This window comes from Amycolatopsis sp. NPDC004378 (assembly GCF_053602455.1).
In genome coordinates, this window is record NZ_JBSGDR010000005.1 from 1 (window position 1) to 112973 (window position 112973).

Below are 112973 nucleotides of genomic sequence, written 5' to 3' on the forward strand. Positions count from 1 at the left end.
CTCAGGCCGGCTACCCGTCGTCGCCTTGGTAGGCCACTACCCCACCAACAAGCTGATAGGCCGCGGGTTCATCCTGCACCGCCAGAACTTTCAACCAATCTAGATGCCTAGAAAGGTGATATCCGGTATTAGACCCCGTTTCCAAGGCTTATCCCAGAGTGCAGGGCAGATTACCCACGTGTTACTCACCCGTTCGCCACTCATCCACACCCGAAGGTGCTTCAGCGTTCGACTTGCATGTGTTAAGCACGCCGCCAGCGTTCGTCCTGAGCCAGGATCAAACTCTCCAACAATGAACAGTTTAATCGAGGCAATTAAATGCTCTCAAAGGAACCTCATACGAGGTTCAATACATAAGCTCTACTGGCTTAGTTCACTAGCACACTGTTGAGTTCTCAAGCAACACACTTTGAATCCACCCGCTTTATCGGCGGTTGAGACTCTCGGCATTTGTTTCAAGCTATGTCCGAGGCTGGCACCTCGGTTCAGGACCACCCACTCTACCACGTTCGTGGGAGCTTGGTTCGTGGCCCGGCGGCCGCCCGGTTTCCTTGGCGACTTGGAGAACTTTACATGCCCCTGAAACGCCCTTGCACAGGGGGGTCCCTTTTATCGCGCCAGGCCGTTGACCTGCACCGATCCGCGGTCAAGCCGGCTGGGGCTCGCCGTGTGTCGCGATGACCGTCAGCGCGACGAGCGCGGCCGTCAGCACCGCGGCGATGTGGATCGGTGCCGGCGTGAACGACGCCGCCACGACGAGCAGCGCCGTCACCGGGAAGCCGATGGCGATCGGACGGCATTCGTTGGTCGGGCCGATGTGCAGCAGCCACACGCCCAGCAGGAAGATCGCGACCGGCACGGTGGTCGGCAACGCGGCCGCCACGCCGCCGAGCTCGTGCAGCGTCCCGGTGTCGTAGGCGACGGCCACCTCGAGCCCCGCGCCCACGGCCGCGACCGACGCGAAGATGAAGTAGTGCCCGTACCCCCAGCTCATCGACGTGAACATGGTCGGACGGCGGACGAGCCGCGCGTGGCCGGGGCGGTCGAAGTACAGCCACCACATCGAGAACACCAGCACCAGCCCGGCCGCGGCCAGCGAGATCAGCGCGCCGAGGTGCCCGGGTTCGGCGGCGCCCTCCTTGATCGCGTTCGTCGCGCTGAGGATCACCTCGCCGAGCACGATCAGCGTGAACAGGCCGTACCGCTCGGCGATGTGGTGCGGGTGCCACGTCGTGCCGTGCCGGCTTTCCGCCCACACCGGGACGGCCATCTCGAGGATCGCGAGGACGAAGAACGCGTACGGCTGCAGGCCGTGCGGCAGCCACAGGTAGGCGACCCACAGGACCTGGCAGGCGGCGATCCCGGCGGCGTACCGGAGCGCGGCGGGGCGGCAGTCGCGGTCCGACCGCGCCGCGCGCACCCACTGGACGACCATCGCGAGCCGCATCAGCACGTAGCCGGCGACCATCACCCGGAAGTCGCCGTTGAACGCGCGTTCGACCCCCGCCGCCACGGTCAGGCCGCCGGCGATCTGCACCAGCGTCGCCAGCCGGTACGGGACGTCGTCGGTGTCGAACGCCGAGGCGAACCAGCTGAAGTTCAGCCAGCCCCACCAGATGCCGAAGAACACCAGCGCGAACGAGAACACGCCGTGGCCGACGTGGCCTTCGGCGAGCGCGTGGTGCAGCTGCGCGGCGGCCTGGCCGACCGCGACCACGAAACAGAGGTCGAACAGCAGTTCCAGCGGGGTCGCGACGCGGTGGTGCTCGTGGCGGTCACGCGACCGCATCGGCCGGCGCCACACCCGGAGCCGGCTCTCCGGTCGCAACGGCTGCTCGGTCATCGACGCTCCCCGGGCTCGTGCCTGTCGGACGTCGTCATCCCAACATGATCACCGGCCGGGAGGAAAGCACGACACGAAGAACGGGCGGGCCCGGTTCCCCCTCACCCGGGCCCGCCCGCTGCCGTCACGCGCCGGCGGCTGCCGATGGGCATCCCTTCCGCGAGTGCCGGGCGGTCCCCCGCGGACGCCGACAGCTCACTGGACGGAAGGTGACCGAGTGTGTCCATTCCCTCGAACTCCGGACGCCTCGATCGCTCGTGCCGGTCACCCCATCCCCGGGTGGCCGACCGATTGCCACTGTCGGTAGCCGAAGCCGCGCAGTGAAGGCTCCATAAGATCTACCCGGTTGCTCTGCGTAGCACCAGTGTCTTTCCGTGCTCGTCACTCGGATGGAGCATCGCTAATCTGCCGAAAGTAGTGTCTCAGCCCCGTTGCACGTCCGCGGCCGACGTCTGGGTACGCCGCGTTTCCGTTTCTTCCTCGGAAGTCTGCGCACGGTGACGCCGCGCCCGCAGCTCGGCGATCGCGAGGGCCAGCGCGGTGCACGTCAGCGCGGCCGCGCAGCACAAGGCGATCGTCAGGGCGAGCGAGTAGTCCTTCGCGGAGCCGACGACCGTGCCGAACACCGACGCGAGCACCGCCGTGCCGATCGCGGTGCCGATCCGCTGGCCCGTCTGCAGGGCGCCACCCGCGACGCCGGCCATCCGGACGGGCACGCACTCGAGCGTCAACGTCGTGTTCGGTGGGATCACCATCCCGCCGCCGACCCCCGCGAACAGCAGCGGGAGCGCGAACGCCCACCCGGCCGACGACGGCGGGACGAGCTCGGCGAGCAGCGCGACGCCGAGCAGGCCGAGGGCGACCATCGTCAGGCCGGTGACGGTCAGCCGCCGGCCGAGCGTCGGCACGAACCGGCCGGCGACGGCCGCGGACACCGCCGAGCCGAGCGCGAACGGCGTCACCGACAGGCCGGACTGCAGGGGCGAGTAGCCGAGGCCCTGCTGGAAGAACATCGCGAAGACCAGCCAGATCCCGGCGAACCCGCAGAAGTAGAGCGCGCCGACCGACGCGCCGGTGGCGTACCCCGGCGTGCCGGTGAACAGCCGCGTGTCCAGCAGCGGTGACCGGCCGTGCCGCACTACCCGCTGTTCCCAGCGCACGAACGCCGCCCCGAAGACGAGCGCGACGAGGAACAGCCACCACAGCCGCGCGGGGCCGTCGCTGTCGGATTCGATGACCGGGAGCAGCACGCCGAGGACGGCGACCGCGAGCAGCACGATGCCGACGAGGTCGATCTCCGACCGGATCCTGAGCTGCTTCTTCTCGCTGCGCGGCAGCAGCCGCAGGGCCAGCGCGAACGCGACGACGCCGATCGGGACGTTGACGTAGAACACCCACCGCCAGCCGTCGTGGGCACCGAACACCGCGAGGATCACGCCGCCGAGGATCGGGCCGACGGCCGTCGAGATCCCGACGATCGCGCCGAACATCCCGAACGCGCGGGCGCGCTCGGCGCCGCGGAAGAGGTCCTGGATCAGGCCCGTGTTCTGCGGCGTCAGCATGCCCGCGGCGACACCCTGGGCGAGCCGGGCGATGACCAGCGTCGTCTCGTTCGGTGCCGCGCCGGCCAGCGCGCTGGTGACGACGAACGCCGCGAGGGCGCCGAGGAACATGTTCCGGCGGCCGAACGCGTCGCCGAGGCGGCCGCCGGTGACCAGGACCAGGCCGAACGCGAGCGCGTAGCCGGAGACGACCCAGCGGATGCCGCCGCTGCTCGCGTTCAGCCCCGACTGCATCGACGGCAGGGCGACGTTCACGATGGAAACGTCGAGCAGGCCCATGAACCCCGCGGTCAGCGAGACGGCAAGCGCTTTCCAGCGCCGGGGATCGGGTTCGTACGACATCGGCCTGCTGACCTCACGCAAGTTCACGAAGCGGGGTTACCCACCCAGCAAACACGACGAGCGGGATCGGCGCCCGCCGATCCCGCCCAGCGGCTCACGTACTGGCTGTGATCCCGCGGATGCCCTTGAGCTCGCCGATCAGCATGGAGCTGACCTTCACCGGGTAGTCGTAGAGCGCGAAGACCGTCTGGTTCTTGCCCACCAGCTTGAGGTGGACCGGGGTCTCCCCCTTGTGCGCGAGCAGTGTGGACCGCAGCTCGCTGACCACCGACTGGTCGATCTTCTCGGCCGCGGCGAGCAGCACGAGCGGTGGCTCGTCGTCGCCGTTGCCCGTGCCGACCTCGGACAGGTCGAGCGTCGCCAGGCCGCCGCCGAAGACCGACATCTTGTCTTCCCGCCAGTTGACCCGGCCCTTGACCAGCACTGCGTTGTCTTCGATCAGCTCACCGGCGAACAGCGCGTACGCCTTCGGGAAGAACAGCACCTCGAGCGAGGCGTCCATGTCCTCGACCGTGCAGATCGCCCAGGGCTCGCCCTTCTTGTTGACCCGCCGCTCCAGGGACGTGATCAGCCCGGAGATGACGATCTCGCCTTCCTTCGGCGGGTCGGCGAGGATGCCGGCGATCGGCTTCGGGGCGTGCTTGCGCAGGATCCGCTCGGCGCCGTCCAGCGGGTGGGCCGAGACGTACAGGCCGAGCATCTCCCGCTCGTAGGCGAGCAGCTGCTTGCGCGGGTACTCCTCCTCGCCGAACTTCAGGTGCGCGAGCGGCGAGGACGACGGCGCGGCCTCGCCCTCGTCGCCGCCGAAGCCGAACAGGTCGAACTGGCCCATCGCCTCCTGGCGCTTGAGCGGGACGACGGCTTCCACCGCGTCTTCGTGGACCTGGATCATCGACAGCCGCGTGTGGCCGAGCGAGTCGAACCCGCCCGCCTTGATCAGCGACTCGATGACCCGCTTGTTGCAGGCCACGAGCTCGGACTTGTCGAGGAAGTCGGTGAAGGAGGCGTACTTGCCCTTCTCCTCGCGCGTCTTGATGATCGACTCGACGACGTTCGCGCCGACGTTGCGGACGGCACCCAGGCCGAAGCGGATGTCGTCCCCGACGGCCGCGAACCGCAGGGCCGACTCGTTGACGTCCGGCGGGAGCACCTTGATGCCGAGGCGACGGCACTCCGACAGGTAGACCGCCGACTTGTCCTTGTTGTCGCCGACCGACGTCAGCAGGGCGGCCATGTACTCCGCGGTGAAGTTCGCCTTGAGGTACGCGGTCCAGTAGGAGACCAGGCCGTACGCGGCCGCGTGGCTCTTGTTGAACGCGTAGCCGGCGAACGGGAGGATCGTGTCCCACAGCGCCTTGACGGCCTCGGCGGAGAACCCGCCGGGGACCAGGTCGCTGGCCTTCATGCCGGCCTCGAAGCCCTCGTACTCGAGGTCGAGGACTTCCTTCTTCTTCTTGCCCATCGCGCGGCGGAGCACGTCCGCGCGGCCCATCGTGTACCCGGCCACCTTCTGGCCGATGTGCATGATCTGCTCTTGGTACACGATCAGGCCGTAGGTGTCGGCCAGGATCTCCCGCAGCGGCTCGTCGAGCTCCGGGTGGATCGGCTTGACCTTCTGCCGGTTGTTCTTCCGGTCGGCGTAGTCGTTGTGCGCGTTCATGCCCATCGGGCCGGGGCGGTACAGCGCACCGACCGCGACGATGTCGTCGAACACCGTGGGCTCCATGCGGCGCAGCAGGTCGCGCATGGGCCCGCCGTCCAGCTGGAACACGCCGAGCGTGTCGCCGCGGGCGAGCAGCTTGTACGTCTCCGGGTCCTCGACGCCCAGCGTGTCGAGGTCGATGTCGATCCCGCGGTTGGCCTTGATGTTGTCGATCGCGTCCCCGATGACCGTCAGGTTCCGCAGGCCCAGGAAGTCCATCTTCAGCAGGCCGATGGCCTCGCACGACGGGTAGTCCCAGCCCGTGATGATCGAGCCGTCGTCGCGCTGCCAGAGCGGGATGGCGTCGGTCAGCGGGTCGCAGGACATGATGACCGCGCAGGCGTGCACGCCCGCGTTGCGGATCAGGCCCTCGAGACCGCGGGCGGTCTCGAAGATCGTCTTGCACTCTTCGTCGGTCTCGACCAGCGCGCGGACCTCGGCGGCCTCGCCGTAGCGCTCGTGCTTCGAGTCGACGATGCCCGAGAGCGGGATGTCCTTCGCCATGATCGGCGGGGGCAGCGCCTTGGAGATCTTGTCCGCGATGGCGTAACCGGGCTGGCCGAAGTGGACGCGCGCGGAGTCCTTGATCGCGGCCTTCGTCTTGATCGTGCCGAAGGTGATGACCTGGGCGACCTTGTCCGAGCCGTACTTCTCGGTCGCGTACCGGATCATCTCGCCGCGCCGGCGGTCGTCGAAGTCGATGTCGATGTCGGGCATCGAGACGCGCTCGGGGTTCAGGAACCGCTCGAACAGCAGCTTCTGCGGGATCGGGTCCAGGTTCGTGATACCGAGCACGTACGCGACCAGCGAGCCGGCGGCCGAACCACGGCCCGGGCCGACCCGGATGCCGACGCGGCGGGCGTAGGAGATGAGGTCGGCGACGATCAGGAAGTAGGCCGGGAAGCCCTTCCCGATGATGACGTCGAGCTCCTTCTCGATGCGCTCGTCGTAGCCCTCGGGCGGCCCCTCCGGGAAGCGCCACTTCAGGCCCTTCGCGACCTCTTCGCGCAGCCAGCCGCCCTGGTCGTAGCCCTCCGGGACCTCGAAGAACGGCAGCCGGTCCTTGTGCGCGTAGACGTCTTCGTAGGACTCGATGCGCTCGGCGATCATCAGCGTCGTGTCCGCCGCGCCCGGGACCTCCTTGTCCCAGTACTCGCGCATCTCGGCGGCGGACTTGAGGTAGTAGCCGTCGCCGTCGAACTTGAACCGGGTCGGGTCGTTGAGGGTCTTGCCGGCCTGGACGCACAGGAGCGCCGAGTGCGTGTCGGCCTGGTCCTTGGTGACGTAGTGCGAGTCGTTCGTCGCGAGGGGCTTGAGGTCGAGGAGGCGGCCGATCTCGAGGAGGCCTTCGCGGACCGACCGCTCGATCGGCAGGCCGTGGTCCATCAGCTCGAGGAAGAAGTTGTCGGCGCCGAAGATGTCCTTGTAGTCGGACGCGGCCTGGATCGCCGCTTCCTTCTGGCCCAGCCGCAGCCGGGTCTGCACCTCGCCGGACGGGCAGCCGGTGGTGGCGATGATCCCGGAGTGGTTCTCGGCGATCAGCTCGCGGTCCATCCGCGGCTTGCGGTAGTAGCCCTGCATGCTGGCCAGCGAGGACAGCTTGAAGAGGTTCCGCAGGCCGGTCGCGTTCTGCGCGAGCATCGTCATGTGGGTGTACGCGCCGGCGCCCGAGACGTCGCCGCCCTCGCCCAGCTCGTCGGAGCCGCGCTGGTTCGACTGCCCCCAGAAGACCGGCTTCTTGTGGAACCGGCTCTCCGGCGCGATGTAGGCCTCGATGCCGATGATCGGCTTGAGGCCGTGCTTCTTCGACTGCTGGTAGAACTCGTCGCCGCCGTACATGTTGCCGTGGTCGGTCATGCCGACCGCGGGCATGCCGAGGCGGGCGGCCTCCGCGAAGAGGGGAGCGATCTTCGCCGCACCGTCGAGCATGGAGTACTCGGTGTGGACGTGCAGGTGGACGAAAGAATCGTTCGACACCAGCGAAAACCTCCCCTAGGTGAAGCGGACCGGCGCGCCCGGGTCCCCCACCCTAACCCGTGGCGTTCCCGGTGCCGACACGTGCTCGCCGGCTCGATTCTGCTCCTCCCGGGAGCCGTTCCGCCGCTGCGACGCGCCACCGCTTCGGGCGGTGATGATCACTGCGGCGGACCGTGACCGGGTGGTCGCGGGGCGGGGTGGGCGCGCGGCGCGTCAGCCGGCCGGGGTCACCACCGTGCGGGCGGGCGCCGGGGCCGCCGGGGCGGCCACGTTCGGGTGAAATGCCGGGAGCGCCGCCTGCGGTGGGGCGTCGGCCGCCGCCGTACCCCACGACTGGTTCGGCGTCGCAGCCAGGTCGTAGCCGATCGTGCCGCCGTTCGCGGTGAACGACTCCGGGACCCACGGCTTCGACGTCGGCGAGCCGTTCACCCGCACGCCCTGGACGTAGTACGTGTCCGCCGACGCGCGCGGGGCGTCCACCGTGATCGTCGCGCCGTTGCCGCGGTGGACCACCGCGCGCGGGAACAGCGGGGACGCCAGCACCAGGTCCGCGCGGCTCGGGACCTGCGGGAACATCCCCAGCGCCGCGAAGACGTACCACGCCGACATCGTGCCGAGGTCGTCGTTGCCGGGCAGGCCGCCCGTGCCCGGGCCGTAGATCGTGGTCACGATCTGCCGGACCGTCTCCTGCGTCTGCCACGGCCGCTGGAGGTAGTCGTACAGCCAGGGCGCGTTGATGTCCGGCTCGTTCCCCGGGTTGTAGTGGACGTCGTCGGCACCGGAGAGCGCCCAGTTGCCCGCCGCGTCGTGGAAGAAGCCGTCCAGGCGCTTCAAGGCGGCCGGTGCGCCGCCCAGGCCCGCGACCACGCCGGCCACGTCGTGCGACGCCATCCACGTGTACTGCGCGCTGCTGCCCTCGACGAACCCGGTGTCCGTCGCCGGTTCGAACGGCGTCACCCACGTGCCGTCCGACTTCCGCGCCTGGACGTACGGACCGGACGGCGAAGCCTGCGGGTTCACCAGGTTCCGCCAGTAACCCGACCGCGCCAGGAAGGAAGCCGAGCCGGCGCCGAGCCGCGAAGCCCAGTCCGAAAGCGCGAAGTCCGCGACGGAGTCTTCGAGCGTCTCGGCGGCCGAGCCCCAGCAGTGGCACGCGTCGTCCGGCGCGTAGTGCAGCTTCAGGTAGTCCGCCAGGCCGGGACGCTGGCCGATGCACTGGATCGGGCAGCCCGCGTCGCGCGTGTCGTCGGCCGTCGGGACCGTGGCCGCCCGCGACAGCGAAGCGAAGGCGCCGCGGACGTCGAAGTTGCGAGCGCCGAACGCGTACATCCCGGCCAGCGCCGGCGCCGACGGGTCGCCCGACATCACGTGCGTGCCGCCGTTGTTGTGCAGCCAGCGGTCCCACTCGCCGCCGTTCTGGCTGGCGTAGTTGTACAGCGATTGCGCGTAATCGCCCGCCCGCGCCGGGTCGAGGAACGCGAGCAGCTGGACCTGCGCGCGGTAGACGTCCCAGCCGGAGAACGTCCCGTACTGCGCGTGCTGGCCCTTCGCGAGCTTGTGCACCTTCCGGTCGCTGCCGAGGTATTCGCCGGTGACGTCGCTGGCGAGGCTCGGCTCCTGCAGCGCGTGGTACAGCGCGGTGTAGAACGTCGTGAGCTGGGCGTGCGTGCCGCCGCCGATCTCGATCTTCTTCAGCTGGTCCGTCCACGCGCGACGCGCGGAAGCACGCACGTCGCCGAACGTCCGCGAAGCCGGGATCTCGGCGTCGGCGTTGCGCTGGGCGTTCGCCGCACTGACGTACGAGATGCCGATCCGGGCCGTGACCGGGCTGCCCGGCGCGAAGCCGACGTACCCGCCCGAGCCCTTGCCGACGCGCTCGGCGTCGGTGTAGCCCTCGCCGCCGGAGGCGCTGCGGGAACCGGGCCGCAATGTCCCGTCGACCCAGGTGCCCTGCGACGTGATCGGCTGGTCGAACGTGACGCTGAAGTGCAGCGTGTAGTAGGAGCGCTGGTTCTCCTCGCCGCCGGTGGTGCGGCCGCAGAAGCCGCCCGAGTCGACCGAGCCCGTCACGCGCCGGTGCGCCGCGTCGATGCTGATCGACGCGTTCGAGCTGCCCGGCAGCGAGTTCGACGTCCGGAAGAGCAGCGTGGCCGGGGAACCGGCGGGGAAGGCGAACTTGCCGATCCCGGCCCGGTCCGTGGTCGTCAGGTCGACGCCGACGCCGTTGGCCAGGCGAACGCCGTAGTGGCCCGGCTCGGCGGTTTCGTCGGCGTGGGAGAAGTCGCTCGCGAAGACCTGGTCGGTCGCGTCGGCCGACGGCGACGACAGGACCGCGCCCGGGAACGGCATGATCGGGATGTCCCCCGAAGCGCCCGGCGTGCAGCCGGTGCCGTCGAGGTGGGTGAGGCTGAAGCCGCGCAGCCGCGTGACGTCGTACTGGTAGCCGCCGGCCGCGCCCGTTCCGTTCTGCTTGCCGCGGGTCGTCGTCGGGCTCCACGCCAGCATGCCGAACGGCGTCGTCGCGCCCGGGTAGGTGTTGCCCGCGTTGGTGCTGCCGATCAGCGGGTCGACGTAGGACGCCGGGTCGGCGACCAGGGCGACGCCCGCCGCTGCCGGTGGCGCGAACGCCGTCGCGGCCAGGGCCACGGTGCCGAGCACCGTCAGGAACTTCCGCGCGACCATGGCTCGCTCCCGCTGACAACGATGTCGGACTTGACGCTGCGCAACGCTACGGTCACCCGTTTCCGGGCGTCAACGACCCGGTGGACTTCTGTCCGGTTGTCAGCGAACCCGTGAAGTGGCCCACAAGCGTGCGGGCGACCGTTGACAGCGGACCCCGCGGAACCGAGCATTCCCCGCATGAACCTGTCTGACAGCCAGACAGCCGGACAAGGTGGTCCACGCCGGGTGAGCGCCATGGAGGCCGTGCTGGCCCACCTGCGCCGGCTCATCGAAAGCGGTGACTACCCCGTCGGCGCCAAGCTGCCGTCCGAGGCGTCCCTGAGCAGGGAGTTCGAGGTCAGCCGCTCCGTCATCCGCGAGGCGCTGCGCGGCCTGCAGGCGCTCGGCATGACCGAGTCCAAGACCGGCAAGGGCACCTTCGTGACCGCCGCCGGGCCCGCGGAGAACCCGACGTTCGGGCCCTACTCCGCCCGCGACCTCATCGAGGTGCGCCGGCACGTCGAGATCCCCGTCGCCGGCTACGCCGCGCTGAGACGCAGCCAGGACGACCTCGACCTGCTCGCCCACCTCGTCGAGCGGATGGACGCCGAGACCGACAACACGGCGTGGGTCGCGCTCGACTCGCTCTTCCACATCACCATCGCCCAGGCCTCGGGCAACCCCGTGTTCGGGAAGGTGATCGAAGAGATCCGGGACGCGCTCGCGCGGCAGTCCGCCTTCCTGAACCAGCTCGGCGACCGGCGCCGCCGGTCGAACGTCGAGCACCGGGCGATCGTCGCGGCGATCGAGAGCGGCTCCGAAACGGAAGCCGTCGACGCCATGACCGCCCACCTGACGCACGTCGAAGCCACTCTCACCAGCATCGTGAACGGGGACCAGTGACCGAACAGACCCTTACGGCCACGTCCGCGGACGCGGGCGACGCCGGCTACAACAAGGCGCTGAAACCGCGACACGTGAACATGATCGCGATCGGCGGCGCCATCGGCACCGGCCTGTTCCTCGGCGCCGGCGGGCGGCTCGCCCAGGCCGGCCCGGCACTGGCGATCGTCTACGCCGTCTGCGGGCTCTTCGCGTTCTTCGTCGTGCGCGCGCTCGGCGAACTGATTCTCTACAGGCCCTCCAGCGGCGCCTTCGTCTCCTACGCGCGTGAGTTCATGGGCGAGAAGGGCGCGTACGTCGCCGGCTGGATGCACTTCCTCAACTGGTCGACCACCGGCATCGCCGACATCACGGCCATCGCGCTCTACGCGCACTTCTGGTCGTTCTTCTCGCCGGTCCCGCAGTGGGTGCTCGCGCTGATCGCGCTGGCGGTCGTCCTGACGCTCAACCTCGTCTCGGTGAAGCTGTTCGGCGAGATGGAGTTCTGGTTCGCCATCGTCAAGGTCGCCGCGCTCGTGTTGTTCATGGTGATCGGGATCTTCCTGCTGGTGACGCAGACGCCGATCGACGGCGCCGCCGGCGGGCCGCGACTGCTGGCCGACCACGGCGGGTTCTTCCCCGCCGGGCTGCTGCCCATGGTGCTGATCGTGCAGGGCGTCGTGTTCGCCTACGCCTCGGTCGAGCTGGTCGGCGTCGCCGCGGGCGAGACCGAGAACCCGGAGAAGATCATGCCGAAGGCGATCAACTCCATCATGTGGCGCATCCTCGTGTTCTACGTCGGTTCGGTCGTGCTGCTGGCGATGCTGCTGCCGTGGAGCACGTACACGAAGGACCAGAGCCCGTTCGTCACCGTGCTCGCGCACCTCGGCGTGCCCGCGGCGGACAGCGTGATGAACCTGGTCGTGCTCACCGCGGCGCTGTCCAGCCTGAACTCGGGGCTGTACTCGACCGGCCGCATCCTGCGGTCGATGGCGAAGGCGGGTTCGGCGCCGAAGTTCACCGGCGTGATGAACCGCAACCAGGTGCCCTACGGCGGCATCCTGCTGACGGCGTCGGTCTGCGTGGCCGGCGTCGGGCTGAACTACGTCGTGCCGAAGGACGCCTTCGACATCGTGCTCAACTTCGCCGCCATCGGCATCCTCGCGACCTGGGCGATCATCGTGCTCTGCCACCTGCTGTTCGTCCGGAAGGCGAAGCGCGACGGCCTCGAGCGGCCCGCGTTCCGGCTCCCGTTCTCGCCGTACACCGAGATCGCGACGCTCGTGTTCCTCGCCGCGGTCGTCGTGCTGATGGGCTTCGACGAGACCGGCCGGATCACCCTGCTGTGCCTGCCCGCGATCGCCGTCGCGCTGGTCGCCGGCTGGTTCGCCGTGCGCAGGCGGATCGACATGCGCGAGTTCGACAAGGAGGGCCTGTGAGCCACGAACCGCTGGTCGAGCTGATCCGCGACGGCATGGTCGAGGGCGGCCACCACGGCTCCCTGGTCGTGCTCGCCCCGGACGGCTCGACGCTGGCCGCCGCGGGCGACCCCGACGCCCCGATGTACCCGCGTTCGACGGCGAAACCCTTGCAGGCCACGGCGATGGCGCGGCTCGGGCTGCGGCTGTCCCCCGCCGGGTTCGCCATCGCGGCGGCCAGCCACTCCGGCGAGGCCCGGCACCTCGACGCCGCCTCGGCCGTCCTCGACGGCCGCTCCCCCGACGCGCTCGGCAACCCGGCGGACTTCCCGTTCGACCCGATCGAGCGCGACATCTGGGTGGCGTCGGGCCGCGCGCCGAGCCGGCTCGCGCACAACTGCTCCGGCAAGCACGCGGCGATGCTCGCGACGTGCGAGCTGAACGGCTGGAGCACCGACGGCTACCTCGGCCCCGCCCACCCGCTGCAGCGCGCGATCGCCGCCACCGTCGAGGACCTGACCGGCCGCGGCATCGAGCGCGTCGCCGTCGACGGCTGCGGCGCGCCCCTTTTCGCGACGACGTTGCGCGGCCTCGCCACGGCCGTCTCGAAGATCGCCACGGCCGCGCCCGGCACACCGGAATTCCTGGTGGCCGACGGGATCCGCCGGCATCCGGACCTGGTCGGCGGCAGCCGCCGTGACGTCACCGCCGTCATGCGCGCGGTGCCCGGGCTGATCGCGAAGGACGGCTTCGAGGCCGTCCAGATCGCCGCGCTGCCGGACGGCACGGCGATCGCGTTCAAGATCGCCGACGGCGGTGACCGGGCGCGCTACCCGGTGCTGGCCGCGGCGCTGAAGCTGTGCGGCGTCGACGTGCCGCCCGGCCCGGACAACCTGCGTTTCACCGGAAACCTGTCTGTGGGGAGCCTGCGATGACCACCCGCCGCGAACACGACCTGCTCGGCGACAAGGACGTCCCCGCCGAGGCGTACTGGGGCGTGCACACCGCTCGCGCCCGCGAAAACTTCCCCATCACCGGCACGACGATCTCCGCCTACCCGCACCTGATCGAAGCGCTGGCCGCGGTGAAGGAAGCCGCCGCGCGCGCGAACGCCGAGCTGGGGCTGCTCGCTCCCGAGATCGCCGACGCGATCTGCGCCGCTTGCACGGAAATCCGCGAAGGCGGGCTGCACGGCGAGTTCGTCGTCGACGTCATCCAGGGCGGCGCCGGGACGTCGACCAACATGAACGCCAACGAGGTCATCGCGAACCGCGCCCTCGAGCTGCTCGGGCACGCCAAGGGCGACTACCACGTGGTGCACCCCAACGAGCACGTCAACCTCGGGCAGTCGACGAACGACGCGTACCCGACCGCGGTGAACGTCGCGACCATCATCGCCGTGCGCGAGCTGTCCGAAGCGATGATCGTGCTGGAGAAGGCGTTCGCGGCCAAGGCCGTCGAGTTCCACGACGTGCTGAAGATGGGCCGCACGCAGTTGCAGGACGCCGTCCCGATGACGCTCGGGCAGGAGTTCGGCACCTACGCCGTCATGCTCGGCGAAGACCGGCAGCGGCTCAACGAAGCCGTCACGCTGCTGCACGAGATCAACCTCGGCGCGACCGCGATCGGCACCGGCCTCAACGCCGCGCCGGGCTACGCCGAGGCGGCGTGCCGCCACCTGCGCGAGATCACCGGGCTGCCGGTCGTCACCGCCGCGGACCTCGTCGAGGCGACGCAGGACTGCGGCGCGTTCGTGCACCTTTCCGGCGTGCTCAAGCGGATCGCCGTCAAGCTGTCGAAGAGCTGCAACGACCTTCGCCTGCTTTCGTCGGGCCCGCGCGCCGGGCTCAACGAGATCAACCTGCCGCCGGTGCAGGCCGGGTCGTCGATCATGCCCGGCAAGATCAACCCCGTCGTCCCCGAGGTGGTCAACCAGGTCGCGTTCGAGGTGATCGGCAACGACGTCACCGTGACCATGGCCGCCGAAGCCGGGCAGCTGCAGCTCAACGCGTTCGAACCGGTCATCCTGCACGCGCTGTCGGAGAGCATCACGCACCTCGGCGCGGCCTGCCGGACACTGGCCGCGAAGTGCGTCTCGGGCATCACGGCGAACGTCGACGTCATGCGCGCCTACGTCGAGAACTCGATCGGGCTCGTCACGGCGCTCAACCCGAGCATCGGCTACGCGGCCGCGACCGAGATCGCGAAGGAGGCCCTCGCGACCGGGCGGGGCGTCGCCGAGCTCGTCGTCGAGAAGGGCCTGATCCCGGCCGAGGAGCTCGCGAGGCTGCTGCGTCCGGAAACGCTCGCGCGCGCGAACTGAGGTACGGTCGGATCCGGAAGGATCGACTCCACTTCGGAAGGCGGGCGCCCGTGCTGGACCGACTTGTCGACAAGCTGTTCGGACTCCCCCGCGCCGAGGGCCCCAAGCCCGTCGTCACGCGCGATCTCGCCGTGCCGATGCACGACGGCGTGACGCTGCTCGCCGACCGGTGGGCCCCCGCCGGCACGACGTCGGCGCCGGTGGTGCTGATCCGCACGCCGTACGGCCGCTCGGGCCTGCTCGGGAAGCTCTTCGGGGACACGTTCGCCCGGCACGGCCTGCAGACGGTCGTCCAGAGCACCCGCGGCTCGTTCGGCTCCGGCGGCGAGTTCCGGCCCTTCCACCTCGAGCGCGAAGACGGCATCGCGACCGCCGAGTGGCTGCGCGCCCAGCCGTGGTGCGACGGGACCATCGGCACCGCGGGGGCCAGCTACCTCGGGCACACGCAGTGGGCGCTCGGGCCGTACCTCGACCCGCCCTTGGCCGCGATGTGCCTGGGCGTCACGGCGTCGGAGTTCATTTCGACGTTCTACCCGGGTGGCGTGCTCGCCGCGGACAACATGGTCTCGTGGTCGGCGATGATCGGCCGGCAGGAAGAGCGGTTCGCCGCGCTGCCGAACCCGCTGCAGAAGCGCAAGACCCGCAAGGCGATGTCGTTCCTGCCGCTGGGCCGCGCCGACGTCGCCGCGATCGGGAAGCCCGTGCAGTTCCTCCAGGACGTCACCGAGCACTTCGTGCCGGACGACGACTACTGGGCCATGTCCGACCACAGCGCCGAAGTCGCGAAGCTCGACGTCCCGGTGTCGATGGTCACCGGCTGGTACGACCTGTTCATCGGCTCCCAGCTGCAGGACTTCCGGACCCTCGCCGAGGCGGGCAAGGCGCCGCGGATCACGATCGGGCCGTGGGCGCACGGCGAGCCCGGGAGCATGGGCCCGATGATCCGCGACCAGCTCGGGTTCCTGCGCGCGCACCTGCTCGGCGACCGCACCCAGCTGCAGCGCGCCCCGGTCCGGCTCTTCCTGCAGGGCGCGAACTCCTGGCTGGACTTCGAGTCCTGGCCGCCGCCCTCGGCGCCGACCGCGTCGCACCTGCGGCCGATCGGCGGGCTCGGCGAGGCCGTCGCGGCCGAGGCGCGGCCGACGACGTTCACCTACGACCCGGCGGACCCGACGCCCGCGGTCGGCGGCCCGCTGCTGACCGGCGACTGGAAGCAGCGGGACAACCAGGAGGTCGAGGCGCGCCCGGACGTGCTGGTGTTCACCGGCGAGCCGCTGCCGTCGGACCTCGACGTCATCGGCGAGGTGACGGCGACCGTCCACGTGCGCACCGAACTGGGCCACGCCGACGTCTACGTCCGGGTCTGCGACGTCGACGCCGGCGGCGTGTCCCGCAACGTCACCGACGGGATCCTCCGGCTGCGCCCGGGCTTCCCGGCCGCCGACGCCGACGGCGTCGTGGCGGCGGAGGTCACGCTCGACCCGACGGCCTACCGCTTCCGCCGCGGCCACCGACTGCGCGTCCAGGTCGCGGGCGGCGCGTTCCCGCGCTTCGCGCGCAACCACGGCACGGACGAGCCGGTGACGCGGGCGATCGAGGGCAAGGCCAACCGGTTCGAGGTGTTCCACGACGCGGCGAGGCCGTCGAAGGTCACGCTGCCGGTGTTCAACCGCTAGCGACGACGCGGTGGTGGCTGGTCACCCGGCCGTCGTCGTGCAGGACGTGCAGGAGCAGGGACGGCGGCCGCTCGTAGTCCAGCGGGCCGCCCTCCGCCCAGCCGCGCCCGGAGCCGGGCTCGGCCGGGAGCAGCGACTGCGAAACCACGCCCGGCGCGATCCGCAGCGGGACGCCCGCGAACGTCGTCGACGCGCCCGTGTGCACGTGGCCGGCCAGCAGCGCCTTCACGCGCGGGTGGCGGGCCAGCACCGAAGCCAGCCGCTCCTCGCCGGCCTGCCGGATCGCGTCCACCAGCGGGACGCCGACTTCGACCGGCGGGTGGTGGAAGGCGACGAACGCCGGGCCGTCGCCCTCGGAAAGCACGCCGTCGAGCCAGCCGAGGGTCTCGTCGGCGAGGAACCCCGCGCCGCGGCCCGGGATCGTCGAGTCGCACAGCGCGAACAGGACGCCGCCGACCTCGTGGGCGACGTCGATCGGTTCGCCGGAGGCGGGCAGCCCGAGCAGCCCGGCGCGGAACGCGGCGCGGCTGTCGTGGTTGCCCGGGAGGACCAGCACCGGCGCCGGGTGCACGAGCAGTTCGGCGGCGCGCGCGTACTCCGGCGCGGCGCCGTGGTCGGCGATGTCGCCGGTGACGACGACCACGTCGACGGCCAGGTCCCGCAGGTAGCCCATGACGGCGGCGACGCGGTCTTCGGCCCGCTGCCCGCCGTCGAGGTGGAGGTCGCTCAGGTGCGCGATGATCATCGTTCGTCCTTCCCCAGGTAGGTCAGCGCTTTCACCCAGTTGCGGACGAGCACCGCGGACGCGGCGGGCAGATCGCCGTCGCGCAGGACGGCCGCGATCCGGCGGTGCTCGCCGATGCTCTCCGCGGCGCGGCCCGCCCCGCCGAAGTAGCACGATTCGTACCGCTTCAGCAGCGGCTTGGTCTGCTCGATCAGGCGCAGCAGGTGCGGGTTCGGGCAGCGCGACAGCAGCAGCGCGTGCCACCGGTCGTCCACTTCGGACAGATCGCCGCCGGTTTCGAGTGCCGCGGTCATCTCCTCGGCGACGGCGTCGAGCGCGTCCGGCAGCCCGGCCAGCTCGAGCGGCGACGTCCAGCGCAGGGCGAGCGCTTCGAGCTCGGCGACCAGCGGGTAGAGGCGGCGGGCCTCGTCCGGGTCGAACGGCGGCACCAGGAACCCGCGGCCCGGCGCGGAGACGAGCAGCCCGCGGTCGGCGAGCCCGATCAGCGCCTCGCGCAGCGGCGTCCGGCTGACCCCCAGCTCGCGGGCCAGGTGCACCTCGTTGACGCGGGTACCGGCGGCGAGCCGCCCGTCGAGCACGCGGGCCGTGACCTCCTCGGTGAGGTCGCTGCGCATCGGCGTCTTGGCCATGCGGGCAGTATTGCATACAGAACTGACCTACTGTATTCAGTTCACATGACCTTCGACGTCGACCGCGCCCGCCGTGAAACGCCCGGCTGCGCCGAAGTGGTCCACTTCAACAACGCGGGTTCCGCCCTGCCCCCGGCCGTCGTGACCGACACCGTCGTCGACTACCTGCGCCACGAAGCCCTGGTCGGCGGCTACGAAGCGGCCGCCGAAGCGGCGGACCGCCTGGCCGCGGTGTACGCGTCGGCGGCGGCCCTCGTCGTCGGCGAACCCGACGACATCGCGCTGACCGACAACGCGACCCGGTCGTGGCAGGCGGTCTTCTACGCGCTGCCGTTCGGGCCCGGCGACCGGATCCTCACCTCCCGCGCGGAGTACGCCAGCAACGCCATCGCGTTCCTGCAGGTCGCGAAGCGCACCGGCGCGGTCGTCGAGGTGGTCGGCGACGACGAGTCGGGCCAGCTGGACGTCGAGGAGCTGCGGCGGCGCGTCGACGGCGACGTCAAGCTGATCGCCGTCAGCCACGTGCCCACCCAGGGCGGGCTGGTCAACCCGGCCGAGGAGATCGGCGCGGTCGCCGAAGCGGCCGGCATCCCGTTCCTGCTCGACGCGTGCCAGTCGGCCGGCCAGGTCGACCTCGACGTCGCGCGCCTGAAGTGCGACGCGCTGTCGACGACCGGGCGCAAGTACCTGCGCGGCCCGCGCGGCACCGGGTTCCTGTACGTGCACCCGCGGCTGCGGGAGCGGCTCGAGCCCGCGATGCTCGACCTGCATTCGGCGACCTGGGAAGCACCGTCGGAGTACGTCATCGACCCGACCGCGAAGCGCTTCGAGGTGTGGGAGCGCGACTTCGCCGCGGTGGTCGGCCTCGGCGCGGCGATCGACTACGCGCTCGGCTGGGGACTGCCGGCCATCGAAGAGCGCGTCGCGTCTCTGGCCGCGACACTGCGAAGCCGTCTCTCGGACACCGGAGCGCGCGTACACGACGTCGGCGCCCGCAAGTGCGGCATCGTCACCTTCAGCGTCGACGGCACCCCGGCGGCGGAGGTCAAAGCCAAGCTGGCCGAGGCGAACATCAACACGTCACTGTCGACGGCCACCTCGGCCCAGTTCGACTTCACCGCGCGCGCCCTGCCGGACATGGTCCGGGCGTCCGTGCACTACTACAACACCGAGGACGAGATCGACCTCCTGGTGCGGCAGGTCGAAAAGCTCTAGCACGGCGTCAGGCGAAAGCGTCGACACCGGTCAGCTCGGCCGAGACCGTCCACAGGCGCTCGGCGAAGGCCCGGTCGATCGCGTAGTCCTTGACGCCCGTGCGGGTGCCGTCGGCGGGGGCGGGCTCGGCGATGTCGCAGTCTTCGAGGTAGACGCCGCCGAGACCGTCGAGCTGGGCGGACGTCGCCGCCCAAACCTGTGTCGCGGCGCCCTGCTCCGGCGTCTTCACCTCGCCCGTCACCTGGCCGTCCGCGTCCAGCATGCCCGCCGCGACCAGCTCCTCGCGGTCGAGGTAGCGCACCAGGTCCGTCAAGATCCGGCCCGGGTGCAGGGCGAATGCGCGAACGTCGCGCGCCAGCTTGTCCAGCTGCACCGCGAAGAGGACGTTCGCGGTCTTCGCCTGGCCGTAGGCGAGCCACTTGTCGTAGCCCTGGCGGAAGTCGAGGTCGTCGAAGCGGACCGGGCCGAAGTGGTGGCCGCGCGAGGACACCGAAACGACGCGCGCGCCCGGGTTGACCGCGGGCCACAACCGGTTCACCAGGGCGAAGTGCCCGAGGTGGTTGGTCGCGAACTGCGCCTCCCAGCCCGGCCCGACCCGGGTTTCGGGCGACGCCATGATCCCGGCGCTGCCGATGAAGACGTCGATGCCGCGGCCCGAGGCGGCGAACCGCTCGGCGAACGCGCGGACGCTTTCGAGGTCGGCCAGGTCGAGCTCGTCGACCTCGACGTTTTCCCAGCCCCGCAAGGCTTCTTCGGCCGTGGCGCGGCGACGGGCCGGGACGACGACGTGCGCGCCGGCGGCGGTCAGCGCCCGCGTCGTCTCCAGGCCGATGCCGGAGTAGCCGCCGGTGACGATCGCGAGCTTGCCGGTCAGGTCGAGGCCGGCGACGACGTCGGCCGCGGTGCTGGTGGCGCCGAAGCCCGAGCCGAGCTTGTGCTGTGCAGTGGTCATCCCCCGACGTTAAGAGCTGGAGCGAACTCCAGCGCAAGCCCGAATGACCCGCGGAGCACTGCCCGATCGGCGGCCCCCGCGGGCACCCCGGTTCGCGGTAGCTTTCCCCCGTCCCCGAGGGAGGAGTCCCCGATGCGCAAGCCCTTCACCGTTCTCGCCGCGTCCGTGCTCGCCGCGGTCCTGCTGCCCGCGACCGCGTCCGCGACGCCGGGCAGCGGCGTCACGGGCACGATCCTGGCGCAGAAGACCGTCGGCCACACCGACTACACGCTGCGGGAGATCACCATCCAGCCCGGCGGCTACACCGGTTGGCACTTCCACGACGGCACGCTCTACGCGTACGTGAAGTCCGGGACGCTCACGCACAACCTGGCCGACTGCAGCCTCGACGGCGTCTTCCGCGCCGGGCGCGCGTTCACCGAAAAGCCCGACCAGGTGCACATCGGCCGCAACCTCGGGACGACGCCGCTGGTGCTCGAAGTCCTGTACGTGCTCCCGGCGGGCAGCCCGCTGTCGGAGGACGCGCCGGACCCGGGCTGCGGCTACTAGCTCGCGAACCACCCCGCGGCGTCCAGGCGGTACGCCGCGGGGCCGACGACCGCGCGCAGGTCGGTCTCGAGTGCCGTCATCCGTTCGGCACCGACCGTGCGAGCCCAGTCCTTCCGCAGGTCGTCGAAGATTTCCGCGGACTTCGAGAGCGCGTCGACGCCGTGCGCGGTGAGCCGCACGATCTTGCGGCGCGCGTCGTCCGGGTCGTCGGCGCGCTCGGCGTACCCGAGCGCCTCGAGCCGTTCGACCGTCTTGCCCGCCGCCTGCTTGGACACGCCGAGCCGGCGGCCGATCTCCGACGCCGTCGCGCCCCGGACGCCGATGGCCTGCATCGCGAAGCCGTAGGACGGGCGGACGTCCGGGTGCCCGCGGCGCGCGAGCTCGGCGTGGAGGCGGTCGATGAGCGTGCGGAAGCCGCCGAAGAGCAGGAAGGGCAGCTCGTACCCGGGCGTGTCGGTCATGAGTCCTTGCCAAATTCGACAACCAGGTTTACGGTTTCGACAACCACATTGTCGATCCTACGTCTGGAGACGTCTTGTTCCCCGATCACACCCCGGAGTCTGCACCCCCGGCCGCCCGCCCCGCGATGGCGGCCACCGCGAAGAAGTTCGGCCGCGTCCCGGCGGCCGTCGCCCGCCTGGCGACGTCTCCGGAGCTGCTGAACGGCTTCCTGAAGCTGAACGCGATCTTCGAGTCCACGACCCTGCCGGCCCTGGACCGCGAAGTCCTGGTCATGACGGTGGCGGCCCGCAACGGGTGTCACCTGTGCGTGGCAATGCACACGGCTGCCCTGTCCGGCCTGCCGGCGTCACCGGAGCTGATCACGGCGTTGCGGGCGCAGTCGGCCTTGCCCTCGCCGCGACTGGAAGCGTTGCGCCGCTTCGTGCTCGTGGTGCTCGACACGACCGGCGACGTCCCGCCCGCGGAGCTGACGGCGTTCACCGACGCCGGGTACACGGCCCGGAACGCCCTGGAAGTCGTACTGGGTATCGGGACTTACACACTGTCGACGTTCGCGAACCGCCTGACGGACGCCCCGCTGGACGACGCCTTCGCCGACCACGCATGGCACGCTACCGCGGTCTGACGGTGGTCCCGTTCGCGTCGCCTTCGACGAGGGCGCGGTAGGCCTCGGCGACCACGGCCACCGGCGTCCCGCCCGTCTCCCCCATCGCTTCGAGGGTCTCGCGGATCCAGCCCGGGCTGACGACGTTGATGCGCAGGCCGTCCGGCAGTTCGGCGGCGGCCGAGCGGACGAAGCCCTCGAGCCCGGCGTTGACGAGCGCGCCGAGCCCGCTGCCCGGGATCGGCTCGGCGAACGTCCCGCCGGTGAGGGTGATGGAGCCGCCGGTCAGGTACGCCGCCGCGCGCCGGGCGAGGGCCACTTGGCCGAGCAGCTTGCCGCGCAGGTCGTCCAGGACCCGCTCGTCGGTCAGCTCGGCCAGGGGCCGCAAGGGGACGTTGGCCGCGCAGCACACGACAGCGTCCGGCTTGGCCTCGAAGTGCCCGTCGAGCGAATCGGGGTCCCGGAGGTCGGCGCGCACGGAGGAAGCCCGGGAGACCCGGACGACGTCGTGACGCGGTTCGAGAGCGGCTGCAACGGCCCGCCCGACGAGCCCGGTCGCACCCAGCACGATGATCTTCACGCCGTCGACGCTACTCGTTTTCCTTGCGCGGCAACAGGAAGTTCGATTTTGTCGGTCGTGAGGCCGCCGAGAGCGGTGACGTCTTCGGCGTGCTGACGACGCAGTCGCCGAAGTACTGGCACGAGGTCGTGCGCCGTCACCTGATCGAGTCACGCGGCGCGCAGCCGGGCGGCCGCGCTTCGATACTGGGGCCGTGGACGGGGATGCGGAGCTGGCGCGGGTCGCCGCCCTGCGTGCGCTCGAGTTGCTCGACACCCCCAGCGAAGAGCGCTTCGACCGGATCACCCGGCTCGCCCAGCACTCCTTCGGCGTGCCGATCGCGCTCGTCTCGCTCGTCGAGCTCGACCGGCAGTGGTTCAAGTCCTGCGTCGGGCTCGACGAGCGGGAAAGCCCGCGCAGCGCGTCCTTCTGCTCGCGGGCCATCGAACGCGACGACCTGATGGAGATCCCCGACGCACGGCTCGACCCGCGCTTCGCGGACAACCCGATGGTCACCGGGCCGCCGTACATCCGGTTCTACGCCGGGCAGCCGGTGAGCACGCCGTCCGGGCACAAGGTCGGGACGCTGTGCGTGATCGACCGCGAGCCGCGCCGGCTGACGGCGGAGCAGCGGGACCGCCTGCGCGATCTGGCGCACTGGGTCGAACTCGAGGTCGCGGTCGTCCAGGCGCGGCGCGACGCCCACCGCGCCCGCGAGGTGCGCGAGGAGTTCGTTTCGCTGGTGAGCCACGAGCTGCGGACGCCGCTGACGTCGATCCACGGTTCCCTCGAGCTGGTCGGCTCGGGGCGGTTCGGGGAACTGGACGAGCGGGCGGCACGGCTGGTCGCGATCGCGGCCAAGAACACCGACCGGCTCATCCGGCTGTCCAACGACGTGCTCGACCTGACCCGCCTCCAAGGCGGCAGGCTGCGGCTGAAACTGTCCGATGTGGACGTCGCGGGCGTGCTGGAGAGCGCGGTGGACAGCGTCGAAGGCGCGGCCGAGCGGATGGGCGTCCGGATCGAGCGCACCGGCGCGGCAGGCCCGGTCCGCGGCGACGCCGACCGGCTCGTCCAGGTGTTCACCAATCTGCTCGCCAACGCGGCGGCGGTCGCCCCGGAAGGCACGGCGATCACGGTCGGCGCCCGCGACGACCACGCGTGGGCCGAGGTGTCGGTCCGCGACCACGGCCCGGGCGTGCCGCCGGAAGACCTCGACCGGATCTTCGAACCGTTCGTCCAGGCGGGCGCGCCCACCGGCGGCGCGGGCCTGGGCCTGGCGATCACCCGCGGCATCGTGCACGCCCACGGCGGCACGGTCCGCGCCGCCGCGGCGGACGGCGGCGGCAGCACCTTCACCGTCCGGCTCCCGGTCGCCGGACCGGACGTCGAACGCGCCTGGTGGTGACACGCAGACCGGAGAGTCGTCAGTCCCAGTGCAGCAGGCCCGCCAGCCGGGTCCCGATGCCCAGCGGGTCGAACGGCTTGCCCAGCACCGCGAGCGCGCCCAGCTCCAGCAGGCCCGCCGTGTCCGGGGCCGCCGTCAGGAACACCACCGGCAGGGCCGCGTTCGCCGCCCGCAGCTCGCGCAGGGTGCGGCGGCCGTCGTAACCCGGCATCTCCACGTCCAGCACCACCGCGTCCACCCCGCCGTTCCCGCAGCGCCGGACCGCTTCCGCGCCGCCCGCCAGCGTCTCGATCCGCCACGTCGAAAACGCCGAAAGCGCCAGGCTCAGGACCTCCCGCACGTCCGGGTCGTCGTCGACGACCAGGACCGTGCGCGTCACCGGGCACCCCGGTCGATGCGGTAGCCGATGCCGCGGACCGTCGCGATGAACCCCGGCGCGCCCGCCGCGGCCAGCTTGCGGCGCAGGTTCGACAGGTGGACGTCGACGGCGTGGTCGTCGGCCAGCCAGCTCTCGCCCCACGCGCGGCGGCGCAGGGCGTCGCGGCTGCTGACCGCGCGGACGTTCTCGGTGAGCGCGTCCAGCAGGTCGAACTCGATGCGCGTCAGCTCGACGTGCGCACCGTCCACCGTCACGTCCCGGGCCTCGGTGTCGATGCGGACCGGGCCGACCACGCGGCCCGGCGCGGGCGAGGGGTCCCCGAGGGCCCGCGGCCGCCGCAGCATCGCCTGGATCCGCGCCACCAGCTCGCGGGGCGAGAACGGCTTGGTCAGGTAGTCGTCGGCGCCGCTGGCCAGGCCGACCAGCTTGTCGACCTCGTCGGACTTCGCGGTCAGCATCACGACATAGGCCTGCGAGAAGCCACGCAGCCGGCGGCACACCTCGAGACCGTCCGGGCCGGGGATGTTCAGGTCGAGCACGACGACGTCCGGGTCCCACGCCCGCAGCTCGGCCAGCGCGCGGTCGCCGTCCGCGGCGGTCCGCACGTCGAAGCAGGCGTCGTCGAGCGCGAGCTCGACGACCTCGCGGATGCTGTCGGTGTCCTCCACCACCAGAACCTTCGCCATGATCGCGATTGTGACCGGCCTGGCGCGGGTCGGCAGCATCACCACAACGCCCGCTTCGCGGCCACGAGCAGGCACAGCCCCACGAAGACGATCACCGCGACGCGCACCACGCCGTACTGGCCGAGCAGCGCCACCCGCCCGATCCACGGCACGTGCCCGACGGCCACCGGCACCGTCGCAGACGTGATGCGCAGGCGCTGCGGGTCCGCGGCGGCGTTGTTGTCACCCTTCGTCCGCACCAGCGGCTCGGCCCCCGAGCGGTCGACCTCGATGACGCGGTGGGCGTACCGCTCCCCCGGCGCGTCCGGCCGGGGCAGGACGACGACGTCGCCGACGTCCACCGATCGGGCGTCCACCTGACGGGTGACGAGCAGGTCTCCCGGCGCGAAGCCGGGCTCCATGCTCGGCGAGAGCACGGGGGCGAAGCCGATCCGGAGCACGAAGACGGCGACAGCGCCCGCGACGGCGAACACCGCGACCAGGGCGAGCACCACCCCGGGCAGCCGGCGCGGCGGGCGGGTCGCGCGGTGCCGGGCGGGCGCGGTGGCGGTCATGGTGGCTCCTACGAGTTCGAGGTGGTGGCGGCGCGGACCTGCGCGCGGGAGACGGAGACGCTGAGAGAGGCGCTGGCGAGCCCCAGCAGGCCGTTCGGGGTGAGCCGCAGGCCCAGCTGCTCACCGGCGGCGAGCGCGCGGGTGACCGCGGTCGCGCCGGACGTCGAGTCGGTGAGCGTGACGATCGCGCCCGAACACGCGCCGCCGGACCAGGTGCCGCCGACGCAGGCGTCCAAGCGGACCGTCGCCAGGCTCGCGCTCACCTGGTAGGTCTCGCCGGTCAGCGCGACGGTGCCGTTGTTGCGCACCGACGCGTAGCGCGGCGAGGTGTCGAGCAGGCCCCACGAGACCGTGAGCGGCTTGCCGGTCTGGACCGCGCCGGCGCTGTCGGCCAGCACGGCCGACCACGTCACGGTGCTCGCTCGGGCCGTCGCCGACGCGGTGGCCAGGCCGGCCGCGTCCGCCGTGGCGGGCACGGCGGCCAGCGCGGCGGCCGCCGTCAGCCCGGCGGCCCAGAGCCGGCGCCCCACCTCAGGAGTTGGTGGTGACGGCCGAGCGCTGCGTCTCGGCGAAGGTGTAGGTGAGGTTGGCGGTCAGGCCCTGGATCGTCGCCGTGGGCAGGGTGCCGTTGACCGTGGTCTCGGTCTGGTCCGGCAGCTGCACGGAGACCTGCAGGTGCGAGACGGCGCCCGCGGCGACCGCGCCCGCGATCAGCGACTGGGCGCTGCTCAGGCCGCTCAGCGCGGTCGCCGGGAGCAGCGTCGTCGCGGTGCCGGTGCACGCGCCGGTCGAGGTGTTCCAGGTGCCCGGGCACTGCTTGACGGTGACCCGCAGGGCCTTCGTCGTGGTGCCGTCGGTGACGAGCGCGCCCGCGCCTGTGGCGGCGACCTGCATGGTCAGCGCCTGCGCGTCGAGGCTGCCGCCGCTGGTCAGGTCGACGTAGCGGTTGACGACGTCGCCCGGGGCGAGGTTGGAGATCGCCTGGTCGAACCCGGCGCCGTTGCCCGCGAGGGTCAGCTTGAGGGTGCCGCTGCTGATCGTCTCGGGCGTCGCGTTGGAGGCGGTCGCCGAGAGCGTCGCCCAGACACCGGCGCCCATGGCGACGAGCACCGCGCCCCCGATGACGGCGAGGGCGACGGGCCGGCGGGCGGAGCGGCGGCGGGCGGGGAGCGCGTGGTTGGCCATGGGGTTCCTTGTCCGGTGGGCACCACCTGCTGTGGTGCGCTGGAACCAGGTTCGGACGCGGACCTCCGGCCGCCCTCCGCCGTTCCTCAAGATCGCCTCAAGAAAGTTCCCGCGCCCGTGTCCGGCCGGGCCGGGCGGCTCCGACCCCTCGGTGACCGCACCACCGAAAAGGAGTCGAAATGGACAAGCCGGCCGGACGGCGGGAGTGGCTGGGGCTGACGGTGCTCGTGCTGCCCACCCTGCTCGTCGCCATGGACATGACCTCGCTGTTCCTCGCGCTGCCCCAGCTCAGCGCCGACCTCGGGGCGAGCGCCACCGAGCAGCTGTGGATCACCGACAGCTACGGCTTCGTCGTCGCCGGGTTCGTCATCACCATGGGCACCCTCGGCGACCGGATCGGCCGCCGCCGGCTGCTGCTCGTCGGCGGCGGCGCCTTCGCGGCCGTCTCGGTCGTCGCCGCGTTCTCCACCAGCCCGGCGATGCTCATCGTCGCGCGCGGCGCGCTCGGCATCGCCGGGGCGACGCTCATGCCGTCGACGCTCGCGTTGATCACGAACATGTTCCGCGACGGCCGCGAGCGCGGGAAGGCCATCTCGATCTGGGCGACGTGCCAGTTCGCGGGTGGCGCGGCCGGCCCGGTCCTCGCCGGGTTCCTGCTGCAGCACTTCGCGTGGGGCTCGGTCTTCCTGGTCGCGGTCCCGGCCATGGGCCTGCTGCTGGTCGCCGGCCCGGTGCTGCTGCCGGAGTTCCGCGCGCCCGCGTCCGGCCGGCTCGACTTCGCCGGCGTCGGGCTTTCGCTGGCCGCGGTGCTGCTGATCGTGTTCGGCCTCAAGCAGCTGACGACGGGCGAGCTGCTGACGCCGCTCGGCGCGATCGCCGCGGGCGCCGTGCTGGGGGTGGTGTTCGCCCGCCGCCAGCTGACGACGTCGTCGCCGCTGCTGGACCTGCGGCTGTTCCGGAACCGGGCGTTCACGGCGGTGCTGGTGGCGCTGGTCTTCGCCGGGGTCGCGATGGCCGGGGTCGGCCTGCTGGTGACGCAGTACCTGCAGAGCGTCCTGGGCTACTCGCCGCTCGCGTCGGCGGTGCTGTTCGCGCCGATGGGCCTCGGCGTCGCGGCGGGCACGATGACGGCCCCGTCCCTGACCCGCCGGCTGACCCCGTCGACGGCGATCGCGGGCGGCCTGGCGGTGTCGGCCTCCGGCGGCCTCCTGCTGGCCCTCACGGACGGCCTGGCCTGGGTGATGGTGGGCATCACCGTCCTGACGCTGGGCACGGGCCCGCTGTTCGCGCTCGGCATCGGCCTGGTGGTGGGCGCGGTCCCGCCGGAGCGCGCGGGCTCGGCGGCTTCGATGGCCGACACGGGCAACTACCTGGGCGGCTCACTGGGCATGGCCCTGATCGGCCTGACGGCAACCGCGGTCTACCACGCGGCGTTCCCGGCGGGCACGACACTCGCGGCGGACGTGACCCGGCCGGAGGTGGCGGCTCAGGCCCGGGAAGCGTTCACGACGGCGTTGAACGTGACGGGCGTGATCGCGGCAGTGCTCTTCGCGGGGCTGGCGCTGCTGGTGCGCACGATGCGCCCGGCGCCCGTGCCGGCGATGGCGGAGTGAGCCGAAAGCGGCGCCCCGGGCGGTGCGGGGCGCCGCTGTCCGGTGGGCGCAGCAGGGTTCGAACCTGCGACCGCTCGGGTGTAAGCCGAGTGCTCTTCCGCTGAGCTATGCGCCCGCGGACGGCGGCCCCGAGCGGGACCGCCGTCCGAAGGGGATCAAGCCAGTTCGGCCACGGCCTTCTTCCACGCCTGCTGGTCGCGGGCCTCGCCCGGCGCGTTGACCTCGGCGAAGCGGACCACGCCGGACGTGTCGATCAGGAACGTGCCGCGCACCGCCAAGCCCGCGTCGGCGTTGAAGACGCCGTACGCCTGGGCCACCTCGCCGTGCGGCCAGAAGTCGGACAGCAGCGGGAACTGGTAGCCCTCCTTGTCGGCCCACGCCTTCAGCGAGAACGGTGTGTCGACCGAGACGCCCAGGACCTGGACGCCCTTGTTGTCGTAGTCGGCGAACTCGTCGCGGAGCTGGCACAGCTCGCCCGTGCAGATGCCGCTGAACGCGAACGGGTAGAAGACCAGCAGGACCGGCTTGTCACCCCGGAAGGAGGACAGCTGCACCGGCTGCTTGTTGTAGTCGTTGAGCGTGAAGTCAGGGGCCTCAGAGCCGACCTCGACGGCCATACCGCGTTTCCTCTCCCGAACGGACACGTGCCTGCGACGACAACCCTATCGTGTCGGCCCGGCGAGACCTGTTCAGCGCTGCTTGGACTTCGACTTGGGGGAGACCAGCCGGGTGCCGATCCAGTTCGCGCCGACACTCATGTTGGCGGTCTGGGCCAGTCCGACGGCGGGCACCGCTTCGGCGATTTCGCTCGGCTCGACGTGCCCGGGCTGCCCCGTCTTCGGGGTGAGCACCCAGATGACGCCGTTCTCGTCCAGGGGGCCCCTGGCGTCGATGAGCGCGTCGCCGAGGTCTCCGTCGTCTTCGCGCCACCACAGCAGCACCACGTCGATGACCTCGTCGGCTTCCTCGTCGAGGATGTCCCCGCCGATCTGCTCCTCGATCGCCGCGCGGACGTCGTCGTCGACGTCCTCGTCCCAGCCGATCTCCTGGACCACCATCTCGGGCTTGATGCCGAGCCTCTCGGCGACGCTGGTCTGATCAGCGTCTCCCGCGGCGACCACTGCTTTCACTCCTCCAACTACGACGGAGTGTGGCGTCGGAACACCCCCGCGAGGGTACGACGGCGCCACACTCGGCGACCCGGTTGCCGATAGCGAACACTGGTGCGGCTCCGCGCGCAACCGTCCACACCGGATCTTTGACAACTCGTGTCGCAGGATACGGCCCGCGCGAGGCCCCTCGCGACGGCGTTTCGGGTACCTCGCGAGACCGGTCTGCCACCCCTTCGGGGGGCGTCCCCTAGGGTGGGGAGGAAGAAAACGCGCGCGCGATACACCGCGCGCTGGGAGTGGCTCGACCGGGTCGGCCGATGTTACCGCCAAGTAGCGGTGCGGAAGCCGGGACGGAAGACGACGATGGAGAGTCGTACACCCCCGCGTACGAGCACCACCGGCTACAACTTTTCGCAAGGAGACCCCTTGGCCCCGCAGAACGACGGCGCCTCCGGCAAGGAGACCCCGGCACGCGTACGCGTCATCCGTGACGGATTGGCGGCGCACCTGCCCGACATCGACCCGGAGGAGACCGCCGAGTGGCTGGACTCCTTCGACGAGGCGCTGGCCAGGGGTGGTCAGCAGCGGGCGCGCTACCTGATGCTGCGCATCCTGGAGCGCGCCCGGGAGCGGAACGTCGGTGTCCCGGCGCTGACGTCGACGGACTTCGTCAACACCATCCCCACCGAGAACGAGCCCTGGTTCCCCGGCGACGAGGAGATCGAGCGCCGTTACCGGGCCTACATCCGCTGGAACGCGGCGATCATGGTGCACCGGGCGCAGCGCCCGGGCGTCGGCGTCGGCGGTCACATCTCGACCTACGCCTCCTCGGCCGCGCTCTACGAAGTGGGCTTCAACCACTTCTTCCGCGGCAAGGACCACTCCGGCGGCGGCGACCAGATCTACATCCAGGGCCACGCCTCCCCCGGCATCTACGCCCGCGCGTTCCTCGAGGGCCGGCTGTCGGAGCAGCAGCTCGACGGCTTCCGCCAGGAGTACAGCCACGCCGGTGAGGGCGGCGGCCTGCCGTCGTACCCGCACCCGCGGCTGATGCCGGAGTTCTGGGAGAACCCGACGGTGTCGATGGGCCTCGGCCCGATGAACGCCATCTACCAGGCGCGGTTCAACCGCTACCTGCGCGACCGCGGCATCAAGAACACCGACGACCAGCACGTCTGGGCGTTCCTGGGCGACGGCGAGATGGACGAGGCCGAGTCCCGCGGCCTGATCCACGTCGCGGCCGGCGAAGGCCTCGACAACCTGACCTTCGTGATCAACTGCAACCTGCAGCGGCTCGACGGCCCGGTGCGCGGCAACGGCAAGATCATCCAGGAGCTGGAGTCGTACTTCCGCGGCGCCGGCTGGAACGTCATCAAGGTCATCTGGGGCCGCGAGTGGGACTCGCTGCTGCACGCCGACCGCGACGGCGCGCTGGTCAACCTGATGAACGTGACACCCGACGGTGACTTCCAGACGTACAAGGCCAACGACGGCGCGTTCGTCCGCGAGCACTTCTTCGGCCGCGACCCGCGGACGAAGGACCTGGTCAAGGACCTCTCCGACGCCGACATCTGGAACCTCAAGCGCGGCGGCCACGACTACCGCAAGGTGTACGCGGCCTACAAGGCGGCGCTGGAGCACCACGGCCAGCCGACGGTGATCCTGGCCCACACCATCAAGGGCTACGGCCTGGGCCCGGCGTTCGAGGGCCGCAACGCCACGCACCAGATGAAGAAGCTCACCCTCGACGACCTTAAGCTGTTCCGCGACTCCCAGCGGATCCCGATCAGCGACGAGGAGCTCGAGCGCGACCCGAAGCTGCCGCCGTACTACCACCCGGGCGCGAACTCGCCCGAGATCGAGTACCTCATCGGCCGCCGCAAGGCGCTCGGCGGCTTCCTGCCGGAACGCCGTCCCAAGGCCGCGAAGGCCCTGGTGCTGCCCGGCGACAAGGTCTACGAGGGCATCCGGAAGGGCTCCGGCAAGCAGGAGGTCGCCACGACGATGGCGTTCGTCCGGCTCGTCCGCGAGCTCGCGAAGGACTCCGAGATCGGCAAGCGCGTCGTCCCGATCATCCCGGACGAGGCCCGCACCTTCGGCCTCGACTCGATGTTCCCGACGGCCAAGATCTACAACCCGCACGGCCAGACGTACACGTCGGTCGACGCGAGCCTGATGCTGGCCTACAAGGAGTCCGAGAAGGGCCAGCTGCTGCACGAGGGCATCAACGAGGCGGGCTCGACCGCGTCGTTCACCGCCGTCGGCACGTCGTACGCGACGCACGGCGAGCCGATGATCCCGATCTACATCTTCTACTCGATGTTCGGGTTCCAGCGCACCGGTGACGGCCTCTACGCCGCCGCCGACCAGATGGCCCGCGGGTTCGTCCTCGGCGCCACCGCCGGGCGCACCACGCTGACCGGTGAGGGCCTGCAGCACGCGGACGGGCACTCGCTGCTGCTGGCGGCGACCAACCCGGCCGCGGTGGCCTACGACCCGGCGTGGTCGTTCGAGATCGCGCACATCGTGAAGGACGGCCTGCGCCGGATGTACGGCGAAGCCGGCCCGGACGGCAACGGCGAGAACGTCTTCTACTACATGACGATCTACAACGAGCCGTACCAGCAGCCCGCCGAGCCGGAGAACCTCGACGTCGACGGCCTGCTCAAGGGCCTGTACAAGTACGCCGACGCCCCTGGGGGCGACGGTCCCGAGGTGCAGATCCTGGTCTCGGGCGTCACGATGCCGGACGCGCTCAAGGCGCAGAAGCTGCTGGCCGAGGAGTGGGGCGTGCGGGCCGCGGTGTGGTCGGCGACGTCGTGGACCGAGCTGCGGCGGGAGGCCGTCGAGATCGACCACGACAACCTGCTCTACCCGGGCAGCGAGCCGCGCGTCCCGTACGTGACCGAGAAGCTCTCGGGCAGCAACGGGCCGGTCGTGGCGGTGTCGGACTGGATGCGCGCGGTGCCGGACCTGATCCGCCCGTACGTCCCGACCGACATGCTGACGCTGGGCACGGACGGCTTCGGCTTCTCCGACACCCGGCCGGCGGCGCGGCGGAAGTTCCTCGTCGACGCCGAGTCGATCACTGTCGGGGCGCTGTCGATCCTCGCCAAGCGCGGCGAGGTCGACCAGGCGAAGGTCCTCGAAGCGGCCACGAAGTACCGGCTCGACGACATCGCGGCCGCCGGGCCGCAGACGTCGGATTCCGGCAGCGCGTGATCCGATGCTAGAAAGGGACCCGGCAGACATCCGATGTCTGCCGGGTCCCGCTCGCTTAGGGAGTTGATGAGGGTGACGAAGCGCCGACTGCCCAAGCCGGACGAGCTGAAGCAGATCCTGCGGCCGAAGCCGATCGTGCTGAACCCGACCGACCGGCGGCTGGCGAACGCCCACACCATCGCCGACCTGCGGATGATCGCCCGCAAGCGGACCCCGCGGGCGGCGTTCGACTACACCGACGGCGCCGCCGAGCTCGAGGACAGCCTGCGCCGGGCGCGGCAGGCCTACCGGCGCGTCGAGTTCCACCCGAACGTGCTGCGCGGGGTGTCCGATGTGGACACCACCCGCGAGATCCTGGGCAAGACGTCGGCGCTGCCGTTCGCCTTCGCCCCCACCGGGTTCACGCGGATGATGCAGCACGAAGGCGAGAGCGCGGTCGCGCGCGTCGCCGAGCGAAACGGCATCCCGATGGGCCTCTCGACGATGGCGACGACGTCGATCGAGGACCTGGCCGCGGCCGCGCCGGGCGCCCGCAAGTGGTTCCAGCTCTACGTCTGGCGCGACCACGGCGCCGGTGAAGATCTGATGAATCGGGCGTGGGAGCACGGCTTCGACACGCTGATGCTGACCGTGGACACCCCGGTCGGCGGCGCGCGCCTGCGGGATGTCCGCAACGGCCTGACCATCCCGCCCGCGTTGACGCTCAAGACGTTCCTCGACGGCGCGACGCACCCGGCGTGGTGGTTCAACCTGCTGACCACCGAGCCGCTGCAGTTCGCTTCGCTCACCCACTTCGGCGGCACGGTCGCCGAGCTGCTGAACAAGCTGTTCGACCCGACGCTGAACTTCGACGACCTCGACTGGGTGCGCCGCACCTGGCCCGGGAAGCTCGTGGTGAAGGGCGTCCAGAACGTCGACGACGCGCGGGACGTCGTGAAACACGGCGCCGACGCGGTGCTGATCTCGAACCACGGCGGCCGCCAGCTCGACCGCGCCCCGACGCCCCTGGAGCTGCTGCCCGCGGTGCTGGACGAGCTCCAGGGCGGCGCCGAGGTGTGGATCGACACGGGCATCCTGTCCGGCGGCGACATCGTCGCGGCGATCGCCCGCGGCGCCGACGCGGTGCTGGTCGGCCGCGCGTTCCTCTACGGCCTGATGGCCGGCGGCGAGCGCGGCGTCCAGCGGTGCGTCGACATCCTGCGGACCGAGATGGTCCGCACGATGCAGTTGCTCGGCGTCCGGACGCTGAAGGACCTGACGCCGAGCCACGCCACCCTGCGTTAGACCTGCGCCTGGCCGCCGTCGACGAAGAACTCGACGCCGTTGACGAAGCTCGCCTCGTCGGTGGCCAGGAACAGCGCCGCCGCGGCGATCTCCGCCGGGTCGCCGATCCGGCCCAGCGGGACCGCGTCCGTCATCCGCTCCACCATCGCCTGCTGCGCATCCGGTTCGGCCAGGCCGAGCAGGCCCGGGGTGAGCGTCGGCCCCGGGCTCAGGACGTTCACGCGCACGCCACGGCCCTGCAGGTCGAGCGCCCAGGTGCGGGCGAAGTTGCGGACGGCGGCCTTCGTCGACGCGTAGACGCTCATGCCGGGCGCCACCCGAGTCGACGTGGTCGAGCCGATGATGACGACCGATGCCTTCTCGTTGAGCAGCGGCAACGCCTTCTGCACGGTGAACAACACGCCTTTGACGTTCGTGCCGAAGGTGACGTCGAACTGCTCCTCGGTGATCTCGCCGAGCGGGGCGTTGACGCCGCTGCCGGAGTTGGCCACCACGACGTCCAGGCCGCGGCCGCGTTCGGCGATCGCGCGGTAGACCTCGTCCAGGTCGGCGAGGTCCGACGAGTCGGCGCGGATCGCCTGCACCGAACCGCCGATCTCGGCGACGGCGTCGTCGAGGACCTCCTTGCGCCGCCCGGTGATCACGACGTGCGCGCCCTCCGCGGCGAACCGCTTCGCGATGCCCAGGCCGATGCCGGTCCCGGCGCCGGTCACGAGGGCGGTCTTGTTCGCCAGCTTCACGATGTCCTCCCGAATTCTTGACTGCCTCGTCCAGAACCTACGCCGTTCTGGACGAGACAGTCAAGAATGCCTATCCTGAAGTCATGGCGAGACCGCGGAGCTTCGACGAAGGCGCGGTCCTGCGCACGGCGCGGGACCGGTTCTGGTCGACCGGCTACGCGGGCACGAAGATCGACGACATCGCCGCCGCGACCGGCCTCGGCAAGGGCAGCCTCTACGGCGCCTTCGGCGACAAGCACGCCCTGTTCGTGCGCGTCTTCGCCGACCACTGCGCCACCGCCGTCGAGGGCGCGCGACGCCGGCTCGAAGGCCCCGACAGCGAGGCCTACCAGCGGCTGCGCGACTACGTCCTGGCCGACGCCGAAGCCGTCGCCGCGGACGCCATCCACCGCGGCTGCCTCATCGCGAAGACCGCCGCCGAGTGCGCCGAGCACGACCCCGAGATCGCGGCCCGCGCCCATCAGGCGTTCCGCGAGCTGAACGGCCTGCTGACGGCCTGCGTCGCCGGCGCCCAGCGCGCGGACGACATCGCCGAGGGCCACGAACCGGCCCGGCTGGCCGGCCTCCTGCTGGCGACCCTGCGCGGCATCGAAGCCCTCGGCAAGGGCGGCTGCGACCAGGCCGACCTGCTCGGCATCGCCGAAACCGCCCTCGCCGTGCTGCCGGTCAGCCGCTGACCGACTGGGCCAACCGGTCTCAACTTCTTGACGGACCGACTGGTTTGTGACGAAGATCTCGGGCACCCGCCGAAAGGCCGTTTTCGCATCGTGGAAAACGGAGGTCGCCCGTGTTCGTGCAAGACCTGACTCCCCTCGGTTCGCTGGGCCTGTCGGCGCTCGTCGCCGTGCTGCCGCTCGCCACCGTCCTCGTCCTCCTCGGCGTCGTCCGGATGCGGGCGCACCACGCCGCCCTGATCGGGCTGCTCGTCGCGCTCGTCGTCGGGATCGCCGCGTACGGCATGCCGGTCGTCCAGGCCGTCTCCGGCGCGCTGTCGGGCGCCGCGTTCGGGCTGTGGCCGATCATGTGGATCGTCGTCAACGCGCTGTGGATCTACCGGCTCACCGTGCGGACCGGGCACTTCGACGTCCTGCGCCGCTCGTTCGGCCGGATCTCCGACGACCCGCGCATCCAGGCGCTGATCATCGCCTTCTGCTTCGGCGCGCTGATGGAGGCCCTGGCGGGCTTCGGCGCACCGGTCGCGATCAGCGCCGTGATGCTGGTGGCCGTCGGCTTCCACCCGGTGAAGGCCGCGGTCGTCGCGCTGGTGGCGAACACCGCACCGGTCGCGTTCGGCGCCATGGGCACCCCGGTCGTCACGCTCGCCCAGGTGACCGGGCTGCCGCTGGAGCAGGTCTCCTCGATCGTCGGCCGCCAGACGCCGCTGCTCGCGCTGGTCGTGCCGCTGCTGCTGGTGATCATCGTCGACGGCAAGCGCGGCCTGAAGGACACCTGGCTGCCCGCGCTGGTCTGCGGCGTCGCGTTCGGGCTGGTGCAGTTCCTCGCGTCCAACTACGTTTCGCCGCAGCTGGCCGACATCGCCGCCGCGCTCGCCGGCGCGGCCGCGCTCGTGGCCCTCCCCCAGATCCGCCGCCCGGCGCCGGAAGCCGTCCGGATCGGCATGGGCGGGACGGCGACCGAGGAAGCACCGCCGGAGGATTCACGCACCGACGTCGTGAAGGCGTACCTGCCGTACGCGCTGATCATCGTGATCTTCTCGCTGGCCGTGCTGCCGCCGGTCAAGAAGCTGCTCGACAAGGCGACCTGGAAGTTCCACTGGCCCGGGCTGAACGTCGCCGGGCCGAACGGGAAACCGGTGTCCGGCAACACGTTCTCGCTGCCGTTCCTCAACACCGGCGGGACGCTCGTGCTGCTCGCCGGCATCCTGACGGCGGCGATCCTGGCCGTCTCGGCGGGCGGCGCCGCGAGCGAGTGGGGCGCGACCGTGAAGGAGCTGCGGTTCGCGATCCTGACCGTGACCGGGGTGCTCGCCTTGGCCTACGTGATGAACCTGTCCGGCCAGACGAGCACGATCGGCACGTTCATCGCGGCCGCCGGCAGCGGGCTGGCGTTCCTCTCGCCGGTGCTGGGCTGGTTCGGCGTCGCCGTCTCGGGCTCGGACACGTCGGCGAACGCGTTGTTCGGCGCGCTGCAGGTGACCGCGGCGAACAAGACCGGCCTGCCCGCCGACCTGCTGGCCGCGGCCAACAGCTCGGGCGGCGTGCTCGGCAAGATGGTCTCGCCGCAGAACCTCACGATCGCCTGCGTCGCGGCGAACCTGCCGGGCGAAGAGGGCAAGCTGCTGCGGAAGGTGCTCCCGTGGAGCCTGGGGCTGCTGCTGGTGATGTGCCTGATCGTGCTCGGGCAGAGCACGCCGGTGCTCAGCTGGATGCTGCCATGACGCTTTGCCCGACCCGCTTGGCCGAGCGGTTCCAGCTCCACCAGCCGTGGATGACGAGCCCGGCGAAGACGATGTAGATCGCGGCCGAGAAGTACAGCCCGGACGAGATCTGCAGCGGCACGCCGATCGCGTCGACGACCAGCCAGACCAGCCAGAACTCGACGAGCCCGGCCCCCTGCGCCCCGAAGGCGACCAGGGTGCCGACGAAGATGGCGGCGTCCGGCCACGGCGCCCAGGACGCGTTCAGCGCGTCGAGCACCAAGGCCATCACGGTGGTGCCGGCGACGAAGGCGCCGAGCATGGCGAGTCGTTCGGCGAGCCGCCCCTGCCGCACGACGACGCCGAAGACCGGGTCCTGCCGGCGCGTCCAGGCCCACCAGCCGTAGACGGAGATGGCGAGGATGGCGACCTGCCGGGCGGCGAGCCCGCCGAGGTGCGCGGAGACGTAGACGGCGAAGAGCAACACGGTGGCCCCGACCTGCACGGGCCACGTCCACAGGGTGCGACGCTGCGCGAGGAACACGACGGCGAGCGCGAACACCTGCCCGGCGAGCTCCGCGATCGAGATCCACTGGCCGAGCACCGTGATTCCGTGGTGCAGCAAGAAATCCACGTGACGCCCCTTTCGTCCTACCGCACCCAACATGCTCCGGGGGTGGTGAATTCCCTAGGAACTGTGAGCGGCGGAACATCCCGGACCGTGGGACGCCGGCCGGGTGAGGCGAAAAGACCGGGTGGGGCGAAAAGACCGGGGCGGGCCCGGCGCCTTCCTCGTCCGCCGGACCCGCCCCGAAACCGTTCGAAAACCTCAGCCCTGCGGGCGCGGCGTGCCCGCCGGCGGGGTCGGGGTGTTGTCGGCGCCGACCGGGACGCGCGGGGCGGCGCTGGTGCCCATCTCGCCCGTGCGCTGCTTCGGCGTCTCCATCTGGTGCTCCATGTTCGCGATCCAGCCGCGCCAGCGGTCCTGCGCCGGCTTGATCAGGCCGCCGCCGAAGCCGACCACGATGACGCCGCCGATCGTCGCCAGCACCGCGATCAGGAGCGGGCCGGTGATCGTCGTCGCGATGTTCACCTGGCCGAGCGCCGCGATGATGCCGAACGCCATGATCAGCCAGTAGGCGGCCAGCGACAGCGGGCGAGCGGCCCCGCGGCCGGACAGCGCCGACGCGACGACGTCACGCACGACCTTCGCGATGGCCGCCGCGACCACCACCAGCACCAGCGCCACCAGGATCCGCGGCAGGAACGCGATGATGTCGTTGAGCAGCTGGCTCACCGGGTTCGTCGGCCCGAAGACGCCGAACGCCAGCTGCAGCGCGATCAGCAGGATGAAGTAGTAGACCAGTTTCACGAGGATCCCGGTCGCGTCGATCTTCTGCTGGCCGACCGTTCCGCTCAGGCCGGTCTTCTCCACGAGCTTCCCGAACCCGACTTTCGCGAGGACGAGCCCCAAGGCTTTCGAGACGGCCTTCGCGATCAGCCAGCCGATCAGCAGGATGATCAGGAATCCGACGAGTTTCGGGACGAACGTGGCCACCAGGTTCCACGCTTGCCCGAGCCCGTCCTTCAGTTGCTGGCCCATACCGATCCCTCCACGGTTTTTGCGCCGAATCGCCACGCAACGATTCGGGTTGGTGGCGCTGTGTTGCACCGGATCGTTGATCAGGTACCCAGCGTCGGCAACTCGTGCGCCCCACGATCGAGTGAGACGACTGGCGCGCGAAGATCAGCGATGGCCATACTGGTTTCACCGGTGGGGACCGGGGAGACGAGGCCGTCCGGCGCAGCGAAAACCGCGAGCGCCGGGCGGCCTCGAGCATTTACCGGACGTAAAGAACCGGCCCCCGGACACCGAAGCGTCCGAGGGCCGGATGAACAACCGGGAAACGTCAGGCGGCGCGCAAGGCGTCCCGCAGCTTCACCTTCGCGCCGGTGCGCATCACGGCGTTGCGGTAGATCCGCGCGGCCAGCCAGATCAGCCCCGGAATCATCAGCACCACCAGCACCACCGACAACGCGGCTTCCCACACCGGCACGCCGCCCATCGCCAGCCGGATCGGCATCAGCGTCGGCGAGAACACCGGGATCACGGAAAGCACCTCGACGAACGTGCTGCCCGGATTCGACGGCAGCACCGAAATGCCGATCACGTACCCGGCGATCACGAACATCAGCGCCGGCATCGTCGCCCCGCCGACGTCCTCCTGACGGGAAACCAGGGCACCGAGCGCGGCGAACACGATCGAGTACATGAAGAACCCGAGCAGGTACCAGACGATCAGCCAGACGACCGTGCCGACGGCCGAGGAAAGCGAGAGGTCCGGCAAAGCTCCGGTCGCCAGCGCGGCCACCATTCCGCCGACGCCGATGACGACCATCTGGATCAGCCCGACCACCCCGATGCCGAGCACCTTCCCGGCCATCAGCTGCCACGGCTTGATCGTCGACAGCAGCAGTTCGACGACCCGCGACGTCTTCTCCTCGACGACGCCCTGCGCCACGCTCTGGCCGTTGATCATCAGCGACAGGTAGATGAGGATGCCGGCGGCGATGCCGAGCCCCAGCTGCGTGCCGTTGTAGTCGTACGGCTGTTCCAGCGGCGGGTCTTCGACGTACTTCGCCGACGCGACGGCGGCCTTGAAGCGCGCCGGGTCGCCGCCCAGGCTCGTGATCTGCCGGTCGATCGCCACCTGCTGGGACAGCAGCTGCAGCACGTTGGCCAGCTTGCCGTCGAGGTCCTTCTTCACCTGGACGTGCACGGTCCTGCCGTCGCCGGTGAGGAGCGCGTCGATCGAGCCGTCGGCCAGCTTCGCGCGCCCGGCGGCCTCGTCGGAGACCTGGGTGACGTCGATCTTCTCGCCGACCGTCTGCCCGCCGGCCTGCAGCGGCGCGGAGAGCGGGGCGGTCGCCGCCGTGTAGCCGACGGTCGCGTCGGCGCCGCTGCCGCCGGAGATCAGCTTGAGCAGCAGGATCCCGGCCACGATCAGCACCAGCATGACGACGGTGGCGACGCGGAAGGCCTTCGACTTGACCCGGGTGGTGATCTCGCGGGAGGCGACCAGGCCCACCGCCGCCATCGGGCTCATCCGGACGTCGGGAACCGGGGCGCTCATGCGGGGACCTCCACGGTCACGACGGAACGGAACAGGTCGGCCAGCGACGGTTGTTCGCGGGCGAACTCGCGCACAGGCCCGGTGGCCAGCGCGGCCTTGAGGACGTCCTGGTCGTCGGCGCCGTCGCCGAGTTCGAGCTCGGTCACCGGGCCCGAGTGGCCCAGCACCTTCACCCCGGCCAGGCCGTCGGCCCAGCCCTCGGGGGCCTCGGGTGCGTCGACCCGCAGCCGGACCGTGCCGCCGGCCCGCAGCTCGCCGACGGTGCCCTTGGCCACCATCTGTCCACTCCGGACGATCCCGACGCGGTCGCAGAGCCGCTCGACCAGGTCGAGCTGGTGGCTGGAGAACACGACCGGCACGCCTTCGGCGGCCTTTTCCTTGAGCACCTGGCTCATCACGTCGACCGCGACCGGGTCGAGCCCCGAGAACGGCTCGTCGAGCACCAGGATCCGCGGCTCGTGCACGAGCGCCGCGGCCAGCTGGACGCGCTGCTGGTTGCCCAGGCTGAGCTTCTGGACCTCGTCGTCGCGGCGGGCGGCGACCCCGAGCCGTTCGGTCCACTTCTCCGCCGACTTCCGCGCGTCCGCGGCCGACATGCCGTGCAGGCGCGCGAGGTACGTCAGCTGCTCGGCGACGACCATCTTCGGGTAGAGGCCGCGTTCTTCCGGCATGTACCCGATGTGGCGCCGCGTTTCGTGCGTCACGGGCTCGCCGTCGTAACGGACTTCGCCCGCGTCGGCGGAAAGCACGCCGAGCGCGATCCGCATGGTCGTGGTCTTGCCCGCGCCGTTGCTGCCGACGAAGCCGAACAATTCACCCGGCCGGACGTCGAACGTCATTTCGTGCAGAGCCACCACGTCGCCGAAGCGTTTGGAGATCCTGTCGATCTCTAAACCGGTCATTCCGGTTCCCCCATTCCTGTGTGGTGCCGATCCTAGGCAGTACGAAGACGCGCCGCACACCACCCGACGTTGCCACCGGGGCTGCGAAAGTTGCGAGCCACGTAGGATCGCCTACGCCATGGAAGGAACCCCGCGCCCGGTGCCGAAGCACCACGGACTGTCCGCGAAGACGCTCCGGCGGCTGGAGCACGCGTCCGGCAGCCTGGCGAGCGCGAGCATCGCGGTGATGGAGCGGCGGCTGCCGTGGTTCGCCCGGCTCCCGGCCGACCAGCGCGCGAGCGTGCTGCTGATCACCCAGGCGGGCGCGGCGGGCTTCGTCGACTGGCTGCGGGACTCGAAGGAAGCGCTGAAGCTGACGACCGAAGCGTTCCGCGACGCACCGGCCGAGCTCTCGCGGTGGGTGAGCCTGCGCCAGGCGGTCGGGATGGTGCGGCTCGCCATCGAAGTGTTCGAGGAGCAGCTGCCCGAGTTCGCCGCGAACGAAGCGGAACGGGCCACCCTGATCGAAGGAATCCTGCGCTACGGCCGGGAAATCGCGTTCGCGGCGGCGAATTCCTACGCCGCGGCGGCCGAAGCGCGCGGCGCGTGGGACGCCCGGCTGGAGGCGCTGGTCGTCGACGGCATCGTCCGTGGCGACGCGGAGGAGTCCGTGCTTTCGCGCGCGACGGCGCTCGGCTGGGAGCCGACCGCCGCGGCGACGGTCCTGGTCGGCAACCCGCCGTCGGAGGACCCGCCGACGGTGGTGTTCGAGGTCCGCAGCCGCGCCGCCCGCGTCGGCCGCGCGGTGCTGCTTTCGGTGCAGGGCTCCCGGCTGGTGGTCGTGGTGGGCGGCCCGACCGACGGCGGGGTCAAGGAACGGGAGATCCTCGCCCGGATGTCGGTGGCGTTCGCCGACGGCCCGGTGGTCGCCGGCCCGACCGTGCCGACGCTCGCCGAGGCGCACCACAGCGCGACGGAGGCCCTGTCCGGCCTGCGGGCGGTGGTCGGCTGGCCGGGCGCGCCCCGGCCGGTCCGCTCGGCCGACCTGCTGCCCGAGCGGGCGCTCTCGGGCGACGCCGAGGCGGAACGCCTCCTGGTGGACCGGATCGCGCGTCCGCTGGAAGAGGCGGGCCCGACGCTGCAGCGCACGGTCGAGGCGTACCTGGAGAGCGGCGGAGTGCTGGAGACGTGCGCCAAGACGCTGTTCGTCCACCCGAACACGGTCCGGTACCGGCTGCGGAAGGCGGCGGAGCTGACGGGCTGCCAGGCGACCGACCCCCGGGACGCGCTGGTGCTGCGGATCGCGCTCACGGTGGGCAGGCTGGCCCGCGCCCGCGGCCTCTGGTGACGCTCGGCGCGTGACCCAGATTACAGTGAACCCGACAAGGCTTCCGGGTTACGAGCGAGCTCGTCCGGCGCGTCTTTGGAGGGTTCCGACAAAGACGCCGGGCAGACACTGTGAGCGTCGGCATCCCCGGAAACGCCCTCTCCCGTGTTGTCTTGAAGGGTGACAGCAGCAGTCCTCGCTCCCGGTCAGGGGTCCCAGGCCCCCGGTATGTTCACGCCCTGGCTCGACCTCGACGGCGCCCGCGAACGCGTCGCCCAGTGGTCCGAGCGCGCGGGGCTCGACCTGCTCCGCCTCGGCACCGAGGCCGACGCCGACGAGATCCAGGACACGGCGGTGGCGCAGCCACTGATCGTCGCGCTGTCGCTGCTCACCTTCGAGCACCTCCAGGCCACCGCGCCGGTCCCCGCGGACGCGCCGGTCGCCGGGCACTCCGTCGGCGAGCTCGCCGCCGCCGCGATCGCCGGGGTGCTCGAGCCCGCCGACGCCGTCGCGCTCGCCGCCGTCCGCGGCGCGGAGATGGCGAAGGCGTGCGCGCTCGAACCGACGTCGATGGCCGCGGTCATGCTCGGGGACCCCGAGCAGGTCGTCGCGTGGCTGGCCGAGCAGGGCCTGACCGCGGCGAACCGCAACGGAGCGGGGCAGATCGTCGCCTCCGGCGCCGCCGACGCCATCGCGAAGATCGTCGCCGAGCCCCTCGAAGGCACGAAGATCCGGGCCCTCAAGGTGGCCGGCGCGTTCCACACGCAGTACATGGCGCCCGCCGAAGAGGCGATGCGCGCCCACGCCGCCGAGCTGACCCCGGCCGACCCCACCCGCCCGCTGCTGTCGAACGCCGACGGCGCGGTCGTCACCAGCGGAGCCGAGTACCTGGAGCGCCTCGTCGCGCAGGTCACCCGCTCGGTCCGCTGGGACCTGACGATGGACGGCCTGGTCTCGCTCGGCGTCACCCGCACCGTCGAACTCGCGCCCGCGGGCACCCTGACCGGCCTGGTCAAGCGGCAGCTCAAGGGCGTCGTCACCACTACCACCGCGCTGAAGACGCCGGCCGAGCTGGCCGCGCTGCGCCAGGAGGACGCCTCGTGACCGACCGACCCACCCTGAGCCTCAACCCCGGCTCGCGCGGCAGCCGCGTGCTGGGCATCGGCAGCGCGCAGCCCGAGAAGGTCGTCACCAACGACGACCTCTCGAAGATCATGGACACCAACGACGAGTGGATCCAGACGCGCGTCGGCATCATCGAGCGCCGGTTCGCCGAGAAGGACGAGTCGCTCACCGACTTCGCCGTCGCCGCCGGCAAGGCCGCCCTCGAGGACGCCGGGGTCGACCCGTCCGAAGTGGACACGGTGATCCTGCCGAACTGCACCATGCCGACGCTGATCCCGAACGCCGCCGCCCAGGTGGCCGCGCGGATCGGCATCCCGAGCCCCGGCGCGTTCGACCTCAACGCCGCGTGCGCCGGGTTCTGCTACGGCCTCGGCGTCGCCTCGGACCTGATCCGGGCGGGCTCGGCGAGGAAGGTCCTCGTGATCGGCGCGGAGAAGCTCACCGACTCGGTCGACCCGGTCGACCGGGCCAACGCGATCATCTTCGCGGACGGCGCGGGCGCCGCGGTCGTCGGTGCCTCCGACGAGCCGGGCATCGGCCCGGTCTCCTGGGGCAGCGCGGGCGACCTGGTCGACCTGATCTACATGCGCGACGACAAGTACATCTACCAGGAGGGCCAGTCGGTCTTCCGGTGGGCGACCACGAAGATCGCGCCGATCGCGATGCAGGCGCTCGAGGCCGCCGGGCTCAAGCCGTCCGATGTGGACGTCCTGATCCCGCACCAGGCGAACCTGCGCATCGTCGAGGCGATCGCGAAGAAGCTGCGGGCGCAGGGCGCCCGTGACGACATGGTCGTCGCCGACGACATCAAGTACTCCGGCAACACCTCGTCGGCGTCCATCCCCCTCGCGCTGGACCACATGCGCAAGGCCGGGACGGTCAAGTCCGGCGACGTGGTGCTGGCGGTCGGGTTCGGCGCGGGCCTGTCCTACGCCGGGCAGGCGTTCGTCTGCCCCTGATCACCGTTACGCTCCCCGCGGGCATTCGCCCACGGGCAACACAGAACCCCCAGAAAGACCGAGAAGGGAACAACCCCATGGCTGACAACGCTGAGATCCTCGCCGGCCTCGCCGAGATCGTCGAAGAGGTGGCCGGTGTGGCTCAGGACGACGTCACCGCCGAGAAGTCGTTCGTCGACGACCTGGACATCGACTCGCTGTCGATGGTCGAGATCGCCGTGCAGGCCGAGGACAAGTTCGGCGTCAAGATCCCGGACGACGAGCTCGCCAACCTCAAGACCGTGGGCGACGCCGTGAACTACGTGTCGGCCAACTCGAAGTAAGTCCTCTTCCCCTCCTTGAGGAGACTCAAATGAGCAACATCGACGTCGTGATCACCGGTCTCGGCGCCACCACACCGCTCGGCGGGGACGTCACGTCCACCTGGGACGGTCTGCTGGCCGGGCGGAGCGGGGTCCGGGCGATCGAGGCCGACTGGGTCGAAGAGCTGCAGCTTCCGGTCAAGATCGGCGGCCAGCTGGCCGTCGACCCGGCCGAGGTCCTGCCCCGGGTCCAGGCCCGCCGGCTCGACCGCTGCGAGCAGGTCGCGCTGATCGCCGCCCGCCAGGCGTGGGCCGACGCCGGGTACACGGAGCCGACCGACGAGCACACCGACGTCGATCCCGACCGCCTCGGCGTGTCGATCGGCACCGGCATCGGCGGCCCGGTCACCCTGCTCACCCAGAACGACCTGTTGCACCAGCAGGGTCTCCGCAAGGTGTCGCCGCTGACCGTGCCCATGCTGATGCCGAACGGCCCGGCCGCGCACGTCGGCATCGACCTGAAGGCGCGGGCCGGGGTGCACTCCCCGGCCTCGGCCTGCGCTTCCGGCGCCGAGGGCATCGCCAGCGGCGTGGAGATGATCCGCTCCGGGCGCGCCGACGTCGTGGTCGCCGGGGGTGCCGAGGCGTGCATCCACCCGATCACGCTGGCCGGCTTCGCCCAGGCCCGCACGGTGTCCACGCGCAACGACGACCCGGCGAGCGCGTCGCGGCCGTTCGACGCGAACCGCGACGGCTTCGTCCTCGGCGAGGGCGCCGGCGTGGTCATCCTTGAGCGCGCTGACCAGGCGCGGGCCCGCGGGGCGCGCGTCTACGCGACGATCGCCGGGCACGGCATCACCTCGGACGCCTACCACATCACGGGCAACCACCCCGAGGGCGTCGGCCAGATCGCCGCGATGCGCGCGGCGATGAAGATGGCCGGCGTGACGGCGGCGGACGTCGGGCACGTGAACGCCCACGCGACGTCCACTGTGGTCGGTGACATCGGCGAGGCGGCGGCGATCCGCAACGCGGTCGGGGAACACCCGGTCGTGACGGCGCCGAAGGGCTCGCTCGGCCACCTCGTCGGCGGCGCCGGCGCGGTCGAGGGGATCATCACGATCCTGGCGCTCTACCACGGCATCGTGCCGGCGACCCTGAACCTGACCGACCTGGACCCGCGGGTGCAGCTGGACGTCGTTTCGGGTGAGGCGCGCAAGGTCGACCTGACCGCCGCGATCAGCAACTCGTTCGGCTTCGGCGGGCACAACACCGCGCTGTTGTTCACCCACGCGGCCTGAGTTCCTGCGAAAAAAAGGGGGCCCGGCTTCGGCCGGGCCCCCTTTTCAGCGTCTTTTCAGCACCTCTCGTGCTCGGGTGCCGGCCCGGGGTCGACGGTGTCGATCCGGAGCGAGTTCCGCTCGACGACCACCGGCATCACGAGGCGCCACTTGATGCAGGGCTCCTTGAAGAACTCCGGGGCGTCCTTGGTGTCCTGCACGCTGGTGAACGCGACCAGCACCCGCAGCGACGTGCCGGACCCGCGTTCGATCCGGTAGACCAGCGCGTCGGAGTCCCTTGTGGACTTGACACCGGCCCGCCACGCGGCAGGCGGCTGCTGCGCGGCCCGCTCACTGCTGACGGTCTGGGTCCACTGCTGGTAGTTCTTGGCGTTGATGGCCCCGAAGTACGTCTCGAGGAGCTTGCGGACGGCGTCGGCCTGCGGGTGTGCCAGCGCGTCGTCGGTCATCCGCACCGGGCCCGTCGGCGCGGGTACGCCCCCGGCCGGCGACGAGGTGGCCGTCGACGCGGTGGTCTCGTCCGCGGGCTGGTCGGGACGGCGGTAGAGCTCACGCGCGAGCAGGCCGCTGCCCACGGTCACGGACAGCACCACGACCACGATGGGCGCCAGCCAGCGCTGGCGGGAGCTGGGGGCGGGGGTGGTCACCCCGCAGAGCGTACCGGCCCGGCGGAGGGCGGTTTCCCCGCCGGGCCACGCGTCAGCCGACCTGGTGCAGCCAGGTGACCGGGGCGCCGTCGCCGGCGTGGCGGTAGGGCTCGAGGGCTTCGTCCCAGCTCGCGGCGAGGAGCTCGTCGAGCTTGTGCGCGAGGGACTCACCCCCGCGGGTCATGGCGACGAGGGCGCGAAGCTGGTCCTCGCCCACCACGATGTCGCCGTTGGCGCTGGTCCGCCCGTGCCACAGGCCGAGGCCGGGCGCGAAGCAGAACCGCTCGCCGTCGAGGCCCGCGCTGGGCTCTTCGGTGACTTCGAACCGAATCATCGGCCACGCCTTGAGCGCGGCCGCCAGCTTGGCGCCGGTGCCCGCGGGCGCGCGCCAGCCGCACTCGGCGCGAAGCTGACCCGGACTGGCCGGCTGCGCCGTCCACTTCAGGTCAACGCGGGCACCCAGGGTGCCCGAAATAGCCCACTCGACGTGCGGACACACCGCAGACGGCGACGAGTGGACGTACACCACACCTCGGGTGCTGCCACGGGTGCTCACTGCTACCTCCGCTTGTTGCTCGACGAGGGACGTCTTCCCCTACGCCCTGACTCGAGCTGCGGTACGGCTTCAGCGCGGCTCCCGAATGCCGCCTCCGATGCGTTGTAGCACATTCTGCACCCCAACCGTGCTGTTTGGCCACATGAACACCACAAGTCACCCGGGGCACCACTTTCGGAGGGCACCCGGCCGCGTCGTCCCCGTGTCGCGCCGGGGATTCGGCCGGGCGCGCTAGCGTGTTGACCCGGAACGACGAGCAGGGAGGGGTTTTCGGTGCGACTGGTGCGCCTGGAGCGGCAGCAGTCCCGGGTCGCCGACGACGTCCGGGCGGCACTGGCGTCCCTGGGCCGCGGCAGCACCGTGATCGGCGGGATCGCGCTGGTGGGTGTCGGCTCGGTGACCGAGCGCCCGATCGAGGCGGTGGTCCTGCTCCCCCACGGGGTGATCATCGTGATCGGCGTCGACCTCCCGGACCCGGCCCTGCGCCTGGAAGCCCCGCTGGGCGCGGAGTGGAAGGCGGACGGCTGGCCCCTGGTGGCCGACGACGACGCGGTCAACCCGGCCACCGAAGCACTGGACATTTCCCAGGCGTGCGAGCAGCGGATCTCGGAACTGGTCCCGGGCACGGCCCCGGTGGGCACGATCGTCGCGGTAGGACCGTACGTGGAGACGGTCGACCAGCCGGCAGGCGACCTGGCCGGCCCGGTCCGGGTGCTCCACCCGACCCCCACGACCATGCTGGCGGCCACGGTCTCCCTGGCCACGGCGCACCGCCCGCGCTCGGTGGACCAGGTACGGGCCCTGATCCGCGGCCTGGCCCCGGAGGCCCCGGAGTTTTCGGACGAAGTCCTGCTGGGCGAGGGATTCAGCAGGTTTTCCGACGACTCACCCCCGGAGTCCCTTTGGGACACGGCCCCACCGGCACCCCGCCAGGCCACACCGCCCGCGGCCCCAACCTCGGCGGGGGCGGCTTCGGCCGGTACGGCTGCGGCCGGTACGACTTCGGCCGGTACGACTTCGGCCGGCACGGCCGAGTGGCACAGCAAGACCCCGGTGCCTGCCGAGCCGGAGCCTGCCGAGCCGGAGCCTGCCGAGCCGGGGCCTGCCGCGCCCGGACCTGCCGGGCTTGCAGCGCCGGGGTCCGCCGAGCGGGGCCCTGCCGAGCCGCGGCCTGCCGGGCTTGCCACGCCGGAGCCCGCCAAGCCGACGCCCGCCGGGCCAGGGCCCACCGAACTTGCCGAGCCCGAGCCTTCCGGGCCCGAGCCTTCCGGGCCCGAGCCTTCCGGGCTGGGGCCTGCCGAGCACGGGCCCGCAGAGCCGGGACCTGCCGAGCGTGCGGAACCCGAGCCCACCGAGTCGGCGGCCGCCAAGCCCGAGCCAGCCAGGCTGGGGCTTGCCGAGCCGGGACCCGCCGCGCCCGAATCCGGCGTGCCAGGGCCTGCCAGGCCCGAGGCGGAGGCGACCGAGGTGGCACCGGAAGCCGATCGTGCCGGGTCGCCGGATGCGCTCGCGGAAACCGGGCGCACGGAGACCATTCCGGTTCCCGCACCGGAGAAAACCTCCACGCTGCCGATCTTCCCCGGCGCGGCGCTGCCACAATCCACCCAGGCGAGTGATGCGAACGCATCGCCGACCGCGGATACGGAGCGAACTGAAAACCTCAGCGTTCCCACGGCGACGCGACCAGTCGAGTCCGAACCTGAGAAAGCCGGCTCCCGGCCGAGCGAGCCCGAGCAGCCGGCCACGCAAGAACACGCGCGGCCCGCGCACGGCCTCTCCCCCGCCGAAGCCGCACCCCCGGACAGCCCGCGGCCCTTCCCCACCCCGCGGCCGCCCGCGCCCACCGAGACCCCGGCCTCGCGGACCGTCCGGTGGCTGCCCCTCGGGGCCATCGGGTTGCTCGCCGCGCTGATCGTTGCCGCCGTTGTCGTGGCCACCTCCGGGGACGACACCGCCGCCGCCCCCGGCACGACCACCCCACCGGCGCCGCCGCCGCGGACGACCGCTTCGGCGCCTCCCGTGCAGAGTCTGCGGTTCGCCCTGCGCGCCGCCGATCACGATCAGCGCTGTGCTTCGCACGCCTTCGGGGATGCCCAGGCCAGCCTGCAGCAGACCAGCTGCTCCGGCGTGCGGCGTGCCTCCTACGCCGTCACCGTCGACGGGCGGGCCGGGGCCGTCACCGTCGGGATCGTCGAGTTTCCCGACGCCGGCCAGGCCGCCGCCTTCAAGGCCGTCGCCGACACGCCCGGTGGGGGCGGGATCCTCGACCTCGCCACCGAGACCGGCAAGTGGGGCGCCACCCCCGCGCCGCGCTTCGAGAACGCCGCCTACGCCTCCAAGGCCGACGGCAACTCCGTGCGGCTCGTCGAAGCCGTGTGGGTGCCGGGACCGTCCACTGCGGACGATCCCGGCCTGGCCCGGGCCGCGAAGGCGGCCCTGGACCTGCCCGCCGAGTGACTCAGAGGCCGTACGCCTCCAGCAGCCGCAGCCACACCTCGCTGATCGTCGGGAACGACGGCACCGCGTGCCATAGCCGGTCCAGCGGCACCTCGGCGACGATCGCAATCGTCGCCGAGTGCAGCAGTTCCGAGACGTCCTGGCCGACGAACGTCACACCGAGCAGCACGTTCCGCTCGGTGTCGACGACGATCCGGGCCTTGCCGGTGTAGCCGTCCGCGTGCAGCGACGAGCCCGCCACCGCGATGTCGATGTCGACGACCCGGTCGGCCGAGCCCGGCCGCGCGTCCGCCAGGCCGACGGCCGCGACCTCCGGGTCGGTGAACACCACCTGCGGCACCGCGTGGTGGTCGGCCGTCGCGGTGAAGGGGCTCCACGCCGCCGACGAGACCGGCTTGCCCGCCGCCAGGGCCGCCACCGTGTCACCCGCCGCGCGGGCGCCGTACTTGCCCTGGTGGGTCAGTGGCGCGCGGCCCGTGACGTCACCCGCCGCGTACAGCCAGCCACCGTCCACTGCGGACACCCGGCCGGTGTCGTCCACCTCCAGCGCGCGGCCGGCCTCGACGCCGATCGCCTCCAGGCCGAGCCGGGCCGTCGCGGGACGCCGGCCGGTCGCGACCAGGAACTCGTCGACGACCAGCACCTCGCCGTCCTTCAGCGTCAGCTCGGTGCCGTCCGAACCCGCCGCGACCCGCTCGACCCCCGACTCCGTGTGCACGTACACGCCCGCCTCGCGCAGCCCGTGCAGCACGAGGTCGCCGGCGAACGCGGCGGTGCGCGGCAGCGGCCGCTCGCCGGTGATCACCAGGTGGACCTCCGAGCCGAGGGTGGCGAACGCCTGCGCCATCTCGACGCCGACCACGCCGCCGCCGAGGACGCCGAGGCGCCGCGGTGCGGACTCCGCCGACGTCGCCTCCCGCGAACCCCACGGCTTGATCGTGTCGAGGCCGGGGATCGACGGCGTGCTGGGCACGCTGCCGGTGCACACGATCACGGCGTGCCGCGCGGTCAGCACGAGGTCGCCGTCGACGGTCACTTCCCGCTCACCGGTGAGCTCGCCGTGCCCGCGGATCGGCTCGATGCCCACGCCCTTGGCCCAGCCGACCTGCCCCGAGTCGTCGCCCTTGCCGGTGAACCAGTCGCGCCGCGCGAAGACCGCGGCGGGGTCGAGCCGGTCGCCGACCGGCACGCCGGGGATCCGCTTCGCCGCGGCGAGGAGGTTTCCCGGCCGCAGCAACGCCTTGCTCGGGATGCACGCCCAATAGGAGCACTCGCCACCGAAGCGCTCGTGCTCGACGAGGGCGACCTTGAGGCCTCCGCGGGCCGCCCGTTCGGCGGCCACCTCCCCCACCGGACCCGCGCCGATCACCACTACGTCAAAAGTCTGTCCAGACATGGCTTCAGCGCACACCACCACGCGGGATCACGCAAGCCAGCGGTTATCCTCGTCGGGAAGCTGCAAGAAGTCGGCGGCCCCGGGTGCCGTCGGCCCCGGTGCGCGCGCGGTTACCACGTTCGGAGCACGGGAGGTTTGTCGTGGCCAGGAACACGGCGGTGCAGGTACTGGATGATCTGACCGGCGACCCCGCCGGGGAGACCGTCGGGTTCGGGCTGGACGGCATCGACTACGACATCGACCTCTCCTTCGCCAACGCCGAGGCGCTGCGCGAGCTGCTGCAGCGCTACGCCGACGCCGGCCGCCGCACCGGTGGCCGCAAGCGCCGGCCGCGGATCGTCCCGGGCGCCAAGAAGCCACGCGCGAAAGCGGCCCCCAAGACGGCCAAGGCGGTCACCGGGCGGCGCACGGCGGCCAAGACCGCGAAGGCCGAGCCCAAGACGACGACCCGCGCGAAGGCGGTCAAGGCGAAGGCCGAGCCCGCGAGGACGACCCGCACGCGCAAGGCCGCGGAGCCGAAGAAGACCACGCGCGCGACGGCGCGAAAGGTGCCCGGCGTCACGTTCTCCGCGGCCGATTAAGTCCACAGTAGACAGAGGGTCAGGCGGCGCGCTGGCTGCCGTCGGCGTGCCAAGAGGGGTAGCGGTAGCGCGTGTGCAGCAGCGCCCGCTGCCGCGCCAGCTCGGCCGCGGACGGCGGGCGCGGCACCAGCGTCCCGAGGATCTGCGACGCCGCCGCCCGCACCGCTGCTTCGACCGACGGGAAGCCGGGACGCAGGCCGTGCTCGGCCAGCGACGCCACCGGGCTGCGGTGGGAGTCGAGCGGCCGCGGGTCCGGCGGCGCGCTCGTCAGGTAGCGGCCGACGAGCGACGCCGACGTCTCGACCAGCAGGGTCGAGTGGGCCAGCAGGCCGGTCTTGGTGCGGAACACGGCGAACCCGCAGAGCTTCGCCTCGCCGACGAACAGGCCGCGGTCGCCGATCCGCGGCACCAGCCCCAGCTGGTCGACGGCGGCGCTCATCACCTTGCCGAGCGTCTCCAGCGGCCGGTCCGTGGGCCCCGGCAGCACCAGCGTCACGTTGAGGTTTCCCGGGTCGTGGAACACCGTGCCGCCGCCGCTCGCCCGCCGCAGCACCGGGACGCCGTCGCGCTCGCACTCCGCGACGCGCACCTCGCGCGCGATCCGCTGCCCGCGCCCCACCACGACGCAAACCGGGTTGCGCCAGAGCCACAGCACCGGTGACTCGGGCGCAACCCGGAGGAGCGCTTCGTCGAACGCCAGGTTTTCGGCCGGATCCGTGAACGCGGCACGGACGTCCGACCCGGTCGTCATAGCGCTTTGAGTTCCTCCACGATTTCGCCCACCGACGACTTGGCGTCCCCGAAGAGCATGCTGGTCTTCGGATCGTAGAACAGGTCGTTGTCGATGCCGGCGAAGCCGGAGCTCATCCCGCGTTTCAACACGATCACGGACCGGCTCTCGTTGACCTTCAGGATCGGCATCCCATAGATCGGCGAGCTCGGGTCGGTCTGCGCGGCCGGGTTGGTGACGTCGTTCGCGCCGATGACCAGCGCGACGTCGGTCTGGGCGAACTCGGAGTTGATCTCGTCCATCTCCTTGAGCTGCTCGTACGGCACGTCGGCCTCGGCGAGCAGCACGTTCATGTGCCCGGGCATGCGGCCGGCCACCGGGTGGATGGCGTAGGCGACCGTGATGCCCTTCTTCTCCAGCAGCTTCGCCATCTCGCGGACGGTGTGCTGCGCCTGCGCCACCGCCATGCCGTAGCCGGGCACCACGACGACCTTGCTGGCGTACGCCATCTGGATCGCGGTGTCGGCCGCGCTGGTCGAGCGCACCGGGCGCTCTTCCTTCGTGCCGCCACCGCCCGAGACCGCCGGGCCGCCGCCGAAGCCGCCCGCGACGATCGCCGGGATGGACCGGTTCATCGCCTTGGCCATCAGGTTCGTCAGGATCGAACCGGACGCCCCGACGATCATGCCGGCCACGATCAGCGCCGTGTTGTCCAGCGCGAGGCCCATCGCCGCGGCCGAGAGCCCGGTGAACGCGTTGAGCAGCGAAATCACGACCGGCATGTCCGCGCCGCCGATCGGCAGCACGACCGTGAGGCCGAGGATGCCCGCCGCGACGAGCAGCCCGACGATCAGGAAGCCGGAGTCGCCGCCCGCGATGATGATCACCGCGCAGGCGAGCGCGATCAGCAGGAGCAGCGCGTTGACCGGCTGCTGCAGCTTGCCCAGCGTGATCGGGCGGCCGCTGATCAGCTCCTGGAGCTTGCCGAACGCGACGTTCGAACCCCAGAACGAGATCGACCCGATGATCGCCGCGAAGAGCGACGCGATCGCGATGTACGCGGGTTCGTGCGCGTAGCCGTCGGTGGAGTTGAACTCGACCCAGGCGATGAGCGCGACCGCGCCACCGCCGACGCCGTTGAACAGGGCCACCATCTGCGGCATCGCGGTCATCTTGACCTTGCGCGCGGACGGGACGCCGACCACCGCGCCGATCGCGACGCCGAGGACGATGAGCAGCCAGTTGCCCATGCCCGGGGTGAGCAGGGTGGCGATGACGGCGATGCCCATGCCGACCGCGGCGATCCAGTTGCCGCGGACCGCGGTGCGCGGGCCGGTCAGGCCCATCAGGCCGTAGATGAAGAGGGCGAACGCGATGATGTAGAGGATCGCGACGAAGTCGGTCACTTGTCGTCCTCCTCGGCCGGAGCGGGCTTCTTGCCCTTGAACATCGACAGCATCCGGTCGGTGACCAGGAACCCGCCGACGACGTTGATCGTGCCGAAGGCGATCGCGATCACCAGCAGGATCTTGTTGAAGACGCCGTCGACGCCGAGGCCCAGCACGACCAGGCCGCCCAGCAGCACGATGCCGTGGATGGCGTTCGTGCCGGACATCAGCGGTGTGTGCAGGGTGTTGGGCACCTTGGAAATGACGGCGAAGCCGACGAACCCGGCCAGCACGAGGACGGCGAGGTTCTGCACCAGCGGACTCACGACGCGCTCCCTTCGCGCCCGGCCACGCAGGCACCGGCGACGATCTCGTCTTCGAAGTTCAGCTCCAGCGCGCCTTCCTTCGTCACGAGCAGTTCGAGCAGCTCGGTGACGTTGCGCGCGTACAGCTCGCTGGCGTGCGAAGGCATTTCGGCGGGCAGGTTCAGCGGGGAGGAGATGGTGACGTCGTGCTCCACGACGTCCTCGCCCGGCTTGGTCAGCTCGCAGTTGCCGCCGGTCTCGCCGGCGAGGTCGACGACGACCGACCCCGCGGGCATGCCCTTGACAGCGTCCGCGGTGACGAGCGTCGGCGCCTTGCGGCCCGGCACCAGCGCGGTGGTGATCACGACGTCGAACTTCGTGATCGCCTCGGTGAGCCGCCGCTGCTGCTCTTCGCGCTCCTCCGCGGTCAGCTCGCGGGCGTACCCGCCCTCGCCGACCGCCTCGATGCCGAGGTCGAGGAACTGCGCGCCGAGCGACTTGACCTGCTCGGCGACCTCGGGCCGGACGTCGTAACCGGTGGTCTGCGCGCCGAGCCGCTTCGCCGTGGCCAGGGCCTGCAGGCCCGCGACGCCGGCGCCGAGCACCAGCACCTTGGCCGGCGGGACGGTGCCCGCCGCGGTGGTGAGCATCGGGAAGAAGCGCGGGAGCTTCTGCGCCGCGAGCAGCACGGCGCGGTAGCCGCCGATGCTGGCCTGCGACGACAGCGCGTCCATCGCCTGCGCCCGGGAGATCCGCGGGATCGCCTCCATCGCGAACGCGCGCAACCCCGCTTCTTCGAGCTTCGCGAGCCCGTCCGGATTGCCGCGCGGGTCGAGGAAGCCGACGAGGACGGCGCCCCGGCTCAGCTTGGCGACCTCTTCCGGCGCGGGTGGGTTCACCTTGACGACGATCGGCGCGCTCCAGGCGTCACCGAGTTCGGCGCCCGCCTGGGTGTACGCGTCGTCACTCAGGTGCGCGCCGGCCCCGGCGCCCGGTTCGACGAGCACGCGCAAACCGCGCTGCGCGAGCCTCCCGACCAGTTTGGGCACCATGGCCACCCGGCGCTCCCCGGGGCGTGACTCGGCCACCACACCCACGGTGAGCTGCTGATGCTGTTCGCTGTCCGCCACACGACCTCCTCATCGGCGAGGCACGATCCGAGGGTTGTACCACGTCGGACCGACACTCCCCAGTGACGTGGGTCGCAAGTCTCGTGGTTGTGCCAGAAGATACGAGCGTCGTGCGGGAAACTGTGAGGACTATTCAGACGTCGGCCGGCGCAAGGTTCCGCCAGGCGCTCCGCCCCCGTGCCGCAGCGCCGGCCTGATCCGAATAGCCCTCATTCAGCGAGTTTTCCAATGGGGGATGCCGAGCAGGATCAGGCGCAGCCGTTTTTCCGCCGTTCCGGTGATTTTCGCGTCTTCACCGGGGCGGGCTTCCAGCAGTTCGACCGTCGTCGTGATCATCACGGAAACGATCAAGTCGGCCAGCATGTGCAGATCTTCGGTGCTCCACGCGCGCAGCGGTGCGAACCGCGCGAGGTCGATCGCGAGATCGCCGGAAAACATCCGGAGTTCGACGGCGATGGACCGCGCGAGCGGGCCGCCGCCGTAGCGCTCGCGCGTCAGGAACCGGAAGTGGTCCTCGTGCGCCCGGACGAACTGGTGGACGGTGGCCACCGAGGCGCTGATCATCCCCTGGTAGGTGTCGGGGTCGGTGCGCGCGGAGCGCATCATGCCGCGCAGCGTGCGCGTCGCCTCTTCGACGAGCGCGATGCCGAGTTCCTCCATCGAGGCGAAGTGCCGGTAGAAGGCCGTCGGCACCAGGCCGGCGCCCTTGGCGACTTCGCGCAGCGAAAGCGTCGCGAAGGGACGGTCGGCCAGCAGCTCGAGGGCCGTGTCCAGCAACGCCTGGCGTGTGCGCTGCTTGCGCTCCTGACGGCTTACCGGCTCCTCCGACACGAGGTCCAGCGTACGGATGTCCACCGCGTTGCTCACGTCACATCCTCCGCGCTCTTCGTTGACAGGCAGTCCACTCCTGCAGTGCACTGTTGAGTGTACAGTCGTTCACTGTAATCGAGGAGGACCGATGACGGCGCTGATCCCCCGGCGGGTGCGCGGCCTCGCCTCGCTGGCCGAGGCGCTGCTGACGCCGCACGGGATGGACCGGTACCTCGAGCTCGTCGACCCGATGCTGGTCCGCCGCGAGATCCGCGGACTGGTCACGGCGGTGCGCAAGCAGACGCCGGACAGCGTCACCTTCACCGTGCGGCCGAGCCGCGCGTGGCCCGGCTTCACCGCCGGGCAGTACGTCCGCCTGCAGGTCGAGATCGACGGCGTCCGGCGCACGCGCTGCTATTCGCCGTGCGGTTCGCAGTACGACGGCGAACTGGAGTTCACGGTCAAGGAGCAGGGCCTGGTTTCCGGGCACCTGAACCGCGGGCTCGGCACCGGCTCGGTGGTCGGTCTGTCCACTCCGGACGGTACGTTCACCCTGCCCGCCGCCCGGCCGGACCGGCTGCTGCTGATCGCCGGCGGCAGCGGCATCACGCCGGTGCTCGCCATGGCCCGGACCCTGGTCGACGAAGGCCACGCGGGCGAGATCGTGTTCGTGCAGTACTCGAACGGGCCGGCCGACGCGCTCTACCGCACCGAACTGGCCGAGCTCGCCGCCCGGCACCCCGGGCTGCGGGTCGTGCACGCCTACACCCACACCCAGGGCGGGGACCTGCGCGGCTTCTTCTCGCCGGAGCACCTCGCGCAGGTCGCGCCCTGGTTCCGCGACGCGGAGGCGTTCGTCTGCGGCCCGAAGCCGCTCATGGACGCCGTTCGCGAGGAGTTGGGTGAACGCGTGCACACCGAGGAGTTCACGCCGCCGGCGTTGACCTTCGACACGTCGGCCGCGGAAGGCCAGGTGCGCTTCAAGCGCAGCGGGCGCGAGTGCGCCAACTCGGGGAAGCCGTTGCTGGAGCAGGCCGAAGAAGCGGGCCTTTCGCCGGAGCACGGCTGCCGGATGGGCATCTGCTTCTCCTGCACCCAGCTCAAGACCGCCGGGCGCGTCCGCAACGCGAAGACGGGCGAGATCTCCGGCGAAGAAGACGAAGAAATCCAGCTCTGTATCTCCGTCCCGGTCGGGGACGTCGAGATCGACGCGTAGGGAGAACCGCCATGACCGGTCTGCAGGACCGCCTGACCCCGGAACAGGTCGAGGAGTTCGGCCGCGAGCTCGACGCGCTGCGGCAGCGGATCGTCGACGACCTGGGCCAGGAGGACGTCGACTACATCCACAACGTCATCAAGACGCAACGCGGCCTGGAGGTCGCCGGGCGGGCGCTGCTGTTCGCCGGGTTCTTCCCGCCCGCGTGGCTCGCCGGCGTCGGCGCGCTTTCGGTGGCCAAGATCCTCGACAACATGGAGATCGGCCACAACGTCATGCACGGCCAGTACGACTGGACGCGCGACCCGGCGCTGAGCTCGCAGCGCTTCGAGTGGGACACGGTGGCGCCGGCGGAGAACTGGCGGCATTCGCACAACTACATCCACCACACGTACACGAACATCGTCGACAAGGACCGCGATGTCGGCTACGGCATCCTGCGGATGGACACCGCCCAGAAGTGGCACCCGTACTACCTGGGCAACCCGGTGTACGCGACGCTGCTGGCGCTGTTCTTCCAGTGGGGCGTGATGCTGCACGACCTCGAGGTCGAGAACGTCGTCAAGGGCGAGCGGACCTGGGCCGAGAACGTGCCGGTGCTGCGGCGGATCGTCCGGAAGGCGTCGCGGCAGATCGGCAAGGACTACGTGCTGTTCCCGCTGCTGACCGGCCCGCTGGCGCCGCTGACGTTCCTCGGCAACGCGACGGCGAACCTCACCCGCAACCTGTGGGCGTTCGCGATCATCTTCTGCGGCCACTTCCCCGCCGACGTCGAAAGCTTCACCGAGGAGGAGACGGCCTCGGAATCGCGCGGGCAGTGGTACCTGCGCCAGATCCTCGGCTCGGCGAACATTTCGGGCGGCCCGCTGTTCCACATCATGAGCGGGAACCTGTCCCACCAGATCGAGCACCACCTGTTCCCGGACATCCCGGCGCGCCGCTACCCGCAGATCGCCGGCGAGGTGCGCGCGATCTGCGAGAAGTACGGCCTGCCGTACCACACCGGCCCGCTGCGCAAGCAGCTCTGGTCGGTGGCGAAGAAGATCGTGAAGCTGGCTCTCCCGCAGACTTCGCCGTCGCCGACTACCGTGGAACCCGACCGGCAGCTCCGAGCAGCGTGAGGGTGACATGGTGGGCCAGTTCGAACGAGACAAGGACACCTTGCAAGTGATCACCGAATCGGCCGCGACCCACGTGGGCAACATCGCCTCGATCATCACGGGCGCGATCCGCGACATCGCCCGCGAAACGGGCGACTGGCTGACCGACGTCATCGAGATGCGCGAAGCCGCGCAGAAGGCCCGGGAGGACGACCCGGACCACGTCTGAACCCAGTGTTCGCGAAGGCCGCGTCGAGAGTCCCTCGACGTGGCCTTCGCGGCTTTCGGGGAGCGGAATTGTCGGTGGTCGCCGGTAGCGTGGAAAACGGGGGCGCCCCCGGCGGGCACTCGGCGACGCGGGGCCTGAGCGAGGCCGGGCCGCTCGGCGAAGCCGCCCCGGCAGGCCCAGGCAGCTCGGCGAAGCCGCCCCCGGCGGGACCGGGCGGCCCAGCGAAGCCGGGCAGCCCCTCCCAGAGCAGCTACCCGGGGCCGCGGTAGGGGGAAAACCGGATGGGCAGCCCGCCCAGCCCAGGCGAGACTGGGCAGGTGACCGGCTACGACCTGCCCCGCCCCCACCCGCTGCGGCGGGTGTTCGGGCCGCTGGCCTCTCGGGACTTCCGGGCCGAATACCTCTGGCTGTGCCTCTCCGCGCCCCTGACCCTGTTCGCCCTCGTCACCTTCCTCACCGTGGTCGCCCTCGGCCTCTGGCTGACGCCGATCCTCCTCGGGTTTCTCGTGCTCGCCGGGGCGCTGCTGTACGCGCGTGGCCTCGGTGCCGTCCACCGGCGGCTCGCGCGGGCGCTGCTCGGCGTGAGCGTGCCCGCTCCGCGGCGGCCCGAGCTGAAGCCCGGGCTGTGGGCGTGGGTCAAGGCGCGCGTCGGGGATCCGGCCGGCTGGCGCACCGCCGGCTACCTGCTGCTGCGCCTGCCGCTGACCCTCGTCGCGCTGTTCACCATGGTCGTCGCGACGGTCTACGGCGTCGCCGCCACCAGCTACGCCTTCCTGTGGTTCCCGCTCGGCGAAGAGCGGATGCCGGCCTTCGACATCCACGCCGACGGCTGGCCGGGTGCGCTGGCCTGGTCGGCGTCGGGGCTGCTGGTGCTGGTGGCGCTCCCGTGGGTGACGCACGCCTTCGCCTCGCTCGACCGGCTGCTCGTCGTCGGCCTGCTCGGTACGCGCGTGCTCTCCGAACGCGTCCGCGACCTGGAGGCGAGCCGGGCGACGGCGGTCGAAGACGCGGCCCTGCGGCTGCGGCGCATCGAGCGTGACCTGCACGACGGCGCGCAGGCCCAGCTCGTCGCCCTCGCCATGAAACTCGGCCTGGCCAAGGACGAGCTGGCGGACGTCGACCTCCCCCAGGTGAAGGCGCTGGTCAACGCCGCGCACGCCCACGCGAAGCAGGCCCTGACCGAGCTGCGCGACCTCGCCCGCGGCATCCACCCCGCGGCCCTGGACGCCGGTCTCGACGTGGCCCTCTCCACGCTCGTCGCGACGTCGGGGATCGACGCGCGGGTGACCGTCGCGCTGCCGCGGCGCCCGCCGCCGTCGCTGGAGACGATCGTCTACTTCAGCGCCGCCGAGCTGCTCACCAACGCCGCGAAGCACGGCGGGACGACGCTGGTCGAGCTCACCGAGGAGCGCGACGTCCTGTGGCTGCGGGTCCGCGACAGCGGCCGGGGTGGCGCGCGGATCGTGCCGGGTGGCGGCCTCGCCGGGGTCGCCGAGCGGCTGCGGACGGTCGACGGCGAACTGGCCGTCGCCAGTCCCGCGGGCGGGCCCACCGAAGTGAGAGCGCGAGTGCCCTTGCCCGGATAAGCTCCCGCGCATGCGGATCGTCATCGCGGAGGACTCGACCATCCTGCGCCAGGGTCTCGTCGAGCTGCTGACCTTCCGCGGCCACGAGGTCGTCGCCGCGGTGAAGGACGCGGACGCGCTGCGGACGGCCGTCGCGGACACCGCCCCCGATGTGTCCATTGTGGACATCCGGATGCCGCCGACGCACACCGACGAGGGCCTGCGGGCGGCGATCGCGCTGCGCCACGAGGTGCCGGGCCGCGCGATCCTGCTGTTCTCCCAGTACGTCGAGACGAAGTACGCGGCCCAGCTGCTCGCCGACCGCGCGGGCGGCGTCGGGTACCTGCTCAAGGACCGCGTCGCCGAGGTGTCGGACTTCCTCGACGCGCTGCGCCGGGTCTCGGACGGGGAAACGGTGCTCGACCCCGAGGTCGTCAGCCAGCTGTTCTCGGCGACGCGCAAGACCGACGCGCTCGGCGGGCTCACCCCGCGCGAACGCGAAGTCCTCGGCCTGATGGCGGAAGGCCGGTCGAACTCGGCGATCGCGGCGAAGCTGTTCCTCTCGGCCGGCTCGGTCGAGAAGTACGTGACGTCGATCTTCGGCAAGCTCGGCCTGCCACCGTCCGAAGGGGACAACCGCCGGGTGCTGGCGGTGTTGCGCTACCTGGAGTCCTGAGCCGGAAGCCCGAGGGAGCCCGTCCCTCCCTAGGCTGGGGCGTATGTACTCCACCGAGATCGAGGTCCGCACCGGCTCCGAAGCCGTCGTCCACGACCTCACCCACGAGGCCGAAGCGTTCCTGCGCGACGCCGACGCGGCGGACGGCCTGCTGCACGTCTGGGTCCCGCACGCCACCGCCGGGCTGGCGGTCCTGGAGACCGGCGCGGGCAGCGACGAGGACCTGCTGACCGCGCTCGACGAACTGCTCCCCCGCGACGGCCGCTGGCGGCACCGGCACGGGAGCCCGGGTCACGGCCGTGACCACGTGCTTCCCGCGCTGGTGCCGCCCTACGCGACGATCCCGGTGCTCGGCGGCGTCTTGGCGCTGGGTACCTGGCAGTCGATCTGCCTAGTGGACACCAACCTCGACAACCCGGTCCGCAAGGTGCGGTTCAGCCTCCTGGCGGGCTGACCGGCCCGGCCAGAGGGCCAGGAGCAGCCCCGCGGCGAGCAGGCCGCCGAGCACCCAGACGCCGGTCTTGACGTCGGGCGCGCCCGGCACGCCCTGGAGCAGGCTGCGCAGGCCTTCGGCGGAGAAGCGGAACGGCGTCCACGACCACAGCAGCGTGCGGTAGGCCGGGTTCAACAGCTCCGGGACCTGCCCGGCGACCGCCGGCGCGACCAGGTAGAGCGGGCCGAGGACGGCCATCGCGCGCAGCCCGAGCAGGCGCAGCAGCCCAGCCTGCAGGGCCGCGAACGCGGTCGCGGCGAGGAAGACGAACCCGAGCACTCGGGCGTTCAGCGGCAGTGTGGCGTCCCAGAGCGCGAAGAACCCGGCGACGACCGCCGTGACGAGCACGCCCACCCCGACGACCTGCGCGAGCCGGGCGCCGGCGCCGACCGTGCGGCCGGATCGCTTGGCCAGCTGCGTCAGCGCGAGACCGCCGGCGAGCGCGCCGATCCAGGCCAGCGCGGACGCGGCCAGCGGCGCGGTCCGGCCGGCGAGGCTCACCGGGTGCAGCACCTCCTGCTTCGGCGCACCGCCCAGGGCGGCCGCGCCCGCGGTCAGCGCCTGCTGCGCGACCTGGGTACCGGCCGGGTTGACCGCGCCGGACGTCACGACCGTCGCGGGCGAACCGAGTTCGAGCACGCCGTAGACCTTCTTGTCCTCCAGCAGCTGCCGCGCGCCGGCGGGGTCGGTGACGGTCCAGGCGAGCTGGCCGCCGCCGTGCCCGGCGAGCTGGTGCGCGACGCCCTGCAGGGGCCCCGGCGGCGCGGCGACGGCGACCGGCACGCCGTCGGGCGCGATGGTGGCCTGCGCACCGAAGGTGAGGAACCCGAGCACCACGGCCACCAGCGCGCCGGCCACGGCGGCGACCAGGGCGAGCGCCCCGGCGGGGGGCCGGACGGGACTGGTCATGACAAGCCTCCAGTAATTCGTCACTTGTTGAATTGCAGTTCACGGTACGACGCGTTCACCAAGAAGTCAACACGTGTTGAATAGCGCTCCCGGTAGCCTCGAAGCCGTGACGAAGACACGGCTGGTGCTCTGGGACATCGACCACACGCTGGTGGACTTCGCCGGGCTCGGCGCTTCCTGGTACTCGGCGGCGTTCACCGCCGCGACCGGCGCCACCCTGCGGGTCGACCCGGTGTTCGGCGGCCGCACGGAGCTGGCGACCACGACCGAACTGCTCACCTCGAACGGCATCGAGGCCGGCCGGGAGACGATCGAGGCGATGTTCGCCGCGCTCGTCGCCGAGTCCGAACGCGCGGTCGACCGGTTCCCGACCGAAGCCCGGGTGCTGCCCGGCGCGGCCGAGGCGCTGCTCGTGTTCGCCGGGTACGGCGAGGTCGTCCAGACGCTCGTCACCGGCAACCTGCCGGAGATCTCGCGGCACAAGCTCGCCGCGTTCGACCTGCTGGAGCACCTCGACCTCGAGATCGGCGGGTACGGCGCGCTGTCGGTGCACCGCCCCGACCTGGTGCCGCACGCCGTCGGCCTCGCCGCCGCCAAGCACAGCGCGTCGTTCGAGGGCGCCGACGTCGTCGTCATCGGCGACACCCCGAACGACGTCGAGGCCGCGCTGCACCACGGCGCCGTCTCGATCGCGGTGGCGACCGGCCTCTACTCCGCCGACGTGCTGCGGGAGGCGGGCGCGCACATCGTGCTGCCGGACCTGGCCGACACGGACGCCGTCCGGAGCGCCGTCCTCGGCTGAGCGTGGTCCTCCAGAGGGGGATGACCCTCAATCGAAAGGCGGACTCCCCTAGGGGATAAGTCCGTCCTTCGCCTGATGTCCGCGGCGGGCGGAGTCGACATGCTTTTCGCATGACCGAAACAGCGTCGGCGGCCGTGGCCGCCGGAGGGGGACGCATCCGGGGCACGCTCGCCGTACTCAGGCGACGGCTGCCCTTCACCAGCGGCGTCGTGCTCGCGATGCTCGTGCTGGCCGTCGCGACCGGGGCGGTGTGGAACGCCGCCGAGGACCGCGCGGCCTACCCGTTCGTCGCCTACGGGCTGCCGTCGCTGGAGACGGGCCGGTGGTGGACCATGCTCACCGGGCCGTTCTTCGCCGTCATCCCCTGGTACTACCTCCCGATGGTCGGCAGCTTCGCGCTCTTCGCCGGCTTCGCCGAGTGGCAGCTGGGCACCCGGCGGGCGATGGTCGTGACCATCGGCGGCCAGTTCGTCTCGGTGCTCGCCGCGACGCAGTTCCTCGCGCTGTGCCGCAACTCCGGCTGGCTGTGGGCCGAGCGCATGGCGGGCAGCCTCGACGTCGGGTTCTCCGGCGGCGCGCTCGCCGCGGTCGCGGTCGCCAGCGCGACGCTGCGGCCGCCGTGGGCGCTGCGGCTGCGGGCCGGGCTGTGCGTGTACGCCGGGGTCGCGATCGTCTACGTCGGCACGCTCGCCGACCTGGTGCACTTCTTCGCGCTGCTGCTGGCGATCCCGCTCGGCAACCGGCTCGTCGGCTCGCGGCGGGTGCCGTCGGCGGGGCCGAACCTGCGGGAGTGGCGGCTGCTGACCGTCGCGGGCCTGCTGCTGCTCACCATCGCCGAGATCGTGATGTTCCTGGTGCCCGGCGAAGGCCCGTTCGGCTCCACGGAAGGGGTCTCGCTGTCGGCGCCGGAGCTGGCGGTGCTGGTGCTGGTCGTCGTGCCGATGATCAACGGGCTGCGCAAGGGCGGCCGCGTCGCCTGGCGCTGGGCGGTCGGGCTGTCGGCGTTCGTCACGCTGCAAGGGCTCGCGGCGGCCACGGTCTACGGGCTGGCCGACCTCTTCGGGGCGGACTACGACCCCACCGGCCTGCCGTTGTTCTTCGTGGACAATCTCTTGTGGACGGTGCTGCTGGGCGTCCTGATCGCCGCGCGCCACGCCTTCCGCGTGCCTTCGCGGCGCCGGCTGCGGCGGCACGCCCAGGGCCCGGGCGCGGCGCTGGCCCGCACGCTGCTCGGGCGGCACGGCGGCAGCACGCTCTCGTGGATGACGACCTGGCCGCGCAACACGTACTTCGTCCGCGCGGACGGCCGGTCCTACCTCGCCTACCGCCGGCACGCGGGCGTCGCGGTCGCGTTGGGCGACCCGATCGCCCCGGACGGCACGGCGGCGGCCACGGTCACCGAGTTCACCACGATGTGCGAGAACACCGGCCTGGTGCCGTGCGTGTTCTCGGCGACCGAAGCGACCGTCGCCGCGACCCGCGAGCAGGGCTGGCAGCACGTCCAGGTGGCCGAGGACAACGTGCTCGACCTGGAAGGCCTGGAGTTCCGCGGCAAGGCGTGGCAGGACGTCCGCTCGGCGCTGAACAAGGCCGCCAAGCAGGGCATCGACTTCCGGCTGGTCCGCTTGGCCGACCAGCCGGAACCCATCCTCGCCCAGGTCCGCGCGCTGTCGGAGGAGTGGATGTCCGGCAAGGGCATGCCGGAGATGGGTTTCACCCTCGGCGGCCTCGACGAGGCGATGGACCCGGCGACGCGCGTCGGCCTGGCGGTGGACGCGGAGGGCACGGTCCACGGCGTCACGTCGTGGCTCCCGGTCCACACGGGCGCGGGCAAGGTGGGCGGCTGGACCCTGGACGTGATGCGCCGCAGCGCCCACGGCTTCCGCCCGGTGATGGAGTTCCTGATCGCGTCGGCGTGCGTGCAGTTCCGCGCGGAGGGCGCGAGGTTCGTCTCGCTGTCGGGCGCACCGCTGGCCCGCAGCGCGTCACCGGCGGGCACGGTCGACCGCGCGCTGGAGTCACTGGGCCGGGTCATGGAGCCGTACTACGGCTTCCGGTCACTGCACGCGTTCAAGGCGAAGTTCCAGCCACGGCGGGTACCGCTGTACCTGGCCTACCGCGACGAGGCCGACCTGCCGCGGATCGGGCTGGCGCTGAGCCGGGCGTACCTGCCGGACGTCCGCCTGCGGGAGCTGGCGAAGCTGGCGCGGAAGCGGTGACCCGAGCGGTACCCTGAGCCACGGACCGAGGGAGGCGGACGTGGCCGAGGGGACCGTTGGGCGACTGTACTTCGGCCGCGACGACGCCGAGCACGACTTCGCGGACGGGCTGCTTCGCGAAGGGTTCCTGGTCACCAAGGCCTTCGAAGAGGTGTCGGCCGGGCACAAGAACCTCGTCATCGGGCGCAAGGGCACGGGCAAGAGCGCCATCTGCATGCAGCTCACCGCAGACGACGGCACGTGCCTGATCACGCCGGACGACGCCGCGGGCGAGGAGCTCCGCCGCTTCGAGCTGCAGGGCCTCACCGGGGCCACCGCGAAGTCGTTGATCTGGCGGTACGTCTTCGCGGTGCAAGCGGCCCGTCACCTCGTCGCCCACGCGCGGCCCGGGCACCGCCGCCGGTCCGCGAAGCCGGTCCGCGCGCTACGCCGGTTCTTGAAGAAGAACGGCGAGCTCGCCGACGTGAGCTTCTACGACCGGATCCTCCGGGGCGGCCAGGGCCTGCAGGCGTCGCTCTCGCTGGAGGCGTTCGGGGTCAAGGCGAGCGTCGACCACAAGAACGGGGCATCGGAGGGAGCTCGCGCTTCGAAGCAGCTCGAGGTGCTCGAAGCCGGTGTCGCACGGGGCTTCCGGGCGCTCGGCTGTGCGGACCACGCCCCGCTGCTCGTTCTCGTCGACCAGCTGGAGCAGGTCTGGTCGAGCGATCGCGACAGCGACGACCTGGTGGTCGGGTTGCTGCTGGCGAGCAAGCGCGTCACCCAGGTCTACGGCGGCGCCGTGCGCTGCGTGCTGTTCCTGCGCTCGGACATCTACGACGCGCTCCAGTTCGACGACGCCGACAAGTTCCACAGCGACGAGCTGCGCCTCGACTGGACCCCGGAGAAGCTCGGCGAAGTCGCCTTGCTGCGAGCCCGGGCCTCCCTCGGCCGTTCGCTGACCCGCGACGAACTCTGGGGCGAGGTCTTCCCGGCGCGGATCGGGCACGAGCCGACCGACGCCTACCTCTTCTCGCGCACGCTGCCACGCCCGCGCGACGCGATCCAGTTCCTCAACCTCTGTCGCGACGCCGCGCACGACCACGGCGCGGACCGGATCACGGAGCCGGACGTGCGGGGCGCGACCTTGCGGTTCTCCCAGTGGAAGCTGCTGGACCTCGCCAAGGAGTACCTGGTCACCATCCCGTTCCTCGATCGGCTGTTCGTGCTGTTCCAGAACACGGGGTACGTGGTCATGCGCGGCGCGGTGGCCACGCGGCTGGAGCCGTTCGCCGAGGCGCTGCACAGCCAGTTCCCGAACTACGCGGGCGTCCTGACCGCGGACGGCGTCGTCGACGTCCTCTACCGCGTCGGGTTCCTCGGCGTGCTCCGCGAAACCGGCGTGTCCTACTCCGGGTCGGGGCAGCTCCCCCTGCAGCCGCAGGAGAACGAGTTCCACATCCACCCCTGCTTCCGGCCGGCGCTCAGCGTCGACCAGCCGGCGGCGCTGACGCCGTTCCCGGTAGCGGCCCAGCAGAGCCGGATCGCCATCGGCCCCGACAACATCGGAGTGGCCCAGCAGATCGCCACCGCGGACACGTTCGTCGTCGCGCCGCGTGACTTCCAGCTCCTCGACCTGCTGATCGGCACCTGCCAGCGGCTCCTGCGCACGCTCGCGCGGTCGCCGTTGCCCGGCGGAGCCCACAGCCAGCTTTCGGACCAGCTGTCCGACCTCGTCGCCCGGACGGTCGCGCTGCGGTCCCACCCCGGCATGGACGATTCGGTTGCGTACGTGTCGAAGGCCGCGACCTACCTCGATGAGCTGGCCCGGCAGCTCATCGAGTCCGGACTCGGCGGTTCCCGCGACGACGGGATCGTCCGCTCGCTCCGCGTCGCGGCACAAGGGCTGCACCGGCGAATCGGCGGCGACTACACCCGGTATGACCCTTCCTAGCGGTAGGTGGTCGGCGGCGGGGTGGTCGTGCTCCGGTGCGCCGCCGGCACGAACCGGTAGCTCCGCACGATCCGCGCCAGGTCCTCGCGGATCGACGCTCCGCCGCGGTCGCTGTCGGCGTACGCCACCACTACGCCCGACGCCCCCGAGCCGTTCCCGAAGGCCATTGCCGCGACCAGCGCGTGCTTCGCGGTGCACTCCCCCGTGCCCGTCGGGGCGACCTCGGCGACCACGAACCGGGCCGGGACCTTCGTGCCGTCGGCCTTGGTGAGCGGGGCTTCCGCGCCCGGGCCCACCTGGGCTGTCCCGCCGTACGCGGCCGCCGCCAGGTCCGTTGCGACCTTGCGCGCCGCCGCGTCCGGGTCCGGCTCCGGCGAGGTCGTGACGCCCGCGCCGCCCAGGTCGTCCTTGCCGCAGAAGTTCTTGCCCAGGAACGCGCTCGTGACCAGCCGGATCGACGGCTGGTCCCAGCCGTGCAGCGTGGTCGGGGCCGGTTCCCAGTTCGGCGGGACGTCGTAGGCGTACGACCCGTCGCGAGCCGCGACCGGCTGCCAGCCGGCGACCGCCGCGGGCACCGCGACCCGCGGCGACGGGGTCGCCACCAGCGGCGAACGCGGCGCGGGCGTCGGCGACGCGTGGTGCGTCTTGCCGACGCCCAGCGCGTTCAGCACACCCGCGATCAGCGCGATGAGGGCGAGCCCGAGCCACGGCGCCCGCCGCCACTTCGGCGGCTTCGCGACCGGGCGGATCCGCTTCGGCTGTGCACGCGGGGCGTCCGCGGGTTCGTAGCCGCCGAACCCGCGGAGCGCCGCGTTGTCCTCATACCCCGGCGTCGGGTTGTCGGAACGCCGGGAGAACCGCCCCATCAGGAGCGGACGAGCTTGACCAGGTGCTCGACGACGGCGTCGACCGCGATCTCCTCGCGCTCGCCGGAGCGCCGGTCCTTGACCTCGACGACGCCGTTGGCCAGGCCGCGCCCGACCACCAGGATGGTCGGCACGCCGACCAGCTCGGCGTCGGCGAACTTGACGCCCGGGGTCGCCTTGCGGTCGTCGAGGATGACCTCGATGCCGGCCGCGTCCAGCTCGGCGGCGATCTTCTCGGCGCCGGCCGCGACCGCCTCGTCCTTGCCCGCGATGACGATGTGCACGTCGAACGGCGACACCTCGCGCGGCCAGATGAGACCGAGGTCGTCGTGGTTCTGCTCGGCGAGCACGCCGACCAGCCGCGAGACGCCGACGCCGTAGGAGCCCATCGTGATGCGGATCGGCTTCGAGTCGGGGCCGAGGGCGTCGACCTCGAACGCGTCGGTGTACTTGCGGCCGAGCTGGAAGATGTGCCCGATCTCGATGCCGCGGGCGGCGACCAGGGTGCCGTGGCCGTCCGGCGAGGCGTCGCCCTCGCGGACCTCGGCGGCCTCGATCGTGCCGTCCGGGGTGAAGTCGCGGCCGGCCAGCAGGTCGACGACGTGGTGGTCGACCTTGTCGGCCCCGGTGACCCAGGCGGTGCCGGGCACGATCCGGGGGTCGGCGAGGTAGCGCACGCCGTTGTCCTGCAGCGCCTTCGGGCCGATGTAGCCCTTGACCAGGAACGGGTTCTTGGCGAAGTCGGCCTCGTCGAGCAGGGCGACCTCGGCGGGCTCCAGCGACGCTTCGAGGCGCTTCATGTCCACTTCGCGGTCGCCCGGGACGGCGACGCAGACCAGCTCCCACTCCGACGCGCCCGGCCGGCGCGTCTTGAGCATGACGTTCTTCAGCGTGTCCGCGGCGGTGAACGTGCGGCCGAGGTTCGCGCCGTTGAGGAAGGTGACCAGCGACTCGATGGTCGGCGTGTTCGGCGTGTGGTGCACCTGCGCCTCGGGACGGCCCTCGATCGGCTGCGCGGGGGGCGCGGGCGTGACCACGGCTTCGACGTTCGCCGCGTAGCCCGACTCGGTGCTGCGGACGTAGGTGTCCTCGCCCGTCTCGGCGACGGCGAGGAACTCCTCGGACGCCGAGCCGCCCATCGCGCCCGACGTCGCCTTGACGACGACGTACTCGAGGCCGAGGCGGTCGAAGAGCTTGACGTAGGCGTCGCGGTGGGCCTGGTAGGAGCGCGCCAGGCCCTCGTCGTCGAGGTCGAAGGAGTAGGAGTCCTTCATGACGAACTCGCGGCCGCGCAGGATGCCGGCGCGGGGGCGCGCCTCGTCGCGGTACTTCGTCTGGATCTGGTACAGCGTGACCGGGTAGTCGCGGTACGAGCTGTACTCGCCCTTCACGGTGAGCGCGAAGAGCTCCTCGTGCGTCGGGCCGAGCAGGTAGTCGGCGCCCTTGCGGTCCTTGAGGCGGAAGAGCGCGTCGCCGTACTCGGTCCAGCGGCCGGTGGCCTCGTAGGGCTCCTTCGGCAGCAGCGCGGGGAACTGGATCTCCTGCGCGCCGATGGCGTTCATCTCGTCGCGCACGACGTTCTCGATGCGCCGCAGCACCCGCAGGCCCAGCGGCAGCCAGGAGTACCCGCCCGGGGCGACCCGGCGGACGTAGCCGGCGCGTACCAGGAGCCGGTGGCTCGGTACCTCGGCGTCCGCCGGATCCTCGCGCAACGTGCGAAGGAACAACGACGAAGTCCTGGTGATCACTGCGGGGCTCCCTGCTCCGGGCGGGTGTGAAAGTACCGCTCAGGGTAGTCAACCCCCCGGCCGTGACTCCAACGGGTTACGCGGGCTCCGGTTTTTTGTCGGTGGTGGCCGCTAGCTTCGGGGGCATGGCGATCCACATGGGCATGATCACGATCGACTGCGCCGACCCGCGCGGTCTGGCGGAGTTCTGGACGGCCGCGCTCGGCACGACGGTCGCCCAGGACCACGGAGGGGAGTTCCTGGTGCTGGCGCCGCCCGAGGGCGGGCTGCCGCTCGGGTTGCAACGGGTCCCGGAGCCCCGGGCCGGGAAGAACAGAGTCCACGTCGACTTCGGCGGGGACGACCGCGCAGCGGAGGTGAAACGCCTGGTGGAGCTGGGCGCGCGGGAGGTCGCGGAGCACTCCGTGCCGGGCTTGGCGTGGACGGTGCTGACGGATCCGGAAGGGAACGAGTTCTGCGTCTCCGGGTAGAAAGGCGGGCATGAGCGCTCGGGTACTGCTGCCTTGGACCGACATCGACGTGCCGGAAGGGGTCGAGGCCGCGTACTACGACGGCGTCTCGTCGCCGCCCGGCGATCTGGGCGAGGTCGAGTTCTACGTGCTGCCCTACGACCGCGGGCCCGAACCGCCGAAGCTGATCCGGGAGCTGCCGTCGTTGCGCGTGGTGCAGTCGCTGTCGGCGGGCGTCGAGACGCTCGTGCCGCTGCTGCCCGAGGGCGTGCGGCTGGCGAACGGGCGCGGGCTCCACGACCTGAGCGTCGCCGAGCACGCGCTCGCGCTGATCCACGCGGCGCAGCGCGACCTGCCGCGCTGGTTCGCGCAGCAGGCTCGCGGCGAGTGGGTGCGCGAGCACACGCGGTCGCTGGCCGACAGCCGGGTGCTGCTGGTCGGCCACGGCTCGATCGGCCGGGCGATCGAGCGCCAGCTGCTCGCCGCCGAAGCCGTGGTGACGCGGGTGGCGAGCCGGGCGCGGCCCGAGGACCACGTCCACGCCGTCGCCGAGCTGCCCGGGCTGCTGCCGGAAGCCGACATCGTGGTCCTGGTCCTCCCGGACACGCCCGCGACACGCGGCCTGCTCGACGCGAAGGCCCTGGCCGCGTTGCCCGACGACGCGCTGGTGGTGAACGTCGGGCGCGGCACGGCGATCGACACGGACGCCCTGGTGGCGGAGACCGGCACCGGCCGGCTGCGCGCGGCCCTCGACGTCGTGGACCCGGAACCCCTGCCGTCCGACCATCCACTGTGGACGATTCCCGGCGTGGTGCTGACCCCGCACATCGCGGGCGGGTCGGCGTCGTTCTACCCGCGCGCGAAGAAGCTGGCGGCGGAGCAGCTCAAGCGGTACGTGAACGGAGAGGAGCTGGTCAACCTCGTGGACCTTTGAGCACGTGGACGTGCCACTCGTCTTCGACGCGGTATCCGCAGCGCTCGTAGACCCCGAGCGCGCGGTGCGCGTTGTCGACGTCGACGTTCAGCGCCGAGCGCTCGAAGCCGGCTGCCTTCGCGGCCAGCAAGGTGTGACCCAGCAACCCTGACGCGACACCGCGTCCGCGCAGGGCCGCCCGCGTGCCCACCCAGCTGGCGTAGTGCTCGCGGATGCCCGTCACCTCGGCGTCGGTCGCGTAGAAGTGGCTCAGCACGAACGCGAGCACCTTGTCGCCGTCGAGCACCAGGTACGAGAGGTCCGGCCGGAAGTCCTTCGCGCCGGTGACCAGGTGGCGCCAGACGTCCGGTTCGTAGACGGTGCTGCCCCAGTGGTCGCCGAAGGTGTCGTTGCGGGCGTCGAGCGCGGCCAGGTCGTACTCGAAGTCGAACGGCACGGCCACGAAGCCGGCCGGCAGCGGGGGCTGCGGTGGCAGGTCGGCGAGGCCGACGCGCATGGTCACCATCGTCCGCACGTGCTCGTAGCCCGCACCGGCGAGGACGCCGGCGATCCAGCGCTCGTTCTCGTGGTGGCCGTGGTGCACCTCGAGCGGCGCGGCCGGGAAGGCGCGCTCGTGGACCTCTCGGCTGGTGCGCGCGAACCACTCGACCAGGTGCGCGCCGACGGCGTCGGTGCGGTGGTCCGGGTGCACGGCCGACTGGACCCGGACCATGTGGACCGGGTTCGCGGCGTCGCGCCGGCGGACCAGGCCGTAGCCGGCGAGCTCGTCGCCCGCCCAGGCGCCGGTGGTGGCCCGGGCCAGGTCGACGTTGGGCGCTTCGAGCTCCTCGCGGAGGTCTTCCGCGCTCAGGTGCTCCCCCGTCCGGTCGACCTCCTCGGCGGCGGCGTACAGCCGGGCGAGCGCGGGGACGTCGTCGAGGGTCAACGGGCGCCAGGTCAGGTCCATGCCGGGAGGCTAGGCCGGGCGACGGCGTCCGCGCACCCCGATTTGCCGGGCGGGCGGTCCGGGCGCGGCTGTGGTCGGACCGGCGAAAACCGGCGCAGTACGCTCGGTCCGTGCTGGTGCTGCTCCCTCCTTCCGAAACCAAGGCCGACGGCGGCCGCGGCGGTCCGCTGGACCTCGACGCGCTGTCGTTCCCCGAGCTGAACCCGGCGCGCGCGAAGCTCGCCGACGCGCTCGTCGAGCTGGCCCGCGACGTCCCGGCCAGCATCGCGGCCCTGGGCATCACCGAGCGCCAGTCCGGGGAGGTCACCCGCAACGCGCAGCTGTGGACGTCGCCGACGATGCCGGCCCTGCGCCGCTACACCGGCGTGCTGTACGACGCGCTCGACGTGAAGAGCTTCACCCGCGCGGGCCTGGCGAAGGCCCACCGGCGGCTGGCGGTGACGTCGTCGCTGTTCGGCGTGGTGTCGGCGACCGACCCGATCCCCGCGTACCGGCTTTCGGGCGGGAACTCGCTGCCGTCGATCGGGACGGTCCGCGGGCTGTGGAAGCCGGTCCTCGAGCCGGTGCTGCAGCAGGTCGAGGGCCTGGTCGTGGACCTGCGCTCGGGCACGTACTCGGCGTTCGCGAAGCTGCGCCCGGACGCGGTGACGGTCCGCGTGGTGACGGAGGGCGCGAGCGGCGAGCGCGTGACGGTCAGCCACTTCAACAAGGCCTACAAGGGCCGCCTGGCGCACGTGCTGGCGGACACCCGCGCCGAACCGTCCACTGTGGACCAATTGGCGAAGGTGATCCGGCGGGCGGGCCTGGTGGTCGAGCGCACGGGCGAGCACGCCCTGGACCTGATCACCGAGGGCTGACGGGTCCTGCGACGGCCCGTGGGGCAGACCGGTCAGAACCGGTCCGGGGCGAACGCGGTCAGGTCGAAGCCCGGGTCCTCCCCCAGGGCGATCGACGCGACCAGCTTGCCGGCGAACGGCGCGTTCGTCAGCCCGCCCGCGCCGAAGCCCGTCGCCACCGTCAGGCCCGGGCGCAGCGCGCCGAGCACCGGCAAGCCGTCCGGGGTGCCCGGGCGGAAGCCGACGCGGGTCTCCGCCAGCGTCGCGTTCGCCAAGCCGGGCGCGACCGTCAGCGCGTTGTCCAGCACCTCGCGCTGGCCGGCCGCCGTCACGCGGTAGTCGAAGCCGGCGTCCGCCTCGCGCGTCGCGCCCGCCACCACGCGGCCGCCGCCGAACGCCAGGAGGTAGTGGCTCGTGCGCGGGAGCACCACCGGCCACGCCGCGGTGTCCGTGTCCGGCAGGTCGAAGTGGCTGATCTGGCCGCGGTGCGGCGTCACCGGCAGGTCGATCCCGAGCGGTGCCAGCAGGTCCCGGCTCCACGCGCCGGCGGCGACCACGACGCTGTCGGCTTCCAACGGGCCGGCTTCACCCGCGACCGTCCCGTCGGCCCGGAACGCGATCTCGCCTTCGACGAACTTCGCGCCCTTGCGCTCGGCGTCCTGCAGCAGGGCGCGGCGCAGCTCGTGCCCGTCGACCCGGCCCGCGCCGGAAAGGTGCACCGCGCCCAGCCCGGGCGCCAGCGCCGGGAACAGCTCGCGGGCCTGGGCCGGGTCGAGCCGGCGGACCTCGCCGATCTCCGGCGCGTCCGCCGCGCGCCCGGCCAGCCGTTCTTCCGCTTCGGTCAGTTCGGCGTCGTCGGCCGAAACGATCATGCCGCCGACGATCTCGAACGACGAGCCCCCGAGCTCCGCCGTGAACTCCCGGTAGTAGCGGCCCGCGGCCGAGGCGAGCGGGTACACCGCGTCCTCCCAGCGCGACGTCCACGGGCTGACGATCCCGGCACCGGCCTCGGTGGCCGTCCCCGGTCGAGCCGCGTCCGCCACGACCACTTCCGCGCCCCGGCCCGCCAGGTGCCAGGCCGTCGCCGCGCCGCCGATTCCGCTTCCGATCACGAGGACTCGCATACCCCCACCCTGCCCGAAACTGCCGCGCCGGGGCCAACGGGATGCGCCGCGCGTTCGGCCGGCCGGTCGTATGCTGCGCGCCATGCCGAGCCGTGCCGAGCGGTATGTCGCCCATCTCGACACCCTGACCGGGAACGCCGAACCCCGGCTGCAGCCGATCCCGTCGACCCACGCCGGCCTCGACGACGTCGTCGCGTTCGTCTACGCCGACGAGCCGGAGCCGCGCTACCTCACCGGAGCGACGTACGGGCTTTCGCTGGCCGACCACCCCGACTGGCACGGCGTGAAACCGGAGCTGTGGATCAGCGTCCGGTCCGACGACCCGGTGTGGGCGCTCGCCATCGGCTACCTCGCCGAGCAGCTGCGCGGCACCTGCCCGTTCGTCTACGGCGACACCATCGACTTCGGCGAGCCGATCGCCCCGGAGTCCAAGATGACCGCGTTCGCCGTTTCGGCGCCCGCGAGCCTCGACGCGCACCAGTACACGCTGATCGACATCGGCGGCGCGCCGATCAGCATCGCCGGCTGCTACCCGGTGCACGACACCGAGCGGCGCTACATCCGCGAGCACGGCATCGACGCGTTCTGGCAGCTGGACTGGGACCTCTACGACGTCCGGCGCCCGCCGGTCGTCTGATACGCGTCCGCCGCCAGCCGCACGAACGACCGGACCAGCGGGCCGGCGTCCTTCCAGGCGACGACCACCGGGTTCGGCGCGAGGTCGGTGAGCGGCACGACTTCCAGTTCGCCGGGCGGGCGGTGGCCGAGCGGCATCAGCCCGACCGTGCCGTTCCAGAGCACGGCCTGCAGGCACTCCTGGACGGCGCGCACCACCGGGCCTTCGCGCGGTTCGCCGCCGTGCCAGTACGCCTGCCAGACCGGGTCGGTGCCGTCCGGGAACCGGAACCAGCGCCGCGCGGCCAGGTCGGCGAGCGCCAGGTGGTCGCGCGCGGCGAGCGGGTCGTCGGCGCGCAGCACCGCGCCCACCGGGTCGGCGCGCAGCCGGTGCACGGTCAGGCCGGTCTCGTCGAAGGGCCCGCGGGTCAGCGCGACGTCGACCAGCCCGGCCCGCAGCCCGCACGTCGGGTCGGTCAGGTCCGTGTCGCGGACGCGGACCTCGACGTCCGGGTGCTTGCGGCGGTAGGCGTCGGCGAGCCGCACCGCGCCCGGATCCGCGCCGTCGCCGAGGATCCCGACGGTGATCGTCGCGGCCCCGGCCGCGGCGGCCACCCGCACGCGCGCCTGGTCGGCCTGGTCGAGCAGCGCCCGCGCCTCCTCCAGCAACGCCGCCCCGGCCGGGGTCAGCGCGACACCCGTCGCGGAACGCACGAGCAGCACGGCGCCGACGTCGGCCTCCAGCTGCTTGACCGCCCGGCTCAGCGGCGGCTGGCTCATGTGCAGCCGCGCGGCGGCCCGGCCGAAGTGGCGTTCTTCGGCGACGGCCACGAAGTACCGCAGCGTGCGCAGCTCCATGACCCGCGACGATAGGCGTCCGGTATCGGCACCACGCAATCGGTCTTGGACGGCTCGCGGGCCCGGCGGTGGAATCGGGGGCATGACCGACCTGACCGATCCCGCCGTGCGGGTGAGCGGCGCCCGCGAACTCGCCGCGGACCTGCTCGTGATCCCCAACGCCCGCGTCGACCTCGTGCCCAACATCGGCGTCGTCGCCGGGACCGAAGCCGTCCTGGTCGTCGACACCGGCATCGGCACCGAGAACGCCTCGCAGGTGCTCGCCTTCGCGGCCGAGTTCGCGAAGGGCCGCCGCCTGTACCTGACCACGACGCACTTCCACCCGGAGCACGCCTTCGGCGCGCAGGTGTTCGCCGGCGAGGCGACCTACCTGGTCAACCGCGCCCAGGCGGCCGACCTCGCCGCGAAGGGCCCGGGCTACCTGGAGATGTTCCGCGGCCTGGGCGAGGTCGTCGCCCGCCGGCTCGACGGCGTCCGGGTGCCCGCTCCCGACGTCGTCTACGACGGCGTGCACGAGCTCGACCTCGGCGGCCGGACCGTCCGGCTGCGCCCCACGGGCCGCGGCCACACCGTCGGCGACCAGGTCGTCGAGGTGCCGGACGCCGGCGTGCTGTTCACCGGCGACCTCGCCGAGACCGGGCAGTTCGCGATCCTCCCGTGGTTCCCGCCGCACGACACGGACGTCACCGGCACCGGCTGGCTCGCGGTGCTGGACGCGCTGGCCGCGCGCGAGCCGCGCGTGGTGGTGCCCGGCCACGGAGAGGTCGGCGGCACCTCGGTGCTCACCGACGTCCGCGACTACCTGCGCGAACTGCGGGACGAGACCTGGCACCGCCGCGACTCCGCGATGGGCGTGGACGAGATCACGGCCGAGGTGCGGGCGCTGCTCGTCGAACGCCACCCGGAGTGGGCCGGGCGGGAGTGGATCGAGCCGGGCGTCGGGTGCCTGTGCGCCGAGCACGACGCCGCCCGGATCTGACGCCCGTCACCCGCCGGGGAGGCCCAGCACCGCCATCGCCGCGTTGTGGCCCGGAATGCCGCTGACACCACCTCCCCGCACCGCTCCCGCGCCGCACAGCAGCACGCGTTCGTGGTCCGTTTCCACGCCCCACTTCCCCGCCTGCGCCGGATCAGACGCGTACGGCCAGGCCAGGTCCCGGTGGAAGATGTGGCCGGCCGGCAGGCCCAGCTCGGCCTCCAGGTCGAGCGGGGTCTTCGCTTCCACGCAGGGTTTTCCGTCCGGCCCGGTCAGCAGGCAGTCCTCGATCGGTTCGGCCAGCACGCTGTTCAGCGAAGCCAGCGTCGCGCGCAACGCCGCTTCGCGCGCCTCTTCGTTGCGTCCCTCGAAAAGGCGCGCGGGCATGTGCAAGCCGAACAACGTCAGGGTCTGCGCGCCGGCCGCGCGTTCGGCCGGGCCGAGGATCGACGGGTCCGTCAGCGAATGGCAGTAGATCTCGCACGGCGGCAGCGTGGGGATCCGCCCCGCCGCCGCCTCGCGGTAGGCCGTCTCGAGCTGGGTGAACGTCTCGTTGACGTGGAAGGTGCCGCCGAACGCCTCGGCCGGGTCGACGTCCGGGTCGCGCAGCTTCGGCAACCGCGAAAGCACCATGTTCACCTTCAGCTGCGCACCTTCCGGCCGCTCCGGCGGTTCCTCGCCCAGCAGCCGCGCGAGGGTCGACGGCGCGACGTTCGCCAGGACGTGCCCGCCGTGCACGACGTGCTCCGCGTCGTCACGGCGGTAGCGCACCTCGCCGTCCGGGTCGACCGAGAGCACCTCCGCACCGGTCACCAGCCGCGCCCCCGCCGAAGCCGCCACCGCGGCCAGGGAACCGGTGACCGAGCCCATGCCGCCGACCGGGACGTCCCAGTCGCCCGTGCCGTTGCCGATCACGTGGTAGAGCAGGCACCGGTTCTGCCGCAGGTCCTCGCCGCCCGCCGCGGCGAACGTGCCGATCAGCGCGTCGGTGAGCACGACGCCGCGGACGAGGTCGTCGCCGAACCACGACGCCAGCGCCTCGCCGATCGGCCGCTCGAACAGCAGCGACCACGCGTCGCCGTCGCCGACCCGGCCACGGAAGTCCACTTCGGACAGAAGCGGCTCGGTGAGCGTGCCGGCGACGCGTTCGGCGACGCCGCCGGTCAGCTCGTAGAACCGGCGCCAGGCCGCGAAGTCCGATGTGGACCCGGTGACCGCGCGGAACGACGCCGCCGTCCGGCCGTCGTCGCCCGTGTCGACAAGGAGACCCGAGCCGCCCGAGGGCGTGTAGGACGACATCCGGCGCCGTTTCAGCCGCACGTCGAGACCCAGGTCGGCCACGATCTTCCGGGGCAGCAGGCTGACCAGGTAGGAGTAGCGCGAAAGCCGCACGTCGACGCCTTCGAACGCGCGGAACGACACGGCGGCGCCACCGGTCTCCCCGCGCCGTTCGAGCACGAGCACCGACCGGCCCGCCCGCGCCAGGTACGCGGCCGCCACCAGTCCGTTGTGCCCGCCGCCGACGACCACGACGTCGTACGCATCCATCCGCCCCTCCTCGGGTGAGCTTGCCCGTTCATCGTGACCGCGGCGGCGGGCCGAATTCAAGGAAAGCGCACGAACGGCCCGTTCGCGCTATTCGGTTGCGCGGCCCCGGAACGGTCGGGCAAGCTGACCGGGTCCGGCAGGGAGCCGGTGCGTGAGAGCGGGGAGGTGCCGTCGTGATGGATGTCCGGGCCTTTTCGCGCCCCCACCCACCCGCCCCACGGAGCTGACCACGCGCCCGGTGGGGAATCCCGACCAAGGAGAACCCCACCAGTGCGCACGCACGACTCCGAAGACTTCGATTCGTTCGACGACCACCCCACCCACCGCCGTCAGGCGCGGGCCCGCCGGCGCGGGCGGGTCGAGGAACCCGAACCCGCCCGCCGCGGCCGGCTCACCGAGGGCGAGCGCGTCCGCCTCGCCAAGCTCCGTGACGACGCCTACACCGAACGGCAGCTGCCCGACGGCGCCGACCGCTGGTCCACCTGGGACGACGCCGAACACGGCCCGCTCCCCCGGCCGGACTGGGTCGTCACCGAGCTCGCCGCGGTCGACACCGACCTCGGCGTCCTCAAGACCGGCAAGGAGGCCGACGTCCACCTGCTGCGGCGCGGCCTGCCCGGCACCGGCGGCGCGCTGCTCGCCGCGAAGCGCTACCGCAGTGACGAACACAAGCTGTTCCACCGCGACGCGGGCTACCTCGAAGGGCGGCGGATGCGCCGCTCCCGCGAGATGCGCGCGATCGAGCACCGCACGGCGTTCGGCCGCAACCTCATCGCCGAACAGTGGGCCGTCGCGGAGTTCTCCGCGTTGAGTCGCTTGTGGACGCTCGGCGCGCCGGTGCCGTACCCGGTGCAGCGCAACGGCACCGAGCTGCTCCTCGAGTTCCTCGGCGAGGACGACGGGACGGCCGCACCGAGGCTCGCCCAGGCGCGTCCGGAGCCGGACGAGCTCAAGGACCTCTGGTACCAGGCCACCGCGGCGCTCGAGCTGCTCGCTTCGGAAGGCCTCGCCCACGGCGACCTCTCGGCGTACAACCTGCTCGTGCACCGGGGGCGGCTGATGGTGATCGACCTGCCGCAGGTGGTCGACGTCGTCGCCAACCCCGGCGGCGTCGAGTTCCTCGAGCGGGACGTCCGCAACCTCGCCGGCTGGTTCCACGGCCGGGGGCTCGGCGAGCACGTCACGAACACCGGCGAACTGCTGGCGGAGCTCGTCTCCGCGGCCGGGATCGGGTGATTCCACGGCGGCGTCGCGAGTGTGGCACGGAACACGCCTGCGACGCCGCCCACAACCGGTTACCTCCGTGCGGAGGACCAGGCCCCCCTCAGGTACTATCGATACAGACCGCAACCGGCGGCGTGGATGTAGTTGGTGTCCGTCGCCTCCAAAGCCACCGAATGGCTCGCGGTGATCCGTAACCCCCAAGCGGCGCGCAGTGTCGGAACAAGCGCAAGACACAGTGTGCCGGGTCCGTCCCTGTGAACGCCCATCGCACACCATCTTGCCCTGCCTGCGCGCGGGGAGCCCGGGCCTCCTTGTGACGAACCACGTCCGAGAGGCATTTGTGACCGTCACGTTCAACTCCGGCCCTTCCTCGACGTCCGCGCGCGCGGACCGTCCCGACCGCAAGCCGCGCCAGCGCGCCGCCGGCGGGGACATGCTGCGCGACGACGCCGTCGAGACCGTGGCCACCAAGACCTTCGCCCAGCTGGGCCTGCCGGAGCCGCTGCTCCGCGCGCTGGCCGACGCGGGCATCGCCACCCCGTTCCCGATCCAGTCCGCGACCATCCCGGACGCCCTGGCCGGCCGCGACGTGCTGGGCCGCGCCCAGACCGGTTCGGGCAAGACCCTCGCCTTCGGCCTGGCCATGCTGGCCCGGCTCGACGGCGGCAAGGCCCGCCCGAAGCGTCCCCGCGCGCTGATCCTCGTCCCGACCCGCGAGCTGGCCATGCAGGTGGCCGACTCGCTGACCCCGCTGGCCAAGGCGCTCGGCCTGTGGTGCCGCACGGCCGTCGGCGGCATGGCCTTCGCCCGCCAGGCGGACGCGCTGTCCCGCGGCGTCGACCTGCTGATCGCCACCCCGGGCCGGCTGTCGGACCACGTCCGGCAGGGCACCGCGCACCTCGGTGACTGCAACTTCATCGCGCTCGACGAGGCCGACCAGATGGCGGACATGGGCTTCATGCCGCAGGTCCGCGAGATCCTCGACCTCACCCCGCCGGGCGGGCAGCGGCTGCTGTTCTCGGCGACGCTCGACGGTGACGTCAACCGCCTGGTCCGCCAGTACCTGACCGACCCGGTGACGCACTCGGTCGCGCCGTCGACCGCGAGCGTCGACACGATGGACCACCACGTGCTCCAGGTGTCGCACCAGGACAAGCAGGACGTCGTCACGCAGATCGGCGCCCGCGAGGGCCGCACGATCATGTTCGTGCGCACGAAGCACCACGTCGACCGCCTCACCGAGCGGCTGCGCGAGCAGGGTGTGCACGCGGCGGCGCTGCACGGCGGCAAGACGCAGGGGCAGCGCAACCGCGTCCTGGCCGACTTCAAGGAAGGCCACACCCCGGTGCTGGTCGCCACGGACGTCGCCGCGCGCGGCATCCACGTCGACGACATCTCGCTGGTGCTGCACGTCGACCCGGCGGCCGACCACAAGGACTACCTGCACCGCGCGGGCCGCACGGCGCGCGCCGGGGCGTCCGGTGTGGTCGTCACGCTGGTCACGCACGACCAGCGCCGCATGGTCAAGCGGATGACCGACCGGGCCGGCGTGCGCGCCGAGTCCACGACGGTCCGCCCGGGTGACGACGCGCTGTCGCGCATCACCGGTGCCCAGGAGCCCAGCGGCGAGCCGGTGGTCGAGCGGCGGCGCGAGAACCCGCGTCGCGGCGGTGGCTTCCGCGGCGACCGCGGCTTCGGCGGCCGCGGCGGTGACCGTGGTGGCTACAACCGCGGCGACCGCAACCACGGTGACCGTGACCGCGGGAGCTACGGCGACCGCGGCGGCTACGGCGACCGCGAGCGCGGTGGCGACCGCGGCTACCAGGGGTCGCGCGACGGGCACGGTCACCGCGAAGGCCGTCCCGGCGGCTTCGGCGGCCGCGGCCGTCAGCCCCGCTCGGGCAACGGCGGTGGCTACGGCCGCCCGAGCCGTGGCCCGCGTCGCGGCTACGACAGCTGATCTCGTCCTTCGGAAGCCCCGGACCCCGCGGTCCGGGGCTTCCGGCGTTTCCGGGCCCTGCTGCGCGGTCGCGCGAGGCCCGGATGGGAGACTGCCGGACGTGACTACGCCGCCGACGCTCCCGCCCGAAGAGGTTTTCGACTGGCTCGACACCGAGGCGGAGAAGCGGGCGAACGCGGGACTCGTGCGGCAGCTGCGGCCGCGTCCCGCGCAGGCGGACGAGCTGGACCTGGCCGGCAACGACTACCTCGGGCTGGCCCGCGACAAGCGCGTCGCCGGCGCCGCCGCGGCCGCCGCGCTGCGCTGGGGCGCCGGCTCGACGGGGTCACGGCTGGTGACCGGGTCGACCGAGCTGCACACCGAGCTGGAGCTTGAGCTCGCCCGGTTCTGCGGCGCGCAGGCGGCGCTGGTGTTCTCCTCCGGCTTCGCGGCCAACCTCGGCGCGGTGACGGCGCTGTCGGGCGCCGAGGCCGCGATCGTCACGGACAAGTACATCCACGCGTCGCTGATCGAGGGCTGCCGGCTCTCGCGGGCGGACGTCGCCGCGGTCGCGCACTCGACGCCGTCGGCGATCAAGCACGCGCTGGCGACCCGGCGCAAGCCGCGCGCCCTGGTGGTGACGGACTCGGTGTTCTCGGTCGACGGCGACCTCGCGCCGCTCGGCGAGCTGGCCGGGATCTGCCGTGCGCACAGCGCGGCGCTGCTGGTGGACGACGCGCACGGCTTCGGCGTCCTCGGCGAAGGCGGCCGCGGCGCGGTCCACGCGGCCGGGCTGTCAGGCGCGCCCGACGTCGTCACGACGTTGACGCTGTCGAAGTCGCTCGGTGCCCAGGGCGGGGCGGTGGTGGGGCCGCGTCGCGTGATCAAGCACCTCGTGGACACCGCTCGCAGCTTCATCTTCGACACGGCTCTGGCGCCCGCGAGTGCCGCGGCCGCGTTGGCCGCGTTGCACGCGCTGAAGGAAGAGCCGGGGCTGGCGGAGAAGGTCGTCGAGAACGCGGGCAACCTGGCGATGTCGTTGAAGGCGGCCGGGTTGACGGTGAGCCTGCCGGACGCGGCGGTGATCTCGGTCCAGGCGCCGTCCGCGGAGACGGCCGTCGCGTGGGCGGCGGCGTGCGCGGAGCAGGGCATCCGCGTCGGCTGCTTCCGGCCGCCGTCGGTGCCGGACGGCATTTCCCGGCTGCGGCTGACCGCGCGGGCCGACCTCACGGAGTCCGATGTGGACCGTGCGGTGAAGGTGATCACGGCGACGGCACCCCGCGGCGCGACCGGCTGAGCCACACCGCACCGGACGTCTCGCGTGATTGGACGGGCATCACGCGTGATCAGAGAGGCATCACGCGTGATTGAAGGGGCATCACGGCGTCAGTGCGGGAGGCGGCGCATGCGGATGTGCGGGATTCCGTCGTCGTCGGTGTATTCCTGGCCTTCAGCGATGAAGCCGTAGCGCGCGTAGAAGCCCTGGACGTACGTTTGCGCGTCCAGCACGTATTCGCCCGGGACCGTCAGGGCCGCGTCCATCAGGCGGGCCGCCAGGCCGGCGCCGCGCGCGGAGGCCGCCGTCACCACTCGGCCGATGCGGCGGACGCCGCCCGGGTCGAGCAGCACCCGCAGGTACGACGTGACCCCGGTGGCGTCCGAGAACCACAGGTGGCGGGTGTCCGGCAGCAGGTCACGGCCGTCGAGCTCCGGGTAGGCGGCCTTCTGCTCCACCACGAACACGTCCACGCGCAGGCGGAGGATGTCGTGCAGCTGGGCGGCGGTCAGCTCGGGCCCGGTCGCATCGTGCAGGGTCGGCATGCCCCCTGCTTACCACGCTCAGAAGATGCGCGGCTTCGCCTGGTCCTGGATGTCGTCGACGTACGCCGAGACGCGCGTGTAGACGCCCGGCTTGCCGGCCTTGCCGCAGCCGTCGCCGAAGGACACGATGCCGATCAGCGTGTCACCCACGACGAGCGGGCCACCCGAGTCGCCCTGGCAGGCGTCGACACCGCCGTTCGGGTACCCGGCGCAGACCATCGACTTCTGGTCGTAGACGTCGTAGTCGGACTTGCAGGCGTTGTCCGACACGACCGGCACCTGGGCGCTGCGCAGGTAGTCGGAGCGGTCGCCGCCGTCGGCGACGCGGCCCCAGCCGAGCACCGTCGCCTGGGTGCCTTCGCGGTACGAAGAAGCGTCACCGCTGCCGGGCAGCTGAGCGGGCCGGTAGCCGAGCTGGCCGCGAACGGTCAGCACCGCGATGTCGTTGCCCTGCGTGGGGTCGTTGTAGCCCTTGCTGACCCAGACCTTCGACACGCTCAGGACGTCACCGTCGTCGGTGCGCTTGTCCTCGCGGCCCGCCACCACGCGGATGTCCTGCTTGGCCACGGCCTTGGCGCAGTGCGCGGCCGTCGCGACCGCCGTGGAGCTGACGATCACCGCGCCGCAGAACTGGTTCCCGCCCGAGTCGGTCAGGTACACCGCGTACGGGTGGTCGGCCAGCGAAGCCTTGTCACCGCCCACGATCCGCGGCTGGTTGGCGGACGCCGGGTCCGCCGAAGCCGTGCCGACCACCACCGGGACGGCCACCGCGGCGACCGCGAGGAGCGCGCCGCTCGCGAGCAGCAAGGATCGGCGGGACTTCACGGACATGGGTCGTTCCCCTCATTCGGCACAGCAGAAGACAGAGCACTCGGCACCCGGATGACTCCGGTGCGTGAACGATGTGCGCTCAATACCCTAATCCGAGGGGGCCCAAAACGGTGTCACTGGAACGGGTGGACTCCGCGCTCACCGACCGCTTCTGCCAAGCTGGCCGGATGCGACGGAGTGCGACGGCGACGTTCGGGGCGGTGCTGACCCTGCTGCTGGCCTCGTGCTCGTCGGAAGGGCCCTCGACACCGCCGTCCGCGGCCCCGGCGCCGCCGCGGACCACGCCCACGACGGGGGTCACGACGCCGGCGCCGGCGACGTCGAGCGCGCCCGCCGTCACCTGGCAGGTGGGTGCCCGCCCCCTCCCCCGGCGCCCGGACGGCTTCGGTGAGATCGAGCCGACGCCACCCGAACTGGTGAACCGGGCACTTCCGACAAAAGACGTCCTCCCGCCGCCGGCCGGCGACCGGTACGCGTCGACGATCAGCGCGGTCCCCGCCGACGTCCTCGCGCGCAGCACCTGGCAGGCCGCCTGCCCGGTCAACTCCACCGACCTGCGCTACCTGACGATGTCGTTCTGGGGGTTCGACGGCCGCGCGCACACCGGCGAGCTGCTGGTGAACGCGTCCGGCGCCGCCGGGATCACCCGGGTGTTCGGGCAGCTCTTCGCGGCGCGCTTCCCGCTCGAGGAGATGCGCATCACCAGCCCGGCGGAGCTCACCGCGCCGCCGACCGGCGACGGCAACGACACCAGCGCGTTCGTCTGCCGCCCCGCCCACGGGCAGACGAACTGGTCGGCGCACGCCTACGGGCTCGCGGTCGACGTCAACCCGTTCTGCAACCCCTACACCCAGGGCGACCTCGTGCTGCCCGAGCTGGCCTCGGCCTACGTCGACCGCGCGGACCGCCGGCCGGGGATGGTGCTGGCCGGCGACGCGACCGTGCGCGCGTTCGCGGCGGCCGGGTGGAGCTGGGGCGGCGCCTGGCACGACCCGACCGACCGGATGCACTTCACCGCGACCGGCCACTGACCACGTAATACGACGTTAAGCACAACGGGGAACATCGGCTTTCCGAGCCTGGTTGGCTAGGGTGAACCGACCGAACGGACCCCGGAGGATGCAGTGCCCCACTACGACCTGGTGATCATCGGGACGGGATCGGGGAACTCGATCCTCGGCCCCGGTTTCGCCGACAAGAAGACGGCGATCGTGGAGAAGGGCACCTTCGGCGGCACCTGCCTGAACGTCGGCTGCATCCCGACGAAGATGTTCGTGTACGCCGCCGATGTTGCGTACACGCCTTCGCACAGCGCGAAGTACGGCGTCGACGAAGAGCTGAAGGGCGTCCGCTGGCGCGACATCCGCGACCGGATCTTCGGCCGGATCGACCCGATCGCCGCCGGGGGCGCGGAGTACCGCCGCAGCCACGAGGACAACGCGAACGTCGACGTCTACGAGGGCACCGGCACGTTCACCGGGCACAAGGAGCTGCGGGTCAGCTTCGCCGACGGGCGTCCCGACGAGGTGCTGACGGCCGACAGGTTCGTGCTCGCCGCGGGCGGGCGGCCGGTCATCCCCGAGATCCCCGGCCTGGACACCGTCGGCTACCACACCTCCGACACGGTCATGCGGCTCGACGAACTGCCCGAGCGCATCGTCATCCTCGGCGGCGGGTACATCGCGGCCGAGTTCGCGCACGTCTTCGCCTCGTTCGGCGTGCGGGTCACGCTGGTCAACCGCTCGGGACGGCTGCTGCGTTCGGAGGACGAAGACGTCAGCGAGCGCTTCACCGAACTGGCCGCCGAGCGCTTCGACGTCCGCCTGGACCGCAAGACCGTCCGGGCGCGCAAGACCGACACCGGCGTGGCCCTGGACCTCGAAGGCCCGCAGGGCGCCGAGACCGTCGAAGGCGACCTGCTGCTGATCGCCACCGGCCGGAAGCCGAACTCGGACCTGCTCGACGTCGCCGCCACCGGAGTGACCACAATGGACAGTGGGCACGTCGTGGTCGACGACTACCAGGAGACCGCGGTCGAGGGGATCTACGCCCTCGGCGACCTCTCCTCGCCGCACGAGCTGAAGCACGTCGCGAACCACGAATCCCGCGTGGTGCAGCACAACCTGCTGCACCCCGACGAGCGGATCACCGCCGACCACCGGTTCGTGCCGCACGCGGTGTTCACCCACCCGCAGGTCGCCTCCGTCGGGCTCACCGAGCAGAAGGCGCGCGACCTCGGCGTGTCCTATGTGGTCTCGAAGCAGGACTACGCCGGGATCGCCTACGGCTGGGCGATGGAGGACACGACGGGCTTCGCGAAGCTGCTGGCCGACCCGGCGACCGGGCAGCTGCTGGGCGCGCACATCATCGGGCCGCAGGCGTCGTCGGTGATCCAGCCGCTGATCCAGGCGATGAGCTTCGGCCTGGACGCGCGTTCGATGGCGCGCCGCCAGTACTGGATCCACCCGGCCATGCCGGAGCTGGTCGAGAACGCCCTGCTCAACCTGCCCCTGGACTGACGCAAGGCCAGGAGGGGCACCTTCACCGCGAAGGTGCCCCTCATGGCGTTCAGAGGGTGAGGGACCACGTGTCGAGGGTGCCGGTATCGCCGGGGCCGTAGTCGGTGACGCGCAGCTGCCACTTGCCCGCGGCCGGGGAGGCGACGCCCGGGACCGTGAACGTGCGGGCGCCGTTCCACGGCGTGCACGTGCTGCCGCCGCTGTACTTCAGCGCGTACGCACGGCCGCGCGGGTCGAGCATGGTGACGCCGAGGTCTTCGGCGCACGTGTGGCGGATCGTCACCGCGACCGACACCGACGCCGCCGCCTGGCCGGTGAGCGTCGAGACGATCGGGCTGAACACCTGCTGGTAGTCGCGGATCGCGAAGTCCGTGTCGTTGGTCAGCGTCCGGCTTCCACCCCCGGCCTGGGTCCGGGCCGAGACCGCGGCGCTCGCCGGCGAGGTGTTGCCCGCGGCGTCGCGCGCCTTGATCGTGAACGTGTACGCCGTGTCCGGCGAAAGCCCGGTGACCGTGGCGCTGGTGCCCGCGACGCTCGTCGCCGGCGCGGAGCCGTTGTAGACGTCGTACGCGGTGACGTCGCCGGTCGGCGCGTCCCAGGCGAGCGAGACGCTGGTCGCGGTCGTGCCGGTCACCCGCGGGTTGCCGGGCGCGCCCGGCGCCGTCGTGCCGCCGCTCGTCACCAGGCTGAGCTGCCACTTGGCCAGCGCCTCGAGCACCGGCTGGAACAGGGACAGGTCGCCGTCGGACGGGTTGTCGACGCACTGCGACGGGCCGCCGTCGTGCAGGCCGGTGGCCTTGTCGCCGAGCAGCCAGCCGCCACCGGAGTCGCCGCCGAGGGAGCACGCCGTCGTCCAGGTCAGGTCGTCGATGACCAGGCCGCCGCCGTAGTCGACGGACTTGTGCGTGTACTTGACCTCGCCGCACTGCCAGTGGGAGGTGTTGCCGGAGTGGCAGACGCGGTCGCCGACCATCGCTTCGGCCGCGCCGGTGAGCGTGACCGCCGGCTGGCCCCAGGTGTTCACCGACGCCGAAAGGTTCCAGCCCGCCTCCGTCACCGCGACGACACCCATGTCGCCTTCGCGGGCGTTGACGCTGTGGGTGCCGCCGACGTTCGACGTGCCGATCCTGTTCTGCTGCCCCGCAGCGCCGTACGCGGCTTGGTCGCGGTCGTTGGTGCAGTGCCCCGCGGTCAGGAAGTGCTTGGCCCCGCTCGAATCCGTCACGGGGAATCCGACCGAGCAGTTGCTCTCGCTGCCCGGCCACCACGGGTTGCCGGTCTGGATCGTGCCGGACTGCTGCCGCGGCGACGACGTCGTCTCGGTGATCCGGACGCCGAGAGCCCGTACGCGGGAAAGGAAGCTCTCGGTCGCGGCCGTCGACTTCGTCCGGTCGACGTCGACGCCGACCTCGTTGCCCCGCACGTCGACGCCCCAGCCGTAGACGCCGGGGACGCCCGTGCCGACCAGGTCCCGGACGGCCGCGTCCGTGCGGTCCAGGTCGGCCTGGCTCCGCGCGACCACCTTCGCGGCGGCGCCCGCGGCCCGCGCCTGTCCGGCAGCGGACGGCGAGGTGACGGCGACGGTCAGCTTCCCGGCGGCCGCGTCGAACCACTGGCCGGCCGAAGCCGCGCGCACCGCCGCGGGCAGGTGCGCCGCCAGCCGGTGGGCGTCGTCCTGGGCGGTGAGCTGCGCGCGGGCCTGGTCCGCGGTGAGGCCGAAGGCCGCGGCGACGCCCGCCACCTCGGCGTCCGGGTGGTCCGGCGCCGCTTCGGCGGGCGTCAGGCCCAAGCCGAGCGCGGCCAGCGCGGCCGCGCTCGCGACGGAAACGATTCTGCGCATCGGTTTCTCCTCGGATCGGCGAGTGGAGTGCGCTGACCGTAAAACGCGCGGCGGAGCGAATTGAAGATCCGCAGGTCCTTAACAGTTAACTGGCGGGCCAGTCCCATTCGAAACCGTACCGGCCGGGTCCGAAGTTGAGCGCGACTCCGTGCACCGCATCGGCTTCCGGGACGACGTCGGTTTCCTCGCTGGGTTCGGCGAACCGGCGGCACGCCGGCGGGACCGCGCCGGGCGAGAAGCGGATTTCGAGCACGTATTCGCGGACCGGGAGCCGGAACTTCCGTTCGTAGTTCGTCGCGACCGGATGCGGCGCGCGATTCACGAGCGTGTGTTCGGTCAGGACGGTTTCGCCACGCCGGAGCGGCCGGCCGAAGAGCAGTTCGACGACGAGGAGGCCGTCTTCCGGCCGGAGCACCCGGCGACCGGGACGGCAGCCGCGCAGCCCGCGCAGTTCCGGCAGCGGCCGGTCGTGCTCGTCGAGGTGCAGGATCACCACCCACCGGTCCGGGCCGTCGGCTTCCGCGCGCAGCACCTGCCGCGACCGGATCTCCAGCTCTTCGCGATCGGGGCCGACGAGGACGACGTCGTGCTGGCTGAGCCGGGTCAGCCGCTCGTCCCAGCGAGTGTCCACATCGGACACCGCGGCGTCGATGCGCCGCCCGTCGGGCCAGAAGCGGCCGATCTCCGCGGGCGCGGACCGGCGCGCCCGCGGCGGGCCGAGCAGCGCGGCGAGCGAACCCTCCGGCACGTCGAGAACGGCCTCGAGCTGCCCCAGCCCGCGCACCGAATCCCGCCGTTCGGGGCGGCTCCGGCCGGACTGCCAGTAGCTCAGCGTCGCCGTCGTCACCGTGACACCGCGGGCGCGCAGGTGCTCGCGCAGCCGGTCGAGGCTCAGCCCGCGAGCACGGATCGCCGCGCGCAGGGCCGCGTCGAACGGCCCCTCGCGCAGCAACGTCCGCAGGTCCGGCGCCGGCACGGCCACCCGGTGATCTTAAGCCGGGCTGCCGGGGACGAACGGCGTTAACAGTTAAGAATCAGACGAACCGGCGGCGGCCGGCCAGCGCGCCGAACACCATCTGGACCAGCAGCAACGCCAGCAGCATCCCGAGCGGCACCGGCCAGCCGCCCGCGACGTCGTGCAGCAGGCCGAACAGGAACGGCCCCAGCGCGGCGAAGAGGTAGCCGAAGCCCTGCGCCATGCCGGACAGCCGCGCGGTGTCGGCACCGGTCCGGGCGCGCAGCGCGATCACCGTCAGGGCCAGCGAGAACACGCTCATCCCGAGCCCGACCAGCAGGCTCCACAGCAGCGGCGACCACTCCGGGGCCAGCATCAGCCCGGCCGTCCCGGCGAAGCCGAACACGCCGAGCGTGACGATCCACCGGCCCTGCCCGCGCTGGCGGGCGGCCATCGGCGCGACGACGAGGCTGATCGGCACGGCGATCAGCGAGACCAGGCCGAACAACAGCCCGGCCTCGTCGCGCGGCACCCCGGCGTCCATCAGCACCTGCGGGAACCAGCCCATCGCCGCGTAGGCGTAGAAGGCCTGCAGCCCGAAGAAGATCGTGACGATCCAGGCGAGCCGGTTGCGCAGCAGCGACCGGCCGGCGTCGGCGGCATCGGCGTGACGCGGTGCCCGGCCGGTGCCGCGGGCTGCGAGAATCCACGCCACGAGGGCGACCACGGCCACCACCGCCCACGAGCCCAGCGCCGGGCGCCAGCCGCCGAACGCGTCGCCGAGCTGCGGGGTCACGGCGGACCCGAGCGCGCCGCCGCCCTGCAGCGCTGCGGTGTAGACGCCGGTCATCACGCCGATGCGGGCCGGGAAGGAGTCCTTGATGACGACCGGGATGAGCACGTTGATCAGCGCGATCCCGGCGGTGGCGACGAGCGTCCCGCCGAGCACGACGGCCGGGCCGTCGAGCACGCGCAGCACCAGCCCGGCGCCGAGGGCGGTCAACGCGATCGCGATGGCGGCGCCGATCCCGGCCCGGCGCGCGAGCAGCGGCGCGGCCAGCCCGGCACCGGCGAAGCAGAGCGTCGGCAACGTCGTGAGCACGCCCGCCCAGACCACCGACGTGCCCAGGTCCGCGCGCATTTCGGCGAGCATCGGGCCGACACCGGTGATGGCCGGGCGCAGGTTGAGAGCGGTGAGCACCACCGCGACCGCCAAGAGCGCGCCGGCGGCGACCACCCCCGGCGTCCGGACCTCGACGGCGCCGTCCAGCTCGGGTTCGAGGGCGGATTCACGGTGTTCGACCTGCATGACCGCTACTATCGCATACGTAGGATGATTGGATGAAGGGATAATCCTGTGCCTCTGGCCACCACCCGCCGGGCCGGCCTGGTCGACCAGGTCATCGAGCAGCTGCGGACCGCGGTCGCGCAGGGCGAATGGCCCATCGGCGACCGCATCCCGACCGAAGCCGAGCTCGTCGACCAGCTCGGCGTCGGCCGCAACACCGTCCGCGAAGCCGTGCGCGCGCTCGCGCACACCGGCATCCTCGAAGTCCGCCAGGGCGACGGCACGTACGTGCGCGCCACCAGCGAGGTGTCGGGCGCGATCCGCCGCCTCTGCGGCGACGAGCTGCGCGAGATCCTGCAGGTCCGGCGCACCCTGGAGGCCGAAGGCGCCCGCCTGGCCGCGACGTCGCGCACCCAGGAGGAGGTCGCCGAGCTGTGGTCGCTGCTCGCCCGCCGCGAGCAGGAGCAGCGCGAGAAGCGCTGGGAGGACTTCGCGCACACCGACGCCGAATTCCACCTGGCCGTCGTGCGGGCCGGGCACAACCAGCTGCTCACCGAGCTGTACCGGGGCCTGACCGAGGTCATCACGGCGAGCGTCGCGGCGACGTCGAGCATCACCCCGGGCGTCGACTACGTGCCCGAAATCGGCCACGAAGGCCTCGCCGACGCCATCGCCAAACGCAACCCGGAGCGGGCCGCCGCCGAGGCCTGCGGGTTCCTGGACGAGCTCCTGGAGCGCATCGAGCGCTCCTGACCTGCGTTTGTGCCAAGCTTGACCCCTAAGGGTGCCAATTCAGGGTTGTCGTGGCACCACCGTGGTGCCACAGTAGTGCCATGGACCTGACGCCCTTCGTGGACGAACTCCGCCGGGAGCTCGCGGTCGCCGCCGAAGCGGCGGGCGAGGAAGCCGTCGCCCTCGCGGAGCGGCTCACCGCGCCGCTCGAATCGGCGATCCGGCTCACCCTGCTCGACGCCCTGTCGGCCGCGGCCGACGAGATCACCCGCGACCTCGCCCCCGGCTCCGTCGAAGTACGCCTTCGCCGCCGTGAAGCCGAGTTCGCCGTCTCCCTGCCCACCACGCCCGAGCCCGCGGCCGACCAACCCCCGCCTCCCCCGCCGGAGGCCGAGGACGGCGCCGTCTCGCGGATCAACCTGCGGCTGCCCGAACACCTCAAGCAGCGGGTCGAAGAAGCCGCGAACCGGGACATGCTCTCGATCAACGCCTGGCTCGTCCGGGCCGCGAGCACCGCGCTCGGCCCCGGCAGCCGTCCGGCGCCACGCCGGTCGGTGTTCGGCGAGAAGTACACCGGCTGGGTTCAGTAGCCCTTCCCGTTCCTCACCCGCACGTCTCCGACCTGCGGAGACGCCACCCACGCACCCCAGGAGGGCGCAGCCATGCCCGTTTTCGCCACCCCCGAGCCGATCTCGGCCGTGATCGACGTCAGCATCGCCGACGTCCGGATCCTCGCCGGCGAGCGCGCCGAAACCACCGTCGAGGTCGAGCCCGCCGACCCGGGCGACCCCGAAGACGTCAAGGCGGTCGCCAAGACCCGCGTCGAGTTCGCCGACGGCGAGCTGCTGGTCAAGGGCCCGAAGTACACCACCCGGCTGTGGGGCAAGGGCGGCGCCCTGCACGTCACGGTCGAGCTGCCGGCCGGCTCCCGCGTCCGGACCACCGCCGCCATGGGGGACGTCCGGATCAGCGGCCGCGTCGGGGAAAGCCGCGTGAAGACCTCCGTCGGCAACATCCACCTCGACGAGGCCGCCCGGCTCGAGGCGACCACCGCGACCGGCGACGTCACCGTCGAGCGGGCCACCGGGCACGCCGAGGTCGGCACCGGCTCCGGCGAGCTGCGGATCCGCGAGATCGACGGCTCGGCCGTGGTCAAGAACTCCAACGGCGAGACCCGCGTCGGCGAGGTCACCGGCGACCTGCGGGTCTCCACCGCCAACGGCGACATCCTGGTCGGCCTCGCCCACGCGGGCGTCAACGCCAAAACCGCGGCGGGCGACATCCGCGTCAACGAGGTCATCCGCGACCGGGTCGTCCTCGAAACGGCCGTCGGCGAGATCGAGGTCGGCATCCGCGAAGGCAGCGCCGCGTGGCTCGAGCTCAACTCGCTGACCGGCACCGTCCTCAACTCGCTCACCGCCTCCGAGGGACCCGGCGGCAGCACCGAGACGGTCGAGGTCAAGGCCCACACCTACACCGGCGACATCGTCATCCGCCGCGCCTGAAACTCCACACGGAAAAGGGGAAATCCATGCCAGACGCCATCGTGGCCGAGGGACTGGTCAAGAAGTACGGGAAGGTCACCGCGCTCGACGGGATGGACCTGCGGGTGCCCGAGGGGACGGTGCTCGGCGTGCTCGGGCCGAACGGGGCCGGCAAGACCACGACCGTCCAGATCCTCACGACGCTGCAGAAACCGGACGCGGGGAGAGCGACCGTCGCCGGGCTGGACGTCGTGCGGGACGCGCACGAGCTGCGTTCGCGCATCGGCGCGTCGGGGCAGTACGCCGCCGTCGACCAGGAGCTGACCGGCGCCGAGAACCTCGAGATGGTCGGGCGGCTCTACCACCTGGGCACCAAGCGGGCCAAGGCGCGCGGCCGGGAGCTGCTGGCCCGGTTCAGCCTCGCCGACGCCGCGGACCGCCCGGTCAAAGGCTACTCCGGCGGCATGCGGCGCCGGCTCGACCTGGCCGGCGCGCTCGTCGCGAACCCGCCGGTGCTGTTCCTCGACGAGCCCACGACCGGGCTCGACCCGCGGGCCCGCACCGAGTTGTGGGACGTCATCACCGAGCTCGTCGCGGGCGGCACCACGCTGCTGCTCACCACGCAGTACCTGGAAGAGGCCGACCGGCTGGCCGACAGCATCGCCGTCGTCGACCACGGGCGCGTCATCGCCCGCGGCACCGCCGACGAGCTCAAGGACCTGGTCGGCGGCGAGCGGATCGAGCTGACCGTCGGCTCCCACGCCGACGTCGGGTTCGCGCAGCGGGCCCTCGCCCGCCTGGCCAACGGCGAGCCGCAGGCCGAGGGCTTCCGGCTCACCGTGCCCGTGACCCACGGCGCGAAAGCGCTTACCGAGGCACTGGCGCTGCTGGCCGCCGACGGCGTCGACGTCCGCGACGTCGGGGTCCGCCGCCCCACCCTCGACGACGTTTTCCTTTCCCTGAACGGACACGACGTGAAGGAGGCCGTGTGATGAACGCGGTACAGCTGGCCGTGACCGACGGCGTCACCGTCGCCAAGCGCAACTCGATCAAGATCCTGCGCTCGATGGACCTGCTCGGGTCGATCGTGTTCATGCCCGTGATGTTCGTGCTGTTGTTCGGGTTCGTGTTCGGCAGCGTGATCGACATCCCCGGCATGTCGTACCGGGAGTTCATGCTGCCGGGGATCTTCACCCTGGCCGTGGCGATGGGCAGCATCGTCACCGGCTACGGGCTGACCGACGACCTCCAGAAGGGCATCATCGACCGGTTCCGCTCACTGCCGATGTCCCCGGCCGCGGTGCTGGTCGGACGGACCACGGCGGACCTGATCCTCAACGTGACGAGCCTGCTCATCATGGGTCTCGTGGGGCTGCTGGTCGGCTGGCGCATCCACACCGGCGTCTTCGAGGCACTGGGCGGCGTGCTCCTGCTGCTGGCCTTCGCGTACGCGCTGTCGTGGGTGATGGGAACGCTCGGCCTGGCCGTGCGCAAGCCCGAGGTGTTCAACAACGTCGCGAGCGTGGCCATTTTCCCGCTGACGTTCCTGGCCAACACGTTCGTCGACAGCGCCCGGCTGCCCACGCCATTGCGCGTGGTCGCGGACTGGAACCCGGTCTCGGCGATCACGCAGGCGGCGCGGGAGCTGTTCGGCAACACGAGCGCCACGTTGCCGGTGCACGACGTCTGGCCGATGCAGCACGCCGTGCTGGCTTCGGTGCTGTGGATCGTGGTGCTGCTGGTGGTCTTCGTGCCGCTCTCGGTGCGCTGCTACAAGCGAGCCACGAGCCACTGAGGCCGTGTCGTCGCTCTGATCACGCGTGTCGACCTCCCAGTCACGCGTGTCGGCTCCTCCATCACCGGAGCCCGGCCGGTCCGCCGGCGGCCCCGGTGATCCGGGGGTCGACACGCGTGATTGCGGGGTCGACACGGCGTGGGGGTCAGGGGAGGGTGAGGATTTCGCTGCCGTCCGCGGTCACCACGAGGGTGTGCTCGAACTGGGCCGTCCACTTCTTGTCCTTCGTGGTGACGGTCCAGTCGTCCGGCCAGATGTCGTAGTCGATGGTGCCCAGGGTGATCATCGGCTCGATCGTGAAGGTCATGCCCTCCTCGATCACCGTCTCCACCGAGGGTTCCTCGTAGTGCAGCACCGTCGGCGGCGTGTGGAACGCCGGGCCGACGCCGTGGCCCGTGAAGTCGCGGACCACGCCGTAGCCGAAGCGCTTGGCGTAGGACTCGATGACCCGGCCGATGACGTTGAGCTGACGGCCCGGCCGGACCGCCTTGATCGCCCGCAGCGTCGCCTCGCGGGTGCGCTCCACCAGCAGGCGGGCCTCCTCCGAGACGTCGCCGGCCAGGAACGTCGCGTTCGTGTCGCCGTGCACGCCGCCGATGTAGGCGGTGACGTCGATGTTGCAGATGTCGCCGTCCTCGATCACCGTCGAGTCCGGGATGCCGTGGCAGATCACCTCGTTGAGCGAGGTGCAGCACGACTTCGGGAACCGGCGGTAGCCCAGCGTCGAGGGGTAGGCGTGGTGGTCGAGCAGGAACTCGTGCACCACCTTGTCGATGTCGTCGGTGGTGGCGCCCGGCTTGACGGCCTTGCCGCCCTCCTCCAGGGCCTGTGCCGCGATCCGGCTCGCGACCCGCATCGCCTCGATCACCTCGGGCGTGCGCACGCCGCTTCCGGTGTCCCGCTTCGGCGCCGGCTTGTCCACGTACTCGGGACGGGCGATCGAACTGGGGACGTCACGGCGCGGCGTCTGGACGCCGGGAACGAGCGGGGCACGAACGGACATGCCTCCACCTTACGACGGCCGGGTCAGCCGACCGCCGCCAGGAACCGGTGGGCGGCCTGCACCGCCGGTTTGGACGAGCCCGCTTCGGTCAGCAGCACGGCGAACGCCAGGTCGCCCCGGTAGCCGACGAACCAGCCGTGCGAGCGGGAGCCGTCGCCGAACTGGGCGGTCCCCGTCTTGCCCGCGACGTCGGGGATGTCCCGCAGCCCGGTCGCGGTGCCCGACGTGACGACCTCGCGCATCATGTCGCGCAGCGCGCCGAGGACGTCGTCCGACGGCGCGTCACCGACGTTGTTCGTGGCCGCGGGCATCCCCTTGACCAGCGACGGCGTCGGCACCTTCCCGGCCTGCACGGTCGCCGCCGCCAGCGCCATGCCGAACGGGCTGGTCACCACCGTGCCCTGGCCGAAGCCGTTCTCCGCGCGCTGGACGGCCGAGTCGCTGGCCGGGACGGCCCCGGTGACCGTGGTCAGGCCGGGGACGACGAAGTCGGCGCCGATCCCGAACGAGCGCGCGGCGTCGGTGAGCGCCGACGCCGGGAGCCCCGCGGCGAGCCGGGCGAAGGTCGTGTTGCACGAGCGGGCGAACGCCGTCTTCAGGGGGACGCGCCCGAGGTCGAACCGGCCTTCGTTGGGGATCACGCGGTTCTCGACCGTCGTGGTGCCGGGGCAGTCGACCGGGCTGCCGGCGTCGACGTCCCCGGTCGCCAGCGCGGCCGCCGCCGTGACGATCTTGAACGTCGACCCCGGCGGGAAGCGGCCGGCCAGGGCCAGCGAGCCTTCGTCGTCGGCGGCCTGGTTCTGCGCCACGGCGAGGATGTCGCCGCTCGAGGGCTGGATCGCCACCAGAGCCGCCGGGTACTGCTCGGTGTCCAGCGCCTTCTCGGCGGCGTCCTGGATCTTCGCGCTGAGCGTGCTGGTGACCGCGGGTGACGGCCGCGGCGGCTCGGCCCGCAGCTCCGAAACCTCGCCGCCGGTGACGTCCCGGGTGACGATCCGCCAGCCCGCCGCCCCGGCCAGCTGCTGCTCGACCAGGGCGCGGATGCCGGGGAGGACCTGCTGCCCGGAGCCGCGCGCGACCGGCAGCAGCCGCTCCTGGCTGGCGAACCGGACGCCGGGCAGGTCGTAGATCACCGGCTTGACGCGCTGGTAGTCCCCGGCCCGCAGGGTGATCACCGAGTAGGCGTCGCCGGGCTTGGTCTTGCTCATCCCGTCGAGCACCGAGCGGCCGGTGACCGACGGCTCGTACCGGTGCAGCGCCTTGGCGAGCGACCCGGCGACCGCGGTCGCGTTGCCGGTCTTCTGCGGGTCGACGACCACGCCGACCACGGTCTGCGGGCGCATCAGCGGCACGCCGTCGCGGTCGAGGACCGGCGCGGTCTCGGGCGGCTGCGGCACCAGGCCGAGGGTCTGGCCGACGGCCAGCTGCGGGTGCACGACCGTCGGCTGCCAGTGCACCTGCCAGCCGTTCTCGGCCGCGCGCAGCTGGGCGTCGGCGCGGTAGCTCCAGGTGCGGCCGTGCGGCAGGTGCCAGGTGAGCTGGTAGCCGGCCGTGACGGTGTCGCCGTCGGCCGGCTCCTTCACCGCTTCGTCGTCGACGTCCAGCGACTCGGGTTCGAGCACGCCGCGGACCTGGGACAACACGGTCTTGGCGGCGTCCGGCGAGTCGGTGTTCGCCGCCGCGGCGGCGATGTCCCCGGACGCGAAGGCGTCGAGGAAGGCCGAGAGGGCGTCCTCGGGGCTGTCGCCCGAGCACCCGGCCGTGGTCGCGGCGGCGAGCAGCAGCACCGCGAGCGCACCACGGCGCCGACGTGCACTCATGGCGAGATAATGCCTGGTCAGCGCGCTGTGACGGCCTCGAAACGCCGCCACGGAAGAGTGGCTAGAAGAGCACCGTCGCGTACTGGCCGACCTGCTGGAAGCCGATCTTGCGGTAGGCCGCGAGGGCGGGGGTGTTGAACGCGTTAACATACAGGCTCGCGGTGCGGCCCAGGCCTTTCACGAGCCGGTTCACGACGGCGGCGGTGCCGGCGGTGCCCAGGCCGTCGCCGCGGCGGTCCGGGTGCACCCAGACCCCTTGGATCTGGCCGACGGTCGCGGACATGGCGCCGATCTCGGCCTTGAAGACGACTTCGCCGTTCTCGAACCGGGCGAACGCGCGCCCGGCGCCGATCAGCTCGGTGACGCGGGCGCGGTAGCTGGCGCCGCCGTCGCCGCTGCGGGGGTCGACGCCGACCTCTTCGATGAACATCGCGACGGCCGCGGGCAGGTAGCGCTCCAGCTCGTCGGGCCGGACGGGCCGGACCAGCGGGTCGGCCTTGACGAGCGGGGTGCTGTCCAGCGCCATCAACGGCTGGTCGTCGCGGACTTCGCGGGCCGGACCCCACTCGTCGGCGAGCTCGTCCCACAGGCCGAGGACCTGTTCGGCCGGGCCGACCAGCGAGGAGCAGGTTCTCTGTCTCCGCAGGGCACGGTCGGCGAAGGAGCGCAACGCGGGCGCGTTGCCGCGGAGCGGGATGAGGTTGGGGCCGGAAAAGCACAGCCCTTGGAGCCGGCCGGCGCGGACCGGTCGGCTGTCGGCAGCCCAGAGCTCACCACCGAGCCGCCACGGGTCGAGGCCCGCGGCCTCGACCCGGGCGCTGACCATGCAGCTGCCCACCGGGTCGGCGGCGAGCGCGGCACGGACCGCCGGATAGTCCCGATCATCGAGCAGCCGTGCACCTGCAAGCCGCAACACGCGCTCCAGGGTGCCAGATTCGGCTCGCAAACGGAACGCGAGCCCGCCGACACGCTGGGATGAAGGGTCCGCGGGCGGAATCCGGCGCATGCAGCGGTTCACGGACAAGGTCGTCGAAGTCCGCGAAAAGCTCGTCGGCGGCAAGCCCGAGAAGCTCCCGGACGACCACGCGGTCGACGGGTGGCAGCTGAAGGCCATCACCTCGGCGGAGGTGAAGGGCCGCGTCGGGCCCGGCGGAGTGGAGGGCCTGCTGGCCACGTTCGAGCGGTCGGTGGGCTGACCCGCGACGCCGGGGCGATCAGGGAGCGCCGCGGTAGGTGCCGAACGTCCAGGCGTTGCCCTCCGGGTCGCGGAGGCTGAACGTGTGGGAGCCGTAGTCGGTGTCCGCCAGCTTGGCCGTGATCTCCGCGCCCGCAGCCTTCGCGCGCTCGTGGATTTCGTCCACCTCGTCCGACACCACGTACACCGCGCCCGTGCCGGGCTTCATCGCGTCGTGGACGCCGTCCGGCGGGCGGACGCTGCCCAGCATCACCGCGCCGCCCTCGGGCCAGCGCAGCTCGGCGTGCGCGATCAGGTCGCCGTCGGGCACCACCAGCGCCTCGGTGAAGCCCACGACGTCGACCAGGAAGCGGACCGCCGCCGGGGCGTCGTCGTAGCGCAGGGCGGGCCAAACGTTCGGCTGAGGAGTCATACCGGCGAGTCTTGCCCGGCCGCCACCTCCTCGTCTTGGAGGAACGGGAGCTCCTCGGCGATCCACGTGCCCGGCGTGCACCCGGCCAGCGCGCGCCACTCGTTCGTCAGGTGCGCCTGGTCGTAGTACCCGCACTCGACGGCCAAGCGCGCCAGGTCCGTCTGCCCGGTGCGCAGCAGCCGCCCGGCGCGCTCGAACCGCAGCACCCGCGCCACCTGCTTCGGGGGCAGGCCCAGCTCCGCGCGGAACCGTTCGCTCAGGTGACGGCGGCTCCAGCCCACTTCGCCGGCCAACTCCGCGACGCGGACCTGGCCGTCGGCGCCGCGCATCCGCCGCCACGCCTCCCCCAGCTCGGGCGCCGGTGCCACTGGCGAGACCGCCCGGGCCGCCAAGACGTCGTCGAGCAGCGCGAACCGCTCGCTCCACGTCGGCACCGAGCGCAGCCGGTCCGGCAGCGAGCCCAGGCCGAACTCGGCCAGATCGGCCACCTCGCCGCTCAGCTCCGCCGCCGTGACGCCGAACAGCGTGCGCACGCCCAGCGGGTCGAGCTCCAGCTGCAGCCCTTCCTGCGTGCGGTCCTGCCGGATCAGGACCGCGCGCGTGTGCAGGCCGCCGACCAGCGCCTGCAGGCTGCGCCCGGCCATCCGGACCGGCCCGGCCAGGCTGATGACCAGCGTCACGTGCCGGGACGGCAGGCCGCGGTGGACCGGCAGCGTCACCTCGTCCTGCGCGTATCCGACATAGCGCGTGACCAGGGGCCGCACCACGGGGTGCGGCTCGTGAACAGCCCAGGTCACGGTCACGAATGCCAGCGTAAACGTCACCACCGACAGTTCCGGTTCTGATAACACGGAGGGTGCGTCCCCCACCGCGGAAGGAACACCCGATGACGATCCAGGAGCAGGCGCAGCAGCTGGAGCTGCTCGCCGACCAGGTGCCCACCGGCATCGCGCTCGCCACCAAGAGCGACCTCGAAGACCTGCAGGCCCAGGTGCTCGGCCTGCTCGGGGAGACGTCGACCGCGACCGCGATCCAGGGCTCCATCCAGCTCGCCGCGCAGCAGATCGACGAGGTCGCCGCCGCGCTGGAGAACGTCCGCCTGCAGATCCGGGACGCCGCGCAGCACCACCTACAGGGCTGATTCGTAGTAGGAGTGGACGGCGGGCTGGCCGGTGTAGTTCGGGCCGGCCCGGTCGTCCGCGCCGAGGTAGCGGAACGGCAGCGTGCCGGTGAAGTGGCCCTGACGACGGATGCGGCGAGCCCGCGCGTCATAGGTGAAGCCCGCTGCGCGCAAGGCCGGGAGCAGCCGTCGCGCGCCACCCGGCAGGCGGACGCCGGCGGCGTCGAAGTTCGCCACGAACACGCCGTCCTCGCTCAGCCACGACACCGCCCGCAGCAGCGCGCCGAGCTTGTCGCCGACGTAGTGCAACCCGTGCACGCAGGTCACGAGGTCGAACCGGCCCGCGGGCACCCACGTCGTGATCGACGCGGTCTCGAACCGCACGGGCCCGGCCGCCGCGAAGGACCCGGCCAGGTCGACACCGGTGATGTCCAGGTCCGGCCGGGTCACCGCCGCGTCGAGGAGCGCGCGCCCGCTGCCGCAGCAGAGATCCAGCCACCGCGCGCCCGGCGGCAGGCCCGGGATGTCGAAGCCGAGGACCCGCGAATACCCGTCACGACCGGCCAGCCGCCGGTCGCGGTTCATCGCGTTGTTGGCCACGACGGACGACGCCTCGAGGACGTCGTCCGGGAGCAGCTCAGCCAGCGGTGACGACCGGAGCACCCTCGCCGAGGGACTCCCCCGACTCTTCGGCGATGCGCATGGCCTCTTCGATGAGCGTCTCGACGATCGCGTGCTCGGGCACGGTCTTGATGACCTCGCCCTTGACGAAGATCTGGCCCTTGCCGTTGCCCGAGGCGACGCCCAGGTCGGCCTCGCGGGCCTCGCCCGGGCCGTTGACGACGCAGCCCATGACGGCCACGCGCAGCGGGATCTCCATGCCCTCGAGCCCGGCGGTGACCTGGTCGGCGAGGGTGTAGACGTCCACCTGCGCGCGCCCGCACGACGGGCACGACACGATCTCCAGCTTGCGCGGGCGCAGGTTCAGCGACTGCAGGATCTGCGCGCCGACCTTGACCTCTTCGACCGGCGGCGCGGACAGCGAGACGCGGATCGTGTCACCGATGCCCTGGCGCAGCAGCGCGCCGAACGCGACGGCCGACTTGATCGTGCCCTGGAACGCCGGGCCCGCCTCGGTGACGCCGAGGTGCAGCGGGTAGTCGCACTGCTCGGCCAGCAGTTCGTACGCACGCACCATGACTACGGGGTCGTTGTGCTTCACGGAGATCTTGATGTCGTGGAAGTCGTGTTCGGCGAACAGCGACGCCTCCCACAGCGCGGACTCGGCCAGCGCTTCCGGGGTCGCCTTGCCGTACTTGTCCATGATCCGCTTGTCCAGCGAGCCGGCGTTGACGCCGATCCGGATCGGCGTGCCGTGGTCCTTCGCGGCCTGCGCAATCTCCTTGACCTGGTCGTCGAACTTCCGGATGTTGCCCGGGTTGACGCGCACCGCGGCGCAGCCGGCCTCGATGGCGGCGAAGACGTACTTCGGCTGGAAGTGGATGTCCGCGATCACCGGGATCTGCGACTTCTTCGCGATCGCGGGCAGCGCCTCGGCGTCGTCGGCCGACGGGCACGCGACGCGGACGATGTCGCAGCCCGCGGCGGTCAGCTCGGCGATCTGCTGCAGCGTCGCGTTGACGTCGGAGGTGAGCGTCGTCGTCATCGACTGGACGGAGATCGGGAAGTCGCTGCCGACGCCGACCGGGCCCACCTGGAGCTGGCGGGTCTTGCGGCGCTCGGAGAGGACGGGCGGGGGCAGGGCTGGCATACCGAGTGCGACGGTCACGGCCTCCAGCGTACCTACCCCGACCGGGCCACCTTCACCAAGTCAACCGTCACGGTGAGCAGTATTACGCCCGGCGCCACCCACCGCGGAGGGGCCGGAACCCCTCCGTGGCGGGGCACTACTGCAGACGAATCGGGTTGACGATGTCCGCTGTCACCGTGAGTAGCGTCACCGCACCCCCGATGAGCACCAGCACCATCGTGATCCCGGACAGCTTCGTGTAGTCGACGGGACCGCCCGCCGCCTTGCCGCGCAGGCCCCGGATCCAGTCGCGGACGCGCTCGTACCAGACCACCGCGATGTGCCCGCCGTCGAGCGGGAGCAGCGGCAGCAGGTTGAACACGCCGATGAAGAAGTTGAGGCTGGCCAGCAGGAAGAAGAACAGCACCCAGATGCCCTGCTCGACGGCCTCGCCGCCGATCCGGCTCGCGCCGACGACGCTGACCGGGGTGTTCGGGTCGCGCTCGCCGCCGAAGATCGCGGTGACCACGGCCGGGATGCGCTGGGGGAACTCGACGAGCCGCTGCGCCGTCTCGGAGAACATCGTGCCGGTGAAGCCGAACGTCGCGCCGACCGCGGCGACCGGGCCGTACTGGGTGGTCACGGCGGGCTGCTTCGGGGAGGCGCCGATCATGCCGACCGTCTTCACGCCGGCGCTGGTCCAGCGCTGCACCTGGGGCACGTCGACGACGAGCGCGAGCCGCTGGTCGCCGCGCTGGACGTCGAACTCGGTGCGGCCCTTGGTGGCCTGCACGGCGGCGAGCATCTCGGTCCAGCTCGCGACCGGCTTGCCGCCGACGGCGAGGATCTTGTCGCCGGCCCGCAGCCCGGCGGCCTCGGCCGGCCGCACGGCACCCGGCGGGCAGTCGGTGGCCTTGGCCTGCTCCTCGGTCGTCGCCGCCCGCGCGCACGACGTCGACGCCAGCACCGGCGAGGTGTCCGCGGGGGTCAGGTTCGGCAGCCCCATCGTCACGGCCATCAGGTAGAGCACGACGAAGCCGAGGATGAAGTGCGTGATGGACCCGGCGGACATCACGACGGTGCGCTTCCAGGTCTTGAACCGCCACATCGCGCGCGGCGCCTCGTCCGGCGTCACCTCGTCGAGCGCCGTCATGCCCGCGATGTCGCAGAACCCGCCGAGCGGGATCCACTTCAGGCCGTATTCGGTCTCCCCGCGGCGCCACGAGAACACCGTGGGCCCGAAGCCCACGAAGTACCGGCGGACCTTCATGCCGAAGGCCTTCGCGGTGATCATGTGGCCGGCCTCGTGCAACGCGACGGAGACGCAGATCCCCAGCGCGAAGAGCACCACCCCGATGATGTAGGCGAGCACCCGCTACTTCCCCTCGATGATCGAACCGGCCCGCGCGCGAGCCCAGCGCTCGGCGGCGAGAACGTCCTCGACGTCGCGCGGTTCGCGACGCCACTCGTCGGCGGCTCCCACCACCTCGGAAACAGTGTCCACTATCGACGTGAAGCGGGTGTTCTGCGCGAGGAAAGCGGAGACGAGCTCCTCGTTCGCGGCGTTGTAGACGGCGGGCAGGCAGCCGCCCACGGTCCCGCAGTGCCGGGCCAGCTCGACCGAGGGGAAGGCCTCGTTGTCGAGCGGCTCGAACGTCCAGGTCGCGGCCTTGTCCCAGGTGCAGGCGGGCGCGGCGCCGGGCACCCGGTCCGGCCAGTGCAGCGCGAGCGCGATCGGCAGCCGCATGTCGGGCGGGCTGGCCTGGGCGATCGTCGAGCCGTCGGTGAAGGTCACCATCGAGTGAACGATCGACTGCGGGTGCACGGTGACGTCGATCCGGTCCGGCTCGATGCCGAACAGCAGCGCCGCCTCGATGAGCTCGAGGCCCTTGTTGACCAGGGTCGCCGAGTTGATCGTGATCAGCGGGCCCATCGACCAGGTCGGGTGGGCCATCGCCTGCTCGACGGTGACGTCCGCCAGCTCCTCGCGCCTGCGGCCGCGGAACGGGCCCCCGGAGGCGGTGAGGACGAGCTTCGCGACCTCGTTCTCCTTGCCGGACCGCAGGGCCTGCGCGATGGCGGAGTGCTCGGAGTCGACCGGCACGAGCTGGCCGGGCTTCGCGGCGGCGAGCACCAGCGGACCGCCGGCGATGAGGGACTCCTTGTTCGCGAGCGCGAGGGTGGCGCCGGTGGCGAGCGCCTTGAGCGTCGGCTCGAGGCCGCGGGAGCCCGGCAGGGCGTTGAGGACGGTGTCGACGGGGACGGCGTCGATCAGCTCGGTGACGGCGTCGGACCCCGCGAAGAGCCGCGGCAGCTTGAAGTCCCCTTGGGAGTAGCCGCGCTTCTGCGCTTCGGCGTACAGCGCGAGCTGCACGTCTTCGGCGGCCGTGGCCTTGGTCACGGCGACGGCTTCGACGCCGTGGGCGAGCGCCTGCGCGGCGAGCTTGGCCGGGTCGGCGCCGCCCGCGGCGATGCCGGCCACCCGGAACAGGTGCGGGTTGCGGGCCGCGACGTCCAGGGCCTGCACGCCGATGGACCCGGTGGACCCGAGCACGAGAACGCTTCGCGAGGTAGTCATCGCGGGTCATTGTCGCGCGGCGCGTCGCCGCGGCGCACCCGGAGGTACACCGTCGCGCGAGCCTGGTTCCGGAAACCCTCGCCGGGGTGTCCGGCGCCACGCGGGGCGTGTCCGCGGCGCACCCCGAGGTGTGGGATCATCAGCGCGTCCGAGGTTCACGGGTCTTGAGGAGTTCATCGTGGCAGGCAAGGCGGTCGAGAAGCGGCGTCCCGAGGTCGACCCGCGCGACGAGCCGTCCGCGGCCTGGGGCTGGCACGGCACGTTCCCGAAGGCCACCCGGATCGCCGGCTGGGTCAGCGCGATCATCCTGCTCGTGATGCTCAAGGGCAACCACGAGAACAACACCGAGAACGTCTGGCTCGTCGGGCTCTCGCTGTTCCTGATGCTGCTGCTCGTGCTGGACATCCGCAAGCAGCGCACGGCCTGGCGCAAGTAGTTCGTCCTTCGCTAACGTCCCCGGCATGAAGCTGCGCTGGGGTCTGGCTCTCGTCGGTGTCCTGGGTGCCCTGCTGGTCGCTCCGGCGCCGGCATCCGCGTCGGTTCCGGTCGTCCGGTGCACGTTCACGCCGACGCCGTCGAACCCCGCTGCCCGTCCGGTGGTGCGCCCGCTGCCGTTCGCGTCGACGCTCGGGACGGTCGACGTCACCTTCCGGTTCAACTACGGGCCGGTGACGGTGCGGCTGAACCGCGCGGGCGCGGCGCCTTGTGCGGTGCACAACATGGTTTCGCTGATCGCGCAGCGGTTCTACGACCGGACCCAGTGCTGGCGTCTTTCGAACTCTTCCCGGCTCGGTGTCCTGCAGTGCGGGGACATCTACGAGGTCGAGAAGGGCGGGCCGGGGTACGCCTTCCCCGACGAGGTGACCGGTTCGGAGACCTACCCGCGCGGGACCGTGGCCATGGGGAACCAGGGGCCCGGGACCAACGGGTCGGAGTTCTTCATCGTGCATTCCTTCGCGAACATCCCGGCGAACTATTCGGTGCTGGGGACCGTGGTGCGCGGGATGTCGGCCATCGACCACATGGTGGCGGACGGGATCATTCCCACCGATCCGAACGGGCCGCTCGACGGCGCTCCGGCACATCCGGTGAAGATCCAGCGGGCTTCGATCGGCTGGTAGCCCAGGACGCGGAAACCCGGGTGCCGCCGGACGCGGCACCCGGGTTTCCGAAACCACCGTCAGCGTTCGCTGGCGGGCGACACCAGTTCGCTCGGGCCGCCGCCGGACTCGCCGGCCACCGCGGCCAGCTCCTCGCCCACTGACTCGCGGTCCTCGGGGCGGGCGTCCTTCGTCAGCAGCGACGCCACCGCGCCGATCAGGCAGACCGCGATCGCGAAACCGAACGCCACCGCCAGGCCCGACTGGAACGGGCCCGAAATCAGGTTCGGGAAGAAGCTGCGGCCCGTCAGGAACGACGCCTGGTCCGGCGGCAGCGCCGACAGCTGACCGCCCAGCAGCTGCTGGATCGGGTTGTAGCCCAGGAACGCCGCGAACAGCACCGCCACCGCCGGGAGGTGGGCGATCTGGTCCGCCGACGCCGCCGGGACGCCGTGCTGGATCAGGCCCTGGCTCATCGTCGTCGGGAGGCTGCTCGACAGGCCCGCGATGATCAGGCTGAAGAAGAACCCGATCGACAGGACCATCGCCGCGTTCTGGAACGTCGTCATCATGCCCGCGCCGGACCCGCGCGCGTCCGCCGGCAGGCTGTTCATCACCTCGGCGCGGTTGGGCGAGGAGAACATGCCCATGCCGATGCCGTTGATCAGCAGGATCGCGGCGAACGCCCAGTAATTGAAGTTCACCGGGAGCAGGATCAGCAGCAGGAACGTCACGGCGGTGATGAACAGACCGCTCGAGGCGAGCATTCGGCTGCCGATCCGGTCGGCGAGGATGCCCGACGTCGGCGCGGCCACCAGGAACCCGACCGTCATCGGCAGCATGTAGATGCCGGCCCACAGCGGCGTCTGCTCGAACGTGTAGCCGTGCTGCGGCAGCCAGATGCCCTGCAGCCAGATGATCAGGATGAACTGCAGGCCACCGCGGCCGAGCGACGCCGTCAGGTTCGCGATGTTGCCCCACGTGAACGAGCGGATCTTGAACAGCGACAGCCGGAACAGCGGGTTCGGCACCTTCGTCTCGATGATCACGAACGCGACCAGCACCGCGGCGCCGCCGATCAGGCAGCTCAGCACCATCGGGCTGCCCCAGCCGGTCGACGAGGTGCCGTAGGGCTGGATGCCGTAGGTGATGCCGACCAGGACGGCGATGAGGCCGACCGCGAAGGTGATGTTGCCCCACCAGTCCATCTTCGCGTGCTTGCGGATGCCGGTGTCGTGCAGCTTGAGGTACGCCCAGATCGTGCCGATCACGCCGAACGGGACCGAGACGAGGAAGATCAGGTTCCAGTCGATCGGGGCGAGCACGCCGCCGACGACCAGGCCGAGGAACGAGCCCGCGATGGCCGCGACGCCGTTCATGCCGAGCGCGAGGCCGCGCTGGTTGGCCGGGAAGGCGTCGGTGAGGATCGCCGACGAGTTCGCCATCAGGAAGGCGCCGCCGACGCCCTGGACGATCCGCCAGCCGATCAGCCACAGCGCGGCGGCGTCGCCGTCGAACCAGGTGACGGCCAGCATGATGGAAGAAACGGTGAAGACGGCGAACCCGAGGTTGTACATCCTCGCGCGGCCGTACATGTCGCCGAGCCGGCCGAAGCTCACCACCAGCACCGCGGTGACCACGAGGAAGCCCATGATCATCCACAGCAGGTAGCTGGTGTTGGCGGGCTCGAGGGGGTTGATGCCGATGCCCTTGAAGATGTCGGGCAGCGCGATCAGCACGATCGAGGAGTTGATCGTGGCGATCAGCATGCCCAGCGTCGTGTTGGACAGCGCGATCCACTTGTACCGCGGCCCCAGTTCCGCGATCGAATACGTCCGGCGTTCCGCCACTGTGCAACCCTTCTGCTCGCAAAGTCCCTTAGCTAGGCTAAGCAACTTGCTTGCGTATGGCAACCAACCGAGCGAATCGCCTGGGAGAGCATGATCACACTTGCTTGACCGTCCTTTGTGGATCCTTTACCCGGCTGGGCGAGCGCCGGTCGCGGATGAGGCGTCCGGGGGCTGGGGATAGGTCGGGTGCCCTGTGGACAACCGGGGTGCGTGGGGCGGAACTGTCGGTGGCCGGCGGTAGCGTTGAAACCGGGCCTCGCAAAAGGCGAGGTCAGCGGGCAAGTCCCCCCAGCACCGCGACCCCTTCCGCGATCTCGGTCGCCGTCCGCGCGGCATACCCCATCACCAGGCCAGGGCGGCCCGGCAGCTGCCGGTGCCACGACAACGGCTGCACCTTCACCCCTTCCTCCAGCGCGGCCGCCGCCAAGGCGACGTCGTCCACCCCCGAAGGGAACGTGATCGTCAGGTGCAGGCCCGCCGCGGCGCCGTGGACCACCGCGGCAGGCAGGTGAGCGGCGAGCGCGCGGATCATCGCGTCGCGGCGGCGGCGATGCCGCGACCGCACCACCCGTAGCTGGCGCTCCAGCTCGCCCGTCTCCATGAGACGGGCCAGCACCAGCTGGGCCAGCACCGCGTTGCCCAGGTCCGCGAACCGCTTCGCCGCCACCAGATCGTCGCGGAACCGGGGCGGGGCCAGCAGCCAGCCGACCCGCAACGCCGGGGCCAGCAGCTTCGAAACGCTTCCCGTGTAACAGACTTCCGGCAGCATCGACCGGACCGCCGGCACCGGCGCGCGGTCGTAGCGGTGCTCCGCGTCGTAGTCGTCCTCCACCACGATGCCGCCGTCGGCCGCCCAGCTCATCAGGGCGCGGCGGCGCTCGCCGCCGAGGACCACGCCCGTGGGGAACTGGTGGGCCGGGGTCAGCAGCACCGCCGGGGCGTGCAGGTCCGCCACGCGCAGGCCGTCGTCGTCCACCGGGACCGGTGGGGTGGCCAGGCCGCAGTGGTGCAGGTGCTGTCGGGCGCCCAGGGAACCCGGGTCCTCCACCGCGATCTCCGCGACGCCGTGCTGCCGCAGCACCTCCCCCACCAGCGTCAGCGCCTGCGCCACCCCGGACACCACGATGATCTCGCCCGGGTCCACCCGGATGCCGCGGTTGCGCGCCAGCCAGTGCGACACCGCCAGCCGCATCGCCGGGGCGCCGCGCGGGTCGCCGTAGCCGAAGTGGGACGGCTCGAGCTCGTCCAGCACCGCGCGCTCCGCCCGCAGCCACGCCGCGCGCGGGAACGCCGTCAAGTCCGGCACGCCCGGCGTCAAGTCGATCCGGGCCGGGGCCGCCCGGACCGCGTCGAACACCTCGGCGCCCGGCAGCGGCGTGATCACCTTCGCGGGCACGCCCACCGGCGCCGGGTCGGGCGCCGTCACCGGGGCGGCGACCACCACCGTGCCCGCGCGGCCGCGGCCCGCCGCGTGGCCGTCGTCGATGAGGCGCTGGTAGGCCTCGGTGACGACGCCTCGCGAGACGCGCAGCTCGGCCGCCAGCACCCGGGACGCGGGCAGCCGGCCGCCGACCGGGAGCCGGCCGTCCGCGACCGCGGCGCGCAGCTGTCCGGCCAGCCAGTCCGCGAGGCCGCCCGGCGGTGCCTCGCGGACGTCGAGCTGGAGGAAGTCCGAGCCTATGGACCCCTCCGGAAGCGGCGTTTTGGCCCTGTCCATCGAGCCATTGTCGCAGCACGCTGGGTCCATGGACACCACCTACGTGCACGGGTACACCGCCCCCGAGGCGCGCCGGCTCGGCGACCAGGCCGACGCCCTCGCCGAGCTGTTGCACGACGGAACCGCCTACCCCGCCGGCAGCCGCGTGCTGGAGGTCGGCTGCGGCGTCGGCGCCCAGACCGGCCACCTCGTGGCCCGCAGCCCGGACGCGCACCTCACCGCGGTCGACATCTCCGCGGACTCCCTCAGCCAGGCAAGAGCCCGGATCAGCGCACCCGTCGAATGGCGGAGAGCCGACCTGTTCGCCCTCGACGGCGAGTACGACCACCTCTTCGTCTGCTTCGTGCTCGAACACCTGCCGGAGCCGGAGAAAGCGTTGACGCACTTGAAAACCCTGCTCCGGCCGGGCGGCACGATCACCGTCATCGAGGGCGACCACGGCTCGGCGTTCTTCCACCCGCGCAGCGACCACGCGCAAGCCGCGATCGACTGCCTGATCCGGCTGCAGGCCGGCGCCGGCGGCGACGGGCTCATCGGACGACGGCTGTACCCCCTGCTCGCCGAAGCCGGTTTCGACGACGTGAAAGTCGAGCCGAGGACCGTCTACGCCGACGCGACGAAACCCGATCTCGTCACCGGGTTCACCCGCGAAACCTTCACCGCGATGGTCGAAGGCATCGGCGAAACGGCCGTCGCGCAGAAGCTGACCACCGCACGGGAATGGGCCCGCGGGATCGCCGACCTTTACCGCACCACCAGGGAATACGGCACCTTCCACTACACGTTCTTCAAGGCAACAGCGTCATCCACTCCGGGAGGAGCACCATGATCATCGCCGTTCTCGCCGCCGTTGTGCTGCTCGCCTGGGCGCTCGACCACGCCTACCGCCGCCGTCCGTACCCGCGGAACCGGCTGGCCGGCAGCACCGATGTCTTCGACCGCGACGTCCAGCGCCTCGAAGGCGACCTCGTCGCCGACGAGCGGCACTACCCGGCGGCACGTTCCAAGGCCGCCAAGTGGTCCCGGACCCGGATCGCGCCGGGCACGCACTCCGCGGCGTAGCAGGCCAGCGCGCGTTCCCAGTGTTCGCGCGCGGTCCCCGGCTCACCCAGTCCACTGTGGACTTCGCCGAGCCCGCAGTACGCGCGGCCCTGCTCGGGACGGCAGCCCGTTTCCTTCGCCACGGCCAGTGCTTCGCGGTGGTGGGTGAGCGCGTCCGAGGACGCGCCGCGCGCTGCCGCGAGCGTGCCGAGGCTGTTCAGCACCCGGGACTCCACGCCCCGGTCACCGCATTCGCGGGCCAGGCCCAGTGCCTCTTCGAGGTGCTGGGCCGCTTCGTGCACGCGGCCCTGCGCCAGCCGGACGTCGCCGAGGTGCTTGAGCGCGACGCTGCGGTTGGTCGGGCTTCCGGTCTCCTGCGCGATTTCCAGCGCGCGTTCGAGGTGCGCCGCGGCTTCCGGGTACCGGCCGCGCGCGTGCTCGACGTCGCCGAGGATGCCCAGCGCGTAGCCTTCGCTGACCCGCACGCCCATCGCGTGGAAGTGCTGGAGTCCTTCCGCCAGCGCCGAAGCGGCTTCGTCGTGCCGCCCCAGCGCGGACAGCGAGTCGCCCAGGTTGACCAGCGCGTAGCCCTCGCTGGTGCGGTCGGCCGTGTCCCGGGCCAGCGCCCGCGCATCTTCGAGGTACCCGATCGCTTCGCCGTACCGGCCGATGCCGCGGCAGGAGCAGCCGAGTACGACGAGCACGAGTCCTTCGCTGGTGCGGTCCCCGGTTTTCCGGGCCAGGGACAGGGCTTCCGTCGAGTACGTGATCGCCTCGGCGAACCGGCCCAGCGCCCGGCAGACCAGGCCGAGGGTGTTGAGCACGTGGACTTCGGTGCGCCGGTCGCCGGTTTCGCGGACCAGGACGAGCGCTTCTTCCAGGTACCGCAACGCTTCCCGGGACCGCCCGACGCGCCAGTGGCCCAGCCCGATGAGCGTGAGCGGCTCGGCCTGGGTCCGGTCGCCGGCGTCGTGGGCCAGCGCCGACGCGTGCGTGTGCAGCACCAGGGCTTCTTCGTGGTAGCCGCCGACGTCCAGGTAGTGCCACAGGATCCCGGACAGCAGCCGCAGGTGGTCGGGCCAGCCGTGCCGCGTCGCGTGCGCGGCGACGGCCAGGAGGTTGCGCCGCTCGGCCTCCAGCCACGGCTGCGCGTCGATCACCTTGACGTCCGGGTCCGGCACCTGCGGGCGCAGGTGCCGTTCCTGCGGCAGGACGGCGTCCATCGCCTGCGCGGCCGACCGGACGTAGAAGTCGAACAGCCGCTCCTGCGCGCCACGGCTCTCGACCGCGTCGGCGGCCGCGAGCTCGGCGGCGTAGACGCGCAGCAGGTCGTGCAGCTGGACGCGGTCCTGGCCGGTCTCCTGCGCGAGGTGGGCGCGCACGAGCGAGCCGGTCAGCCGCTCGGCTTCCGGCAGGGGGACGTCGGCGAGCGCGGCGATCGCAGCCGGGGTCAGGTCGCGGCCCGGATGCAGGCCGCAGAGCCGGAACACGCGCGCGGCGCCGGCCGCAAGGTGCCGGTAGGACCACGAGAACACGGCGCGGACCGCGGTCAGCGGGTCGCCGCCGCCGTCGAGGAGGTCGAGCCGCCGCCGTTCGTCGGCCAGTTCGGCGGTGAGCGCCGTGAGCCGCTCCCCCGGCCGGCTCAGCGCCAGCTCCGCCACCAGGCGCAACGCCAGCGGCAGCCTCGCCGAGTAGCGGATCAGGGCGCCGGTGGCCTCGGGTTCGTCGTCGACGCGCCGGCCGAGCAGCGTCCGCAGCAGGTCGCGGGCCTCTTCCTCGGTGAGCAGGTCGACGACGACGCGGCGCGCGCCGTGCCGGGCGACCAGTCCCGGCAGCGCGTCGCGGCTGGTCACCAGCACCAGGCACGACGGGGAGCCGGGCAGCAGCGGGCGGACCTGCCCGACCGAGCCGGCGTTGTCGAGCAGCAGCACCATCCGGCGGCCGGCGAGCACCGTGCGGAACTTCGCGGCGCGCTCGTCGGGCTCGGCGGGGATGTCCGCGCCGTCGACGCCGAGGGCGCGCAGGAACCCGGACAGCGCGTCGCCGGGCTCGACCGGCCGGACCGTGCCGTAGCCGTGCAGGTCGAGGTAGAGCTGGCCGTCGGGGAACTCGTCACGCGAGCGCTGGGCCCAGTGCACGGCGAGGGCGGTCTTGCCGACCCCGCCGGTCCCGGTCAGGACGGCGATGCGCGCGCCGGTGCCGTCGCCCTTCCGGAGGCCGTCCAGCTCGGCCAGCTGGGCCGTGCGGCCGCGGAAGCCGGCGACGTCCGCGGGCAGCTGTGCGGGGACGCGCGCCGGCGGCTCGGGCCCCGCGAAGTCCTGCCGCAGCACCTGGCTCTGGGCCGCGCGCAGCTCGGGACCGGGCTCGATGCCGAGTTCGCCGTCGAGGCGGTTCCGGATCTCCTCGAACACGGCCAGGGCGGCGGCCTGCCGCCCGGACGCGGCGAGCACCAGCATCAGCCGGGCGTGCGCGGACTCGTTCAGCGGCTCCTCGGCGGTCAGCACCCGCAGCTGCACGGCGGCGTCCTCGGGGTCCGCGACCTCCGCGTAGGCCATCACGGCCTTGGCGCGCCGCATCCCGAGCGCCAGCCGGGCGGGGTGCTGGCGCAGCCGCCCGACGTCGGCGAGTGCCGGGCCGCGCCAGAGTTCGAGGGCCGCGCGGTGGTCGTCACGCGCCAGCAGGGCCTCGAACCGCAGCAGGTCCAGCTCTTCCGGGCCCGCGGAGAGCCGGTAGCCGCCCTTGTCGGTGGTGATGAGGTCGGCGGGCCGCAGCGCCCGCCGCAGCCGCGCGACATAGGTGTGGACCAGCTCCAGGCACGACGGCGGCGGCTCGTCCCAGATGACGTCGACGAGGTCCTCGCGCCGCACGGTCCGGTTCGGCTGCAGGGCCAGCATCGCCAGCAGCAGGCGCTGCTTCTCGGCGCCGATCTCGACCGGGGAATCCCCGCGCAGCACGGTGAGCGGCCCGAGCACGCCGATCCGCACCGGTTCGGGCGGGGCTTCGGCAAGCGCTTCCCGCAGGCGGCGTTCCGTCTCCGGCCGGGGCCGCCGGACGCTGCCGCGCTCGGCGTTGCGCACCGCCCGCAGGCTCAGCCCGGCGCGCTCGGCCAGCTGGGCCTGGGTGAGGCCGGCGAGCACGCGGCGTTCGCGCAGCCATCCGGCGAACGACAGGCCTTCGTCCACAGATCCTCTCCCCGGGTGCCCGCAGCGGAACGTACCCCTCCAGCATCA

Annotated in this window: 104 protein-coding genes, 1 tRNA gene and 1 rRNA gene; 51 read left to right on the forward strand and 55 right to left on the reverse strand. The window is 71.9% G+C overall.

Features of this window, described 5'->3' with window-relative positions:
- The 5 genes from ACWEN0_RS17570 to ACWEN0_RS17590 all read right to left on the reverse strand — a co-directional run.
- Positions 1 to 293, reverse strand: a 16S ribosomal RNA gene (locus ACWEN0_RS17570); the annotation flags it as partial.
- A gap of 353 nt (positions 294 to 646) precedes the next feature.
- Positions 647 to 1843 carry a low temperature requirement protein A gene (locus ACWEN0_RS17575; RefSeq protein WP_451974317.1) on the reverse strand — a complete coding sequence of 399 codons (1197 nt, stop codon included), beginning with the start codon at positions 1841 to 1843 and terminating at the stop codon, positions 647 to 649.
- Between the two features lie 422 nt (positions 1844 to 2265).
- Entirely contained in the window at positions 2266 to 3747 is a 1482-nt protein-coding gene (locus ACWEN0_RS17580) for an MFS transporter (protein ID WP_451975165.1), read from the reverse strand.
- Positions 3748 to 3841: 94 nt separating this feature from the next.
- A complete protein-coding gene (gene dnaE, locus ACWEN0_RS17585; RefSeq protein WP_451974319.1) occupies positions 3842 to 7426 on the reverse strand; it encodes a DNA polymerase III subunit alpha in 3585 nt (1194 codons plus the stop codon).
- Between the two features lie 213 nt (positions 7427 to 7639).
- Positions 7640 to 10108 carry a GH92 family glycosyl hydrolase gene (locus ACWEN0_RS17590; RefSeq protein ID WP_451974321.1) on the reverse strand — a complete coding sequence of 823 codons (2469 nt, stop codon included), beginning with the start codon at positions 10106 to 10108 and terminating at the stop codon, positions 7640 to 7642.
- A 234-nt stretch (positions 10109 to 10342) separates the two neighbouring features.
- Here ACWEN0_RS17590 and ACWEN0_RS17595 point away from each other — a divergent pair, with 234 nt between their 5' ends.
- Genes ACWEN0_RS17595 through ACWEN0_RS17615 form a run of 5 tightly spaced genes read left to right on the forward strand, consistent with a single transcriptional unit; the run spans position 10343 to position 16386 of the window.
- The gene (locus ACWEN0_RS17595; RefSeq protein ID WP_451975167.1) at positions 10343 to 10990 is read left to right on the forward strand and encodes a FadR/GntR family transcriptional regulator; all 648 of its coding nucleotides are present in this window, start codon (positions 10343 to 10345) and stop codon (positions 10988 to 10990) included.
- Positions 10987 to 12408, forward strand: coding sequence for an amino acid permease (locus ACWEN0_RS17600; RefSeq protein WP_451974323.1), 1422 nt, complete (start codon positions 10987 to 10989; stop codon positions 12406 to 12408). Before ACWEN0_RS17595 ends, ACWEN0_RS17600 begins: the two co-directional genes overlap by 4 nt.
- Positions 12405 to 13322 (forward strand): asparaginase, encoded by a 918-nt coding sequence (locus ACWEN0_RS17605; RefSeq protein WP_451974325.1) that lies wholly within the window; start codon positions 12405 to 12407, stop codon positions 13320 to 13322. The genes ACWEN0_RS17600 and ACWEN0_RS17605 overlap by 4 nt, the downstream gene beginning before the upstream one ends.
- Positions 13319 to 14710 (forward strand): aspartate ammonia-lyase, encoded by a 1392-nt coding sequence (gene aspA / locus ACWEN0_RS17610; RefSeq protein ID WP_451974327.1) that lies wholly within the window; start codon positions 13319 to 13321, stop codon positions 14708 to 14710. The genes ACWEN0_RS17605 and aspA overlap by 4 nt, the downstream gene beginning before the upstream one ends.
- Positions 14711 to 14760: 50 nt before the next feature.
- A complete protein-coding gene (locus ACWEN0_RS17615; protein WP_451974329.1) occupies positions 14761 to 16386 on the forward strand; it encodes a CocE/NonD family hydrolase in 1626 nt (541 codons plus the stop codon).
- On the opposite strand, the gene ACWEN0_RS17620 is transcribed toward ACWEN0_RS17615, so the two are convergent.
- Positions 16376 to 17131 (reverse strand): metallophosphoesterase, encoded by a 756-nt coding sequence (locus ACWEN0_RS17620; RefSeq protein WP_451974331.1) that lies wholly within the window; start codon positions 17129 to 17131, stop codon positions 16376 to 16378. The two genes, ACWEN0_RS17615 and ACWEN0_RS17620, sit on opposite strands and share 11 nt — an antisense overlap.
- Positions 17128 to 17760: a GntR family transcriptional regulator gene (locus tag ACWEN0_RS17625; RefSeq protein ID WP_451974333.1), complete on the reverse strand. Its 633-nt coding sequence runs from the start codon at positions 17758 to 17760 to the stop codon at positions 17128 to 17130. Before ACWEN0_RS17625 ends, ACWEN0_RS17620 begins: the two co-directional genes overlap by 4 nt.
- 45 nt (positions 17761 to 17805) lie before the next feature.
- Between ACWEN0_RS17625 and ACWEN0_RS17630 the strand changes: the two genes are divergently transcribed.
- Positions 17806 to 18975, forward strand: coding sequence for an aminotransferase class V-fold PLP-dependent enzyme (locus ACWEN0_RS17630; RefSeq protein ID WP_451974335.1), 1170 nt, complete (start codon positions 17806 to 17808; stop codon positions 18973 to 18975).
- Between the two features lie 7 nt (positions 18976 to 18982).
- Here the strand turns inward: ACWEN0_RS17630 and ACWEN0_RS17635 are convergent, their stop codons facing one another.
- Entirely contained in the window at positions 18983 to 19927 is a 945-nt protein-coding gene (locus tag ACWEN0_RS17635) for an SDR family NAD(P)-dependent oxidoreductase (protein ID WP_451974337.1), read from the reverse strand.
- A gap of 132 nt (positions 19928 to 20059) precedes the next feature.
- On the opposite strand from ACWEN0_RS17635, the gene ACWEN0_RS17640 reads away from it, so the two are divergent.
- Positions 20060 to 20476: a cupin domain-containing protein gene (locus tag ACWEN0_RS17640; RefSeq protein WP_451974339.1), complete on the forward strand. Its 417-nt coding sequence runs from the start codon at positions 20060 to 20062 to the stop codon at positions 20474 to 20476.
- On the opposite strand, the gene ACWEN0_RS17645 is transcribed toward ACWEN0_RS17640, so the two are convergent.
- Positions 20473 to 20937: a MarR family winged helix-turn-helix transcriptional regulator gene (locus ACWEN0_RS17645; protein ID WP_451974341.1), complete on the reverse strand. Its 465-nt coding sequence runs from the start codon at positions 20935 to 20937 to the stop codon at positions 20473 to 20475. The two genes, ACWEN0_RS17640 and ACWEN0_RS17645, sit on opposite strands and share 4 nt — an antisense overlap.
- A 125-nt stretch (positions 20938 to 21062) precedes the next feature.
- On the opposite strand from ACWEN0_RS17645, the gene ACWEN0_RS17650 reads away from it, so the two are divergent.
- The gene (locus tag ACWEN0_RS17650) at positions 21063 to 21563 is read left to right on the forward strand and encodes a carboxymuconolactone decarboxylase family protein (RefSeq protein WP_451975169.1); all 501 of its coding nucleotides are present in this window, start codon (positions 21063 to 21065) and stop codon (positions 21561 to 21563) included.
- Here ACWEN0_RS17650 and ACWEN0_RS17655 read toward each other — a convergent pair.
- Complete coding sequence (locus ACWEN0_RS17655; protein ID WP_451974343.1) at positions 21550 to 22122, reverse strand: short chain dehydrogenase; 573 nt, start codon at positions 22120 to 22122, stop codon at positions 21550 to 21552. The genes ACWEN0_RS17650 and ACWEN0_RS17655 overlap by 14 nt on opposite strands.
- 193 nt (positions 22123 to 22315) lie before the next feature.
- On the opposite strand from ACWEN0_RS17655, the gene ACWEN0_RS17660 reads away from it, so the two are divergent.
- The gene (locus ACWEN0_RS17660; protein WP_451974345.1) at positions 22316 to 23509 is read left to right on the forward strand and encodes a GAF domain-containing sensor histidine kinase; all 1194 of its coding nucleotides are present in this window, start codon (positions 22316 to 22318) and stop codon (positions 23507 to 23509) included.
- 19 nt (positions 23510 to 23528) lie between these two features.
- Here the strand turns inward: ACWEN0_RS17660 and ACWEN0_RS17665 are convergent, their stop codons facing one another.
- The 5 genes from ACWEN0_RS17665 to ACWEN0_RS17685 are packed head-to-tail and all read right to left on the reverse strand — an operon-like array spanning position 23529 to position 26313.
- Positions 23529 to 23888 carry a response regulator gene (locus ACWEN0_RS17665; protein ID WP_451974347.1) on the reverse strand — a complete coding sequence of 120 codons (360 nt, stop codon included), beginning with the start codon at positions 23886 to 23888 and terminating at the stop codon, positions 23529 to 23531.
- On the reverse strand, positions 23885 to 24574 hold the full coding sequence (locus ACWEN0_RS17670) for a response regulator transcription factor (protein ID WP_451974349.1): 690 nt from the start codon (positions 24572 to 24574) through the stop codon (positions 23885 to 23887). Before ACWEN0_RS17670 ends, ACWEN0_RS17665 begins: the two co-directional genes overlap by 4 nt.
- A 38-nt stretch (positions 24575 to 24612) precedes the next feature.
- Positions 24613 to 25128, reverse strand: coding sequence for a signal peptidase I (locus ACWEN0_RS17675; protein WP_451974351.1), 516 nt, complete (start codon positions 25126 to 25128; stop codon positions 24613 to 24615).
- Positions 25129 to 25136: 8 nt separating this feature from the next.
- A complete protein-coding gene (locus tag ACWEN0_RS17680) occupies positions 25137 to 25658 on the reverse strand; it encodes a hypothetical protein (RefSeq protein ID WP_451974353.1) in 522 nt (173 codons plus the stop codon).
- A 1-nt stretch (position 25659) separates the two neighbouring features.
- The gene (locus ACWEN0_RS17685; RefSeq protein ID WP_451974355.1) at positions 25660 to 26313 is read right to left on the reverse strand and encodes a TasA family protein; all 654 of its coding nucleotides are present in this window, start codon (positions 26311 to 26313) and stop codon (positions 25660 to 25662) included.
- 179 nt (positions 26314 to 26492) lie between these two features.
- Here ACWEN0_RS17685 and ACWEN0_RS17690 point away from each other — a divergent pair, with 179 nt between their 5' ends.
- The gene (locus ACWEN0_RS17690; RefSeq protein ID WP_451974357.1) at positions 26493 to 27926 is read left to right on the forward strand and encodes an MFS transporter; all 1434 of its coding nucleotides are present in this window, start codon (positions 26493 to 26495) and stop codon (positions 27924 to 27926) included.
- Between the two features lie 43 nt (positions 27927 to 27969).
- Here ACWEN0_RS17690 and ACWEN0_RS17695 read toward each other — a convergent pair.
- The 3 genes from ACWEN0_RS17695 to ACWEN0_RS17705 all read right to left on the reverse strand — a co-directional run bounded on the left by ACWEN0_RS17695 (position 27970) and on the right by ACWEN0_RS17705 (position 29047).
- Positions 27970 to 28041: transfer RNA gene (locus ACWEN0_RS17695), tRNA-Val, on the reverse strand.
- 40 nt (positions 28042 to 28081) lie between these two features.
- A complete protein-coding gene (locus ACWEN0_RS17700; RefSeq protein ID WP_451974359.1) occupies positions 28082 to 28543 on the reverse strand; it encodes a peroxiredoxin in 462 nt (153 codons plus the stop codon).
- Positions 28544 to 28615: 72 nt separating this feature from the next.
- Complete coding sequence (locus ACWEN0_RS17705; protein WP_451974361.1) at positions 28616 to 29047, reverse strand: DUF3052 domain-containing protein; 432 nt, start codon at positions 29045 to 29047, stop codon at positions 28616 to 28618.
- A 417-nt stretch (positions 29048 to 29464) separates the two neighbouring features.
- Here ACWEN0_RS17705 and aceE point away from each other — a divergent pair, with 417 nt between their 5' ends.
- Positions 29465 to 32260 (forward strand): pyruvate dehydrogenase (acetyl-transferring), homodimeric type, encoded by a 2796-nt coding sequence (gene aceE, locus ACWEN0_RS17710; protein ID WP_451974363.1) that lies wholly within the window; start codon positions 29465 to 29467, stop codon positions 32258 to 32260.
- A gap of 72 nt (positions 32261 to 32332) precedes the next feature.
- Entirely contained in the window at positions 32333 to 33544 is a 1212-nt protein-coding gene (locus ACWEN0_RS17715; protein ID WP_451974365.1) for an alpha-hydroxy acid oxidase, read from the forward strand.
- On the opposite strand, the gene ACWEN0_RS17720 is transcribed toward ACWEN0_RS17715, so the two are convergent.
- On the reverse strand, positions 33541 to 34284 hold the full coding sequence (locus ACWEN0_RS17720) for an SDR family oxidoreductase (protein WP_451974367.1): 744 nt from the start codon (positions 34282 to 34284) through the stop codon (positions 33541 to 33543). The genes ACWEN0_RS17715 and ACWEN0_RS17720 overlap by 4 nt on opposite strands.
- 83 nt (positions 34285 to 34367) lie before the next feature.
- On the opposite strand from ACWEN0_RS17720, the gene ACWEN0_RS17725 reads away from it, so the two are divergent.
- Both ACWEN0_RS17725 and ACWEN0_RS17730 read left to right on the forward strand, forming a co-directional pair.
- Complete coding sequence (locus ACWEN0_RS17725; protein WP_451974369.1) at positions 34368 to 34961, forward strand: TetR/AcrR family transcriptional regulator; 594 nt, start codon at positions 34368 to 34370, stop codon at positions 34959 to 34961.
- 110 nt (positions 34962 to 35071) lie between these two features.
- Entirely contained in the window at positions 35072 to 36682 is a 1611-nt protein-coding gene (locus ACWEN0_RS17730) for an L-lactate permease (protein ID WP_451974371.1), read from the forward strand.
- Here the strand turns inward: ACWEN0_RS17730 and ACWEN0_RS17735 are convergent.
- From ACWEN0_RS17735 to ACWEN0_RS17750, 4 genes are all read right to left on the reverse strand, one after another.
- Positions 36663 to 37295 carry a nicotinamide mononucleotide transporter family protein gene (locus ACWEN0_RS17735; protein WP_451974373.1) on the reverse strand — a complete coding sequence of 211 codons (633 nt, stop codon included), beginning with the start codon at positions 37293 to 37295 and terminating at the stop codon, positions 36663 to 36665. The genes ACWEN0_RS17730 and ACWEN0_RS17735 overlap by 20 nt on opposite strands.
- A 195-nt stretch (positions 37296 to 37490) precedes the next feature.
- Complete coding sequence (locus ACWEN0_RS17740; RefSeq protein WP_451974375.1) at positions 37491 to 38264, reverse strand: mechanosensitive ion channel family protein; 774 nt, start codon at positions 38262 to 38264, stop codon at positions 37491 to 37493.
- Between the two features lie 307 nt (positions 38265 to 38571).
- On the reverse strand, positions 38572 to 39795 hold the full coding sequence (locus ACWEN0_RS17745; RefSeq protein WP_451974377.1) for an ABC transporter permease: 1224 nt from the start codon (positions 39793 to 39795) through the stop codon (positions 38572 to 38574).
- Positions 39792 to 40697: an ABC transporter ATP-binding protein gene (locus tag ACWEN0_RS17750; RefSeq protein ID WP_451974379.1), complete on the reverse strand. Its 906-nt coding sequence runs from the start codon at positions 40695 to 40697 to the stop codon at positions 39792 to 39794. Before ACWEN0_RS17750 ends, ACWEN0_RS17745 begins: the two co-directional genes overlap by 4 nt.
- 118 nt (positions 40698 to 40815) lie before the next feature.
- Here ACWEN0_RS17750 and ACWEN0_RS17755 point away from each other — a divergent pair, with 118 nt between their 5' ends.
- The 5 genes from ACWEN0_RS17755 to ACWEN0_RS17775 all read left to right on the forward strand — a co-directional run bounded on the left by ACWEN0_RS17755 (position 40816) and on the right by ACWEN0_RS17775 (position 45690).
- Positions 40816 to 42024, forward strand: coding sequence for a PucR family transcriptional regulator (locus ACWEN0_RS17755; RefSeq protein ID WP_451974381.1), 1209 nt, complete (start codon positions 40816 to 40818; stop codon positions 42022 to 42024).
- 159 nt (positions 42025 to 42183) lie between these two features.
- Entirely contained in the window at positions 42184 to 43107 is a 924-nt protein-coding gene (locus ACWEN0_RS17760; RefSeq protein ID WP_451974383.1) for an ACP S-malonyltransferase, read from the forward strand.
- On the forward strand, positions 43104 to 44087 hold the full coding sequence (locus ACWEN0_RS17765; RefSeq protein WP_451974385.1) for a beta-ketoacyl-ACP synthase III: 984 nt from the start codon (positions 43104 to 43106) through the stop codon (positions 44085 to 44087). The genes ACWEN0_RS17760 and ACWEN0_RS17765 overlap by 4 nt, the downstream gene beginning before the upstream one ends.
- 77 nt (positions 44088 to 44164) lie before the next feature.
- Positions 44165 to 44410 (forward strand): acyl carrier protein, encoded by a 246-nt coding sequence (locus ACWEN0_RS17770; protein WP_004559006.1) that lies wholly within the window; start codon positions 44165 to 44167, stop codon positions 44408 to 44410.
- 29 nt (positions 44411 to 44439) lie between these two features.
- Complete coding sequence (locus ACWEN0_RS17775) at positions 44440 to 45690, forward strand: beta-ketoacyl-[acyl-carrier-protein] synthase family protein (RefSeq protein ID WP_451974387.1); 1251 nt, start codon at positions 44440 to 44442, stop codon at positions 45688 to 45690.
- Positions 45691 to 45746: 56 nt separating this feature from the next.
- Here ACWEN0_RS17775 and ACWEN0_RS17780 read toward each other — a convergent pair whose 3' ends face one another.
- The gene (locus ACWEN0_RS17780; protein WP_451974389.1) at positions 45747 to 46337 is read right to left on the reverse strand and encodes a hypothetical protein; all 591 of its coding nucleotides are present in this window, start codon (positions 46335 to 46337) and stop codon (positions 45747 to 45749) included.
- A gap of 52 nt (positions 46338 to 46389) precedes the next feature.
- On the reverse strand, positions 46390 to 46893 hold the full coding sequence (locus ACWEN0_RS17785) for a DUF3145 domain-containing protein (protein ID WP_451974391.1): 504 nt from the start codon (positions 46891 to 46893) through the stop codon (positions 46390 to 46392).
- Positions 46894 to 47166: 273 nt separating this feature from the next.
- On the opposite strand from ACWEN0_RS17785, the gene ACWEN0_RS17790 reads away from it, so the two are divergent.
- Positions 47167 to 49350: a hypothetical protein gene (locus tag ACWEN0_RS17790; protein ID WP_451974393.1), complete on the forward strand. Its 2184-nt coding sequence runs from the start codon at positions 47167 to 47169 to the stop codon at positions 49348 to 49350.
- Between the two features lies 1 nt (position 49351).
- On the opposite strand, the gene ACWEN0_RS17795 is transcribed toward ACWEN0_RS17790, so the two are convergent.
- On the reverse strand, positions 49352 to 50746 hold the full coding sequence (locus tag ACWEN0_RS17795) for a dihydrolipoyl dehydrogenase family protein (protein ID WP_451974395.1): 1395 nt from the start codon (positions 50744 to 50746) through the stop codon (positions 49352 to 49354).
- A gap of 140 nt (positions 50747 to 50886) precedes the next feature.
- On the opposite strand from ACWEN0_RS17795, the gene ACWEN0_RS17800 reads away from it, so the two are divergent.
- Positions 50887 to 51327: an Lsr2 dimerization domain-containing protein gene (locus ACWEN0_RS17800; RefSeq protein ID WP_451974397.1), complete on the forward strand. Its 441-nt coding sequence runs from the start codon at positions 50887 to 50889 to the stop codon at positions 51325 to 51327.
- 19 nt (positions 51328 to 51346) lie between these two features.
- Here the strand turns inward: ACWEN0_RS17800 and ACWEN0_RS17805 are convergent, their stop codons facing one another.
- The 5 genes from ACWEN0_RS17805 to ACWEN0_RS17825 form a co-directional block, all read right to left on the reverse strand.
- A complete protein-coding gene (locus ACWEN0_RS17805; protein ID WP_451974399.1) occupies positions 51347 to 52078 on the reverse strand; it encodes a lipoate--protein ligase family protein in 732 nt (243 codons plus the stop codon).
- The gene (locus tag ACWEN0_RS17810; RefSeq protein ID WP_451974401.1) at positions 52075 to 53463 is read right to left on the reverse strand and encodes an NAD(P)(+) transhydrogenase (Re/Si-specific) subunit beta; all 1389 of its coding nucleotides are present in this window, start codon (positions 53461 to 53463) and stop codon (positions 52075 to 52077) included. The genes ACWEN0_RS17805 and ACWEN0_RS17810 overlap by 4 nt, the downstream gene beginning before the upstream one ends.
- The gene (locus ACWEN0_RS17815) at positions 53460 to 53762 is read right to left on the reverse strand and encodes an NAD(P) transhydrogenase subunit alpha (RefSeq protein ID WP_290054394.1); all 303 of its coding nucleotides are present in this window, start codon (positions 53760 to 53762) and stop codon (positions 53460 to 53462) included. Before ACWEN0_RS17815 ends, ACWEN0_RS17810 begins: the two co-directional genes overlap by 4 nt.
- A gap of 5 nt (positions 53763 to 53767) precedes the next feature.
- Positions 53768 to 54880, reverse strand: coding sequence for a Re/Si-specific NAD(P)(+) transhydrogenase subunit alpha (locus tag ACWEN0_RS17820; protein ID WP_451974403.1), 1113 nt, complete (start codon positions 54878 to 54880; stop codon positions 53768 to 53770).
- A 213-nt stretch (positions 54881 to 55093) separates the two neighbouring features.
- The gene (locus tag ACWEN0_RS17825) at positions 55094 to 55747 is read right to left on the reverse strand and encodes a TetR family transcriptional regulator (RefSeq protein ID WP_451974405.1); all 654 of its coding nucleotides are present in this window, start codon (positions 55745 to 55747) and stop codon (positions 55094 to 55096) included.
- Positions 55748 to 55838: 91 nt separating this feature from the next.
- Between ACWEN0_RS17825 and ACWEN0_RS17830 the strand changes: the two genes are divergently transcribed.
- From ACWEN0_RS17830 to ACWEN0_RS17855, 6 genes are all read left to right on the forward strand, one after another.
- Entirely contained in the window at positions 55839 to 56906 is a 1068-nt protein-coding gene (locus ACWEN0_RS17830) for a ferredoxin reductase (protein WP_451974407.1), read from the forward strand.
- Positions 56907 to 56917: 11 nt separating this feature from the next.
- Positions 56918 to 58027, forward strand: coding sequence for a fatty acid desaturase family protein (locus ACWEN0_RS17835; RefSeq protein WP_451974409.1), 1110 nt, complete (start codon positions 56918 to 56920; stop codon positions 58025 to 58027).
- Between the two features lie 7 nt (positions 58028 to 58034).
- On the forward strand, positions 58035 to 58235 hold the full coding sequence (locus ACWEN0_RS17840) for a hypothetical protein (RefSeq protein ID WP_451974411.1): 201 nt from the start codon (positions 58035 to 58037) through the stop codon (positions 58233 to 58235).
- A 281-nt stretch (positions 58236 to 58516) separates the two neighbouring features.
- Entirely contained in the window at positions 58517 to 59821 is a 1305-nt protein-coding gene (locus ACWEN0_RS17845) for a sensor histidine kinase (protein WP_451974413.1), read from the forward strand.
- A gap of 10 nt (positions 59822 to 59831) precedes the next feature.
- Positions 59832 to 60476: a response regulator transcription factor gene (locus tag ACWEN0_RS17850; protein WP_451974415.1), complete on the forward strand. Its 645-nt coding sequence runs from the start codon at positions 59832 to 59834 to the stop codon at positions 60474 to 60476.
- Positions 60477 to 60519: 43 nt separating this feature from the next.
- Positions 60520 to 60930: a secondary thiamine-phosphate synthase enzyme YjbQ gene (locus tag ACWEN0_RS17855; RefSeq protein WP_410676432.1), complete on the forward strand. Its 411-nt coding sequence runs from the start codon at positions 60520 to 60522 to the stop codon at positions 60928 to 60930.
- Here ACWEN0_RS17855 and ACWEN0_RS17860 read toward each other — a convergent pair.
- Entirely contained in the window at positions 60868 to 61878 is a 1011-nt protein-coding gene (locus ACWEN0_RS17860; RefSeq protein WP_451974417.1) for an ABC transporter permease, read from the reverse strand. The genes ACWEN0_RS17855 and ACWEN0_RS17860 overlap by 63 nt on opposite strands.
- Before the next feature lie 106 nt (positions 61879 to 61984).
- On the opposite strand from ACWEN0_RS17860, the gene ACWEN0_RS17865 reads away from it, so the two are divergent.
- The 3 genes from ACWEN0_RS17865 (at position 61985) to ACWEN0_RS17875 (ending at position 66829) form a co-directional block, all read left to right on the forward strand.
- Positions 61985 to 62680 (forward strand): HAD family hydrolase, encoded by a 696-nt coding sequence (locus ACWEN0_RS17865; RefSeq protein WP_451974419.1) that lies wholly within the window; start codon positions 61985 to 61987, stop codon positions 62678 to 62680.
- Positions 62681 to 62790: 110 nt separating this feature from the next.
- The gene (locus ACWEN0_RS17870; RefSeq protein ID WP_451974421.1) at positions 62791 to 64899 is read left to right on the forward strand and encodes a bifunctional lysylphosphatidylglycerol flippase/synthetase MprF; all 2109 of its coding nucleotides are present in this window, start codon (positions 62791 to 62793) and stop codon (positions 64897 to 64899) included.
- Positions 64900 to 64939: 40 nt separating this feature from the next.
- A complete protein-coding gene (locus ACWEN0_RS17875) occupies positions 64940 to 66829 on the forward strand; it encodes a P-loop ATPase, Sll1717 family (protein WP_451974423.1) in 1890 nt (629 codons plus the stop codon).
- Here ACWEN0_RS17875 and ACWEN0_RS17880 read toward each other — a convergent pair.
- Both ACWEN0_RS17880 and ACWEN0_RS17885 read right to left on the reverse strand, forming a co-directional pair.
- The gene (locus ACWEN0_RS17880; protein ID WP_451974425.1) at positions 66826 to 67695 is read right to left on the reverse strand and encodes a hypothetical protein; all 870 of its coding nucleotides are present in this window, start codon (positions 67693 to 67695) and stop codon (positions 66826 to 66828) included. The genes ACWEN0_RS17875 and ACWEN0_RS17880 overlap by 4 nt on opposite strands.
- Positions 67695 to 69443, reverse strand: coding sequence for a proline--tRNA ligase (locus tag ACWEN0_RS17885; protein ID WP_451974427.1), 1749 nt, complete (start codon positions 69441 to 69443; stop codon positions 67695 to 67697). The genes ACWEN0_RS17880 and ACWEN0_RS17885 overlap by 1 nt, the downstream gene beginning before the upstream one ends.
- 125 nt (positions 69444 to 69568) lie before the next feature.
- Between ACWEN0_RS17885 and ACWEN0_RS17890 the strand changes: the two genes are divergently transcribed.
- Together ACWEN0_RS17890 and ACWEN0_RS17895 are read left to right on the forward strand one after the other, a co-directional pair.
- On the forward strand, positions 69569 to 69913 hold the full coding sequence (locus ACWEN0_RS17890) for a VOC family protein (RefSeq protein WP_451974429.1): 345 nt from the start codon (positions 69569 to 69571) through the stop codon (positions 69911 to 69913).
- Between the two features lie 10 nt (positions 69914 to 69923).
- Positions 69924 to 70826, forward strand: a complete 903-nt coding sequence (locus ACWEN0_RS17895; protein WP_451974431.1) for a 2-hydroxyacid dehydrogenase — start codon at positions 69924 to 69926, stop codon at positions 70824 to 70826.
- Here ACWEN0_RS17895 and ACWEN0_RS17900 read toward each other — a convergent pair.
- A complete protein-coding gene (locus tag ACWEN0_RS17900; protein ID WP_451974433.1) occupies positions 70807 to 71772 on the reverse strand; it encodes a GNAT family N-acetyltransferase in 966 nt (321 codons plus the stop codon). The two genes, ACWEN0_RS17895 and ACWEN0_RS17900, sit on opposite strands and share 20 nt — an antisense overlap.
- Before the next feature lie 110 nt (positions 71773 to 71882).
- On the opposite strand from ACWEN0_RS17900, the gene yaaA reads away from it, so the two are divergent.
- Positions 71883 to 72629 (forward strand): peroxide stress protein YaaA, encoded by a 747-nt coding sequence (yaaA, locus tag ACWEN0_RS17905; protein WP_451974435.1) that lies wholly within the window; start codon positions 71883 to 71885, stop codon positions 72627 to 72629.
- A gap of 32 nt (positions 72630 to 72661) precedes the next feature.
- Here the strand turns inward: yaaA and ACWEN0_RS17910 are convergent, their stop codons facing one another.
- Entirely contained in the window at positions 72662 to 73732 is a 1071-nt protein-coding gene (locus ACWEN0_RS17910; protein WP_451974437.1) for an NAD(P)/FAD-dependent oxidoreductase, read from the reverse strand.
- An 82-nt stretch (positions 73733 to 73814) separates the two neighbouring features.
- On the opposite strand from ACWEN0_RS17910, the gene ACWEN0_RS17915 reads away from it, so the two are divergent.
- Positions 73815 to 74369 carry a suppressor of fused domain protein gene (locus ACWEN0_RS17915; RefSeq protein ID WP_451974439.1) on the forward strand — a complete coding sequence of 185 codons (555 nt, stop codon included), beginning with the start codon at positions 73815 to 73817 and terminating at the stop codon, positions 74367 to 74369.
- Here the strand turns inward: ACWEN0_RS17915 and ACWEN0_RS17920 are convergent.
- On the reverse strand, positions 74339 to 75205 hold the full coding sequence (locus ACWEN0_RS17920) for a LysR family transcriptional regulator (protein WP_451974441.1): 867 nt from the start codon (positions 75203 to 75205) through the stop codon (positions 74339 to 74341). The genes ACWEN0_RS17915 and ACWEN0_RS17920 overlap by 31 nt on opposite strands.
- A gap of 82 nt (positions 75206 to 75287) precedes the next feature.
- Here ACWEN0_RS17920 and ACWEN0_RS17925 point away from each other — a divergent pair, with 82 nt between their 5' ends.
- Positions 75288 to 76184 carry an MBL fold metallo-hydrolase gene (locus ACWEN0_RS17925; protein ID WP_451974443.1) on the forward strand — a complete coding sequence of 299 codons (897 nt, stop codon included), beginning with the start codon at positions 75288 to 75290 and terminating at the stop codon, positions 76182 to 76184.
- 6 nt (positions 76185 to 76190) lie between these two features.
- Here ACWEN0_RS17925 and ACWEN0_RS17930 read toward each other — a convergent pair whose 3' ends face one another.
- A complete protein-coding gene (locus ACWEN0_RS17930) occupies positions 76191 to 77729 on the reverse strand; it encodes a phytoene desaturase family protein (protein WP_451974445.1) in 1539 nt (512 codons plus the stop codon).
- Between the two features lie 270 nt (positions 77730 to 77999).
- Between ACWEN0_RS17930 and ACWEN0_RS17935 the strand changes: the two genes are divergently transcribed.
- The 3 genes from ACWEN0_RS17935 to ACWEN0_RS17945 all read left to right on the forward strand — a co-directional run bounded on the left by ACWEN0_RS17935 (position 78000) and on the right by ACWEN0_RS17945 (position 82189).
- A complete protein-coding gene (locus ACWEN0_RS17935) occupies positions 78000 to 78965 on the forward strand; it encodes a serine protein kinase RIO (RefSeq protein ID WP_451974447.1) in 966 nt (321 codons plus the stop codon).
- A 328-nt stretch (positions 78966 to 79293) separates the two neighbouring features.
- Positions 79294 to 80913 (forward strand): DEAD/DEAH box helicase, encoded by a 1620-nt coding sequence (locus ACWEN0_RS17940; protein WP_451974449.1) that lies wholly within the window; start codon positions 79294 to 79296, stop codon positions 80911 to 80913.
- Between the two features lie 100 nt (positions 80914 to 81013).
- Positions 81014 to 82189: an 8-amino-7-oxononanoate synthase gene (locus ACWEN0_RS17945; protein ID WP_451974451.1), complete on the forward strand. Its 1176-nt coding sequence runs from the start codon at positions 81014 to 81016 to the stop codon at positions 82187 to 82189.
- A gap of 89 nt (positions 82190 to 82278) precedes the next feature.
- Here the strand turns inward: ACWEN0_RS17945 and ACWEN0_RS17950 are convergent, their stop codons facing one another.
- Positions 82279 to 82713 carry a GNAT family N-acetyltransferase gene (locus tag ACWEN0_RS17950; protein WP_451974453.1) on the reverse strand — a complete coding sequence of 145 codons (435 nt, stop codon included), beginning with the start codon at positions 82711 to 82713 and terminating at the stop codon, positions 82279 to 82281.
- A gap of 18 nt (positions 82714 to 82731) precedes the next feature.
- Positions 82732 to 83544 (reverse strand): S1 family peptidase, encoded by an 813-nt coding sequence (locus tag ACWEN0_RS17955; protein WP_451974455.1) that lies wholly within the window; start codon positions 83542 to 83544, stop codon positions 82732 to 82734.
- A 167-nt stretch (positions 83545 to 83711) separates the two neighbouring features.
- Between ACWEN0_RS17955 and ACWEN0_RS17960 the strand changes: the two genes are divergently transcribed.
- Both ACWEN0_RS17960 and ACWEN0_RS17965 read left to right on the forward strand, forming a co-directional pair.
- Positions 83712 to 84575, forward strand: coding sequence for a M15 family metallopeptidase (locus ACWEN0_RS17960; protein ID WP_451974457.1), 864 nt, complete (start codon positions 83712 to 83714; stop codon positions 84573 to 84575).
- A 93-nt stretch (positions 84576 to 84668) separates the two neighbouring features.
- Complete coding sequence (locus tag ACWEN0_RS17965; protein WP_451974459.1) at positions 84669 to 86063, forward strand: mycothione reductase; 1395 nt, start codon at positions 84669 to 84671, stop codon at positions 86061 to 86063.
- Positions 86064 to 86112: 49 nt separating this feature from the next.
- Here ACWEN0_RS17965 and ACWEN0_RS17970 read toward each other — a convergent pair whose 3' ends face one another.
- From ACWEN0_RS17970 to ACWEN0_RS17980, 3 genes are all read right to left on the reverse strand, one after another.
- A complete protein-coding gene (locus tag ACWEN0_RS17970; protein WP_451974461.1) occupies positions 86113 to 87903 on the reverse strand; it encodes a fibronectin type III domain-containing protein in 1791 nt (596 codons plus the stop codon).
- 85 nt (positions 87904 to 87988) lie between these two features.
- Positions 87989 to 88885 (reverse strand): XRE family transcriptional regulator, encoded by an 897-nt coding sequence (locus ACWEN0_RS17975; protein WP_451974463.1) that lies wholly within the window; start codon positions 88883 to 88885, stop codon positions 87989 to 87991.
- A 52-nt stretch (positions 88886 to 88937) separates the two neighbouring features.
- Positions 88938 to 90167, reverse strand: a complete 1230-nt coding sequence (locus ACWEN0_RS17980; RefSeq protein ID WP_451974465.1) for a CynX/NimT family MFS transporter — start codon at positions 90165 to 90167, stop codon at positions 88938 to 88940.
- 48 nt (positions 90168 to 90215) lie between these two features.
- Between ACWEN0_RS17980 and ACWEN0_RS17985 the strand changes: the two genes are divergently transcribed.
- From ACWEN0_RS17985 to ACWEN0_RS18005, 5 genes are all read left to right on the forward strand, one after another.
- The gene (locus ACWEN0_RS17985) at positions 90216 to 90899 is read left to right on the forward strand and encodes a FadR/GntR family transcriptional regulator (RefSeq protein ID WP_451974467.1); all 684 of its coding nucleotides are present in this window, start codon (positions 90216 to 90218) and stop codon (positions 90897 to 90899) included.
- Positions 90900 to 90979: 80 nt separating this feature from the next.
- Positions 90980 to 91468 (forward strand): hypothetical protein, encoded by a 489-nt coding sequence (locus ACWEN0_RS17990; RefSeq protein ID WP_451974469.1) that lies wholly within the window; start codon positions 90980 to 90982, stop codon positions 91466 to 91468.
- Positions 91469 to 91540: 72 nt separating this feature from the next.
- Positions 91541 to 92383, forward strand: coding sequence for a DUF4097 family beta strand repeat-containing protein (locus ACWEN0_RS17995; protein WP_451974471.1), 843 nt, complete (start codon positions 91541 to 91543; stop codon positions 92381 to 92383).
- 26 nt (positions 92384 to 92409) lie between these two features.
- Positions 92410 to 93354, forward strand: coding sequence for an ATP-binding cassette domain-containing protein (locus ACWEN0_RS18000; protein WP_451974473.1), 945 nt, complete (start codon positions 92410 to 92412; stop codon positions 93352 to 93354).
- Entirely contained in the window at positions 93354 to 94157 is an 804-nt protein-coding gene (locus ACWEN0_RS18005; protein WP_451974475.1) for an ABC transporter permease, read from the forward strand. Before ACWEN0_RS18000 ends, ACWEN0_RS18005 begins: the two co-directional genes overlap by 1 nt.
- Before the next feature lie 145 nt (positions 94158 to 94302).
- Here the strand turns inward: ACWEN0_RS18005 and map are convergent, their stop codons facing one another.
- From map to ACWEN0_RS18020, 3 genes are all read right to left on the reverse strand, one after another.
- Complete coding sequence (gene map / locus ACWEN0_RS18010; protein ID WP_451974477.1) at positions 94303 to 95160, reverse strand: type I methionyl aminopeptidase; 858 nt, start codon at positions 95158 to 95160, stop codon at positions 94303 to 94305.
- A gap of 23 nt (positions 95161 to 95183) precedes the next feature.
- Positions 95184 to 96980, reverse strand: a complete 1797-nt coding sequence (locus ACWEN0_RS18015; RefSeq protein ID WP_451974479.1) for a penicillin-binding transpeptidase domain-containing protein — start codon at positions 96978 to 96980, stop codon at positions 95184 to 95186.
- A gap of 61 nt (positions 96981 to 97041) precedes the next feature.
- Positions 97042 to 97896, reverse strand: coding sequence for a GNAT family N-acetyltransferase (locus ACWEN0_RS18020; protein WP_451974481.1), 855 nt, complete (start codon positions 97894 to 97896; stop codon positions 97042 to 97044).
- Between the two features lie 88 nt (positions 97897 to 97984).
- Between ACWEN0_RS18020 and ACWEN0_RS18025 the strand changes: the two genes are divergently transcribed.
- Positions 97985 to 98176: a DUF4177 domain-containing protein gene (locus ACWEN0_RS18025; protein WP_451974483.1), complete on the forward strand. Its 192-nt coding sequence runs from the start codon at positions 97985 to 97987 to the stop codon at positions 98174 to 98176.
- Between the two features lie 18 nt (positions 98177 to 98194).
- Here the strand turns inward: ACWEN0_RS18025 and ACWEN0_RS18030 are convergent, their stop codons facing one another.
- Together ACWEN0_RS18030 and ACWEN0_RS18035 are read right to left on the reverse strand one after the other, a co-directional pair.
- On the reverse strand, positions 98195 to 98587 hold the full coding sequence (locus ACWEN0_RS18030) for a VOC family protein (protein ID WP_451974485.1): 393 nt from the start codon (positions 98585 to 98587) through the stop codon (positions 98195 to 98197).
- Entirely contained in the window at positions 98584 to 99390 is an 807-nt protein-coding gene (locus ACWEN0_RS18035; RefSeq protein ID WP_451974487.1) for a helix-turn-helix domain-containing protein, read from the reverse strand. Before ACWEN0_RS18035 ends, ACWEN0_RS18030 begins: the two co-directional genes overlap by 4 nt.
- Positions 99391 to 99473: 83 nt before the next feature.
- Here ACWEN0_RS18035 and ACWEN0_RS18040 point away from each other — a divergent pair, with 83 nt between their 5' ends.
- The gene (locus tag ACWEN0_RS18040) at positions 99474 to 99728 is read left to right on the forward strand and encodes a hypothetical protein (protein WP_086683462.1); all 255 of its coding nucleotides are present in this window, start codon (positions 99474 to 99476) and stop codon (positions 99726 to 99728) included.
- On the opposite strand, the gene ACWEN0_RS18045 is transcribed toward ACWEN0_RS18040, so the two are convergent.
- The 4 genes from ACWEN0_RS18045 to dxr form a co-directional block, all read right to left on the reverse strand.
- The gene (locus ACWEN0_RS18045; protein WP_451974489.1) at positions 99717 to 100370 is read right to left on the reverse strand and encodes a class I SAM-dependent methyltransferase; all 654 of its coding nucleotides are present in this window, start codon (positions 100368 to 100370) and stop codon (positions 99717 to 99719) included. The genes ACWEN0_RS18040 and ACWEN0_RS18045 overlap by 12 nt on opposite strands.
- A complete protein-coding gene (ispG, locus tag ACWEN0_RS18050; protein ID WP_451974491.1) occupies positions 100345 to 101496 on the reverse strand; it encodes a flavodoxin-dependent (E)-4-hydroxy-3-methylbut-2-enyl-diphosphate synthase in 1152 nt (383 codons plus the stop codon). Before ispG ends, ACWEN0_RS18045 begins: the two co-directional genes overlap by 26 nt.
- Before the next feature lie 118 nt (positions 101497 to 101614).
- A complete protein-coding gene (locus tag ACWEN0_RS18055; RefSeq protein WP_451974493.1) occupies positions 101615 to 102829 on the reverse strand; it encodes a M50 family metallopeptidase in 1215 nt (404 codons plus the stop codon).
- A gap of 3 nt (positions 102830 to 102832) precedes the next feature.
- Positions 102833 to 104035, reverse strand: a complete 1203-nt coding sequence (dxr, locus tag ACWEN0_RS18060) for a 1-deoxy-D-xylulose-5-phosphate reductoisomerase (protein WP_451974495.1) — start codon at positions 104033 to 104035, stop codon at positions 102833 to 102835.
- 178 nt (positions 104036 to 104213) lie between these two features.
- Here dxr and ACWEN0_RS18065 point away from each other — a divergent pair, with 178 nt between their 5' ends.
- Positions 104214 to 104471, forward strand: coding sequence for a DUF2631 domain-containing protein (locus ACWEN0_RS18065; protein WP_451974497.1), 258 nt, complete (start codon positions 104214 to 104216; stop codon positions 104469 to 104471).
- Positions 104472 to 104496: 25 nt separating this feature from the next.
- Entirely contained in the window at positions 104497 to 105156 is a 660-nt protein-coding gene (locus ACWEN0_RS18070; protein ID WP_451974499.1) for a peptidylprolyl isomerase, read from the forward strand.
- A 59-nt stretch (positions 105157 to 105215) separates the two neighbouring features.
- Here ACWEN0_RS18070 and ACWEN0_RS18075 read toward each other — a convergent pair whose 3' ends face one another.
- Entirely contained in the window at positions 105216 to 106985 is a 1770-nt protein-coding gene (locus ACWEN0_RS18075; RefSeq protein WP_451974501.1) for an MFS transporter, read from the reverse strand.
- A gap of 271 nt (positions 106986 to 107256) precedes the next feature.
- The gene (gene pdxR, locus ACWEN0_RS18080) at positions 107257 to 108702 is read right to left on the reverse strand and encodes a MocR-like pyridoxine biosynthesis transcription factor PdxR (protein ID WP_451974503.1); all 1446 of its coding nucleotides are present in this window, start codon (positions 108700 to 108702) and stop codon (positions 107257 to 107259) included.
- Positions 108703 to 108730: 28 nt separating this feature from the next.
- Between pdxR and ACWEN0_RS18085 the strand changes: the two genes are divergently transcribed.
- Positions 108731 to 109531, forward strand: a complete 801-nt coding sequence (locus ACWEN0_RS18085) for an L-histidine N(alpha)-methyltransferase (protein ID WP_451974505.1) — start codon at positions 108731 to 108733, stop codon at positions 109529 to 109531.
- The gene (locus ACWEN0_RS18090) at positions 109528 to 109764 is read left to right on the forward strand and encodes a hypothetical protein (protein WP_451974507.1); all 237 of its coding nucleotides are present in this window, start codon (positions 109528 to 109530) and stop codon (positions 109762 to 109764) included. The genes ACWEN0_RS18085 and ACWEN0_RS18090 overlap by 4 nt, the downstream gene beginning before the upstream one ends.
- Here the strand turns inward: ACWEN0_RS18090 and ACWEN0_RS18095 are convergent.
- Complete coding sequence (locus ACWEN0_RS18095) at positions 109689 to 112925, reverse strand: tetratricopeptide repeat protein (protein ID WP_451974509.1); 3237 nt, start codon at positions 112923 to 112925, stop codon at positions 109689 to 109691. The two genes, ACWEN0_RS18090 and ACWEN0_RS18095, sit on opposite strands and share 76 nt — an antisense overlap.
- Between the last annotated feature and the right edge of the window lie 48 nt (positions 112926 to 112973).

Excerpts from the sequence above, each read along its gene's own strand:
- ACWEN0_RS17745 (WP_451974377.1), bottom strand. The coding sequence starts at position 39,795 with ATGAGCGCCCCGGTTCCCGACGTCCGGATGAGCCCGATGGCGGCGGTG.
- ACWEN0_RS17990 (WP_451974469.1), top strand. The coding sequence starts at position 90,980 with ATGGACCTGACGCCCTTCGTGGACGAACTCCGCCGGGAGCTCGCGGTC.
- ACWEN0_RS17980 (WP_451974465.1), bottom strand. The coding sequence starts at position 90,167 with ATGCAGGTCGAACACCGTGAATCCGCCCTCGAACCCGAGCTGGACGGC.
- ACWEN0_RS18000 (WP_451974473.1), top strand. The coding sequence starts at position 92,410 with ATGCCAGACGCCATCGTGGCCGAGGGACTGGTCAAGAAGTACGGGAAG.
- ACWEN0_RS17915 (WP_451974439.1), top strand. The coding sequence starts at position 73,815 with ATGCCGAGCCGTGCCGAGCGGTATGTCGCCCATCTCGACACCCTGACC.
- ACWEN0_RS17960 (WP_451974457.1), top strand. The coding sequence starts at position 83,712 with ATGCGACGGAGTGCGACGGCGACGTTCGGGGCGGTGCTGACCCTGCTG.
- ACWEN0_RS17870 (WP_451974421.1), top strand. The coding sequence starts at position 62,791 with ATGACCGAAACAGCGTCGGCGGCCGTGGCCGCCGGAGGGGGACGCATC.
- ACWEN0_RS17690 (WP_451974357.1), top strand. The coding sequence starts at position 26,493 with ATGGACAAGCCGGCCGGACGGCGGGAGTGGCTGGGGCTGACGGTGCTC.
- ACWEN0_RS17630 (WP_451974335.1), top strand. The coding sequence starts at position 17,806 with ATGACCTTCGACGTCGACCGCGCCCGCCGTGAAACGCCCGGCTGCGCC.
- ACWEN0_RS17895 (WP_451974431.1), top strand. The coding sequence starts at position 69,924 with ATGAGCGCTCGGGTACTGCTGCCTTGGACCGACATCGACGTGCCGGAA.
- ACWEN0_RS17685 (WP_451974355.1), bottom strand. The coding sequence starts at position 26,313 with ATGGCCAACCACGCGCTCCCCGCCCGCCGCCGCTCCGCCCGCCGGCCC.
- ACWEN0_RS17770 (WP_004559006.1), top strand. The coding sequence starts at position 44,165 with ATGGCTGACAACGCTGAGATCCTCGCCGGCCTCGCCGAGATCGTCGAA.
- ACWEN0_RS17860 (WP_451974417.1), bottom strand. The coding sequence starts at position 61,878 with ATGACCAGTCCCGTCCGGCCCCCCGCCGGGGCGCTCGCCCTGGTCGCC.
- ACWEN0_RS17595 (WP_451975167.1), top strand. The coding sequence starts at position 10,343 with ATGGAGGCCGTGCTGGCCCACCTGCGCCGGCTCATCGAAAGCGGTGAC.
- ACWEN0_RS17925 (WP_451974443.1), top strand. The coding sequence starts at position 75,288 with ATGACCGACCTGACCGATCCCGCCGTGCGGGTGAGCGGCGCCCGCGAA.
- ACWEN0_RS17725 (WP_451974369.1), top strand. The coding sequence starts at position 34,368 with ATGGCGAGACCGCGGAGCTTCGACGAAGGCGCGGTCCTGCGCACGGCG.
- ACWEN0_RS18030 (WP_451974485.1), bottom strand. The coding sequence starts at position 98,587 with ATGACTCCTCAGCCGAACGTTTGGCCCGCCCTGCGCTACGACGACGCC.
- ACWEN0_RS18005 (WP_451974475.1), top strand. The coding sequence starts at position 93,354 with ATGAACGCGGTACAGCTGGCCGTGACCGACGGCGTCACCGTCGCCAAG.
- ACWEN0_RS17830 (WP_451974407.1), top strand. The coding sequence starts at position 55,839 with ATGACGGCGCTGATCCCCCGGCGGGTGCGCGGCCTCGCCTCGCTGGCC.
- ACWEN0_RS17845 (WP_451974413.1), top strand. The coding sequence starts at position 58,517 with ATGGGCAGCCCGCCCAGCCCAGGCGAGACTGGGCAGGTGACCGGCTAC.
- ACWEN0_RS17620 (WP_451974331.1), bottom strand. The coding sequence starts at position 17,131 with ATGATCATCGCGCACCTGAGCGACCTCCACCTCGACGGCGGGCAGCGG.
- ACWEN0_RS17580 (WP_451975165.1), bottom strand. The coding sequence starts at position 3,747 with ATGTCGTACGAACCCGATCCCCGGCGCTGGAAAGCGCTTGCCGTCTCG.
- ACWEN0_RS17795 (WP_451974395.1), bottom strand. The coding sequence starts at position 50,746 with ATGTCTGGACAGACTTTTGACGTAGTGGTGATCGGCGCGGGTCCGGTG.
- ACWEN0_RS17645 (WP_451974341.1), bottom strand. The coding sequence starts at position 20,937 with ATGACCGACACGCCCGGGTACGAGCTGCCCTTCCTGCTCTTCGGCGGC.
- ACWEN0_RS17835 (WP_451974409.1), top strand. The coding sequence starts at position 56,918 with ATGACCGGTCTGCAGGACCGCCTGACCCCGGAACAGGTCGAGGAGTTC.
- ACWEN0_RS17840 (WP_451974411.1), top strand. The coding sequence starts at position 58,035 with ATGGTGGGCCAGTTCGAACGAGACAAGGACACCTTGCAAGTGATCACC.
- ACWEN0_RS17700 (WP_451974359.1), bottom strand. The coding sequence starts at position 28,543 with ATGGCCGTCGAGGTCGGCTCTGAGGCCCCTGACTTCACGCTCAACGAC.
- ACWEN0_RS17910 (WP_451974437.1), bottom strand. The coding sequence starts at position 73,732 with ATGCGAGTCCTCGTGATCGGAAGCGGAATCGGCGGCGCGGCGACGGCC.
- ACWEN0_RS17995 (WP_451974471.1), top strand. The coding sequence starts at position 91,541 with ATGCCCGTTTTCGCCACCCCCGAGCCGATCTCGGCCGTGATCGACGTC.
- ACWEN0_RS17775 (WP_451974387.1), top strand. The coding sequence starts at position 44,440 with ATGAGCAACATCGACGTCGTGATCACCGGTCTCGGCGCCACCACACCG.
- ACWEN0_RS18085 (WP_451974505.1), top strand. The coding sequence starts at position 108,731 with ATGGACACCACCTACGTGCACGGGTACACCGCCCCCGAGGCGCGCCGG.
- ACWEN0_RS18070 (WP_451974499.1), top strand. The coding sequence starts at position 104,497 with ATGAAGCTGCGCTGGGGTCTGGCTCTCGTCGGTGTCCTGGGTGCCCTG.
- map (WP_451974477.1), bottom strand. The coding sequence starts at position 95,160 with ATGTCCGTTCGTGCCCCGCTCGTTCCCGGCGTCCAGACGCCGCGCCGT.
- pdxR (WP_451974503.1), bottom strand. The coding sequence starts at position 108,702 with ATGGACAGGGCCAAAACGCCGCTTCCGGAGGGGTCCATAGGCTCGGAC.
- ACWEN0_RS18015 (WP_451974479.1), bottom strand. The coding sequence starts at position 96,980 with ATGAGTGCACGTCGGCGCCGTGGTGCGCTCGCGGTGCTGCTGCTCGCC.
- ACWEN0_RS17970 (WP_451974461.1), bottom strand. The coding sequence starts at position 87,903 with ATGCGCAGAATCGTTTCCGTCGCGAGCGCGGCCGCGCTGGCCGCGCTC.
- ACWEN0_RS17670 (WP_451974349.1), bottom strand. The coding sequence starts at position 24,574 with ATGGCGAAGGTTCTGGTGGTGGAGGACACCGACAGCATCCGCGAGGTC.
- ACWEN0_RS17750 (WP_451974379.1), bottom strand. The coding sequence starts at position 40,697 with ATGACCGGTTTAGAGATCGACAGGATCTCCAAACGCTTCGGCGACGTG.
- ACWEN0_RS17650 (WP_451975169.1), top strand. The coding sequence starts at position 21,063 with ATGGCGGCCACCGCGAAGAAGTTCGGCCGCGTCCCGGCGGCCGTCGCC.
- ACWEN0_RS17930 (WP_451974445.1), bottom strand. The coding sequence starts at position 77,729 with ATGGATGCGTACGACGTCGTGGTCGTCGGCGGCGGGCACAACGGACTG.
- ACWEN0_RS17855 (WP_410676432.1), top strand. The coding sequence starts at position 60,520 with ATGTACTCCACCGAGATCGAGGTCCGCACCGGCTCCGAAGCCGTCGTC.
- ACWEN0_RS17740 (WP_451974375.1), bottom strand. The coding sequence starts at position 38,264 with ATGGGCCAGCAACTGAAGGACGGGCTCGGGCAAGCGTGGAACCTGGTG.
- ACWEN0_RS17900 (WP_451974433.1), bottom strand. The coding sequence starts at position 71,772 with ATGGACCTGACCTGGCGCCCGTTGACCCTCGACGACGTCCCCGCGCTC.
- ACWEN0_RS17950 (WP_451974453.1), bottom strand. The coding sequence starts at position 82,713 with ATGCCGACCCTGCACGATGCGACCGGGCCCGAGCTGACCGCCGCCCAG.
- ACWEN0_RS17625 (WP_451974333.1), bottom strand. The coding sequence starts at position 17,760 with ATGGCCAAGACGCCGATGCGCAGCGACCTCACCGAGGAGGTCACGGCC.
- ACWEN0_RS18025 (WP_451974483.1), top strand. The coding sequence starts at position 97,985 with ATGCAGCGGTTCACGGACAAGGTCGTCGAAGTCCGCGAAAAGCTCGTC.
- ACWEN0_RS18090 (WP_451974507.1), top strand. The coding sequence starts at position 109,528 with ATGATCATCGCCGTTCTCGCCGCCGTTGTGCTGCTCGCCTGGGCGCTC.
- ACWEN0_RS17890 (WP_451974429.1), top strand. The coding sequence starts at position 69,569 with ATGGCGATCCACATGGGCATGATCACGATCGACTGCGCCGACCCGCGC.
- ACWEN0_RS17880 (WP_451974425.1), bottom strand. The coding sequence starts at position 67,695 with ATGGGGCGGTTCTCCCGGCGTTCCGACAACCCGACGCCGGGGTATGAG.
- ACWEN0_RS17575 (WP_451974317.1), bottom strand. The coding sequence starts at position 1,843 with ATGACCGAGCAGCCGTTGCGACCGGAGAGCCGGCTCCGGGTGTGGCGC.
- ACWEN0_RS17635 (WP_451974337.1), bottom strand. The coding sequence starts at position 19,927 with ATGACCACTGCACAGCACAAGCTCGGCTCGGGCTTCGGCGCCACCAGC.
- ACWEN0_RS17640 (WP_451974339.1), top strand. The coding sequence starts at position 20,060 with ATGCGCAAGCCCTTCACCGTTCTCGCCGCGTCCGTGCTCGCCGCGGTC.
- ACWEN0_RS17590 (WP_451974321.1), bottom strand. The coding sequence starts at position 10,108 with ATGGTCGCGCGGAAGTTCCTGACGGTGCTCGGCACCGTGGCCCTGGCC.
- ACWEN0_RS17805 (WP_451974399.1), bottom strand. The coding sequence starts at position 52,078 with ATGACGACCGGGTCGGACGTCCGTGCCGCGTTCACGGATCCGGCCGAA.
- ACWEN0_RS18040 (WP_086683462.1), top strand. The coding sequence starts at position 99,474 with ATGACGATCCAGGAGCAGGCGCAGCAGCTGGAGCTGCTCGCCGACCAG.
- ACWEN0_RS17850 (WP_451974415.1), top strand. The coding sequence starts at position 59,832 with ATGCGGATCGTCATCGCGGAGGACTCGACCATCCTGCGCCAGGGTCTC.
- aspA (WP_451974327.1), top strand. The coding sequence starts at position 13,319 with ATGACCACCCGCCGCGAACACGACCTGCTCGGCGACAAGGACGTCCCC.
- ACWEN0_RS17955 (WP_451974455.1), bottom strand. The coding sequence starts at position 83,544 with ATGTCCGTGAAGTCCCGCCGATCCTTGCTGCTCGCGAGCGGCGCGCTC.
- ACWEN0_RS17755 (WP_451974381.1), top strand. The coding sequence starts at position 40,816 with ATGGAAGGAACCCCGCGCCCGGTGCCGAAGCACCACGGACTGTCCGCG.
- ACWEN0_RS17675 (WP_451974351.1), bottom strand. The coding sequence starts at position 25,128 with ATGACCGCCACCGCGCCCGCCCGGCACCGCGCGACCCGCCCGCCGCGC.
- ACWEN0_RS17920 (WP_451974441.1), bottom strand. The coding sequence starts at position 75,205 with ATGGAGCTGCGCACGCTGCGGTACTTCGTGGCCGTCGCCGAAGAACGC.
- dxr (WP_451974495.1), bottom strand. The coding sequence starts at position 104,035 with ATGACTACCTCGCGAAGCGTTCTCGTGCTCGGGTCCACCGGGTCCATC.